The 115,343-nt window shown below is 51.9% G+C and carries 106 protein-coding genes, 1 pseudogene and 1 riboswitch (2 of these 108 running past the window's edge); of the genes and pseudogenes, 59 read left to right on the forward strand and 48 right to left on the reverse strand.

The features are described from left to right. Positions 1 to 66: the 3' end of a response regulator gene (locus PsAD5_RS22185; protein WP_008552155.1), read on the forward strand. The gene continues 318 nt to the left of window position 1, outside the view; only the last 66 of its 384 coding nucleotides appear in the window; its start codon lies beyond the left edge, outside the window; the stop codon is at positions 64 to 66. 174 nt (positions 67 to 240) lie between these two features. Continuing rightward, the gene (locus PsAD5_RS22190; protein WP_063287169.1) at positions 241 to 915 is read left to right on the forward strand and encodes a protein phosphatase CheZ; all 675 of its coding nucleotides are present in this window, start codon (positions 241 to 243) and stop codon (positions 913 to 915) included. 93 nt (positions 916 to 1,008) lie between these two features. Here PsAD5_RS22190 and PsAD5_RS22195 read toward each other — a convergent pair whose 3' ends face one another. Next, positions 1,009 to 1,863 (reverse strand): TIGR01459 family HAD-type hydrolase, encoded by an 855-nt coding sequence (locus tag PsAD5_RS22195; RefSeq protein ID WP_063287170.1) that lies wholly within the window; start codon positions 1,861 to 1,863, stop codon positions 1,009 to 1,011. A gap of 202 nt (positions 1,864 to 2,065) precedes the next feature. On the opposite strand from PsAD5_RS22195, the gene mutL reads away from it, so the two are divergent. Continuing rightward, positions 2,066 to 4,021: a DNA mismatch repair endonuclease MutL gene (gene mutL, locus PsAD5_RS22200; protein WP_063293713.1), complete on the forward strand. Its 1,956-nt coding sequence runs from the start codon at positions 2,066 to 2,068 to the stop codon at positions 4,019 to 4,021. Between the two features lie 99 nt (positions 4,022 to 4,120). On the opposite strand, the gene PsAD5_RS22205 is transcribed toward mutL, so the two are convergent. The 3 genes from PsAD5_RS22205 to PsAD5_RS28710 form a co-directional block, all read right to left on the reverse strand. Further along, on the reverse strand, positions 4,121 to 5,422 hold the full coding sequence (locus tag PsAD5_RS22205) for a porin (protein ID WP_063287172.1): 1,302 nt from the start codon (positions 5,420 to 5,422) through the stop codon (positions 4,121 to 4,123). Between the two features lie 834 nt (positions 5,423 to 6,256). Continuing rightward, on the reverse strand, positions 6,257 to 6,817 hold the full coding sequence (gene rsmD, locus PsAD5_RS22210) for a 16S rRNA (guanine(966)-N(2))-methyltransferase RsmD (protein ID WP_063293714.1): 561 nt from the start codon (positions 6,815 to 6,817) through the stop codon (positions 6,257 to 6,259). Next, entirely contained in the window at positions 6,814 to 9,138 is a 2,325-nt protein-coding gene (locus tag PsAD5_RS28710) for a pseudouridine synthase (RefSeq protein ID WP_208988759.1), read from the reverse strand. Before PsAD5_RS28710 ends, rsmD begins: the two co-directional genes overlap by 4 nt. 510 nt (positions 9,139 to 9,648) lie before the next feature. Here PsAD5_RS28710 and PsAD5_RS22220 point away from each other — a divergent pair. Then, positions 9,649 to 10,080 carry a nucleoside deaminase gene (locus tag PsAD5_RS22220; RefSeq protein ID WP_057462247.1) on the forward strand — a complete coding sequence of 144 codons (432 nt, stop codon included), beginning with the start codon at positions 9,649 to 9,651 and terminating at the stop codon, positions 10,078 to 10,080. Here the strand turns inward: PsAD5_RS22220 and PsAD5_RS22225 are convergent. The 3 genes from PsAD5_RS22225 to yddG all read right to left on the reverse strand — a co-directional run bounded on the left by PsAD5_RS22225 (position 10,049) and on the right by yddG (position 12,487). Further along, positions 10,049 to 10,876, reverse strand: coding sequence for a hypothetical protein (locus PsAD5_RS22225; protein WP_153041415.1), 828 nt, complete (start codon positions 10,874 to 10,876; stop codon positions 10,049 to 10,051). The two genes, PsAD5_RS22220 and PsAD5_RS22225, sit on opposite strands and share 32 nt — an antisense overlap. 54 nt (positions 10,877 to 10,930) lie before the next feature. Further along, positions 10,931 to 11,515, reverse strand: a complete 585-nt coding sequence (locus tag PsAD5_RS22230) for a class I SAM-dependent DNA methyltransferase (protein WP_057462248.1) — start codon at positions 11,513 to 11,515, stop codon at positions 10,931 to 10,933. A gap of 81 nt (positions 11,516 to 11,596) precedes the next feature. Further along, positions 11,597 to 12,487: an aromatic amino acid exporter YddG gene (yddG, locus tag PsAD5_RS22235; protein WP_057462249.1), complete on the reverse strand. Its 891-nt coding sequence runs from the start codon at positions 12,485 to 12,487 to the stop codon at positions 11,597 to 11,599. A gap of 208 nt (positions 12,488 to 12,695) precedes the next feature. On the opposite strand from yddG, the gene PsAD5_RS22240 reads away from it, so the two are divergent. The 3 genes from PsAD5_RS22240 (at position 12,696) to PsAD5_RS22250 (ending at position 15,524) form a co-directional block, all read left to right on the forward strand. Then, positions 12,696 to 13,445, forward strand: coding sequence for a helix-turn-helix domain-containing protein (locus tag PsAD5_RS22240; protein ID WP_063293715.1), 750 nt, complete (start codon positions 12,696 to 12,698; stop codon positions 13,443 to 13,445). A gap of 128 nt (positions 13,446 to 13,573) precedes the next feature. Next, complete coding sequence (locus tag PsAD5_RS22245) at positions 13,574 to 14,203, forward strand: MarC family protein (RefSeq protein ID WP_063293716.1); 630 nt, start codon at positions 13,574 to 13,576, stop codon at positions 14,201 to 14,203. A 211-nt stretch (positions 14,204 to 14,414) separates the two neighbouring features. Then, entirely contained in the window at positions 14,415 to 15,524 is a 1,110-nt protein-coding gene (locus PsAD5_RS22250; protein ID WP_082596673.1) for a PLP-dependent cysteine synthase family protein, read from the forward strand. A gap of 59 nt (positions 15,525 to 15,583) precedes the next feature. Here PsAD5_RS22250 and PsAD5_RS22255 read toward each other — a convergent pair whose 3' ends face one another. The 3 genes from PsAD5_RS22255 to PsAD5_RS22265 form a co-directional block, all read right to left on the reverse strand. Then, the gene (locus tag PsAD5_RS22255) at positions 15,584 to 16,027 is read right to left on the reverse strand and encodes a VOC family protein (protein WP_063293717.1); all 444 of its coding nucleotides are present in this window, start codon (positions 16,025 to 16,027) and stop codon (positions 15,584 to 15,586) included. A 504-nt stretch (positions 16,028 to 16,531) separates the two neighbouring features. Next, complete coding sequence (locus tag PsAD5_RS22260) at positions 16,532 to 17,122, reverse strand: TetR family transcriptional regulator (protein ID WP_193776924.1); 591 nt, start codon at positions 17,120 to 17,122, stop codon at positions 16,532 to 16,534. Between the two features lie 154 nt (positions 17,123 to 17,276). Beyond that, the gene (locus tag PsAD5_RS22265; protein WP_063287183.1) at positions 17,277 to 17,861 is read right to left on the reverse strand and encodes a class I SAM-dependent methyltransferase; all 585 of its coding nucleotides are present in this window, start codon (positions 17,859 to 17,861) and stop codon (positions 17,277 to 17,279) included. A gap of 143 nt (positions 17,862 to 18,004) precedes the next feature. Between PsAD5_RS22265 and PsAD5_RS22270 the strand changes: the two genes are divergently transcribed. Together PsAD5_RS22270 and PsAD5_RS22275 are read left to right on the forward strand one after the other, a co-directional pair. Continuing rightward, a complete protein-coding gene (locus PsAD5_RS22270) occupies positions 18,005 to 19,444 on the forward strand; it encodes an aldehyde dehydrogenase family protein (protein ID WP_063293719.1) in 1,440 nt (479 codons plus the stop codon). Between the two features lie 140 nt (positions 19,445 to 19,584). Beyond that, positions 19,585 to 19,977, forward strand: a complete 393-nt coding sequence (locus tag PsAD5_RS22275) for a DUF2147 domain-containing protein (RefSeq protein ID WP_063293720.1) — start codon at positions 19,585 to 19,587, stop codon at positions 19,975 to 19,977. 199 nt (positions 19,978 to 20,176) lie between these two features. On the opposite strand, the gene PsAD5_RS22280 is transcribed toward PsAD5_RS22275, so the two are convergent. Genes PsAD5_RS22280 through PsAD5_RS22290 form a run of 3 tightly spaced genes read right to left on the reverse strand, consistent with a single transcriptional unit; the run spans position 20,177 to position 24,146 of the window. Continuing rightward, positions 20,177 to 22,471: an FdhF/YdeP family oxidoreductase gene (locus PsAD5_RS22280; protein ID WP_063293721.1), complete on the reverse strand. Its 2,295-nt coding sequence runs from the start codon at positions 22,469 to 22,471 to the stop codon at positions 20,177 to 20,179. A gap of 46 nt (positions 22,472 to 22,517) precedes the next feature. Beyond that, on the reverse strand, positions 22,518 to 23,270 hold the full coding sequence (fdhD, locus tag PsAD5_RS22285; protein WP_063293844.1) for a formate dehydrogenase accessory sulfurtransferase FdhD: 753 nt from the start codon (positions 23,268 to 23,270) through the stop codon (positions 22,518 to 22,520). Positions 23,271 to 23,300: 30 nt separating this feature from the next. Next, positions 23,301 to 24,146 (reverse strand): patatin-like phospholipase family protein, encoded by an 846-nt coding sequence (locus tag PsAD5_RS22290; RefSeq protein ID WP_063293722.1) that lies wholly within the window; start codon positions 24,144 to 24,146, stop codon positions 23,301 to 23,303. A gap of 215 nt (positions 24,147 to 24,361) precedes the next feature. Between PsAD5_RS22290 and PsAD5_RS22295 the strand changes: the two genes are divergently transcribed. After that, positions 24,362 to 25,129, forward strand: a complete 768-nt coding sequence (locus tag PsAD5_RS22295; RefSeq protein ID WP_208981725.1) for a helix-turn-helix transcriptional regulator — start codon at positions 24,362 to 24,364, stop codon at positions 25,127 to 25,129. Positions 25,130 to 25,451: 322 nt separating this feature from the next. Here PsAD5_RS22295 and purD read toward each other — a convergent pair whose 3' ends face one another. Then, positions 25,452 to 26,732 carry a phosphoribosylamine--glycine ligase gene (purD, locus tag PsAD5_RS22300; RefSeq protein ID WP_063293723.1) on the reverse strand — a complete coding sequence of 427 codons (1,281 nt, stop codon included), beginning with the start codon at positions 26,730 to 26,732 and terminating at the stop codon, positions 25,452 to 25,454. 120 nt (positions 26,733 to 26,852) lie between these two features. Between purD and PsAD5_RS22305 the strand changes: the two genes are divergently transcribed. Together PsAD5_RS22305 and ubiA are read left to right on the forward strand one after the other, a co-directional pair. After that, positions 26,853 to 27,341 (forward strand): hypothetical protein, encoded by a 489-nt coding sequence (locus tag PsAD5_RS22305; protein WP_063293724.1) that lies wholly within the window; start codon positions 26,853 to 26,855, stop codon positions 27,339 to 27,341. 71 nt (positions 27,342 to 27,412) lie between these two features. Further along, on the forward strand, positions 27,413 to 28,357 hold the full coding sequence (gene ubiA, locus PsAD5_RS22310; protein WP_063293725.1) for a 4-hydroxybenzoate octaprenyltransferase: 945 nt from the start codon (positions 27,413 to 27,415) through the stop codon (positions 28,355 to 28,357). A gap of 5 nt (positions 28,358 to 28,362) precedes the next feature. Here the strand turns inward: ubiA and PsAD5_RS22315 are convergent, their stop codons facing one another. Next, positions 28,363 to 28,962, reverse strand: a complete 600-nt coding sequence (locus PsAD5_RS22315) for a DUF6101 family protein (RefSeq protein WP_063293726.1) — start codon at positions 28,960 to 28,962, stop codon at positions 28,363 to 28,365. Positions 28,963 to 29,279: 317 nt separating this feature from the next. Here PsAD5_RS22315 and PsAD5_RS22320 point away from each other — a divergent pair, with 317 nt between their 5' ends. The 6 genes from PsAD5_RS22320 to lpxK are packed head-to-tail and all read left to right on the forward strand — an operon-like array spanning position 29,280 to position 34,772. Continuing rightward, positions 29,280 to 30,623: a TldD/PmbA family protein gene (locus PsAD5_RS22320; RefSeq protein WP_063287191.1), complete on the forward strand. Its 1,344-nt coding sequence runs from the start codon at positions 29,280 to 29,282 to the stop codon at positions 30,621 to 30,623. Beyond that, positions 30,610 to 31,404, forward strand: coding sequence for a 3'(2'),5'-bisphosphate nucleotidase CysQ (locus PsAD5_RS22325; RefSeq protein WP_063287192.1), 795 nt, complete (start codon positions 30,610 to 30,612; stop codon positions 31,402 to 31,404). The genes PsAD5_RS22320 and PsAD5_RS22325 overlap by 14 nt, the downstream gene beginning before the upstream one ends. A 50-nt stretch (positions 31,405 to 31,454) precedes the next feature. Continuing rightward, positions 31,455 to 31,697, forward strand: a complete 243-nt coding sequence (locus tag PsAD5_RS22330; RefSeq protein ID WP_057462263.1) for a DUF4170 domain-containing protein — start codon at positions 31,455 to 31,457, stop codon at positions 31,695 to 31,697. A gap of 48 nt (positions 31,698 to 31,745) precedes the next feature. Then, a complete protein-coding gene (locus PsAD5_RS22335) occupies positions 31,746 to 32,441 on the forward strand; it encodes a lysophospholipid acyltransferase family protein (RefSeq protein WP_063293727.1) in 696 nt (231 codons plus the stop codon). Between the two features lie 24 nt (positions 32,442 to 32,465). Continuing rightward, on the forward strand, positions 32,466 to 33,755 hold the full coding sequence (locus tag PsAD5_RS22340; RefSeq protein ID WP_063293728.1) for a 3-deoxy-D-manno-octulosonic acid transferase: 1,290 nt from the start codon (positions 32,466 to 32,468) through the stop codon (positions 33,753 to 33,755). Positions 33,756 to 33,758: 3 nt separating this feature from the next. Continuing rightward, on the forward strand, positions 33,759 to 34,772 hold the full coding sequence (lpxK, locus tag PsAD5_RS22345; RefSeq protein WP_063293729.1) for a tetraacyldisaccharide 4'-kinase: 1,014 nt from the start codon (positions 33,759 to 33,761) through the stop codon (positions 34,770 to 34,772). Here lpxK and PsAD5_RS22350 read toward each other — a convergent pair. The 5 genes from PsAD5_RS22350 to PsAD5_RS22370 form a co-directional block, all read right to left on the reverse strand. After that, complete coding sequence (locus tag PsAD5_RS22350; RefSeq protein WP_093517470.1) at positions 34,769 to 34,990, reverse strand: DUF2093 domain-containing protein; 222 nt, start codon at positions 34,988 to 34,990, stop codon at positions 34,769 to 34,771. The two genes, lpxK and PsAD5_RS22350, sit on opposite strands and share 4 nt — an antisense overlap. A 104-nt stretch (positions 34,991 to 35,094) precedes the next feature. Next, on the reverse strand, positions 35,095 to 36,459 hold the full coding sequence (locus PsAD5_RS22355) for an MATE family efflux transporter (RefSeq protein WP_063293730.1): 1,365 nt from the start codon (positions 36,457 to 36,459) through the stop codon (positions 35,095 to 35,097). A 6-nt stretch (positions 36,460 to 36,465) separates the two neighbouring features. Next, on the reverse strand, positions 36,466 to 36,888 hold the full coding sequence (locus tag PsAD5_RS22360) for a MerR family transcriptional regulator (RefSeq protein WP_057462269.1): 423 nt from the start codon (positions 36,886 to 36,888) through the stop codon (positions 36,466 to 36,468). A gap of 146 nt (positions 36,889 to 37,034) precedes the next feature. Beyond that, positions 37,035 to 38,813 carry a monovalent cation:proton antiporter-2 (CPA2) family protein gene (locus PsAD5_RS22365; protein WP_057462270.1) on the reverse strand — a complete coding sequence of 593 codons (1,779 nt, stop codon included), beginning with the start codon at positions 38,811 to 38,813 and terminating at the stop codon, positions 37,035 to 37,037. A gap of 114 nt (positions 38,814 to 38,927) precedes the next feature. Continuing rightward, entirely contained in the window at positions 38,928 to 40,832 is a 1,905-nt protein-coding gene (locus tag PsAD5_RS22370) for a monovalent cation:proton antiporter-2 (CPA2) family protein (protein ID WP_063293845.1), read from the reverse strand. Between the two features lie 217 nt (positions 40,833 to 41,049). Between PsAD5_RS22370 and PsAD5_RS22375 the strand changes: the two genes are divergently transcribed. Continuing rightward, on the forward strand, positions 41,050 to 41,799 hold the full coding sequence (locus tag PsAD5_RS22375; RefSeq protein WP_063293731.1) for a transglutaminase-like domain-containing protein: 750 nt from the start codon (positions 41,050 to 41,052) through the stop codon (positions 41,797 to 41,799). 66 nt (positions 41,800 to 41,865) lie between these two features. Here the strand turns inward: PsAD5_RS22375 and tldD are convergent, their stop codons facing one another. From tldD to PsAD5_RS22390, 3 genes are all read right to left on the reverse strand, one after another. Beyond that, positions 41,866 to 43,290, reverse strand: a complete 1,425-nt coding sequence (gene tldD, locus PsAD5_RS22380; RefSeq protein ID WP_063293732.1) for a metalloprotease TldD — start codon at positions 43,288 to 43,290, stop codon at positions 41,866 to 41,868. A gap of 115 nt (positions 43,291 to 43,405) precedes the next feature. Continuing rightward, on the reverse strand, positions 43,406 to 44,011 hold the full coding sequence (locus PsAD5_RS22385) for a LysE family translocator (protein ID WP_208988760.1): 606 nt from the start codon (positions 44,009 to 44,011) through the stop codon (positions 43,406 to 43,408). Beyond that, on the reverse strand, positions 44,008 to 44,625 hold the full coding sequence (locus PsAD5_RS22390) for a LysE family translocator (RefSeq protein WP_208980500.1): 618 nt from the start codon (positions 44,623 to 44,625) through the stop codon (positions 44,008 to 44,010). The genes PsAD5_RS22385 and PsAD5_RS22390 overlap by 4 nt, the downstream gene beginning before the upstream one ends. A 196-nt stretch (positions 44,626 to 44,821) precedes the next feature. Between PsAD5_RS22390 and PsAD5_RS22395 the strand changes: the two are divergent. Further along, positions 44,822 to 45,388: pseudogene (locus PsAD5_RS22395) on the forward strand (DinB family protein). Positions 45,389 to 45,492: 104 nt separating this feature from the next. On the opposite strand, the gene PsAD5_RS22400 reads toward PsAD5_RS22395, so the two are convergent. After that, positions 45,493 to 46,020 (reverse strand): invasion associated locus B family protein, encoded by a 528-nt coding sequence (locus PsAD5_RS22400; protein ID WP_057462274.1) that lies wholly within the window; start codon positions 46,018 to 46,020, stop codon positions 45,493 to 45,495. Positions 46,021 to 46,610: 590 nt separating this feature from the next. Between PsAD5_RS22400 and coxB the strand changes: the two genes are divergently transcribed. The 8 genes from coxB to PsAD5_RS22435 all read left to right on the forward strand — a co-directional run bounded on the left by coxB (position 46,611) and on the right by PsAD5_RS22435 (position 53,604). Further along, positions 46,611 to 47,492 (forward strand): cytochrome c oxidase subunit II, encoded by an 882-nt coding sequence (coxB, locus tag PsAD5_RS22405; RefSeq protein ID WP_373456180.1) that lies wholly within the window; start codon positions 46,611 to 46,613, stop codon positions 47,490 to 47,492. A gap of 82 nt (positions 47,493 to 47,574) precedes the next feature. Continuing rightward, positions 47,575 to 49,167, forward strand: coding sequence for a cytochrome c oxidase subunit I (gene ctaD, locus PsAD5_RS22410; RefSeq protein ID WP_063293733.1), 1,593 nt, complete (start codon positions 47,575 to 47,577; stop codon positions 49,165 to 49,167). A 141-nt stretch (positions 49,168 to 49,308) separates the two neighbouring features. Next, the gene (locus PsAD5_RS22415) at positions 49,309 to 50,241 is read left to right on the forward strand and encodes a heme o synthase (protein WP_063287204.1); all 933 of its coding nucleotides are present in this window, start codon (positions 49,309 to 49,311) and stop codon (positions 50,239 to 50,241) included. Positions 50,242 to 50,264: 23 nt separating this feature from the next. Then, entirely contained in the window at positions 50,265 to 50,420 is a 156-nt protein-coding gene (locus tag PsAD5_RS28095; RefSeq protein WP_193757736.1) for a hypothetical protein, read from the forward strand. Positions 50,421 to 50,429: 9 nt separating this feature from the next. Beyond that, complete coding sequence (locus PsAD5_RS22420; RefSeq protein ID WP_063287205.1) at positions 50,430 to 51,053, forward strand: cytochrome c oxidase assembly protein; 624 nt, start codon at positions 50,430 to 50,432, stop codon at positions 51,051 to 51,053. A gap of 58 nt (positions 51,054 to 51,111) precedes the next feature. Then, on the forward strand, positions 51,112 to 51,990 hold the full coding sequence (locus tag PsAD5_RS22425; RefSeq protein ID WP_063293734.1) for a cytochrome c oxidase subunit 3: 879 nt from the start codon (positions 51,112 to 51,114) through the stop codon (positions 51,988 to 51,990). A gap of 143 nt (positions 51,991 to 52,133) precedes the next feature. After that, positions 52,134 to 52,529 (forward strand): DUF983 domain-containing protein, encoded by a 396-nt coding sequence (locus PsAD5_RS22430; protein ID WP_208981727.1) that lies wholly within the window; start codon positions 52,134 to 52,136, stop codon positions 52,527 to 52,529. Positions 52,530 to 52,656: 127 nt separating this feature from the next. Continuing rightward, a complete protein-coding gene (locus PsAD5_RS22435; protein WP_208988761.1) occupies positions 52,657 to 53,604 on the forward strand; it encodes an SURF1 family protein in 948 nt (315 codons plus the stop codon). 52 nt (positions 53,605 to 53,656) lie between these two features. On the opposite strand, the gene PsAD5_RS22440 is transcribed toward PsAD5_RS22435, so the two are convergent. After that, positions 53,657 to 54,142: a peroxiredoxin gene (locus PsAD5_RS22440; RefSeq protein ID WP_057462915.1), complete on the reverse strand. Its 486-nt coding sequence runs from the start codon at positions 54,140 to 54,142 to the stop codon at positions 53,657 to 53,659. Between the two features lie 140 nt (positions 54,143 to 54,282). Further along, on the reverse strand, positions 54,283 to 55,140 hold the full coding sequence (locus tag PsAD5_RS22445; RefSeq protein WP_063293736.1) for a protein-disulfide reductase DsbD domain-containing protein: 858 nt from the start codon (positions 55,138 to 55,140) through the stop codon (positions 54,283 to 54,285). A gap of 192 nt (positions 55,141 to 55,332) precedes the next feature. On the opposite strand from PsAD5_RS22445, the gene PsAD5_RS22450 reads away from it, so the two are divergent. From PsAD5_RS22450 to PsAD5_RS22475, 6 genes are all read left to right on the forward strand, one after another. Further along, entirely contained in the window at positions 55,333 to 55,926 is a 594-nt protein-coding gene (locus tag PsAD5_RS22450; protein ID WP_063293737.1) for a YqgE/AlgH family protein, read from the forward strand. A 190-nt stretch (positions 55,927 to 56,116) separates the two neighbouring features. Beyond that, the gene (gene thrC, locus PsAD5_RS22455; RefSeq protein ID WP_063293738.1) at positions 56,117 to 57,523 is read left to right on the forward strand and encodes a threonine synthase; all 1,407 of its coding nucleotides are present in this window, start codon (positions 56,117 to 56,119) and stop codon (positions 57,521 to 57,523) included. Next, complete coding sequence (locus PsAD5_RS22460) at positions 57,523 to 58,794, forward strand: M16 family metallopeptidase (protein ID WP_063293739.1); 1,272 nt, start codon at positions 57,523 to 57,525, stop codon at positions 58,792 to 58,794. Before thrC ends, PsAD5_RS22460 begins: the two co-directional genes overlap by 1 nt. A 64-nt stretch (positions 58,795 to 58,858) precedes the next feature. Then, a complete protein-coding gene (locus PsAD5_RS22465) occupies positions 58,859 to 59,506 on the forward strand; it encodes a GNAT family N-acetyltransferase (RefSeq protein ID WP_063293740.1) in 648 nt (215 codons plus the stop codon). A 102-nt stretch (positions 59,507 to 59,608) separates the two neighbouring features. Beyond that, positions 59,609 to 62,497 carry an EAL domain-containing protein gene (locus tag PsAD5_RS22470; protein WP_063287212.1) on the forward strand — a complete coding sequence of 963 codons (2,889 nt, stop codon included), beginning with the start codon at positions 59,609 to 59,611 and terminating at the stop codon, positions 62,495 to 62,497. Positions 62,498 to 62,696: 199 nt separating this feature from the next. Next, positions 62,697 to 63,755 carry a D-alanyl-D-alanine carboxypeptidase family protein gene (locus PsAD5_RS22475; RefSeq protein WP_063293741.1) on the forward strand — a complete coding sequence of 353 codons (1,059 nt, stop codon included), beginning with the start codon at positions 62,697 to 62,699 and terminating at the stop codon, positions 63,753 to 63,755. 23 nt (positions 63,756 to 63,778) lie between these two features. Here the strand turns inward: PsAD5_RS22475 and PsAD5_RS27725 are convergent, their stop codons facing one another. The 5 genes from PsAD5_RS27725 to ispH form a co-directional block, all read right to left on the reverse strand. After that, positions 63,779 to 64,063 carry a PilZ domain-containing protein gene (locus PsAD5_RS27725; RefSeq protein WP_082830975.1) on the reverse strand — a complete coding sequence of 95 codons (285 nt, stop codon included), beginning with the start codon at positions 64,061 to 64,063 and terminating at the stop codon, positions 63,779 to 63,781. A gap of 264 nt (positions 64,064 to 64,327) precedes the next feature. Then, positions 64,328 to 65,257, reverse strand: a complete 930-nt coding sequence (locus PsAD5_RS22485) for a diacylglycerol/lipid kinase family protein (protein ID WP_063293743.1) — start codon at positions 65,255 to 65,257, stop codon at positions 64,328 to 64,330. 23 nt (positions 65,258 to 65,280) lie between these two features. Continuing rightward, a complete protein-coding gene (gene rnhA, locus PsAD5_RS22490; RefSeq protein WP_057462906.1) occupies positions 65,281 to 65,733 on the reverse strand; it encodes a ribonuclease HI in 453 nt (150 codons plus the stop codon). Continuing rightward, positions 65,730 to 66,695, reverse strand: a complete 966-nt coding sequence (locus PsAD5_RS22495) for a homoserine kinase (protein WP_057462905.1) — start codon at positions 66,693 to 66,695, stop codon at positions 65,730 to 65,732. The genes rnhA and PsAD5_RS22495 overlap by 4 nt, the downstream gene beginning before the upstream one ends. 2 nt (positions 66,696 to 66,697) lie before the next feature. After that, positions 66,698 to 67,693 (reverse strand): 4-hydroxy-3-methylbut-2-enyl diphosphate reductase, encoded by a 996-nt coding sequence (gene ispH / locus PsAD5_RS22500; protein WP_193757735.1) that lies wholly within the window; start codon positions 67,691 to 67,693, stop codon positions 66,698 to 66,700. 210 nt (positions 67,694 to 67,903) lie between these two features. Here ispH and PsAD5_RS22505 point away from each other — a divergent pair, with 210 nt between their 5' ends. The 6 genes from PsAD5_RS22505 (at position 67,904) to PsAD5_RS22530 (ending at position 74,965) form a co-directional block, all read left to right on the forward strand. Beyond that, complete coding sequence (locus PsAD5_RS22505) at positions 67,904 to 68,491, forward strand: hypothetical protein (RefSeq protein WP_057462917.1); 588 nt, start codon at positions 67,904 to 67,906, stop codon at positions 68,489 to 68,491. Positions 68,492 to 68,611: 120 nt separating this feature from the next. Further along, positions 68,612 to 68,706: riboswitch (glycine riboswitch) on the forward strand. A 199-nt stretch (positions 68,707 to 68,905) separates the two neighbouring features. Then, the gene (gene gcvT / locus PsAD5_RS22510) at positions 68,906 to 70,048 is read left to right on the forward strand and encodes a glycine cleavage system aminomethyltransferase GcvT (protein ID WP_063287218.1); all 1,143 of its coding nucleotides are present in this window, start codon (positions 68,906 to 68,908) and stop codon (positions 70,046 to 70,048) included. Between the two features lie 69 nt (positions 70,049 to 70,117). After that, positions 70,118 to 70,489 (forward strand): glycine cleavage system protein GcvH, encoded by a 372-nt coding sequence (gene gcvH / locus PsAD5_RS22515; protein ID WP_057462902.1) that lies wholly within the window; start codon positions 70,118 to 70,120, stop codon positions 70,487 to 70,489. A 167-nt stretch (positions 70,490 to 70,656) separates the two neighbouring features. Then, positions 70,657 to 72,006, forward strand: coding sequence for an aminomethyl-transferring glycine dehydrogenase subunit GcvPA (gcvPA, locus tag PsAD5_RS22520; protein WP_063293744.1), 1,350 nt, complete (start codon positions 70,657 to 70,659; stop codon positions 72,004 to 72,006). Then, entirely contained in the window at positions 72,003 to 73,592 is a 1,590-nt protein-coding gene (gene gcvPB, locus PsAD5_RS22525) for an aminomethyl-transferring glycine dehydrogenase subunit GcvPB (RefSeq protein WP_063293745.1), read from the forward strand. The genes gcvPA and gcvPB overlap by 4 nt, the downstream gene beginning before the upstream one ends. Positions 73,593 to 73,780: 188 nt before the next feature. After that, positions 73,781 to 74,965, forward strand: coding sequence for a glycosyltransferase family 61 protein (locus PsAD5_RS22530; protein WP_063293746.1), 1,185 nt, complete (start codon positions 73,781 to 73,783; stop codon positions 74,963 to 74,965). Positions 74,966 to 74,987: 22 nt separating this feature from the next. Here PsAD5_RS22530 and PsAD5_RS22535 read toward each other — a convergent pair whose 3' ends face one another. Then, complete coding sequence (locus PsAD5_RS22535) at positions 74,988 to 75,917, reverse strand: alpha-1,2-fucosyltransferase (protein ID WP_063293747.1); 930 nt, start codon at positions 75,915 to 75,917, stop codon at positions 74,988 to 74,990. Between the two features lie 211 nt (positions 75,918 to 76,128). On the opposite strand from PsAD5_RS22535, the gene PsAD5_RS22540 reads away from it, so the two are divergent. Next, positions 76,129 to 76,827 carry an HAD family hydrolase gene (locus PsAD5_RS22540; RefSeq protein ID WP_063293748.1) on the forward strand — a complete coding sequence of 233 codons (699 nt, stop codon included), beginning with the start codon at positions 76,129 to 76,131 and terminating at the stop codon, positions 76,825 to 76,827. A gap of 233 nt (positions 76,828 to 77,060) precedes the next feature. Further along, positions 77,061 to 78,332 (forward strand): tyrosine--tRNA ligase, encoded by a 1,272-nt coding sequence (gene tyrS, locus PsAD5_RS22545; protein ID WP_063293749.1) that lies wholly within the window; start codon positions 77,061 to 77,063, stop codon positions 78,330 to 78,332. 44 nt (positions 78,333 to 78,376) lie between these two features. On the opposite strand, the gene PsAD5_RS22550 is transcribed toward tyrS, so the two are convergent. The 3 genes from PsAD5_RS22550 to PsAD5_RS22560 form a co-directional block, all read right to left on the reverse strand. Beyond that, entirely contained in the window at positions 78,377 to 79,141 is a 765-nt protein-coding gene (locus tag PsAD5_RS22550; protein ID WP_063293750.1) for a hypothetical protein, read from the reverse strand. A gap of 239 nt (positions 79,142 to 79,380) precedes the next feature. Further along, entirely contained in the window at positions 79,381 to 80,478 is a 1,098-nt protein-coding gene (locus tag PsAD5_RS22555; protein ID WP_063287226.1) for a site-specific DNA-methyltransferase, read from the reverse strand. Between the two features lie 424 nt (positions 80,479 to 80,902). After that, positions 80,903 to 82,123: a glycerophosphodiester phosphodiesterase family protein gene (locus tag PsAD5_RS22560; protein WP_063293751.1), complete on the reverse strand. Its 1,221-nt coding sequence runs from the start codon at positions 82,121 to 82,123 to the stop codon at positions 80,903 to 80,905. Between the two features lie 304 nt (positions 82,124 to 82,427). Here PsAD5_RS22560 and PsAD5_RS22565 point away from each other — a divergent pair, with 304 nt between their 5' ends. Further along, entirely contained in the window at positions 82,428 to 83,906 is a 1,479-nt protein-coding gene (locus PsAD5_RS22565) for an AMP nucleosidase (RefSeq protein ID WP_063293848.1), read from the forward strand. A 64-nt stretch (positions 83,907 to 83,970) separates the two neighbouring features. On the opposite strand, the gene mutY is transcribed toward PsAD5_RS22565, so the two are convergent. Then, the gene (gene mutY / locus PsAD5_RS22570; RefSeq protein WP_063293752.1) at positions 83,971 to 85,023 is read right to left on the reverse strand and encodes an A/G-specific adenine glycosylase; all 1,053 of its coding nucleotides are present in this window, start codon (positions 85,021 to 85,023) and stop codon (positions 83,971 to 83,973) included. Positions 85,024 to 85,160: 137 nt separating this feature from the next. On the opposite strand from mutY, the gene PsAD5_RS22575 reads away from it, so the two are divergent. Then, positions 85,161 to 85,697, forward strand: a complete 537-nt coding sequence (locus PsAD5_RS22575; RefSeq protein WP_082826820.1) for a DUF721 domain-containing protein — start codon at positions 85,161 to 85,163, stop codon at positions 85,695 to 85,697. 35 nt (positions 85,698 to 85,732) lie between these two features. On the opposite strand, the gene PsAD5_RS22580 is transcribed toward PsAD5_RS22575, so the two are convergent. Beyond that, a complete protein-coding gene (locus tag PsAD5_RS22580; RefSeq protein ID WP_153040715.1) occupies positions 85,733 to 86,224 on the reverse strand; it encodes a hypothetical protein in 492 nt (163 codons plus the stop codon). 509 nt (positions 86,225 to 86,733) lie between these two features. On the opposite strand from PsAD5_RS22580, the gene PsAD5_RS22585 reads away from it, so the two are divergent. The 7 genes from PsAD5_RS22585 to PsAD5_RS22615 all read left to right on the forward strand — a co-directional run bounded on the left by PsAD5_RS22585 (position 86,734) and on the right by PsAD5_RS22615 (position 93,768). After that, the gene (locus PsAD5_RS22585) at positions 86,734 to 87,375 is read left to right on the forward strand and encodes a DsbA family protein (RefSeq protein WP_057462890.1); all 642 of its coding nucleotides are present in this window, start codon (positions 86,734 to 86,736) and stop codon (positions 87,373 to 87,375) included. 93 nt (positions 87,376 to 87,468) lie between these two features. Beyond that, on the forward strand, positions 87,469 to 90,927 hold the full coding sequence (locus tag PsAD5_RS22590; RefSeq protein ID WP_063293754.1) for a chromosome segregation SMC family protein: 3,459 nt from the start codon (positions 87,469 to 87,471) through the stop codon (positions 90,925 to 90,927). 196 nt (positions 90,928 to 91,123) lie between these two features. Continuing rightward, positions 91,124 to 91,498, forward strand: a complete 375-nt coding sequence (locus tag PsAD5_RS22595) for an AtpZ/AtpI family protein (RefSeq protein ID WP_108817844.1) — start codon at positions 91,124 to 91,126, stop codon at positions 91,496 to 91,498. A 52-nt stretch (positions 91,499 to 91,550) separates the two neighbouring features. Then, positions 91,551 to 92,318, forward strand: a complete 768-nt coding sequence (locus PsAD5_RS22600; protein ID WP_063287232.1) for a F0F1 ATP synthase subunit A — start codon at positions 91,551 to 91,553, stop codon at positions 92,316 to 92,318. Between the two features lie 73 nt (positions 92,319 to 92,391). Continuing rightward, complete coding sequence (locus PsAD5_RS22605) at positions 92,392 to 92,619, forward strand: F0F1 ATP synthase subunit C (RefSeq protein ID WP_008549639.1); 228 nt, start codon at positions 92,392 to 92,394, stop codon at positions 92,617 to 92,619. 100 nt (positions 92,620 to 92,719) lie between these two features. Then, complete coding sequence (locus tag PsAD5_RS22610; RefSeq protein ID WP_063293755.1) at positions 92,720 to 93,271, forward strand: F0F1 ATP synthase subunit B; 552 nt, start codon at positions 92,720 to 92,722, stop codon at positions 93,269 to 93,271. Positions 93,272 to 93,282: 11 nt separating this feature from the next. Further along, complete coding sequence (locus PsAD5_RS22615; RefSeq protein WP_063293756.1) at positions 93,283 to 93,768, forward strand: F0F1 ATP synthase subunit B family protein; 486 nt, start codon at positions 93,283 to 93,285, stop codon at positions 93,766 to 93,768. 100 nt (positions 93,769 to 93,868) lie between these two features. Here PsAD5_RS22615 and PsAD5_RS22620 read toward each other — a convergent pair whose 3' ends face one another. Beyond that, a complete protein-coding gene (locus PsAD5_RS22620) occupies positions 93,869 to 94,855 on the reverse strand; it encodes a hypothetical protein (RefSeq protein ID WP_063293757.1) in 987 nt (328 codons plus the stop codon). Between the two features lie 418 nt (positions 94,856 to 95,273). Here PsAD5_RS22620 and PsAD5_RS22625 point away from each other — a divergent pair, with 418 nt between their 5' ends. Then, positions 95,274 to 95,537 carry a hypothetical protein gene (locus PsAD5_RS22625; protein WP_208981728.1) on the forward strand — a complete coding sequence of 88 codons (264 nt, stop codon included), beginning with the start codon at positions 95,274 to 95,276 and terminating at the stop codon, positions 95,535 to 95,537. 76 nt (positions 95,538 to 95,613) lie between these two features. Here PsAD5_RS22625 and PsAD5_RS22630 read toward each other — a convergent pair whose 3' ends face one another. From PsAD5_RS22630 to PsAD5_RS22640, 3 genes are read right to left on the reverse strand one after another with little or no spacing between them, the layout of a single operon-like run. Next, complete coding sequence (locus PsAD5_RS22630; RefSeq protein WP_153041416.1) at positions 95,614 to 96,675, reverse strand: FRG domain-containing protein; 1,062 nt, start codon at positions 96,673 to 96,675, stop codon at positions 95,614 to 95,616. Positions 96,676 to 96,719: 44 nt separating this feature from the next. Further along, positions 96,720 to 97,373 carry a ribonuclease HII gene (locus tag PsAD5_RS22635; protein WP_063293759.1) on the reverse strand — a complete coding sequence of 218 codons (654 nt, stop codon included), beginning with the start codon at positions 97,371 to 97,373 and terminating at the stop codon, positions 96,720 to 96,722. Between the two features lie 53 nt (positions 97,374 to 97,426). Beyond that, the gene (locus tag PsAD5_RS22640; RefSeq protein WP_063293760.1) at positions 97,427 to 98,554 is read right to left on the reverse strand and encodes a PA0069 family radical SAM protein; all 1,128 of its coding nucleotides are present in this window, start codon (positions 98,552 to 98,554) and stop codon (positions 97,427 to 97,429) included. A gap of 113 nt (positions 98,555 to 98,667) precedes the next feature. Here PsAD5_RS22640 and PsAD5_RS22645 point away from each other — a divergent pair, with 113 nt between their 5' ends. From PsAD5_RS22645 to PsAD5_RS22660, 4 genes are all read left to right on the forward strand, one after another. Then, a complete protein-coding gene (locus PsAD5_RS22645) occupies positions 98,668 to 99,261 on the forward strand; it encodes a glycosyltransferase family 2 protein (protein WP_063293761.1) in 594 nt (197 codons plus the stop codon). A gap of 23 nt (positions 99,262 to 99,284) precedes the next feature. Further along, positions 99,285 to 99,965 (forward strand): ceramidase domain-containing protein, encoded by a 681-nt coding sequence (locus PsAD5_RS22650; protein WP_063293762.1) that lies wholly within the window; start codon positions 99,285 to 99,287, stop codon positions 99,963 to 99,965. 118 nt (positions 99,966 to 100,083) lie between these two features. Beyond that, positions 100,084 to 102,408 (forward strand): NADP-dependent malic enzyme, encoded by a 2,325-nt coding sequence (locus tag PsAD5_RS22655; RefSeq protein WP_063293763.1) that lies wholly within the window; start codon positions 100,084 to 100,086, stop codon positions 102,406 to 102,408. A 120-nt stretch (positions 102,409 to 102,528) separates the two neighbouring features. Beyond that, positions 102,529 to 103,023: an Mpo1 family 2-hydroxy fatty acid dioxygenase gene (locus PsAD5_RS22660; protein ID WP_057464857.1), complete on the forward strand. Its 495-nt coding sequence runs from the start codon at positions 102,529 to 102,531 to the stop codon at positions 103,021 to 103,023. A 25-nt stretch (positions 103,024 to 103,048) separates the two neighbouring features. On the opposite strand, the gene PsAD5_RS28100 is transcribed toward PsAD5_RS22660, so the two are convergent. Beyond that, positions 103,049 to 103,219 carry a hypothetical protein gene (locus PsAD5_RS28100; RefSeq protein WP_162531840.1) on the reverse strand — a complete coding sequence of 57 codons (171 nt, stop codon included), beginning with the start codon at positions 103,217 to 103,219 and terminating at the stop codon, positions 103,049 to 103,051. Between the two features lie 108 nt (positions 103,220 to 103,327). Between PsAD5_RS28100 and PsAD5_RS22665 the strand changes: the two genes are divergently transcribed. Continuing rightward, the gene (locus tag PsAD5_RS22665; protein WP_057464858.1) at positions 103,328 to 104,239 is read left to right on the forward strand and encodes a LysR substrate-binding domain-containing protein; all 912 of its coding nucleotides are present in this window, start codon (positions 103,328 to 103,330) and stop codon (positions 104,237 to 104,239) included. Positions 104,240 to 104,301: 62 nt separating this feature from the next. Here PsAD5_RS22665 and glyS read toward each other — a convergent pair whose 3' ends face one another. The 3 genes from glyS to PsAD5_RS22680 form a co-directional block, all read right to left on the reverse strand. Next, positions 104,302 to 106,539 (reverse strand): glycine--tRNA ligase subunit beta, encoded by a 2,238-nt coding sequence (gene glyS, locus PsAD5_RS22670; protein ID WP_063293764.1) that lies wholly within the window; start codon positions 106,537 to 106,539, stop codon positions 104,302 to 104,304. A gap of 205 nt (positions 106,540 to 106,744) precedes the next feature. Continuing rightward, entirely contained in the window at positions 106,745 to 109,021 is a 2,277-nt protein-coding gene (locus PsAD5_RS22675; RefSeq protein WP_063293765.1) for a beta-glucosidase, read from the reverse strand. Between the two features lie 247 nt (positions 109,022 to 109,268). Next, complete coding sequence (locus PsAD5_RS22680; protein ID WP_057464861.1) at positions 109,269 to 110,225, reverse strand: glycine--tRNA ligase subunit alpha; 957 nt, start codon at positions 110,223 to 110,225, stop codon at positions 109,269 to 109,271. A 291-nt stretch (positions 110,226 to 110,516) separates the two neighbouring features. Between PsAD5_RS22680 and PsAD5_RS22685 the strand changes: the two genes are divergently transcribed. Next, positions 110,517 to 112,142, forward strand: a complete 1,626-nt coding sequence (locus PsAD5_RS22685; protein ID WP_063293766.1) for an FAD-binding protein — start codon at positions 110,517 to 110,519, stop codon at positions 112,140 to 112,142. 86 nt (positions 112,143 to 112,228) lie between these two features. On the opposite strand, the gene PsAD5_RS22690 is transcribed toward PsAD5_RS22685, so the two are convergent. The 3 genes from PsAD5_RS22690 to PsAD5_RS22700 all read right to left on the reverse strand — a co-directional run bounded on the left by PsAD5_RS22690 (position 112,229) and on the right by PsAD5_RS22700 (position 114,559). Beyond that, positions 112,229 to 112,429, reverse strand: coding sequence for a hypothetical protein (locus tag PsAD5_RS22690; RefSeq protein ID WP_208988762.1), 201 nt, complete (start codon positions 112,427 to 112,429; stop codon positions 112,229 to 112,231). A gap of 72 nt (positions 112,430 to 112,501) precedes the next feature. Then, a complete protein-coding gene (locus PsAD5_RS22695) occupies positions 112,502 to 113,362 on the reverse strand; it encodes a S49 family peptidase (protein ID WP_063293850.1) in 861 nt (286 codons plus the stop codon). 195 nt (positions 113,363 to 113,557) lie between these two features. Next, entirely contained in the window at positions 113,558 to 114,559 is a 1,002-nt protein-coding gene (locus tag PsAD5_RS22700; RefSeq protein ID WP_208988763.1) for a uracil-DNA glycosylase, read from the reverse strand. Between the two features lie 390 nt (positions 114,560 to 114,949). Between PsAD5_RS22700 and PsAD5_RS22705 the strand changes: the two genes are divergently transcribed. Then, positions 114,950 to 115,343, forward strand: the start of a protein-coding gene (locus tag PsAD5_RS22705; protein ID WP_063293769.1) for an electron transfer flavoprotein-ubiquinone oxidoreductase. 1,286 nt of this gene lie beyond the right edge of the window; 394 of the gene's 1,680 nt are visible here — the first part of the coding sequence; its start codon is at positions 114,950 to 114,952; the stop codon falls past the right edge of the window.

Genomic DNA, 115,343 nt, shown 5'->3' on the forward strand with positions numbered 1-115,343 from the left:
TACATCGTTAAGCCGTTTAACGCGCAAACTCTTAAAGGCAAAATCGAAGCGGTATTCGCGGACTAATTTGCTTTGCGCACAATTGAAGAATATGGGCTGGGGTGAGGACGCGATAACGAGAGCGCCCCAAACCCTTCTGTGCACCCAACTGACCGGTTACAAGGTCGGGTAGAGCTCTGACCCGGCAGGCGATTTTGCCTGCTGGAGGAGACGTTCCCTACACAGGCAAAGGGAAGTGTTTTGACCAAAATTGATATTCAGCAACTCATCGATTTTCTGGAAGAAAGCCGTGAGAAATCTAGCGAAGTCACACTAACTGATGTGATGGGCCTTGCAGAGGTTATGACAGGTTCAATGGGGGACATCATTGAGCACATCCAACCTGCAGTGACCGTGGAACTGGCAGAAATCGGCGCGGAAATTGCACGGATGAAAGCCGAAATCAGTAAGCTTCGTGTCGCAGATATGAGAGATAATCATATCCCTGACGCTGGTCGGGAGCTGGATGCTATTGTTTCTTCAACAGAGGAAGCAACACATTCAATCATGGAAGCAGCTGAGGCCATCATGGCAGCTGATCCTGAGGACACTCAGACCTATCAGGACACCGTCAACAATCAGGTTATGGAGATTTTTCAGGCCTGCGCGTTTCAGGATATTACTGGACAACGCATTTCTAAAGTTGTCAGCACCCTGAATACGATTGATGAGCGTGTTTCCAACTTCGTCGAACGTTTACGTCTTGAGCAAGAAGCTCATAACGAACAGGGCGGGGAAGAAACGGATGAAGAGCGCCGCAAGCGTGAGCTGATCCTCCATGGCCCGCAGCACAAGGGCGAAGGCGTCTCTCAGGATGAGATTGATGCTATGCTCGGTGATGTGCAGCAGGACGATATCGACAAGCTGTTCGCCTGATTTTACATGCGATCAATTTGTCAGTGGCACTGCCCACAAACAAGAAATCTAAAAGCAGTTTGTTGACCTGAAATGGTGCAAACTGCTTTAGTTTTACCAGCTCAGGCGCCCCATAAAACTGTGCGCATGCAGGCCTTCTGCCTTAAGCATGCTTTCAACGGCTTCGGCATCCCCTGTCAGATCCGCTGCATGAATACCTTCCGTCAAAAACAAAGCGTGGATGCCCTGGGCATTCGCACCTTTGATATCAGTCGGTAAACCGTCACCAATTGCCAGAATCTCAGTTTTTTCAATCGTTCTGCCTGCATGCACATTCAGTTCTGCTCGCGCCATATCGTAGATCGGATGAAAAGGCTTGCCCGTAATGATGACACGGCCACCCATCTCCTCATAAAGCTTTGCGAGTGCACCTCCACACCAGACCAACTTGTCGCCTTGTTCAGCAACAATGTCTGGGTTAGCGCAAATGAGCGGAAGATCCAGCTTCAATAACTCTTCAAAATGAGAGCGGTAATCCTCTGGCTCTTCCACGCGCCTGTTATTCAAACCTGAACAGACGATAATGTCCGCAGCATTTGGCTCCACAAAGTCAAAACTCGCACCGTGAAACAGGCTATGATTCTTTTTAGGGCCAATGTGGTAGACCTTCGCATGATCTATGGTGCGCAGATCAGCCTGAACAACATCACCGGACGAGACAATCGAGTCATAACAGGTTTGTGGAACACCCAAACTGCGAAGATGCTCTTCAATCTCATGGGATGGGCGCGGTGCGTTGGTAATCAGAACGACAGGCTTGCCACAACGCGCCTTATAGGTCTCAAGTGCGTCAATTGCTGCCGGAAATGCCCTCACTCCATTATGTAAAACACCCCAGACATCACATAGAATGCTGTTGAATTGATCTGCAATCTGGCTGAGGCCAGTGATGGGGGATTGCTGCTTCATATGATGTTCTCTTGGAGGAAACTTGGATACGCTCTTGAAAAAAGAGTAGAGTTGAGCCAAATCCTCATAGCCTGAGCAGGTGGCGACGACAAGTAGATATAATCATTGCTCATCTTGCATTGATACTGAGCGCAAATCTCTGTCACAAATATGATTTGGATGCGCCATGTATATGCAGAACAATCTTTGAGACGGAGCGGTTATGGCGGTAAGACAACTTAGCGATACGACAATTAACAGAATTGCCGCTGGTGAAGTGATTGAGCGGCCTGCAAGTGTCGTCAAGGAGCTGGTTGAAAACGCAGTTGATGCTGGTGCTACGCGCATCGAGATCGTCACCGCGACCGGTGGTAAAAGCCTGCTGCGCATCACAGACAATGGTGCAGGCATGACGAAGGAAGACCTTCAGCTCGCCGTCCGCCGCCATTGCACATCCAAACTGCCTGAAGATGATCTCATGGACATCCGGACTATGGGTTTTCGCGGAGAAGCGCTGCCATCCATTGGCGCGATCTCACGTCTGGAAATAACCACACGCCATGCCTCGGAACCTCACGCCTGGAAAATCGAAGTTGAAGGCGGCCAGGACAATGATATTGAACCAGCTGCATTGAACTCCGGAACACGCGTAGAAGTGAAAGATATCTTCTTCTCTGTGCCCGCCCGTCTGAAGTTCCTGAAGTCCGACCGTGCTGAAGCAACCGCGATCACGGAAATCATCAAGCGTATCGCTCTTGCAAACCCAACTGTCAGGTTCACCCTCTCTGGATCAGACCGCCGGCAGCTGGAACTGCCAGCTTGCACTGGAGATGATGCGGATCTCGCCCGGATCGGACAAATACTGAGCGCAGAGTTTACAAAGAACGCTATGGAGATTGAAGCACTGAGGGAAGGAGTGCATCTGTATGGATATGCAGGTCTGCCAACCTTCCACCGCGCCAACTCACAGCACCAGTTCTTCTTCGTAAATGGCCGCCCAGTCAGAGACAAATTGCTCTTGGGCTCCCTGAAAGCAGCATATTCAGACGTGCTATCTCGTGATCGCCACCCGATTGTAGTGCTCAACATTGATCTTGACCCTCACCAAGTGGATGTAAACGTACATCCAGCAAAGGCAGACGTACGCTTCCGAGATGGTCAGCTGGTTCGTGGATTGATGATCGGTGCACTGAAGAATGCCTTCGTTCAGTCTGGCTTTAGAGCATCCACTGCAAACACCCAATCTGCAATCAACGCCATCCGCCCAATGGGGCAAAGCGCAGGCTTCAATGTTCATTCTGATGAGTCTATGCATACGCCCCAAGGCAATAGAGAAGCTCCTCAAAACTATTCATGGCAACAATCGTCCTATCGACCGGAAGAAGGTCCTGCAGGTGTGTGGAGTGCTGCAGATATCCCGGATGTTGGATCCAGCGAAATTCAGTTGGGTCTGATGGAAGCCAATGCACCATATTCAGCACCAATGGATCAGTCGCAGTTGCCAGCGAACGAGCAGGGCACACAGGCCTATCAACTGGTCGACGTGCCATCCGCAGACTCGCGAGCCCACGGACATCAGTTACCGGAAGACAGAGAAAACTTCCCGCTTGGTGCCGCCAGAGCGCAAATCCACGAAACTTACATCGTGTCGCAAACCAAAGACGGGTTGGTCATCGTAGATCAGCACGCAGCCCATGAGCGGCTTGTCTATGAACAGCTGAAAGAGGACTTGTCGAAGCGCGATGTGTCTCGGCAGATGCTCCTCATCCCGGAAATTGTCGATCTCCCTGAAGAGGACGTCGCACGACTGGAAGAGCGTGCGCCAGAGCTTGAAGAAGTTGGCCTTGTTATGGAGCGCTTCGGCCCTGGGGCAATTGCAGTGCGAGAAACTCCATCCATGCTCAAACGCCTTAACATCAAAGCGCTTGTGCAGGATCTTGCCGACGATTTTTCGGAGTTCGACAGCTCAACCCGCATCAGAGAGAAGCTGGATCTGGTGGCTGCAACAATGGCATGTCATGGATCAATCAGAGCAGGGCGAAGAATGCGTCCTGAAGAGATGGACAATCTACTTCGCGATATGGAAGCAACGCCAAAGTCAGGACAATGCAATCACGGAAGACCAACATGGATAGAGCTGAAGCTCTCCGATATCGAACGCTTGTTTGGTCGCCACTAATTTATACGGCAAAAACCAGAAGAGGCGGATCAATGATCCGCCTCTTCCAGTTCGTATTCTCGATTACACTAGGTAATCGATGGGTTCTGACATGTGGCCTCAGAAGTCCCGTTGAACACGGAGCAGGACTGAGATGATATCCTGTTGGCCGAGTGGGCGAGTTGGGTTACCGCCGTTAGTAGAGTTATCGGGGTAAAGGTTCCCATTCGCTACGTTTCGATAGGCAACTTCAGTACCGATTTCGAAGCCGCTAACTGGTGTCCAGCCAACCTTACCGACAACATCCCACTGGTTTTGGTTCCAAAGGAACTTGGAGCGAGCGTTAGCAAAAGAAGCCTGAATTGCTGCGTTCCACTCAGGAGAGAAGTCAGCTTGGAAACCCCATGCGATGGACCAACCGGTTGCAATTCCGTCTTCTCCGTCTGTAAGTGAGGTCGCATCCCAGACTACGTTCTGCCAGTCACTGTTTACGTAACCAAGCGCACCCTGTGAGAAGGTTGCCTGAACAACACCCTGGAAGCCGGAGAGCGTGCTAGTGAAGAATGGTAGGTCAAATTCAAAACCACCACCGACGGCCCAGCCGAGCAAACCAGAAGGATAAGATTCAAGATAACGGATCTCAGTTAGAGCACCCATGATCTGTGCGGAACCCCAACCCTGATCAAGTCGGATGTTAGCAACAAGGTCAGGGAAGCGCATGCCGCCGTAGCCTTGGTTAAATCCGGTTGAGTCAAGATATTCACCAGTAAAGAGGTTCTGCTGGCGAGCTGTTCTGTCTTCCACAGACCAGCTGGTGGACAAGCCGTTACCTAAATCGAAGGTATAACCAGCAAGCCAGAGGTTTTGGTCAGAATACGCAACGGTGGTGATCGCACCGTAGGCATAACCGGTCCAGAAGTCATAGAAGGACTGTGCACGACCGATGGTCATACCGCCAAACTGTACGAACGCATAATCAAGCGTCATAACAGTGTTGTCCTGTTCAACCCCAAAAGAGCCGACTGGGTTGTTCACGTTAGGAACAGAGCTGTCATCCTGAATAAAGCCAGGTGTGTCGACTGTTCCGAACAAATCAATGTAAGCACGAAGCAAGCCGTATTCTGTTTGAGTTCGGGCGTCCATGCGGAGGTAGCCACGTGCACGAGTGGATGTTGAATTTCTTGTCCGCTCAGACCAGTCGCTTGGGGCCGCCCCAAAGTTGTTGAAACGGTATTCTGCACGAACACGACCGCGAATTCTCAAACAGGTATCTGTGCCTGGAATATAAAAATATCCAGTACCGTAGGCGTCACAAATCTGGACATATTCTACGGGCTCCGGTGCAACGGGAAGATCGGCTGCAAGGACCGGAGTGGCACTCATCATAAGCGCTGCTGCGGCGCTAGTTGTAAAGTGGCGCATAATTCGACTCCTAAATCGGGTAGAAACCCACTCCTCAAACAAGGTTTATTGACAAAACTACTTAAGGCGGCCCAAATGCTGCCTAAGCAAAACTAATTTTATTGTTGTGTACGCGAATTCCCTGCAGCAATTGATGCCAGCACATGCTTGTTGATGCAATAATAACTCCAAAAATAACCTAGAGTTATCAAGCTAATCGAAACCGCTGTTTCATTCCTGCAACGCTTTTATCTCAAACTAGGTAGATGTAACAAACGCATTTTAGGGGTGCTCTTTATCGAATTAAGCCATTGTTATTGTTCGTTAAAAAATCATTACGCAGATTTGCGGCCTTTTTTCCTATGCAAGCTGCGTCATTCGAATCATAGACACAAATGAGGTCCGTATCAGGGAGTTGTAATGCTCCATGATAAGTATAGTGATAGTATTTACAAGTATTCGAATTTTGCGTTGTTTTGGGGAAGTTTGCGTTCTTTTGAGGACTGACGCGCTGCTATGCGAACTGTGAACCTCAATCCCGCAAATCTCTGTTTTTCAGGAGGCAGAGGGCCAATGCATCCTCCAGCCCACCCACACCGGACCAGATCCTCCGCCACAACACGGTGCCATCACCTCAGAACTCCGGGCAGCAACGATCCGCTTCAATCAGTTTGGCTGAAGACCCCAAGCTGACCTCTGCCCATAGTCCTCATCCACCTGCGCCATCATCGAGCGCACTCACACATCGCGGCGGTCCTCTATCCAGCGCGCAGAGGGGAGGGCAACAAAAAAGGCCTTCCCGAAACCACTTCGGAAAGGCCTTCTTCTACTCTTTATATATAGGGTCGCTCTGGGCTACACGCCGAGATACCTGAGAATGAGGATCTGACTGTCGCCCGCATGGCGCACATCCAGCCCTTCAAACCCGTCAGGGATCACTGGAGAAACGCTCGCATCTTCTTCCCAGATGCAAAGAGAGCCTTTATTGAGCCAGCCACCAGCTACGGCACTGGACAGAGCCTTCTCGCCGAGCTCGTTGCGGTAGGGCGGATCCAGGAACACCAGGTCGAACGGGGCAATGGTTCCCGCTTCCCCTAAAGATGTCGCATCACGTCGCAAGATCTTTGTGGCGCCCATCAGTCCTGTGGTCTCCACATTCCGGCGGATCAGACCACGCGGCTCAACGGCCTCTTCAACAAAGACGCAGTACTTGCCACCACGGCTCATCGCTTCCAGACCAAGAGCACCGGTCCCTGCAAACAGGTCCAGAACGCGCGCATCCTGAACCGGATTGTCATAGGAATGAGCGAGCACATTAAAAATGGTCTCTCTCATCCGGTCACTGGTAGGCCGTGTGTTTTGTGTCTTGGGCGTAGCGAGAGCAGTTCCCCGAAAGCGTCCAGCAACAATTCTCACGATTTTCTGCCGCCTTTGTTTCCACGAGGCGCGCCAGAGCGATCACCACCTGGGCGACCACCACGCGCTTTATCGCCGCCAAAGCTCTTGCCGCCGCCACGAGGGCCTTTGCTGAAGCTTGGCTTACCGCCATCACGGCCACCTTCGCGAGGACCTTTGCTAAAGCTCGGCTTACCGCCATCACGGCCACCTTCGCGAGGACCTTTGCTAAAGCTCGGCTTACCGCCATCACGACCACCTTCACGTGGGCCTTTGCTAAAGCTTGGCTTGCCGCCATCACGACCACCTTCACGAGGGCCCTTGCTAAAGCTTAGCTTACCGCCGTCACGACCACCTTCACGAGGGCCTTTGCTGAAGCTCGGCTTGCCGCCATCACGGCCACCTTCACGAGGGCCTTTGCTGAAGCTTGGCTTGCCGCCATCACGGCCACCTTCACGACGAGGGCCTTTGCTGAAGCTTGGCTTGCCACCATCACGGCCACCTTCGCGAGGGCCTTTGCTGAAGCTTGGCTTGCCACCATCACGGCCACCTTCACGAGGGCCTTTGCTGAAGCTTGGCTTACCGCCATCACGGCCACCTTCGCGAGGGCCTTTGCTAAAGCCGCGCTTTTCGCCGTCACGACCACCATCGCGACCGCCTTCGCGCTTATCGCCACGTGGTCCTTTATTGAAACCACCACGCTTTTCATCAGAAGGCGCATCATCGCGGGAGCGACGGTTGGAGAAGCGGCGCTCACCCGGTGTTGGACCGGTATCGCCAGAATAACGCGCATTGTCTGCAGGGTTAAAGTCACCACCGCGACCACCGTCACGTTTTGGAGCGTCGGCCTCAGCTGAACGTTTTGTGCCGCCATGAGCCAAATCGAAGTCACCACGCTTGGTGCGGGTGCCAAAACGACGCTCTTCCGGCTTACGCTTCGCAGCGGTTCTGCCTTCGTCCTCATCAAAACTTGGAGTGTATGTATCTACGCTGCCGTCTGCGCTGAACACGCGGCGCGGCTTGATGTAACCACCACGCTCGTTGCTGCCAAAGCGGGAAGGTCCAGCCTGACGGTCACGATCGCCGAATGATTTGCGGTCGCCGCGGTCACGATCACCAAATGGCTTGCGATCGCCACGGTCACGATCACCGAATGACTTGCGTTCACCACGATCACGATCGCCACGGTCACGATCACCGCGATCACGGTCGCCAAAGGATTTACGCTCACCACGATCTTCAGAAGGCTTGCGGTCACCAAAGGTTGGTTTCACACCAACGCGCTTACGGTCACCAAACGGGTTCTGTTCAGAGCGTTCACCACCACTATCTTTCTGGTCGCTGCCATGGCGCAGTGGTTTACTCTTGTTCTTAGCAAGAACAGCAGCAGCATCTTTTGCGCTGATCCAGCCACCACCGGCACCACCAGAAGATTTCTTTCTCTTCTTCAGTTCGGCTTGTTTGCTGGTCCGGGTATCCATCTGGTTGACGATAGGAGCGTCAAAGTCCAGGTCAGCTTCAGTAACAAGGCGTTCGCCCAGCTGGTCTTGAAGCACACGGCCACGGATTTCCTGCAGTTCACTGTCACCAAGGTCGCCCAGCTGGAACGGACCAAAGGAAATGCGGATCAGGCGGTTCACGGAAAGGTCAAGATGCTCAAGAATCCGCTTAACTTCGCGGTTCTTGCCTTCACGCAGGCCAATGGTCAGCCAAACGTTGTCGCCTTTTTCTGTGTCCAGTGTCGCTTCAATAGCGCCATAAAGAACACCGTCAATGGCAACACCGTCTTTCAGGGCATCCAGCTGCTCTTGAGTCACCTTGCCGTAGGCGCGCACGCGGTAGCGGCGCAGCCAGCCAGTTGCAGGCAATTCAATCACGCGGGAAAGGCCACCATCATTGGTCAGCAGCAGCAGACCTTCGGTGTTGATGTCGAGACGGCCAACAGTCACAACGCGTGGCATGTCAGCAGGCAGGATGTCAAAAACAGTTTTACGACCCTCAGGGTCTTTATTCGTGGTTACTGTGCCACGTGGTTTGTGGAACAGCCAAAGGCGCGTCCGCTCACGGGTTGGCAGAGGTTTGCCATCAACGACAACCTTGTCTTTCTGGGTAACGGTAAAAGCTGGTGTTTCCAGCACGGTGCCGTTGACGCTGACACGGCCAGCTTCAATCCATGTTTCTGCATCACGGCGAGAGCACAGACCAGCACGTGCCATTGCCTTGGCAATACGTTCGCCTGCAACGGTGACTGTCTGATTTGGTTTTTTGTCGCCGGAGGATTTTTTGGTCTGCTCGCCAGATTTGCGGGGGGAGCTAGATGGTTTTTTACCGCTGTTTTTCATTGGCTCTTGCCCGGCGAACCGGGGCCTTTAACTTTCTACACTCTGATCAGATACACTGGATGAGCTCGCATAGGCGTCACCGCCTTGGCTGCCCAGCAGTCTGCCAGATGCCACACAATATTCGAATGTCGTTAGAGCGCGTTCCGTTTGATTGCAGAGAACCAGACGATAAGAATTCACTCATAATAAGAAAACGGAGCGCGACGCGTGGATGCATTCAAAACGCGGGCGTGCTCTATCCCGGTCATAACCTAAGAGGCGCCAGTTGGCAAAGGGGCAAAAGCAGACTCTCGATTTTTTTTCTGATTTTGTTGGCTCAGACTCACCTGACACTTTCATAAATGATGACAGCTTGAGTGATCAGAACATTTGCACGTCGCATAGGTCTAGCTCTTGTTAAACTGCTTTATCTCTTGTTTTTGCGTGTCTTTATCCAAATCTTGCTTCCACTTTTTAGCAATACGCACTAGCTTGGGCCCCATGAAGACGCCCACATTGAACTCTACTTTTATGGATCTGGCATTGGAGGAAGCGCGCGCAGCAGAAATGCGCGGCGAAGTCCCCATTGGCTGTGTTGTTGTAAAAGATGGAAGTGTCTTATCCTCTGCGGGCAACCGCACATTGGAGCTGAATGACCCCACCGCCCACGCAGAAGTGCTTGCCATTCGCGAAGCCGGAAAGCGGCTCAGCTCCCAGCGGTTGGAAGGTTGCGACCTCTACGTCACGCTGGAACCATGTCCAATGTGCGCCGCTGCCATCTCTTTCGCCCGCATCCGCAGGCTCTATTATGGGGCAGGGGATGCCAAAGGCGGCGGCGTAGACCACGGCGTCCGCTTCTACTCCTCCCCAACCTGCCACCACACCCCCGACGTCTACTCCGGCCTGGCCGAAACAGATTCAGCCGCCATGCTCAAAACGTTCTTCCAGGGGAAGCGGGATTGAGGCATCCCAACCTTTGCTCTGTTTGTAACTTGAGCAGGAACGGAAGCAAGGTCTCGGCAACTTCAGAGATGCTTTGAAACTCAGAAGACGGTGCTATCGCAAGTTCTGCAGCTCGCCAGATCATCGACGAATACTGCGGAAAGGCAGAGGAGGCGATGTTTGCGCATGGGAAGATATCTCGGGAGTAAACATTCAAGGCTAACATTTCTGCTTCAAACAGTGAGCGGATAACTCGCTTCATCAACCAGCTGCATACGCGTTTGCGCTCAGCATCGGTTTGAGCGTCATCGAAATGAGTTCGCCAGAACGCAGCCCATTTGTGGGCTCCATGAAGGTGGGCGATCGCGTGCGGTCCAAGAGATGGGGCAGGCAGCTTATTCAGAATATTTTGAGGTCCAAAGCAATATCCCGAAAAACTGAGTGAGAACCTCAGCCAGCGATACTTGGTTGAAAGCAGAAAATCTTCAGGCTTGATCCATTCCAAATCGATATCTGATGTCTGAGTGATCCAATGGCTTGGAAACAGATTTGGAACTTCTGGACTTTGAGCAAAGATGATCAAGTCTACATCTGAAACGCCTTTGACAAAGGTTTTCCGAGAGGCTGAGCCGCGAAGAGCCAGACTGTGAAACTGTTCGCCCAACTGAGTGTGAAGTTCTTCTGCAACACTGGCTAACTCACTTAGCAATGGTTCTTCGGGAGCTTGGCCAATGACGGGCAGTATTCCGTGCTTGTCAGCGGCAGAAAGTTGCCCAACTGACCTCACGTTTGGTGCTATGGTTTGGAAATTCTCCATGGTCTCCTGCAAGCTCAACCGAACCGCGTCTCAACAACGGTCGTGCTTCAATAATCACTTGGAAGCAGTAATCGCGACCCAACTGGTGGGAGCTTTGTCGAACCCGCTGCCCTCCCAACTCTCATAGGCTATAGAAGACCAAGGGCCAGCCTGTTTCCAAAGGGTATTCAGCTCTTCTTTTGAGATGTAGTTGTAGTAGCGGCCAAAGCTGTCAGTGCCATCATGAGTGCCCACTTTGAAGCTGGCCCATACTGAACCTCCTGAGACCAAAGCGCGATAGATCTTCTCGAAGATAGAAGGCAGATCCTCTCTCAAGGCATGTGTCAGCGAGGCACAAGCATATACGCCATCATAGGTATTCGTTGCAGCCAGCTCGTTAAACATCATGACCTTGACTTCCTGACCAAGCCGTTGGGTCGCCAGAGTTGCCAACTCTGATGAGCCATCAGTCGCATCAAGCTCAAAGCCTGCTTCAAGAATGGCTAGGGCATCAACACCCGCACCCGTTCCAAGCTCCAGGATGCGTCCGCCTGCTTTACAGTGTTTGAGGAATGGAAACAGCATGGAGTTAGGCAGGTTCTTGTGCGTCGCATACTCGCTGGCATTATCCTGATAAAACTTAATACTATTATTGCTCATAAAACATCCTATTGAAAAGCCTTGCGATTCGAGTATCGGAGAATGATAGTGCCAGAAATGCAGCGAAATTTGGCCTGAATGTCAGGCCGCTCTTTTCGCCGCGATCAAGGACCCTCCTGCAATCGCCAGTGCTGCGATTACGATGTTAGCGGCAAGAGTGCCTTCTCCAAACGCGATCAGCAGAAGCGTCGAGATTAAGGGCGCGCCATAAGCGAGGACGCCGAGCAGCTGCACGTTGCCGTGCTTCACGCCAAAGTCCCACGTGTAAAAGGCAATGCCCACGGGCCCCAACCCCAGACCAATCACAGCGATGATTTGGGTGAGGTCCTGAGGAACGGCGGTGGTCTCCCAGAGAAAGTGTGCGAGCCATCCAAACACAGCAGTTAAAGCACAATAGCCGATCACGGCATCGGAAGAGGTGTTCTTGATCAGTCGGCTCAAAACAGAATAGCTGGACCAGATCAACGCACAACCAGCCGCCGCCACATAGCCAACAACATACTCCCATTGCAGATTGCCTGCTGAACTGTCCCAGCCAAGCAAAACCCAATAGCCAGCAAGAGCGACAAGAGCGCCGCCAACATGCCACCTTGTAATGGTTTCTCCCGGCAACAGGGCAGAGAACAATACAATGAGCAGCGGCCAGATGTAGGCAATCAGTCCTGCCTCAACAGCAGGCGCATTCTGCAAAGCAACAAAGTACAGCGCATGGAACCCAAACAATCCGCCAACACCAAGCAACCAGCCAGACAGAGGCAGCTTGAAGGCGGAACGCACATCAGCCTTTCCCGTCAACAGCTTGCCGGAGAGTGTGAGCGTCGCCACCGTAAATGTCATGGCCAGCAGCTGGAACGGCGGAAACTGATCACCGGTCAACTTGGTCAGCACAGCAAGCGTGCCCCATAAAACAATGGAGATACTCCCGATCGAGGTCGCAGCGCTGACCTTGCCAGCTGATTGGTTCTGTAACATTTAAAATTCCGCTTGAAGACTGAGGCCATCACATCGCTGGAGGTTCCAACGAAACCGGCCAGATCCTGCCTCATTTCCTGCATATTCGAATTAGGCAAAACAGGAAATAGATTTTCTTTTTGAGATTTTCGAAAGACCGCGGTATCCCTGAGCCAGCAGTCCTCTTAAACAAGCTTTTGGACCAAGAGTGGAGATCTGGAACGAAGTCATGCCCTATCAAGCTGTCATCCGTGAATATGACCGGCTGGAACTCGGACATCACCACGCGTTCGCGCAGGCTGTTGTTCCGTTAAAGGGCGAAATGCAGATTGAAATTGGCGGCCACTTCAAGCAACTGACAGTCGGTTCCGTCGGCCTCATCGCGCCAGAAACCCTGCACGACAGCGAAACCACCGCCGGCAGCCGCTTCCTGATCATCGATGTCAGCGACAGAGCGGCCATCTCTCAGTTCTTCCGCAACGCATGCGACAGCCATCAGGAGCTCTCACCGCTCGCACTGAAGTACCTCAACTTCGTCGCCTCGCTCACAGACACGTTTGAAGTAGACGCAAACGGCGCTGCCTCCATCCTGAACACAGCCCTTGAACTGGCAACAGGCCGAAGTGCAGATTTCATAGATCAAAACGCAATCACACAGCGACTACAGAGCGTAAAAGAGCAGCTGCCCACTCACAACAAGATCTCGGATATCGCGAAAGAGGGCGGCTATTCAGTCAGCAGCCTGCAAAAGAAACTCAAAGCCTCCTACGGCAAATCCCCAAAACAACTCCAGCTGGAGATGCGTCTGGACAAAGCACTGGCCCTGCTCAGATCAACCGATCAATCTATCGCAACCATCGCCTTCCAGATTGGCTATGAAAACGCCTCATCCTTCACCAACATCTTCAAAAAACACTTCGGCCTGACACCCTCGCAATACAGAGCCCAATACTGGGCCTCAAAAGCCAGCCACAGCTAGCACTCCCTCGATTACAAGATCCTGCAACTATTAAAATCCTTTAAGTTGTATGCTTTTACGTCGATCAGTATGTTGCATGCTTTGCTCAATATCCCCCTACGTGCAAAGCAAACAACAGAAAGCATATAATGACCGAAACGGCTCTGATCACCTACATTGCTGCGCTTTTCTCCATGATGAACCCCATTGGAAACACGGGCGTTTTCGCGGGTATGACCGCCGACAGGGATGCCGCCACCGCACGGCGCATCGCGTGGACCTGCGCAGGTGCAATCGCCCTGACGCTCCTCACTGTCACCTGGACAGGTGGCATTCTTCTCAAGTTCTTCGGCATAACCGTCCACGAACTGCGTGCTGCTGGCGGCGTGATTGTCCTACTGATCGCCCTCTCCATGTTGCGCAGTGACAACAGCCACCGCCAAACCCCGCAGGAAGCAGCCTCCGCAGCAGAGCAGAACCACATCGCCGTCGTCCCACTTGCCATTCCAATCGTTGCCGGACCAGGCGCCATTGCAACAGCCATTGTCGCCGCTGAGCGTCATTCTGGGATCTGGGCCAAGATTGATCTATCCATCGCAGCGGTTGGGCTTGCGCTGTTCACCGGTCTCTTGTTCTCTGTTTCAAAACCCATTGCAAACAAGCTCGGCGAGTCAGGTATGGGCGTCGTAACCCGCCTCATGGGCATGGTGCTCGCCGCAATCGCCATGGGCATGCTCGCTGAAGGCGTCATAGGCATGATCCCGGCACTGGCAAGCTGAGGAAATATCGCTTCGCTATGAGCAAAGCATGCAAGGCCCGCTCCGGTGGGCCTTGCTCGTTCAAAACCCTCTCATTTTCACCAGCGGCTTTACTCTCTGTTTTATACGGCAGCGATCCGCGCATGCTGCGATCCAAGCGCCAGCTATACTTGCCCCAAAGAAGCACGCCGCGAGCAGGGCATGCTGAAGCAACGGCGAGTCAGGTGTTTTCATGCTGGAGTTCAACAGCCATACCAACCACAGAAACCCCTCTAGCAGAGCATGGGCGCTGCAGGCCATCCAGAACATTGAGGCAGATTACAACCGCTCGGCTGACACACACCTCATCAAACTGAACATTCCCAAGCTCACCAAGGCGGGGATTGATCTTTACCTGAAAGACGAAAGCACCCACCCAAGCGGAAGCCTCAAGCACAGGTTAGCACGCTCGCTCTTCTTATACGGCATCTGTAATGGCTGGATCAGGGAAGGGACACCAATCGTGGAATCCTCCTCAGGTTCAACCGCGATCTCAGAAGCGTATTTTGCACGGCTGATCGGAAATCCCTTCGTCGCAATCGCTCCCAAAGCCACGGCGACGGGAAAGATTAGGGAAATCGAAGCGCTGGGCGGTGAGGTGCATCTGGTAGAACCCTATCAGATCTATAAGGAAGCGGCGCGATTGGCAAAAGGACTGGGCGGCCATTACGTGGACCAGTTTACCTATGCGGAGCGGGCAACAGATTGGCGCGGAAACAACAACATAGCCCAGAGTCTGTTCTCCCAAATGGAGCTAGAACGCTTCCCCGCACCCAAATGGATTGTCATGAGTGCCGGAACAGGCGGGACAACAGCCACCATTGGCCGATACATTCGGCTGCACACGCAGGATTACCCCAAAACACAGCTCTGTGTCGTAGATCCCGAGAACTCCGTGTTTCATGAATATTACAGAAACAGAGACAAAAGCATCGTCAGGAACAAACCCTCACTGATTGAGGGGATCGGCAGACCACGAGTAGAACCCTCCTTCATGCCGGATGTAATTGACAGAATGATCGACATCCCGGATGCAGCGAGTATCGCGACAATCAGATGGCTGGAAGGGGTTATTCTGCGCAAATGCGGCGGCTCAACAGGCACAAACCTTTATGGTGCGCTCGCATTGGCCAAGGAGATGATGGAAAACGATCAGGAAGGCTCCATCGTCACCCTCATCTGCGACAGCGGAGAGCGTTATCTGGACACTCTTTACGACGACAACTGGGTGGCCAGCAAAAATCTGGACCTCTTACCCTACATGCACAAACTCATAGACTTCGCTGAAATCGATGGGATCTAGCGCGGTTTAACTCTGGAAAATACGCTAGTACCAACGTCACCAGCGTACTTGCTGCACCATCAAGGCAGATCGTAGAACCCTAAAGCATTGCCAGAAGGATCGGCAAACTCCGAATATGTAACGACCTCTGGTATTTCGACTGCTTCACCAGTGTCGATGTTCACTTCAGATCGTGCTTGTTGCGAAGTTGCCATATCGTCCACCAGAAAACGGACGATGGCGCCAGTTGATTGCGCGTCATCTGCCTCGAAGACCTGAAGCCAAACACCCGGTGCAACCTTAAACTCCACGATGCCTGGGACTGGTCTGATCACTTCGGTATCAGGACCAAGAAACTTGGCATACCACACCTCTGCTTCTGCCAATGAAGGCACCGGGACACCGATAGTCACCTCTTGGAACGGTTCTGCCGAGACAATACTCGTGAATGCCAAAGAGGCAACAAAGGCCAGTGCAAGCCTGCGCATGATCGTGACTGTATTCTGCAGCGAATTAAACGACATAGTTTCTCCTTTATGATTTAAATATAGTAACTATACTTTATGTACATAACGGCAATTGTCAACATCACCTCTTTTGACCCGAGAACTTTGATAGTGCCACGGTCCCAAGCATGTTCCCCAGGGAAGGAAGAGGGGATGCGGTTTGGGCACGGAGTTCAACTCGCATCTAATCTGCGAGCAGAGAGGTTGGCTCACCCCTGATAAGTCCTTTTTAATTCTTGCCAATGTGATTTTAAGGAAAGGTCAGCCCAAGCCTTCTGAGAGGCTTGACCGAAGTACAGAGCTTGTCGGGTACATCATTGCTGCTCATGACACTCGCTTGTGCACGAGAAAGGTCCTGCGTGCATCTGAGATGAAAGCAGTGGAGCTATCCAACTCATAAGATTTTGGATAGTTGAGCCAACTCGTGGGTATCTTAGCCTGGATGCAATATTGGTTGCGTTTGTAGGTGCGCAAAAGTGTGGGCCGCTTTCTGCGACTTCCTCGCGCTTTTGAGTGTTTCTCCTACAGTCTGCTTTTCTTTGCTTGTAGTCCGATGATGTATGTGTAGATCGCGTCAAATAGCTCATCTCGAAATGAGAGGTTGAGCCATTCAAGGCCTTCAAACTGAGAAAGCTCTCTTATTGGATTTGATGGACTGGCCATTGGCCACAGACCTGAAACCAGCAGGGCGGACGTGAAAGCAATTTTCTGGCCGTCTTCCTTGCTACTATCATTCATTGCCTCTGCAATATTGGTCGCAACTCTTTCATAAAGCCCCAAGCCTTGCAGCTTGATCTTTTTGATGGCTTCCAAATGGGTGTTGTGTTCCAAAAATGATGCGGAAATACAAAGTAGCTCGCACAAGAATGGCTGCTCACAATATTGATCAGTTATAATCTTGCTAAGGTCCTCAATTGAGACGGTTCGTTGAGAAACATTGTTTTGAAAATTATCTACAAACAAGCACATTTCCTCATGCATCAAAGTCATAAGGATTTCTTCGCGGCTCCCAAAATAGCGATAAAGATTAGATTTGTTTACCGCTGCGTGTTTGCCGAGTTCGTTGAGCGACCAATTCATCACGCCCTTTTGAGAGCATAGTTCCTTCGCCATTTTGAGGATGTTTTCGCGTCGAGCAGCTTTCTGCTCATCCTTGCGTGCTCGCTTGAAGTCCATGGTTTCTCCGAATAGCTCGCCTTTATCGCCAAATCTAACCCAAGCCTTGATGGGATGTAGCTCTTACCCCATCAATCACTCAAAAAGTAGCTTAGGGTGCAGCGTAAGTGGGTTGATAGGCCCATACGACTGCAGGAGGGATATTTTTCCAGACACGTCGTGACCTGATGGCCTGAACACCTTTTCGCTTTGGAATAGGTGAGATTGTTGAATAGGTAAACTGCACTAATCGTCCACCTGGCTTGAGAACTTCAAGGCAATGATCACGAAACTGTTCGCGTTTTTCTTTCGGGTAAACAAATTGAGGCAGGCTTGAAACAACGGCGTCAAATTGCGTCTTCCCATGAGAAAGATTTTTGAGTGTCTGGTAAGCATCCTGTTGCAACAAAATAGCTGCTGGGAAGTCCCTGGATAACCCTTCAGTAAATGATTTCGACAACTCAATCAGCGTTAAATCTTTTTCTTCAACACCTGCATTCAACAGCGCACGCGTGACGCAGCCTGTGCCGGGACCAATTTCAAGTACCCGGGCGCCAGGTTTGATGGCAGAGGCAAAGACCATAGCTCTGGCTAACTCCGAAGAGCTTGGCAATACCGCTCCTGTGCGCAGGGGAGCTTCCAACCAGTTTTCCGAAAACAACACACAATCAGACTTCTGTTTGAATGTTTGAGACATACCTTCATTCCTCAATCTAGGCATTTCAGGAGAAAATAATTGACTTGAAAAGAACCGATGGTCTTTTATATAAGAGACTATCAGTCTTTACTAGTCAATAAAGAACGACTTCCGGCGGAATTAAAGAGGGTCAGGTGCAACCGATGAATAAAATTGAGCAGGTTCAGCAGGTCTTTGACTTGCAAAAAAGAAACTATGCCTCATCGAAGTCAGTTTCATTTGAAACGCGAATGGACCGGTTGGGGCGTATCGAGTCTCTGTTCCGCGAAAATTATCCGGCAATGGTGCAGGCGTTGCAGGCCGATTTCGGTACTCGTGATCCTGATGTGGCGTTCATGGGGGACGTCTATTCACCGCTTGAAAATGTCAAAATCGTTCGCAAAAACTTGAAAGCCTGGATGAAACCGGAACGCCAATCAGACGGGTTCATGCGCCTCTTGGGTCAACGCTCCTACATCCTCCATGAGCCTTTGGGCGTGGTTGGGGTCATATCTCCCTTCAATGCACCAATTACACTGGCCTTTGACCCGGCTATCGACGCCATTGCTGCGGGCAACACGGTCATGATGCGTTTCCCGGAAATCATGCCTGAAACCGGAGCTTTGATGACGAGGCTCGTGGCAAAATACTTTGATCCATCTGAAATTGCTGTCGTTACCGGTGATGTTGACGTGGCAAAGTTCCTCTCTTCATTGCCGTGGGATAAGCTGGTCTTCACCGGCGGGGCAACAACAGCTCGTCACATCATGGCAGCGGCAGCCAAGAACCTGACACCAGTCCTTCTGGAACTTGGTGGCAAGTCTCCAGTGCTGGTTATGGAAGATGCTGATTTGCGTTCTGTCGCGCGCAAAACAGTAAAAACGCGCCTCATGAATGGTGGGCAAGTTTGCATAGCTGGAGACTATGCACTGGTGCCAGAAGCCCAGTTCGAAACATTTCTGAACTTGTTGGAAGAAGAGGCCCACTCTATCTATCCGACAGTACTGAAAAATCCGCAGTATACCGCTGTCGTTGGAGAGGCATCTTTTAAGCGGTTGAACTCTTACATTGAAGAGGCGCGGGAAAGCGGCGCTCGTATTCGTGAGATTATCCCTGAAGGAGAAGCTCTGCCTGATCTCGAGAGTCGAAAATTTCCTCTTACGCTTGTGGCCAACCCCAAGCCTGACCTGATGCTATCAAAGGAAGAGATCTTCGGCCCTATCTTGCCAGTTCTTAGCTACAGGACACTGGAAGATGCCCTTGCGATTATTAATAGCAAAGAGAAACCTCTGGCCCTCTACATTCATGGCAATGACCGTGCCAGCATTGATCGGATCTTATCTGAAACAAGCGCTGGCGGCGTGACGGTCAATGACTTCCTCATCCATGCCGGTTCGCACACCATGGGCTTTGGCGGTGTCGGGAACAGTGGCATGGGCCGTTACAAGGGAGGGAAGGTTGGTTTCAAGGCTTTCTCCAATCCCAAAAGCGTGCTCGAGCAAGGGTTAGTCAGACGGTTCTCGACCAACTTCTTGCCGCCACTCTCAGGGAGCCGAGCCCGAAAAATGCTGCTCTCCAGAGTTGGCCTGACTGAGACCTCTTGAAGCTCTCAAAGCTTAACTTTTCAAGCCAAGAATAGTTACTTCGGAGATTGGGCAGACCACTCGGGCTGTCCCTTGCCTAAGCGCAGGTTCGCGATCAACAAAACTTTTTAAAAACCTAAAATTTGAAAGGGAATACACACATGAAAACTCTCATGCTCTCTTGTCTGACGGCGCTCACCATGTCGTCAAGCATAGCTATAGCGGCAGATCCGGCAATCGGCGTTTGGGAAACTGGGCTGGATGAAGGCCGATACAGCCATGTCAAAATTGGGCAATGTGGCGACAAGATGTGTGGAACGCTTTTGCGACTTTTCGAAGAAGATGGAACTCCGGTAAATGACGGCAATATCGGCAAGACAATTCTTTGGGATATGACCCCTAAGCCGGGCGGTAAATATCGTGATGGAAAATTCTGGCGTGTTTTTGATGGCAAGACCTATAACGGGAAAATGGACATGCTTGGCAGCCAGCTAAAAGTGTCGGGCTGCGTGATGTTCATTTGCGCAGGTCAAAAATGGAACCGAACTGAGTAGTTTGGAGATTGCATCTCCACCTCACAACTTGCGACTGCCTAACTTATTCAAGCAATTGCAAGCTTGTAGGGGGAATGGTGTGAAGAGCACATACGCTCATTCCTCCTACGAAACGCCATGACAAAGACGCATGGGCAGATTGTCAAAGCCATGCTTACGATAGGCAGTTCAACAAACTCTGACAGTCAAAACAGAAAAATCACCCCCGACGACGAGATTTTGACAGTGACACCGGAATAGCCTTGCTCGTTGGGGTGCCGGACTGGTCGCCTACGGAGTAAACGGGTATAAGGACATTCACCTCCGGGAAGTAAGAGGCAATGCAGCCCTGTGGCATGTCGTAGGGCACCACCTGAAAATCGAGGGCACGCCGATTGCGGCCATCTTCGCTCACCGTCCCGATATCAACCTTTTCACCCTTGGAAACACCCGCCCGTCGCATGTCGATTGGGTTCATGAACACCACTTTGCGCCCGCCAGAGATACCTCGGTAACGGTCGTTGAGTGTGTAAACGGTGGTGTTGAACTGATCGTTGGATCGAAGGCTCTGCAAGGTAAACGTGAGCTTGGGGGCTCTAGCAGTTTGCTGTGCCGAAGTCGCAAGGGGAAGGGAGTAGCCGGAAAACTCTGCTTTGCCGGACTTTGTTGCCCATCTTCGGTCGACAATCGGATTACTCAGATAAAATCCGCCCGGCGTTCGCACCTGGCCGTTAAACCCGGCAAACTCAGGCAGCACTTCCTCAATCTTTTCCCGAATGCGATCATAGTTCTCTATGTAATGCGTCCAGTTGACCACCTTGTTGCCAAGGGTCGCTCTGGCCAATCCGGCAATAATCGCAGGTTCTGACATCAAAAGATCAGAGGCTGGCGGATTTACACCAGTAGATCCATGGATTCTGGAGAGTGAATCCTCCACGGTGACCATCTGCTCACCAGAACGCTGGTCGTCGTATTCAGTGCGGCCCAGACTAGGCAGAATATAGGAGAGGGCACCTGTCATCAGATGACTACGGTTCAGCTTGGTTGCTATGCTCACCGTCAGGCGGCATTTGCGTATCGCTTCCTCTGTCAGGTTTGTGTCCGGCGCAGAGCGGGTAAAATTGCCTCCAAGGCTCATGAAGACCCGCAGCTTGCCCTCATCCATCATCTTGATGGACTCAACAGCATCAACACCGGCATCCATCGGCGGTTCAAACTCAAAGGCTTGCTGCAAAGAGGTCAGAAACTCCTCTGAAGGGTCAGAGGTAATGCCCATACGGCGAATACCCTGGGTGTTCGCATGGCCCGGCATAGGGCAAGCACCAGCCCCCGGCTTGCCAACGTTTCCGCGAATGAACAATAGGTTCATGATCTCGCGGATTGTTGCAACAGAGTGTTTGTGCTGGCTGATCCCTGTACCCCACGTAATGATCGGGCGATCTGCCTGCACATAAATCGCAGCTGCTCTTTCAATCTCGTCGCGGGAGAGGCCAGACTGGTCCTCAATCTCTTTCCAAGGCGTCAGTTCAAGCGCTTTTTCATAGCTCTCAAACCCGTTGCAATTCTCTTCAATAAACACCCGGTCAACATGGCTATGGGTGAGTATCCGCTCATAGTCCCATGCCAGAATGGTCTTCACCATGCCGCGCACAGCCGCCATGTCACCGCCCAGCTTCGGGGTGAAAAAATGGCTCGCCACAGGTGCAGAACCAAACCGCATCATCTCCAGTTGGTTCTTGGGGTCTGCGTAGCGTTCCAGTCCGCGCTCTTTGAGCGGGTTAAAGGACACCACATGCGCGCCGCGCTGGGTGGCTGCGCGTAACACCGGCAACATCCGCGGGTCAGTCGAGCCCGGATTGTGGCCAAAAACAAAGATGGCATCAGCTTTGGAGAAGTCTTCCAGACGAACGGTGGCCAGCCCGCTGCCGATCGCTTCTTCAAGCGCAATACCACTGGCTTCATGGCACATGTTGGAGCTGGACGGGAAGTTTGTGGAGCCATAAACACGCCCGAACAGCTGATAGAGAAAGGCAGCTTCGTTACTTGCGTGTCCGGAGGTGTAAAACACGACTTCTTTGGGGTCTTTGATGCCCCGCAGTTCTGCACCAATTTCCTTGAAGGCCTCAGCCCAACTGATTTCGTTATAGCGGTCAGTTATTCTGTTGTAGCGCAGCGGAGCTGTCAGACGGCCTTGATCCTCAAGATCAATGTCGGAGAAGGTCTGCAATTCAGAAACCGTGTATTCCTGAAAAAAGGAGTCTGTGATCCTCTTATCCGTCATCTCGGCAGCAACAGCTTTAACGCCGTTTTCACAAAATTCGATGGGCGAGGTCTTTTCAGGGTCAACCCATGCACAGCCAGGGCCAATAAAACCGTCAGGCTGGTTTGTTTTTAAAACTGTCTGGATTCCTGAAGTAAGCGACGTGTTTTGCAACAGAGCCTGACCACAGCTCCACACGGCACCCCAGCCACCAGCGGGAGCTGTTGATTTCTTTGCAATAATAGTGTCGGACACGCCGGACTCCTCAGGCTCTTAGAACGCCCACGAACTTGATGAGTCGCTAGCTGTAGCGTGTGAAGCTGTATCCACGGTTGCAACTAAATAGATTTAAACAATTCTCTTGTGCTAACTTGACAGCCAGATCGCTGGGCGTCGCCATGACTGCAAGTGTCCCCACGCGGGCGCTGACTGCTTTTTGCACCAGATCAGAGCTGCACCGGCTCGTTGTGATGACCAGATCAACGGGTTCGCCGCTGCGCACGCCAGCCCCAAGAGCTTTGTCCATGGCGTTGTGCCGGCCAATATCTTCGCGCACTGCCAGTATCTTATCACCACAACACACCGCAGCCGCATGCAAACCACCGCCATAAATACCATTGAGCGTTTGCTTGGATTGCATCGCTTCAAACATGGCCCCAATGCTCTCGGTTTTGGGAGCAGGCTGTTGGGCAAGCGGGGTGAGGGCACGTAAGGCCGCACGAATGCTATCAAGCCCGCACAGGCCACAGCCAGACGTTCCTGTTAGCAGGCGCTTGCGCTTCAAAGCGGTGAAGAACAGCTCATCGTCTATATCCAGATTGACGCTGATGCCTTCCTCACCGTGCTCATTGAGGTTGATCGAGTGCACATCATTAATGGAGGACACAATCGACTCGCTGATGGCAAAGCCAACAGCAAAGTCTTCAAGGTCTCTGGGCGTGGCCATAAACACAGCAAACCCTTCTCCATTCAACGTCACCGCAATGGGGACTTCTGGAGGAAGTTTTCTGCTTTCAGCAATCGGTGTTTGCCACTCAGGGTCCAGAATAGACAACCCAGACTCCACTTCTTTCTATTCTTCTTATCAAGAGATTAGGTAGTTCTCGATCTTTTGGTCAAGCTCAACCTTTACCTCATCACGAAGCCCGGCGCTATCCTCCAATATTTCTCGTGCCTTCAAAAAATCAAGCACTTGATATTGCTTAATGTTTGGGAAGATCGAAAGATCAGGTGCCCGTATTTTCAATTTTTCCTGAGAAATGGTCCGCATGAGGATCTGGGTCGCACCAAACACGCTTTCCGTTGCACTGGGAAACCCGCGTTTTTCATCTCGTTTGGGTGTGCCCACAACATCCACTGCAATCACGATGTCACAATCGCTGGGCAGCACATCAAAAGGCAGCGGGTTAACAACGCCGCCATCAATGAGCACCGTGTCGTTTAGGTGCACAGGCCGGAAGACAAACGGAATGGCGATACTGGCTGAGACAGCATCCACTAGACTACCCTCTGAAAAACGCACTTCCTCTGCCTTATAGTAATCCGCAGCAATGGCTTGAAATGGAATGGAAAGCTCGGAGAAGTCGGTTTTGAGCACATCCCCCACAAAGACTTCCAGCACACGTTTGGAATCAAACTGGCCAATGCTGGATTTACCACCAAGCAAGTCTGCAAAGCGTTTGGGCATGCTCACTTCAACCAGTTTGCTGAGCACCTTCTTCCACTCACCAAGTGTTTCAAGAGTATATGCCTCAAGCGCGTCTCCACTCACGCCACCTGCATATCCTGCACCAATCAAAGCGCCGATGGAGGTACCAGTAATGGCATGAGGTGTGATGCCCATGTCATCAAGAGCTTGCAAAACCGGGATATGGGAGAGACCACGGGCGCCTCCGCCACCAAGGGCAAGGCCAATCTTGGGAGTGCTCATTGAAAGCCTGATCCTTTAATAACTCTCATTAAAAATATAGGTGCTCTCGCTTGCTTTCCAATTGAAAACCGAGAGAAATAACGTGATAATCATGAATGACGAACATAGATAAACAATAGATGGGCACTGGGGCAAACATATCAATTGATTTGGTGGCAGTTAAGCGCACAACTTGGCTGGTTGATATGAAGCAAGGCTCCAATCTTGCGGTGTAAATGATGAACTATTCCATGGGTTATCCGGCAGGCTTTGATCGAAATCTACTGCAGTTTTCTCAAGATCTATGGAACTGTTCGTCCCTGCAAAGCCGCTGGGAAGAGCTTACCAGTTTTGCTGAAAGATTGGGCTTTGAAAAAGGCGCCTACATCATCGTGCCCAAAATCGAAGGCCGTGTAGAAGACCGGCAACCGATTTGCCTGTCCAATCACGCAGATGATTGGGTCGATCATTACAACAGCCATCATTACTACTTCAAAGACCCTGGTATGGATCATCTGCTCAGCGGCAAGAAAGCCGATCAGCTTTGGACCGATTATACCGTCAGACCAACCGGAAAGATTGATGAAGGCTTCTTCCATGATGTCCGCTCAGCAGGTCTGAAGTTCGGTGTGACCATTCCGGTGGATTGCTCCAACAAGCATTTGGTCGGTGGTGCCAGCTTTGCCTCCTGTGAACGGACACAGCTCGGCTTTGATGCACAGATGACGGCAAAGTACCCGATCCTGAAAGGGGCGGTGCAACTTTTCCATACCTACGCGCAAGAACCTGAAACCCTGAGTGAGTTCTTCGGGTTCACGCCGAGAGAGCATGAATGTCTGCTGTGGTTGACGGCGGGGAGGGCAAATAAAGAGATCGCCCACATCCTGAATCTCTCAGAGAAAACCGTAGAACATCACATCAAACGGGCCTGCAAAAAGCTGCGAGTGACGAACCGGACGCATGCCGTTGCTCGTGCTATGACCTTTCAGTTGCTTTCGCCCTAGGCCTTTGCAACTTTAAGGCATCAGGGAAAATCCCCCATTGTTATGAGTTGTGCATTTATGCATAATCAAAATTGCTAGAGGTTGCACTTTAGCTCCTGCATGGCAACTTTTCGCCTCGTGCAGTTGTTTGTGGTAGTTTATCAATTTGATCTGTTGGTTGGACACAGGCTGTCGTTGTCCGACTGAAAGTGTAGATAAATATAACTCCTCCGAAGTTCGCTTCGGAGGATTTTTTTTGGCAATTAAATTCATTCGGCACAAAAAAAAGAGCGGCTTGAAAAGCCGCCCTTTGTAAATAGGTCTAGTCCTGCAAAAGAGCGGATCAGTCCTGCTGTTCACGCTCAACAGCACGCCAGCCAATATCTTTGCGGTAGAACCCGCCCGGCCAGTCGATCCTCTCAACAGCCGCATATGCTTTTTCACGCGCTTGAGAAACAGTCGCCGCCCGCGCTGTGATGTTCAGAACACGGCCACCATTGGACAGCAGTTTCTCATCAGCAACCACGGTGCCTGCGTGGAAGATCTCTACGTCTGGATCAGCTGCAGCTTCTACCAGACCTTTGATCTCACTCAACTTCTCATAGGAACCCGGATAGCCCTTGGTCGCCATCACAACAGTGATCGCAGGATCTGTGTGCCATTCCGCATCCACCAGATCCAATGTCCCTTCAGCGCAGCCAAGCAGAATCGGCAACAGATCAGTCTTCAGGCGCATCATCAGAACCTGACATTCCGGATCGCCAAAGCGCACGTTATACTCAATCAGCTTCGGACCGTCCTTGGTGATCATCAGACCCGCATAAAGCACGCCTTTGAACGGGCAACCCTGCGCTTTCATGTCTGCAATGGTTGGGTGGATGATCTCTCTCATCACCCGGTCCATCATCTCCTCGGTCATCACAGGGGCAGGGGAGTAAGCACCCATGCCGCCAGTATTCGGGCCTTCATCACCATCGAATGCTCGTTTGTGATCCTGTGCTGTCGCCAGCGGGAGAGCATTTTTACCGTCTGAGAGAACAAAGAAGCTGGCTTCTTCGCCTTCAAGGAATTCTTCAACAACCACTTCTGCACCAGCAGCGCCGAAGGCACCGTCAAAGCAGCTATCGACTGCATCGAGTGCTTCCTGCTCGTTCATGGCCATGATGACGCCCTTACCTGCAGCAAGGCCATCTGCCTTCACCACGATCGGAGCGCCTTGCTCACGAATGTAGGACTTGGCAGCCTCGGCATTGTCAAACCGGCCATATGCAGCGGTTGGTACATTTGCGCGGGAGCACATGTCCTTGGTGAAGCCTTTGGACCCTTCCAGCTGGGCAGCAGCAGAAGAAGGACCAAACACACGCAGGCCAGCATGGGTAAGACTGTCAGACAGGCCATCAACCAGTGGAGCTTCCGGGCCAATTACAACAAAATTGATGTCGTGGAGGCGGCAGAACTCGATAACACTGCGATGATCAGTCGGGTCCAGTGCAATACACTTGGCAAATTGCTCGATGCCTGCATTGCCCGGGGCAACAAACAGTTCGTTCAGCACCGGAGATTTCGCCAGAGACCATGCCAGCGCATGTTCACGCCCGCCAGAACCGATCAGCAGAATATTCATTGAAGTAGACCCTGAAAATAAGAAGGGAACAGGTTCCCCAGTTGTGCGTCTAGGATGTGATGCAGCCTGTAGCATGAGTATGGCTCACAGTAAACGAACAACAGCTCTGGAGAGACCAAAATGCCCCGTCCATCAGTCGAACTGTTGCTGGTTACACCACTGTTTATGAATGAATTCTTCGAGCTGCTGGCAAAATGGGGAGAGCAAGACACCCTTTCAGAGCCGGTTCGTTCACTGGAAGAAACCGCACGCAGGTTGCTGGTTGACCCAAGTGCAGGGCAGGCATGGTTGATCAGAAGCTCGGGAAAAAGCCTTGGGTTTGTGCTTGTAAGCTACCGGTACAGTGTCCGGGCCGGTGGCAAAGTCGGGTTCATAGAGCAGGTGGCGCTCGCTCCAATGGAAGGGATCGAGCGACTGTTACCTCCTGTGCTGCAGGCATTGGAGGATGATCTGGCACAAAAGTCTGTCGTTAAAATGGAAGTTTCGCTGAAGAGACCAGAGCGAAAGACCAGAAAACAGTTCTTCGAGGAATTTGGCTTCTTGACGCAAAGTGTTGATCTGTTGGAAAAGACAATTCACTACGAAGAGGAATTCCCTCTCAGCTTTTAAAGCGAACTTGGAACTTGCTGTGTGAAGGGAAACGAACGCAGATAAGCTCCAGACATGACGGTGAGGTGGCAATGTTCAATACCAAAGACACTGGTCCAGTTGCAGATGCTGTAAAGCGTCATTGGGTTGATACGCGCTTGCCACCAGGCCTTCGTCCTTTTGCCCGTCTTGCGAGGTGGGAGCGGCCAATCGGCTGGTACCTGCTTATGTGGCCGTGTTTGTGGTCGTTAGCCCTTGCATCCAATGCGGCAGGAGCTGCCATTCCAAACATCTGGTACGCAGTGCTGATGTTTATCGGTGCAGTGGCAATGCGTGGGGCAGGGTGCACCTACAACGACATCGTCGATAAAGATATTGACGATAAGGTCGAACGCACACGCTCTCGCCCAATCCCCTCTGGTCAGGTCTCCAGCAAACAAGCCAAAATCTTTATGGCGTTGCAGGCGCTCGCCGGGTTGGTCGTATTGCTGCAGTTCAACACCTTCACCATAGTCCTGGGCATATCCTCTCTGGCAATTGTTGCCGCCTACCCATTCATGAAACGCATCACCGACTGGCCTCAGTTCGTGCTTGGTCTGGCGTTTTCTTGGGGGGCACTGATGGGATGGGCAGCTGTATTTGGCAGCCTGTCACTGGCGCCAGTTCTGTTGTATTGCGGGGGTATCCTCTGGACAATCGGCTACGACACCATCTACGCCCATCAGGATAAAGAGGACGACGCTTTGGTCGGCGTGCGCTCAACAGCGCGATTGTTTGGCGAAAAAACCCGTCAGGCTCTGGTCATTCTTTATGGCGCAACAGTTGTTCTGTTTGCAGGAGCCTTCATTGCAGCAGGCAGTGGCCCGCTTGCATTTGCCGGATTGGCGCTCGGTGCATTTCACTTGCTGAACCAGATCCGCGTGTTGGACATAGATGATGGCGACCAATGCCTTCAGCTCTTCAAGTCCAACTCAACCTTCGGCTTGATCTTGTTTATCGGATTGGTGCTGGACGGCCTTGCTGCCTATTACCTTTAAGAGTTTCAGCGCCGCAAAGATGTGAAACGGCGGGAGCTGGCAAATATCTTCTGCAACCGTGTTGGCTTGCCTGTTTCGCGGCCAACAAGAAAACGCGGACGTCGTCCAGTTAACGCTCGAAGCTTTCTGCGTGGCAGCGCCTCTCCGTTGGAGCACGTGTTAAGCCCAAGACGCGCCAGTTTGGAGGTGCCATCGCTGTCAATCATGAGCAGCGGCAGTGCCAAAACATCTGACCAGGCTTCCCAATAATCCGCTGTCAGCTCCATATCAGTGCTGGTATAAAGCGGAATGCTCAAAGCATGATCTCGATGCAGCAAAATGACCTGATACTCCAGCTCATCACTGATCTCGCTGACTGTCGCTCTTGCTCCAACACCAGAGTAAGATCCAAGCGGAACCGTTAAAGTAAGCGGAAGCCCACCCATCTCACGGCGAATAAGCACCTTGTCCGGATCAATGCGAATATCGGATCTGTTAACACCCGGTGTTTCAAGAAGATCGTCAGGAAGGTCCGCCTGAATGCGAAATGGCAGCGATACACTCACACGATTAATGTGGTTGTCGTTGCTCGCAAGGCCCAAAAACTGCGATTTGTAGTTGATCACGGAACTGCCCCTCCCTCCACAGGTGTGGAGGTTTCAATTCATCTTCTTTTCAAACTAGAGGAAAATTACAGGGTAGAATCTGCGTAAGTTCTTAATTCGAATGGTTAAAAATCTCTGATTTTAAAGAGGCTTAGCGAACCTCTTCCGAACTTGCTAAAATTCTAACTATCTTTAAGTGGGCTCATTTATGCGCAAAGTCATGCGCGGCACGCCGCTGCAATTTCTGCGTACAGCCCCGCGATTATTGGCAGGTGTGCTTGCTCTTAAGACAGGCACGCCCTAAACACGAAGAGCAAGAAAACAGGAGGTCCATGCGAATGTCTGACGCAATTGCCAATTCAAAGCTTGAAGAGCAGGCAGTGAGCTTGGTGGAAGCTGCAAAAGCAGCCGGCGCCGATGCAGCAGACGCAATCGCAGTTACGGGCATGTCATTGTCTGTTTCCGTGCGCGAAGGCAAGGTTGAAAACACCGACCGCGCAGAAGGTAACGACGTGACACTCCGCGTATTTGTGGGCAAGCAGGTTGCCAGCATTTCTTCCAATGCCAGTGACGACCCCGCTGAGCTTGCAGCTCGTGCCGTTGAAATGGCGAAAGTCACGCCGGAAGATCCATACGCTGGGCTTGCTGAACCTGAGCGTCTCCTGAAAGACATCCCGCAACTGGACCTGATAGATCCACGTGAGGTGAATGCCGAGGAACTGACCAGAACCGCGCTCGAAGCAGAAGCTGCGGCTCTCGCAGTTGAGGGCGTTTCCAAATCAGGCGGTGCTGGCGCAAGCTGGGGGCTCTCTGGCATCGTACTTGCCACAAGCCACGGATTTGTTGGTGCTTATCAGCGTTCTCGTTCTGGCTTCTCCATGACAGCTATTGCTGGTGAAGGCACTGGCATGGAGCGTGATTACGAATTCGATTCCCGCACCTATTGGGATGATCTGATGTCTGCGGAAGAAGTTGGCCGGATTGCAGCAGAGCGCACCGTGCGCCGCCTCAATCCACGCCAGCTGGAAACCCGCAAGGCGCCAGTGGTTTATGAACCACGCACAGCGCGCTCCCTGCTTGGTCACTTTGCAGGCGCGATCAACGGAGCCTCAATCGCCCGTGGAACCAGCTTCCTGAAAGATAAAATGGGCCAGCAGGTCTTCGGGAAAGGCATTACCATCTCCGATGACCCGTTTAAGGCGCGCGGCGGTGGCACAGCTCCGTTTGATGCGGAAGGCACCGGTGCTGAATACCTCAACATGATTGAAGATGGTATTCTGGGCCATTGGTTCCTTGACGGATATGCAGCGCGTGAGCTTGGCCTGACCTCAAATGGCCGTGCACGCCGTTCCGGGTCCTCCACCTCTCCAAGCGCAACCAATCTGACGCTTCAGGCGGGTGAGAAAACACCGGAAGAAATCTTAAGAGATATCGGCGAAGGTTTGCTGGTAACGGATTTGATTGGTCACGGTGCAAACGGTGTAACAGGTGACTACTCCCGAGGAGCCTCAGGCTACTGGGTCGAAAATGGCGAAATCGCCTATCCAGTGAGCGAAATCACCATCGCAGGCAACCTCAAGGACATGTTCCTGAACCTGACACCGGCATCTGATCTGGACGAACGATATGCAGTGGCCACGCCAACAGTGGTTATCGAAGGACTGACGATTGCCGGAAGCTAACAAATATAGCGTGCAGGAAGATTTAGAGCTGCTGGTTTCAGCAGCTCTGGAGGGCGGCAAGATCGCCCTCTCTTATTTTGGGAATTCACCAAAAAGCTGGACCAAAGAAGGCGACTCGCCTGTATCTGTCGCTGACATCGAAGTTGATCAGTTTCTGGCATCTAAATTGCACGAAGCACGCCCCGACTATGGCTGGCTCTCGGAAGAAACCGAAGACGATCTGGTCCGTAAAGATTATGAGACAGTGTTTATCATCGACCCGATTGATGGAACTCGTGCGTTTTTGAATGGACGTGATGAGTGGTGCCTGTCGCTGGCAGTGGTCAAAAATGGTCGCCCCACAGCTGGTGTAATTTTTTGCCCGGTGCGTGATGAGCTCTACACCTCCGTAGAGGGAGGAGGCAGCTATCTCAATCAGGAAAAGATTGCGGTTTCAGATCGCCCGTCCGTCACCGGCGCCTACATCGCAGGCCCCGTCAGCTTCCTTGAAAAGGAAGGCGTAAAGAGTGAGCAGATTCGGTTCAGTCCTTATCTGGGCTCACTTGCCTACCGTTTTGCACTGGTTGCCTGTGGGAAATTGGATGCAGGTCTGGCGCGTGCAAGAGCCCGCGATTGGGACCTTGCCGCAGCGGATTTAATCATCAGTGAGGCTGGCGGCCAGTTAGTAGACTTGTCTGGATCGACCCTCTACTACAATAAAACTAGAACAAATCACCCCGGACTAGTGGCATCTTCTGCCAAATTGTTTAAAAGGCTTCAGGGAATATCCGTAGAGGATTAATCCTTATCGGTTTCCGGTCGGACTCTCTGTGAAGAAGGTGAGCGAACACTATGAGTGCTCAAGAAGAAAACCAACAGCTACTTCACCTCGTGTTTGGTGGTGAATTAGAAGATATCAGCAATGTTCGCTTTAAGGATCTTAAGGATCTGGACATTGTAGGCATCTACCCGAACTACGCTGAGGCACACGTCGCGTGGAAAGCAAAGGCGCAAGGTACCGTTGATAACGCATTGATGCGTTACTTTATTGTACACATGCACCGTCTGCTTGATCCGGGCGCAGAAACCAAGTAAGTACTGCGCCTCCCGGGAATTCTGCCCGAACTCAAATGGGCTTGTGAAATGTTGAAAAAACTAGGCAAACACCCGCTTGTCATGAAGCTAGCGGGCACTGCCATGGCGTATTATCTGCTCTTTGTCTACAAGAGCAGTAAACTCACCATTGATCCTCCAGAGGTCTATGAGGAACATGAGGAGGGTGCACCATTCATCGCGTCCATGTGGCACGGTCAGCATTTCATGTTGCCCTTTGCATGTCCAAAGCACTGGGACATTAGGGTTATGATTTCTCGCAGTGCTGACGGCGAGATGCAAGCGGTTTGCGCATCAAAACTGGGGCTCGGTACAATCCGGGCCGCTGGTGCGCAGCGCTCCAGCCAAATCAAGAAACGTGGAGGCATGCGCGGTTTTATTGAAGCTGTGCGCGTACTCAAAGCAGGCGCCACAGTCTCCATGACGGCAGACGTGCCCAAAGGCCCTGCACGTAAGGCAGGCAAAGGCATCGTACAGCTGGCCAAGCACTCCGGTCGGCCAATCCTGCCCGTAGCAATGGCAACCAGCCGCCATTATGACCTTGATACTTGGGATAAGGCATCCATCAATTTGCCGTTCAGCCATATTGGGTTATGCTTTGGTAAACCTATTCCGGTGCCGGCTGATGCAAGCGATGAACAGATCGAGGAAATTCGTCAGCGTCTGGAAAACAGCATGAACGAAATAACTGACAAAGCTTATGCAATCGCCAAATCAGGCAAATAATAAACACTGGCAGAACTGGGTCCCATGAGTTCAGTGATCTTCAGAGTCTATCAAGGTCTTGGCCGTCTGGCCGCGCCGCTCCTTGTTGGCTTGTATAAATTGCGCGCCCGCCAGGGCAAAGAAGATCAGAACCGCAAAGGGGAACGGTTTGGTGTCGCCTCGAAAGAGCGGCCATCTGGAAACCTGATCTGGATCCATGCAGCAAGTGTAGGGGAGGCCAACGCCGTCCTGCCGCTTGCAAAGCAAGTCGTCGACGGTGGTTCCAAAGTTTTGCTGACAACAGCGACACTGACATCTGCGCAGGTAGTTGAAGCCTCCGCGCCAGAGGGCGTGATCCATCAGTTTGTTCCTTATGATACGCGCGGCAACATCAAGAGATTTCTGAACCACTGGTCACCTTGTCTGGCAATCACAGTTGAATCAGAAATCTGGCCGGCAACATTCCATGAGTTGGAAAAGCGGCAAATCCCACTGATCATCGTCAATGGACGCATGTCAGAAGGCTCCTTTTCAAATTGGAACCGTGTTCCCTCCTTTGCCCATTCAGTCTTTGGAACCGTTGACTGTGTGCTCGCCCAGTCAGATGATGATGCGGCCCGGTTCAAGCAACTGGGAGCAATCCGCGTCAGACCTACGGGCAATATCAAGTTTGACGGCAATATTCCTGAGTGTGATCCGGTAGAACTCGCTGACTTCAAAGATCAGCTCGAAGGTCGCCCACGATGGCTTGCAGCCAGCACGCACCCAGAAGAAGAAGTTGAAGTTGCCAAGGCTCATCAAGAGCTCAAGCACAAGTTTGATCGCTTGCTGACGATTATCGTTCCAAGGCATCCGGTCCGGGCACAGGAAATCCGCGAAGAGCTGGAGCAGATGGGCCTTGTGTGCACTCAGCGCTCACGGGGCGAAGCCATTACCAATGCGACCGATATCTATATAGCTGACACGCTCGGCGAGCTTGGCTTGTTCTACCGTGTTGCGCCGGTTGTGTTTATGGGCGGTTCCCTGAGGCCAATCGGTGGGCATAACCTCCTTGAACCGGCTCAAGTGGGCTGCGCAATCCTTTCTGGCGTGCACACTCAGAATTTCGCATGGATCTATCGCCACTTCTCAAAAGAAGAAGGCGTTCTTCTGGTACACAACACCAGTGAGTTGGCCGATCAGATCGAAAACCTGCTTCACAACCCTGCGGATGTACAAAAGCGTGCTGACACAGCAAAAGCGCTGGTTGAATCTGGACGGGGCGCTCTGGCAGCGACCCAGCTTGAGCTGCAGCAGTATCTGCCAGTGAAGCAACCAGCAGCAGGGAAGGAGTAGACGATGAACGCTCCTGACTTTTGGTGGACGAAAAACGGAAACTGGCAAGCCAAACTTTTGAGTCCTTTGGGTGCGCTCTACGGCTACATGGCGACACGTCGTTTCAGGTACAATCCCAGATACAAAGCCCGTCAACCTGTCATTTGCATTGGCAACTTTACAGCAGGCGGAACCGGTAAAACACCATTCGCGCTGGCGTTGAATGCTCTGTTGAAAGAGGCTGGCCACAAACCTGGTTTTCTTCTGCGTGGCTACGGAGGTTCGATTAAAGGGCCGCTGCTCGTAGAGCCGTCAAAATATGCCGCCGCAGAAGTCGGCGATGAAGCGATGTTATTGGCACGCCGCGGCCCAACTGTGATCTCTGCTGATCGCACAGCCGGTGCCAAGCTTCTGGAAGAGCAGGATATTTCTGTCATCATTATGGATGATGGATTCCAGAACCCGTCTTTGCATAAGGATTTCTCCATCGTTCTTCTGGATGCGAAGACCGGTATTGGCAATGCCAGATGTATTCCGGCTGGTCCATTGAGAATGCCGTTCAAGAAACAGCTGCAGCGGGTTGGCCTGCTGATGGTTGTGGGTGAGGGCGATGCGAGTATCGATCAGCAAAAGACGGCACGCCAGGCTGGGATCGATTTGATGCACGCTGCAATCCGTCCTGTGTCCGCAGATGCCTTAGACGGGGAACGCGTGCTTGCATTTGCGGGAATTGGTCGTCCTGAAAAGCTATATACCAGCTTGCGGGAGGCTGGAGCTGAGGTCGTTGAGACCATGTCCTTCCCGGATCATCATTACTTCACGAAAGACGACGCGCGCCTGATACTGCGTGAAGCTGAAACGCAGGACTTGCTACCAATCACGACCACAAAAGATTACGTGCGTTTGGATGGCCGCGAAGAGCAATCTATTGCGCGGCTCGCAAGCGTGGCAAGTGTGTTGGAAGTGGAGATGAAAATCGCTGATCCAGACGCCCTCATCGAGCGCCTGAAACCTGTGTTGGACTGCGAAAAGCCTTAGGCTTGTAGGCCGTTGCTCTCATAGGCTTTAAGGGCAGCATCTGCATCAATGTACGCTTCCTGGCGAGATACACTCCAGTACTTGAGTTCTTCAAGCATGATCGTTTTGCCAGTGATCGCACATTTCACAAAGTTACCGGGTGCTTTCACCTGATAATCACCATCCAGATATTGGATACGTGCTTCTGTTGGAACGCGTGGCTGTTCAAAACGGTTCATTATTTCAGCATCCAGAGTTGTTGTGTTTTTCCTTTCTTACCGCTCAAACCTTAAAAAGGCCAGCGGTAAGAACATGCATCTTATGCAAATAAATCTGGCAGCATTTATGCAGTTGCCAGTTTTTCCTTGCGGATTTTCTCAATCGTGCGCCAGCAAACATATTGGGCCAGAAAGGCGAAAACAACGCCGCCAATGGCTTGCCCTGCGAGAACACCGTTTGCCTGATAGAAGTAAGCACCGGCAATGGTGAACGGGATAGTCCCAAGAGTTGCTCTGCCCCAGTTGAACAGCATGGAGTAAATTGGGAAGCCCAGATTGTTGAAGACTGCATTGGTGACAAACAAAGCAGCATTGAACAAGAAACCAGCTGCCGCAAATGTGCAGAAGAAGAAGACCAGTGAAGCGCTGTCACCCTCAGCATTGAAGAACTGCACCAATGGCCCCTGCAACACAAACAGCAAACCCCAGGCTGACAGCGTGTAAACCACGATCAACAAAAGAGAATCCTTCACAACCTTGCTAAGCCGGTCGAACTCCAGGGCTCCAAAATTCTGGCCAATAATAGGACCAACTGCACCGGAAAGAGCGAACAGAGCACCGAAAGCGACAGGAATAATCCGGCCAACAATCGCGAAGCCCGCGACTGCTCCATCGCCAAACTGAGCCATTTCCGCAATAATCCAGGCATTACCTGCTGGTGTTGCGATGTTGGTCAACATGGCTGGCGTCGCCACTTTGAACAGATCGACCGTATCGCTGACAGTTTTCGAAATCTCAGGCTTGCCGAGCATGTTGTGCTTGATGATCAGGATATAAAGGCCAACACCAACCATCACCAGACGAGAAACAACAGAAGCGATTGCAGCACCAGTGATGCCCATATCAAACCCGAAAATGAGGATCGGATCTAAAATGGCTGTCACAAAGCCGCTGGATAAGGTCACAAACATCGCACCACGTGCATCGCCCACGGATCTCAACAGCGCAGAAAGCACCATTGCACCAACGAGGAACGGCATGGAAGGCACGACGATGTAAAGGAAAAGCAACGTAAAATCGAGCGTACGCCCAGACGCCCCGAGCAACATCGCCAGATCATCCAGAAACGCCAGACTACCAGCCACGACAGCGAGTGATATCAATGTTGATATTATAAGCGACATGCTCACAAGGCGGTGCGCGCCTTTCACATCACCTTGCCCGATACGCCGGGCAACGGAAGCACTGGCGGCAATGGAAAGTCCAATGCCAATTGCAGAGTTGAAAAACATGATAGTCCCGGCATAGCCAATTGCCGCCGCAAGTTCTTCAATACCCAACTGTGCAATGTAAAAAAGGTTTGCAAAATCAACGAGAAAAATAGCAATCAATCCGACTGAGCCGGTGGATGTCATCACCAGAACATGGCGCATAGTCGAGCCATAGGTGAATTTTGCATCCCGTGTGCCGGATGAAGTTGGTCTGGACATAAAAACTCACTTTTGGCGATGCTGATAGCAATCGCAAGAGAGGGCCTCAATGACCCTGCAATCGTGTATCTTTCCGCTGGAACAGTGTTTCAGCATCTTCTTCAGCTCGGTTTGTAGGCTTTGGAGACGAATAATCTTGTCTTCCACCTCAGTCAGGTGAGCCCGTGCAATCTCGTCTGCGCCCTCGCAGTCATCCTCCGGGTGTTCCTTAAGCAGCATAAGGCTCTCGATCATTTCCAAAGAGAAACCGAGATCACGGCCATGACGGATGAAAGAAAGTCGGTTCAGGTGGTCTTCGCCATAACGACGCTGACCGCCCTCAGTGCGCGGAGGTTCCGGAAGTAGCTTTTTTTGCTCGTAAAAACGAATAGTCTGGACTTTAACGCCAGCCTTCTTCGCAAGATCACCGATTGAGTATTCACCAGCCATATCGAACCATACGGATTAATGTGGTCTCTGCGAGAAAGCAGTGCCGCAGATCACGAAATGTTGAAATGAGAGCACACCACGCCCACGTAATAAATGTGCTCCAAATCAACCAGCGTCAAGAGCAGTGCTCTGATAACCTGATTTAATCAGTCAGGTTTTTCTGATTTGCTTTCATCGCGTGGCGTGCGCTGGTGCAACTTGTCAGAGCCAGCAAGATCACCACCGGCAAGCTGCATTGTCAGGCGTTCATCGTCTCGTTTGCGAACATCATCTTCGACTTCGTCAATACGGTCTGACGGCAAACCAAGAAACTCAAGCGCTTTCCGACCAAAGGTCAGGCTGGACTCAAAAGTCTCACGGATCTGATAGTCAACGCCCAGACGGGTGAGATCAAGCGCATGAGCCCGGTCCGTGGCACGGCAATAAAGAGCTGCATTGGGGAACGCGGATCTGATCTGCAAAATTGCCTGCTTCATGACGCGGTCATCCTCAATGCAAAGAGCAATCAAGGTCGCATTCTCACCACCAGCTGCCTTGAGCACGTCGGGCCGCGTCGCATCCCCGTAATAAACCCTGTAGCCATATTGGCGAGCATAGTTGATCCGGTCCGGCTTGTTGTCGAGAGCTGTGACGGAAATCCCTTCTGAAGTCAGCATCTGCGCAACCATCATACCAAAACGCCCAAATCCAACGATCAGCACGCTCGGGCATGCATCCTCAAAGGTCTCGATTTTATTGGTCGTGTCGCCATGCTTTTTCATCCGCTCCGCAACAAAATCCAGACCTACTGCACCAAGTGGTGTGAGCAGCATGGTCAAAATAACAATAGCGCTGAGGATATTCGCAGATTCCTCTGGCAAGATTGCCGCAGCAGTCGCCGTTGAAAACAGCACAAAGGCAAACTCCCCGCCTTGTGGCAGAGTGACTGCCACGCGCAGAGCATCAGAGTTGGAAGAGCCAAACAAACGCGACAGGCCCCAGAGCAGAACACCCTTGGTGAGCATCAGCAACACGACCGCAGAAACGACACGCTGCCAGTTTGCGACAATCAGATCAAGTTCGAGCGCCATCCCCACAGTCATGAAGAACAAACCCATGAGCATTGTGCGGAAAGGCTCAATATCCGCTTCCAGCGTATGGCGGTAGCTGGATTCCGCCAGCATCACACCAGAGAGGAAAGCACCCAACGCCATGGAGAGCCCAACAAGGCTCATCAAACCTGCACTGCCCAGAGCAACCAGCAGTGCTGCAGCAATCATCAACTCACGAGCGCCTGAAGCCGTTAAAAGCTTGAAGAGGGGAGAAAGTAGGAAGCGGCCCGCAAAGATCACAAAGCCAACAGCTGCGACAACCGTGATCACCTGCATGGCAATGGAAGCTTCTTCCACATCCGCTTCAGCAGGGGCCAGAATGCTGACCATGGCAAGCAGAGGCACAATAGCCATGTCCTGCAGCAGCAAGATGCCGAAGGCCCGTTGGCCATACTTGGTGCTCAGGTGTCCGCGCTCCTGCAGCATTTGCAAGGCAAAGGCCGTGGATGACAAAGCAAGACCAAGCCCGGCGATCAGGGCAACCTGCCAGGACAAGCCAAACACCATAGCGCCTAAAGTCAGTATCAAACCCGAGATTACAACCTGCGCTGTCCCAAGCCCGAATATGTCTCGCCGCATGGTCCATAATCGGGCAGGCTCCAATTCCAGCCCAATTACAAACAACAGCAGAACAACCCCAAGCTCAGCGAAGCCCAGTATACGCTCAGGCTCATTGAAGAAGCCGATGCCATAGGGGCCAATCGCCATCCCTGCTGCGAGGAAACCGACCACAGCACCAAGGCCAAGCCGTTTGGTGATGGGCACAGCGATAACTGCAGCGGAAAGAACCACAATGGTTTCGATAAAGAACGGGGGGACGTGAGCTTCTGCCATTGGCATCCTAAAAAGCGGAATTCAAACTATTAAAACAGACATTTCTGATTTCAGTCGATTTTGAGGGGAATACCTTAATTCTATCTAAGAGAAAATGTAGTTTTCCGTATAAAGCTAGTCTGAAGATGGCTTGTGTGGTGAAGTTTTTTCAGAATTCTCTGATTGTTCCTTCTCTGCCTTCTTTTCGGCCTCCGCAAGGCGGCGTGCTGGTTCGTTCAGGGCAGTTGATTCTGATTTCGGTTTGATCAAAGGTTTCACTGGCACATCGGGCAGCTTGAATTGCTTGTAACCCGCATACAGGCCACCCACCTGCTGCAATGCCAAAAGCTCAGCATCTCTGCGCCGCACATCCGCAAGAATTTCATAGGTGCGGTCTTCATCCTCGCCCAACTCCTCCAGTATTTCCCGCCCGAACTGTAAAGCCGACTCCAGGGTCTCACGCAGCTGATAGTCTGCGCCCGCTGTCACAAGTTGAATAGCGTGACGACGATCGTGGGCGCGGGCAAAAATTTTGGCGAGTGGGAACTGTGTTTTCGTCATGCGTACAATCTGGCTCGTTGTTTCGGCCCGTTCGGTACAAACCGCAATCACGCTGGCATTTTCCGCCCCTGCTACCCGCAAAACATTCAGTCGTCGCCCATCTCCGTAGTAAATCCGGTAGCCAAACCGAGAGGCCTCCCGGATATGCTGTGCGTCTGTATCCAGAACCGTCACGGTTGAGCCCTGCGCAATCAACATCTGGGAAGCCAGTTGTCCAAAACGCCCAAATCCTATCACCAGCACATTGGTGCGGCCTCCCTCTGTATTGGGTATATCCGGTTTCACGGGCTCAGGCCTCAGCTTCACGCCAAACCATTGCGAGAGCCAAACGCTCAGCAGAGTAAACGCCATGGTGAAAGAGATGATTGCGGAGAGCAGGCTGCTCTGATGCGGGTTCAGCAAATCAACGGCGACAGATGCTGAGAAGATGACAAACCCAAACTCTCCAGCTTGAGCCAGCAAACCACCAATCTGCAAACTGTTTTCTGGTGTGTGGCCAGACAGGCGGGTGACAGAAAAAATGCTCAGACACTTCACGACCATCAAACCAAAACTGCAGGCAAGCACCACCACCCAGTTCTGATAGACAAAGTTGAGGTCAATAGACATGCCGACCGTGATGAAGAAGAACCCGAGCAACAAGCCGCGAAAAGGCTCCAGATCAGCCTCAAGCTCATGCCGGAAAGAACTTTCTGCCAGCATCACACCCGCAATAAACGCGCCCAATGCACTCGAAAGACCCACCGCTTTCATCAGCGTTGCTGCGCCAAGTACTGTGAGCAATGCAGAGGCTGTCATCATCTCGCGAGCACCAATACGGGCAAACAGCCGAAACAATGGGGTGAGCAGATAGCGGCCAACAGCAACCAACAGAAGCACGGTCGAAGCCATAATCAGCGCCGTCTCCCAACCTGGCCGTTGGCCCGTATCGATAGGAACAGGCGCCACAATCGCCATCAGCGCGAGAATGGGAACAATCATCATGTCCTGAAACAGCAAGATTGCGATAGATGTTTGCCCCATCGGCGTCGTGCGATCACCGCGGTCTTGCAAAATACGCAAGGAAAGAGCCGTTGATGAAAGCGCGAGCGAAAGGCCAATAATGAGAGATTTTTGCCAGGTCAGTCCCGCAAAATAGATAGCAAGCCCAATAAGAAGCGCGGAAAACCCTACTTGAGCTGACCCTGAGCCAAAAATCTCCTTACGCAAAGACCAAAGACGGCCAGGATTCAGCTCAAGCCCGATCAAAAACAGCAGCATGACCACGCCAAGCTCACCAATGGGCCGCAGCTCATCAGGAGCGCTAAAGGGACTGCCAAGATACTGCCCAATCCCCCACGGTCCTAAAATAACGCCCGCTATCAAATAGCCGACGATGGTTCCAACCCGGATCAGCTTGGCAAACGGCACCACCAGAATCGCCATGCTTAGAAACAGCATGATGTCTGTCACAAAATCCAGTTGGTGGAGTGTGATCATGAAAGGGGGCGGCTCATTATTATTTTTGAAAGAAGCTACAGACCCAGCGTAAATTCGGTTTGAATGCAATACAGACAAGCTGAGGTAAATCTTCAGCATCCTTAACGAAGTGCCAGTTTGAGCTCTCTGGTTGTAGTTTAAATAGATGCGAATTAACGCTTGAACCTACAGTGACTAGAGCCTTTACAGTCGACTCATTCTCGATTGGAGGCGCAAAATGCTAGACAAACCAAACACTCACTTAAACATCCTGCTCAAGGAAACCCCACTACTCAACTTTAGTGCGCCAACAATCCGGCAGCTCGTTGATCAAAGGAAATGGAAGGATCTATCTCCCTTTGATCGTGCTGGAGCAGTCTACGATTTCGTCCGCAATGAAATCCTGTTTGGTTACAATAAAGCAGACAATATTCCGGCAAGTCAGGTGTTGGCTGATGGAATAGGGCAGTGCAACACCAAAGGTACACTTCTCATGGCATTGATGAGAGCCGTTGGAGTTCCCTGTCGTCTGCACGGCTTCACGATCCATAAAGAACTACAGCGCGGAGTAGTGCCCGAACTGGCCTACCAGATCGCCCCGGACAACATTTTGCATTCCTGGGTGGAGATCTATCTTGAGGACCGCTGGATTAATCTGGAGGGCTTTATTCTGGACGATGCGTTTCTCTCTGCTCTTCAGCAGAAGTTTGCCCCAAGCAGACAATCCCTTTGTGGCTACGGCGTTGGCACCAACTGCCTCAGCGCGCCTCAGGTCAATTGGCGGGGGCAGGACACTTACATCCAGAAAACCGGTATTAACAATGACTTCGGAACCTATACCAGCCCGGATGATTTCTACACTGAACACATGCAGGCGTTTTCGCCAATGATGAAGGTGCTTTATGAAAACGGCATCCGTCACGTGATGAACTGGAGAACCAATCGCATTCGTGCTGGTAAAGTGCCTGCAATTCCTTTGCGGGATTAGAAGCGTTATCGCAATGAAAAAGGGGCATCTCTGCCCCTTCAAACTCATAGAACCTGTCTGAACCAATCAGGTCGCAGTGCCACCAATCGTCATCTCGTTGATGCGCATGGTTGGCTGTCCAACACCCACTGGCACGCCTTGACCGGCTTTGCCGCAAGTTCCGATACCTGGATCCAGCTTCATGTCGTTGCCAATCATTGACACCCGTTTGAGCGCATCTGGACCGTTCCCGATCAACATCGCACCTTTCACTGGAGCGCCAATCTTTCCGTTCTGGACACGGTAGGCTTCAGTGCAGGAGAACACGAACTTGCCAGAGGTGATATCAACCTGACCACCACCAAAGGAAACTGCATAAATGCCGTCTTCTAGGCTTTCGATGATCTCTTTGGGATCCTGATCGCCATTCTCCATGATGGTATTGGTCATGCGTGGCAGGGGCTGGTGTGAGAAGGATTCACGGCGACCATTACCAGTTGGCTCAACACCCATCAGGCGTGCGTTCTGACGGTCCTGCATGTATCCAACAAGAACACCATCCTCAATGAGCGTGGTTCGGCCAGTCGGCGTACCTTCATCATCAACAGAGAGAGAGCCGCGACGCTTGGAGATTGTACCGTCATCAACAATGGTCACACCTTTTGCGGCAACCTGCTGTCCCATCAAGCCTGCAAACGCCGATGTTTTCTTGCGGTTGAAGTCACCTTCAAGGCCATGCCCAACTGCTTCGTGCAGCAAAATGCCCGGCCAGCCGTTGCCAAGCACCACGTCAAACGTACCAGCAGGGGCTGGGATTGCCTCCAGATTGACCAGAGCCTGACGCAGAGCTTCTTCAACAGCATGCTGCCAGCTTGTCTCAGCAACAAACTCACCAAACCCTTCGCGGCCACCAGAGCCAAAAGAGCCAGTCTCCTGCTTGTCGCCGTCACCAGCCACAATCGAAACGTTGAGGCGCACAAGCGGGCGTACATCACGAATACGGTGACCATCAGCTCGCAGGATGTCCACTGTCTTCCAGCTGCCTGCCAGCGAAACAGTTACCTGCTGTACTCGCGGGTCTTTCGCACGGGCATACGCGTCAATTTCCTGCAGCAGCTGTACTTTTTCAGCAAAGCTTGGGCTGCCAATCGGGTTTTCATCCGTGTAGAGCTTCTGATTGGTACGAGCTGGAGGTGCTGCATAGGTACCGGAATGTCCGCTTTGCACAGAAGCAACTGCATCAGCCGCGCGTTTCAAAGCAGCCTCGGAAATATCGTCGGAATGGGCATAACCAGAAGCTTCACCCACGACAGCGCGCAGGCCAAATCCCTGACCGGTGCTGAACGTGGAGGACTTCAGGCGTCCATTGTCGAACACAAGCCCTTCGTTCTGGCTGTATTCCAGATAAAGTTCCCCATCATCAGCGCCTTTCAGCGCTGCCGCAGTAATCTGGCGCGCTGTCTCCTCGTCCAGTCCTGAGGTCTGGAGAAGATCAATAGGTTTATCGCTCATGGGTAAAACTCCGAAATAAAGGATTTGCTCTGTTGTGGCGAACAATCCGTGCACTTTCAAGGCTTACTATTCAATAAAGGAGGCGGGAAGGCCATCGCTCCCAAGTATTTGAGGGTCAATGCAGGAAAGCGAGCACCAATCCGGCACACACCAGAACGGCGCCAGAAACCCTATCGAGCCTGAATCTTGCGGAAGGAGCAGACAGCCAGTTGCGGGAATACCCGCCAAGAACGGCGATCAGTCCATCAATTAAAATCGCCATCACAAGATAAGTCACACCCATCACCGTCAGCTGCGGATCTGCTGGATAAGCCTTGTCAATAAACAGCGGGAAAAATGCCGCCATGAACAGCAGTGATTTTGGATTTGAAAGGCCAACAAAGAAGCCAACTTTCAAATGCATATGGCTTCCGCTCACTACCCTGTCATGCCGGCCCGCACGCAACCAGCTAGAGATGCCCAGGTAGATTAAATAGGCCGCTCCTCCAAGCTGAATAACCTCAAAGGCATCAGGGTAGGTGTGCACCACCCAGGAAAGGCCAAGCACAACAGCAATGATCTGGACAGCTTGTGCGATTGTCATGCCAGCCATGACAATCAGGCCCGCTGAAGTGCCTTCGCGAGTGGATTTAGCCAGTATCATCATCACGTTAGGCCCGGGGATAGCCAGTAAGATGAATGTTGCAACAATAAATCCGAGGTAAAGGCTGAAATTCATCATCTGAAAACCAACAGTCCCATAAGGAAAACTCCGGCAGTGAGCAAAACACCACTGTTGAACCGCTTCAGCACACCTTCAACACGTGGAGATCGAAACAGCCGCTCAACCAGTCCGCCGCCCACCACAAGCGGTAGATCCAGGCAGGTCGCGATCAAAAGAAAAGTTGTACCCAAAACGACAAACTGGGCATCTACAGGGTGAGCGTGGTTGAGAAAATGAGGGAAAAGAGCTGCGAGAAAAATGAGAGTTTTGGGATTGGCAATGCTGATCATGAAACCTGTCAGAAAGTCAGAGCCCTGGCTGGTGGGCTCTGCAATCCTGCGGCTAGCAGCTCTCCATCTTCGAAGGCCGAGATAAATCAGATAAGCCGCCCCCAAAACAGTCACAGTCTCAAAGACATAGGGATAACTGACAATGAGCCAGGAAAGCCCAAAGGAAACCAGCACCACCTGAATAGCTTCTGCTGCTTTAACGCCAATGAGTGTAAAGAGACCAGCAAAAGTTCCTCCGGATGCGGATCTGGAAAGGATCAACATTTTACTGGCGTCAGGCACCGACATGATAATCAATGTGGTGACAACAAACGCAATATAGACATGCATTGCTATGGGCACGGATCACCTGCAAAGGTCCGGTCTGTTTGCATCAGGAGGCTGACGCTGCCGCAATCAAACAGAATGTGCTCGCATAGAAAACAGCACACCGGATTTAAAGTGCAAAAACCCTTTGCTTTGCGTGCCTCATTTTAGGAAAACTAAGAGGTCTCTTTGAAAACTGCAGAGACTGATCTCAAATTTTTAAGTGACGGAAATAACAGTGCTTCAATATTTTCAAGCGCAGGCCAAAAACAACGCTTGGGCGAATTATCGGCTACTTTCCAGTTGCAAGAAGCTCTCTGAAGACGAGCTAGCTGCAAAACGGACAAGTTTTTTCCCTTCAATCCTGATGACACTGAATCACATCCTCACAGTGGACTGGTTCTATATCAGCGCTCTGGAAGGAGCGCCGCTCGGGATTAATGCATTTGATCCTGAGTACCCTTTTGAGCAATTGCCACCTCTCTTCGAGGCTCAAAGAAACTCAGATCAGAAGTTAATTGCGCACATAGGTTCAATGGGCCTCGCTGACCTCTCCAAAATACATGTGCTGAGAGATGACAAGCCTCTGAGTGAGTGAGCAGACAGGCTTCTTCTGCATCTCTTCCAACATCAGACACACCATCGCGGGCAAGTGCATGCCATGTTGAGCGGAACTTCAGTCGCACCACCTCAGCTCGATGAGTTCTTTCTCAGCAATGAGATGGAGCAGCAGGCCCGTAAGGATGACTTCGCCGCACTCGGGTTCTGTGAGACAGACATCTGGCCAGATCGTGGGTGACCAGATAGTTAGGCAGGGTCTTTCCTCGCGCCTGAAAAGACAAAAGCCGAGGCGATTTTCATCATCTCGGCTTTCAGATTACATTCGAGGGCAAGCACTTACACTTAAGGTAGAGCCGCGATTGCTTCTTTCAGACCAACCAGTGAGATCGGAATACCGATACCTTCTTCTGGTGTCTCAAAGATGATGAAAGTTGCAGTCTGACCAGTTGTGAGCTTGTCGATCAGATCCTTTTCCAGCATCGCTTCAGAAACGCAACCGCTTGGGGCAGGCAGACAGCGGATGAATGGCATCCGGCCAACATCTTTACCATCTACATTCAGACCAAGTTGCATCGGTAGCAAAACGCCAAGTGGAGCGAGAATGCGCAAAACGGTCGCTTGCTGGTCAGCCGTCTTAAGAATAATAGCTGTCAGGCCTACAGTATCACGTGCAGAATCTGTCACACTTTGAATAAGAGCACACTGCTCGACGTTAGAACCTGGGGATTTGGCGCAACGCTGCTGCCAATCACCAAACTCGCCTTTGAGTTCGCCAAGCGCTTGTTGAGCATGACCAGCTCCGGAAAATCCGGCGGCACCCGCCACTGTCACCGCAACTGATAGAGTCAGCGTGCGTAAAAACTGCTTCAAAAAACCTTCCTCCAGTTCACCGGCTGTGCAGTGTCTGTCTCCCCAGCCAGCCAGCGTGGGGTGTTTCCCTAAAATATTGGAATACCGCTCCTGACGTCAAAGCGCAAACTGGCATTCTTGGCTGTCCACTTAACTGACGAGGAAGGAGGGATCCGACTCACATTGTTCACGCCGAGGTAACGTTCCTTTTTGCCGATAAAGTGACGATTTAGTGAGTGAAATTGGACGCATGGATAGAAATGATCGATTTTCGATATAGGGAAAAGTAACTAGGTGAAAACAGCGGAGATCGTTCAAAATCCAATTGCATCTGCGGATTTCTTATGTTTTTTGTCCAACTCATTGATTCAAGTCAAATGATACTGCGACTTATAGTCGCTATAACCTTAGGGGAATCGCGTAGAAACCCTTATTGGGTTATTATGTCGCAGATATTCACGCAGGTGTGAGGACTGGTCGGACGGGCCAAAGTGGGCACCCCACATGTGTGGACAAGAAGAGGATTGCCGTTTCGGCGGCATTAAGAGGGACAGGGAGCGCAAGACGTGATGAAGCTCTTGAAGCATCACCTGGCGACCATTGCCGCAACTATGGCAATCGGATTGACGGGTTTTATGGCAGGTGCAGCCAATGCAGCACAGCCAACGCCGTGGCAGATGGGTATGCAGCCTGCGGCGACGACAGTGATGGAAGACATTCGCTGGTTTAACGATTTTACCCTGATCATTATGGCCGGCGTGACGGTTTTCGTAGCACTCCTGCTGCTTGTTGTGATCATCAGGTTCCGCAAGAAGGCGAACCCAACGCCATCTCGCACTTCACACAACACTATGATCGAGGTTGTTTGGACGGTTGTCCCAATCCTCATTCTGGTGATGATCTCAGTTCCGTCTTTCCGTTTGCTCTTCAAACAGCTTGATATCCCTGAATACGAAATGACCATCAAAGCGACTGGTTACCAGTGGTATTGGGGTTATGAGTACGCGGATGAAGGCATGGAAGATGTCTCATTCGACGCCTTGATGATTCAGGACGATGAGCGTGCAGACATAATGGCTGAAAAAGGCCTGACAAACGCTGAGCTTCCTCGCCTTCTTGCGACGGACTACAACATTGTTGTTCCAGTCGACACCACAGTGCGTGTTCAGGTAACCGCAGCAGACGTGATCCACTCATTTGCTGTTCCTGCATTCGGCATCAAGATTGACGCTGTTCCATACCGCCTCAACGAAACCTGGTTCCGTGCTGATAACACCGGCATGTTCTACGGCCAGTGTTCAGAGCTTTGTGGTAAAGACCACGCGTTCATGCCAATCGCCGTGCAAGTCGTGACCAAAGAGCAGTATCAGGCCTGGGCCGAAGCTGCGAAGTCCGACGTCGACGAAGCAAACACACTTCTCGCAAAGCTGATTGCTGATGAGAAGAAGGTTGCTGCCACCGCAGCCACCGACGTGAAGGTTGCGTCCCGTTAATCGGGGTCACTGATTGAGCCGAGTATGCGCGCGTCAAGGGCTGCTGCGCATACGAGCAAGAACTTTACGAGGGAGCACAACTATGTCTGCGTCTGAAACGCATGCACATGACCATCCAACTGGATGGGTGCGGTGGGTCTACTCCACCAACCATAAGGATATCGGTATCCTTTACCTGATCTTCGCGATCATGGCTGGTATCATCGGCGGTCTTCTGTCCATCGCAATGCGTATGGAACTTCAGGAGCCGGGGATGCAGTACTTCTCCGATCCACACTTGTTCAACGTGTTCACCACAGCGCACGCGCTGATCATGATCTTCTTCATGGTTATGCCAGCGCTTATCGGTGGCTTCGCGAACTATTTCGTTCCGATCATGATTGGTGCGCCTGACATGGCGTTCCCACGCATGAACAACATCTCCTTCTGGCTTCTGCCACCAGCATTTATCCTGCTGCTCCTGTCACTCTTTGTGCCAGGCCCACCAGGTGCAAACGGTGTCGGCGGTGGCTGGACCATCTATCCTCCGCTGTCCACCTCCGGTCAGCCAGGTCCTGCAATGGACTTTGCAATTCTGGCGCTTCACGTTGCCGGTGCATCTTCCATTCTGGGTGCCATCAACTTCATCACCACCATCTTCAACATGCGTGCGCCTGGTATGACCATGCACAAGATGCCGCTGTTCGTTTGGTCCGTGCTGGTAACAGTCTTCCTGCTGTTGATCTCTCTGCCTGTTTTGGCTGGCGCGATCACCATGTTGCTGACAGACCGTAACTTCGGCACCACCTTCTTTGAAGCTGCTGGTGGCGGTGACCCAATCTTGTTCCAGCACTTGTTCTGGTTCTTCGGTCACCCTGAAGTGTACATCCTGATCCTGCCTGCATTCGGCATCATCTCCCACATCATCTCCACCTTCTCGCACAAGCCTGTGTTCGGTTACATCGGCATGGCCTACGCGATGGTTGCGATTGGTGTTGTTGGCTTTGTCGTTTGGGCGCACCACATGTTCACCGTTGGTCTGTCCGCAGATACGCAGGCGTACTTCCTGTTCGCGACCATGGTGATTGCAGTGCCGACTGGCATTAAGATCTTCTCATGGATTGCGACCATGTGGGGCGGTTCTATCGAATTCCGCACGCCAATGATCTGGGCGATCGGCTTTGTGTTCCTGTTCACCGTTGGTGGTGTAACCGGCGTTCAGCTGGCAAACGCAGGTCTCGACCGTGCACTGCATGACACTTACTACGTTGTAGCTCACTTCCACTACGTTCTGTCTCTGGGTGCTGTGTTCGCGATCTTTGCAGCCTGGTACTACTGGTTCCCTAAGATCTCCGGTTACATGTACTCCGAGTTCCTCGGAAACCTGCACTTCACACTCATGTTCATCGGTGTGAACCTGGTGTTCTTCCCGCAGCACTTCCTTGGTCTTGCTGGTATGCCACGCCGTTATGCCGACTACCCGGACGCATACGCTGGCTGGAACATGGTTTCCTCCTACGGTTCTTACCTCACCGGTTTTGCAGTGCTCATCTTCTTGTGGTGTGTCCTTGACGCATTCCTCAAGAAGCGTGTGGCTGGCGATAACCCGTGGGGCAAAGGCGCAACTACTCTGGAATGGACCCTGTCTTCACCTCCTCCATTCCACCAGTTCGAGATCCTTCCAAAGATCAAGTAACTGCACCGAAATTGCCGGGGGCGTGTCAGCGCCCTCGGTTCTAGGTAAAGCACAAGCCCGGAAGTGCTCCAATGTTCCGGGGATGAAGTCTAGAACGCTGAAAAACGGCACAGGTTTCAATATCGCGACAGAGGTACAGGCATGACAATGCTGGAACAGACACAAGGACTTCACGAGGACGCAACCGATCTTGGTGGTCGTGGAAGCGTTTCTGATTACATCGCGCTGCTCAAGCCGCGGGTAATGTCTCTTGTTGTGTTCACAGCAGCTGTTGGTCTGGTCATGGCTCCGGGTAATCAGCACCCGGTCCTCAGCTTCATTTCTATTCTTTGCATCGCCATTGGTGGTGGTGCATCTGGTGCGCTGAACATGTGGTGGGATGCAGACATTGATGCTGTCATGTCCCGCACTAAAAAGCGCCCGATCCCGGCAGGCAAAATCACACGTCAGGAAGCCTTTGCTTTTGGCATGGTTCTGTCCTTCGGTTCTGTTCTGACCCTCGGTCTGGTGGCAAACTGGATGGCCGCTGGTCTGCTGGCGTTCACGATCTTCTTTTACGTGGTCATCTACACAATGTGGCTCAAGCGCAGCACGCCGCAAAACATCGTTATCGGAGGTGCAGCTGGCGCGCTTCCGCCAATGGTCGGCTGGGCAGCTGTTACAGGTGACGTAACGCTGGTCAGCATCGCACTGTTCATGATCACCTTCACCTGGACACCTCCACACTTCTGGGCCTTGGCGCTGGTTAAAAACGGCGACTATCAGGCTGCTGGCGTCCCAATGTTGCCGGTCGTCGCAGGCGAAACCGCGACCCGTCACCAAATCGTTTTGTATTCTTTGCTGTTGCTACCAGTTGGCATGGCACCGTACTTCCTAGGCTTTGCCTCGGTGTTTTATGGTGTTGGTTCAGCCATCCTTGGCTTGGTGTTCCTCGGTTATGCAATCCGTGTCTGGAGAGTGCGCGAGGGTGATGCAGCCAAGAAAACAGCAATGTCTCTCTTCAAGTTCTCTTTGTTCTATCTCATGCTGATTTTTGCTGGGTTGCTCGCTGAGAACATGATTGGTCTGGTCTAACGCATAACTGGAAAGAGAAGAAAATGAGCAAGCAAAAAGCAGTTCTTTCTGAAGAGCAAGTCAAGACCCGCCGCGGACGTTCAGTGGCTCTTGCAGTCACACTCGGCGTTCTTGTTGCTATGTTTTATGTGATCACCATCGTGAAGCTCGGTCCGGGCATCATGGATCGTCCACTGTAAGAGACGCAAATGACTGATCAAAAACCAAAAACAGCAGAACAAGCCAAAGTAAACCGCAGCAACGCTACCGTCGCTGTGATTTGCGGGGGCGTGTTCTTTGGAATGGTTGGTTTGTCCTTTGCAGCTGTCCCGCTTTATCAGCTCTTCTGTCAAGTGACGGGCTATGGCGGCACCACACAGCGAGCAGAAGAGGCATCCGATACGATCCTTGATCGTGAGATCATCGTGAGCTTTGACGCCAACGTCGCTCCGGGTCTGGATTGGGATTTCAAACCAAAACAAAAGAAAGTCCGCGTGAAGCTGGGCCAGATGACCGAGATTATGTACGAGGCCCAAAGCCTCGCGCAGCAGGTTTCTACCGGGACTTCCACGTTTAACGTGGCGCCTTTCGAAGTCGGGGGCTACTTCAACAAAATTGATTGCTTCTGCTTTACCGAGCAACCGCTTGAAGCAGGAGAATCGATTGATATGCCGGTCGTGTTTTTCATCGATCCGGAACTGGACAAGGACGAGAGCCTGAAGAATATCAAGGAAATCACCTTGTCCTACACATTCTTTGAATTGCCGAAAGACGGCGAGGAAGAAACAGCTGCAGTGGCTTCTCCAAGCGACGCGGCCACTGACAAGCTTTAGGTTGCGAGACGGATCTGCCTTTTGCAGAAGCGACCTTTTTTGAAATGGGGAGAAAGATATGGCTGGTGTTAAAAACCACGATTATCACATTATCGAGCCAAGCCCATGGCCATTTGTTGGGTCAGTTGGGGCGCTGGTTATGGCAATCGGCGCGATTGTATTCATGCGCATGAGTGAGGGCGGCGTAAGCTTCTCATTTCTGAGCAACGCTGATGGCGAAACAACCGTTGGCTTTACGCTGAACGGTTGGGGCCTGTTTGCAATTGGTCTTGGTATCGTTCTTTACACCATGTTTATGTGGTGGCGTGACACGGTTAAGGAATCTCGCGAAGGGCACCATACACGCGTTGTATCCTTGCACCTGCGCTACGGCATGCTGCTGTTCATCCTGTCCGAAGTTATGTTCTTCGTTGCATGGTTCTGGGCCTTCTTTGATGCATCCCTGTTCGCGGGTGAAGCTGCGCAGTTTGGCCGTGTCGAGCACACTGGCGGTGTTTGGCCTCCACAAGGTATCGAAACCTTCGATCCGTGGCACCTGCCACTGTTGAACACATTGATCCTGCTTCTGTCTGGTACAACAGTAACATGGGCACACCACGCGCTGGTTCATGGGGACCGTGATGGCCTGAAATGGGGTCTGATCGCGACAGTTGTTCTGGGTGTGATCTTCACCATCTGTCAGGCCTACGAATACTCTCATGCAGCCTTCGGCTTCTCAGAGAACATCTATGGCGCAACCTTCTTCATGGCGACAGGGTTCCATGGCTTCCACGTGATCGTGGGCACCATCTTCCTCGCTGTGTGTTTGTTCCGTGCACTGGCAGGCCACTTCTCCACCACCAAGCACTTCGGCTTTGAAGCGGCAGCCTGGTACTGGCACTTTGTGGATGTGGTTTGGCTGTTCCTGTTTGCATCCGTTTACATCTGGGGCGGCTAAGCTTGCGGCATTAGCCAAGAGTGGGTCTGGAATTCAGACGAAAAACGAAAAAAGATAAGGGCGGCGCAAGCCGCCTTTTCTATATGTATATGACCTAGGTGCCTTACGAGCGTTCAAAGTCACCTGTGTATCCGAGGCTTCACATGAGTGAGAGGAAGAAGACAAAGGCTTATCTTGGCCTTCCTGCCAATCCATTTTCAGCTGGTCTTCGCGGAAAATGTCCACGGTGCGGGGAAGGGCCATTGTTTCAGGGCCTGCTAAACCTGCGTGTGTCCTGTTCCAGATGCGGTCTTTCCTATGACTTTGCAGATTCTGGAGACGGACCTGCAGTCTTTGTCATTCTCATTCTGGGGTTTATTCTTGTTGGTGGTGTTTTGTTCGTTGAGTTTGCGTACGAACCTCCACTCTGGCTGCATTTGATTATCTGGGCACCCGTGACTGTGGTGTTGAGTGTGACGCTTCTGCGCATACTCAAAGGCCTGTTGATTGCATTGCAGTACAAGAACAATGCAGCGGAAGGAAAGCTTGATGATCGCTGAAAGGGAGATTGGCGATGCTTCATCTGATTCAAAGCCTGCGCGAAAAAACGATGTCGCCTGGCATGAGGAACCTGAACCAGTTCCTGAACACACTCATTGCAACACGAGAAAAAACAAAGATAACACCGTGACAGATGATCAAATGGAACATGACGACACTGATGCTGAGGATGCAGTAGCAAAGCCTGGGTTAGTTGCATTTCTCAAGCGCTATTGGATCTTGCACCTGTGTGCTGCAGTTGGGCTAGCTATTCTAGCCAATCTGAGTTTGTGGCAGTTCAATCGTCTGGATGAAAAGGTGGCGTTGATTGCGCGCGCTGAAGTGCGGGCGACTGAACCTGCTGTTGCAGCGCCCGGCCCGGCAACCTGGGAGGATATGTCGAGCGACGAAATCGACTATATGCCTGTTGAGCTGTCTGGCCAGTTCATTATCGGCGAGCTGTACTACTTTGATACTCTAACCAAGCCGAAAGGCCCACTGGGCGGGCAGGGGTATTTTGTCTACGCACCCTTCATCACGAATGACGGCTGGAACGTTTTGGTCAATCGTGGCTTTGTTCCAATTGATCGTAAAGAGTTCAGCACACGTTTGGGCTCAGCTCCACCGCGTGGGCAAATAACCATAACCGGCCTTGCCCGCAGAGCTGAAGTGGCGAGCATGTTCTCCGCAGAACCAAACCAGAAGACCAATGTGTGGTATGTGCGCGAGCCAAAGGCGATGGCTGAAGCTATGGGATTGCTGCCGGATCAGACCGCACCCTACACGATTGACCTTCAGGAGACAGTGAGCGTTGCTGGTGACCTGCCGCAAGCGGGTGAGACCCGTATGACGTTCTCGAACAATCACCTGCAGTATGCCTTCACATGGGCAGGTCTGGCGCTCACTCTGGTCGGCGTCTACTTTGCCTTCCTGATCAAGGCATGGCTGGATCGAGGCAAGGTCTCTTCTGAGAATGAAGAGGACGATGATGAAGACGACGATGATTTTGATGCGGAAGAGGAAAAACGGAAGGCTGATCGCTTCCGCATGATATCTGACGCAGCACGGCGCAAGCGAAATAAATTTCAGCGATAGACTACAAAAAAGGGGAGCATGGCTCCCCTTAAACGTTCTTGGACAGCTTGCTTTATAGCTGAGAAAGAATGTTCTCAGCAGAGGAGATCGTTGCTTCTCCCGGAGCTTCTTCAATATTCAGAGAAGCCAGCACGCCATCTTTCACGATCATAGAATAGCGCTTGGAGCGGATGCCCATTCCAAAGGCGCTTGCGTCAAGCTCAAGGCCAACTGCCTTGGTAAAATCAGCGCTGCCATCAGCAAGAAAGAGGATCTTGTCATCAGCGCGCGTGTCGCGCGCCCAGGCACCCATAACAAACGCGTCGTTCACCGAAACAACAGCAATTGTTTCAACGCCTTTTGCCTTGATGGCTTCTGCATTGTCGATGAAACCCGGCAGGTGGTTCAGGTGGCAGGTTGGCGTGAAAGCGCCAGGAACTGCGAACAGAACTACGGTTTTGCCGGCGAACAGCTCTTCACTGGTCGCATCCACTGGCCCGTCGGCACTCATGGTTTTGAATGTAACGCTTGGCAGTTTTTCGCCTACTTGAATGACCATGGAAAGTTCCCCCAATTTGCTTTTGCTGATCACAACATAACAGACATCTCAATCAGAGGTCTGCATCTAAAAAGAAACGGGCTTCAGTTGTAGCTGCGAGCTCTCTATTTCGCAAATACAACTAAAGCCCGTAAACAAGCTTATTTCGAAGCGCTGGCCTGAGGAACTGAAACACTTTGCGTTTCCTCAAAAGCACCATCCTTGGTCACCAATGTAAGGCGGAGTTCAATGTCGCTCACATCTTCTGGCAGTCCAATATAGGACATAGTCCAGTGCGCCCTACCTTTTTTCACAGAAGTCAGCTTGGGTACTCCATGATAAGAACCTGCAGGCCCTTCAATGAAGAGCTCCGGCGATTTGTCCTTGGAGGAGATTTTCGCGCTGATGTTTACAGTGCGGTCCTTGCCTTCTCCGGTGATTTTTATCTCTGGAAACAAGCTCGGCATGTCGCCTTGCGTAATTGGAACCTGCGCAAAGGCATCATTGACCAGTTTGTCGGCAACATCATCTTTCATCGTGGCCGCAGGAAAGACGAGAGAGACCTCGGCCTGTCCTGGGATACAAATGTCTTTGCAGATGCCAAAGGTCAGGTTTGCATTCAAAATGGCCGGGCGTCCGTCATCCATGCGCTTAATCAGCAAAGGCAGCAGCACCTTGTCTGAATAGATCAGAGATGTGGAAAATCCGTCAGAGTAAGCCTTCGGCGCAGGGAACATCAGCTCCGCGCTAGCTATATTGACTGAATTAACAAAGCTAGCTTCTGTCGGAATACCGGCTTCACCTGGATATCTCCAGTATGTGTGCCAGCCTTCTTCAAGGCGAAATTCAATCCCGCCGCGATAGAGGCCATCGGTGTTAGGCTCGCTCGCACGTAAAAGGCGAACTGCACCGCCTTGAACAATAACCCATTCAGACACACTTGATGACAAGGCGCTTGAAACAGAGGCGGAGAGCACCGCAGCAGCGATGAGGGTCGATTTGAAGAATCTAGAAATCATAGAGTCTATTTAAACGGTCCCTTTTCAAATTCCCATTAAGATTGCCTCTCAGACAATCAATGATCCGTGAACAATCTCACCTTTTTTCCACTGATCATTGATCACCGGAAAAATCCGTGAGTACCTATAATATAATTGCCTCTACACTGAACTGAGGCAATCCGTTTGAAGCATGAGGAGAGCGCCCCCAACATGTCTGGTGAAAAACCGGGTTACATTGACGGACAATATCTCATTGCCATGCCCACTATGGAGGATGGCCGTTTTGCCCATTCCGTCATCTACGTGTGTGCTCACTCCGAAGAGGGAGCGATGGGGATTGTGCTCAATCAGCCGGCCCCTAACATCACATTTGGGCAACTTTTGGGTCAACTGAATATCGTCGAAGACGAAAATGATGATCCGCTGGCAATCGATATTTCTGAACGCAAAGTCTATCGCGGTGGGCCAGTTGATGCTGGTCGCGGTTTTGTCCTTCATTCAGACGACTATTTTCTGGAGGAGACGAGCCTCAAGATTGAAGACGGCGTTGTCCTAACCGCCACGGTCGAAGTTTTGCGCGCCATCGCAGCAGGCAAAGGCCCTAAGAAGTCATTGTTGGCATTGGGTTATGCTGGCTGGGCGCCAGGACAGCTTGAAACGGAATTACAGGCAAATGGTTGGCTGACGTGTCAAACAGATCCCTCATTGATCTTTGAAGGAGAGGGCGATCAGAAGTGGCACAACGCGCTTGATATTCTTGGGATTGATCCTGGGATGTTGTCCAGCGACATTGGCCACGCATGATCTTACGTGCCTAAACGAGATTTCGCCGTGCAACTTCCTACAATTTCTGCTATTTCCCTGTGCGCACTTGAAACGCAAATGCGACAGTTTTGGGAATCTAATTTCAGATTCCGGCTAAAAACCTGAGAAATACCAATGGGGTATGGCACTAAAATGCCCTGATTCAGGTTGAGCGAGAAGGGATGTAACGGTGAGATATGTAAGTACGCGCGGCGATGCACCAGAACTCAACTTTTCTGAGGTGCTGCTCACGGGGTTGGCACGCGACGGCGGTTTGTATCTACCAAAAGAGTTCCCGCAATTATCTACTGAGGAAATTTCAGGATTTGCTGGAAAGCCTTACAGCGACGTCGCTCTTAAGGTCATCGCCCCGTTCGTTGGCGACTCCATTCCGCATGACGACCTGAAAAAAATGATCGAGGAAGCCTATGCCAGCTTCTCGCATAAGGCTGTCGCGCCGCTCGTCCAAACTGCTCCCAACACCTACGTGCTGGAACTCTTCCACGGCCCGACCCTTGCGTTCAAAGATGTTGCAATGCAGCTACTCGGCCGCTTGATGGATTATGTGCTCACTCAAAAAAGTGCCCGCGCAACCATCGTTGGCGCCACTTCAGGCGACACGGGCGGCGCTGCAATTGAAGCATTCCGTGGCCGCGACCGAACAGACGTCTTCATTCTGTTCCCTGAAGGGCGTGTCTCACCTGTTCAACAGCGCCAGATGACCACCTCCAAGGAAGACAACATTCATGCCCTAGCTGTCAAAGGCAACTTTGATGATTGTCAGGGCATCCTGAAAGACCTCTTCAACGATTTCTCCTTCCGCGAGCGCGTAGGCCTGTCGGGTGTAAACTCCATCAACTGGGCACGCATTGTTGCTCAGGTGGTGTATTACTTCACCTCCGCAGTGTCTCTGGGTGCTCCACATCGCAAAGTGTCCTTCACAGTACCGACTGGCAACTTTGGTGACGTGTTTGCAGGTTATGTGGCAGCTCAGATGGGGCTGCCAATTGAAAAGCTGGTGATCGCGACCAACACCAACGATATTCTGGCCCGTACTCTGGACACAGGCCGCTATGAAATGCGCGGCGTTGTAGCAACCACTGCACCGTCCATGGACATTCAGGTGTCGTCCAATTTCGAGCGTCTGCTGTTTGCTGCAAACGGCGAAGACAGTGCAACTGTTAAAGCTCAGATGGACAGCCTCAAACAGTCCGGTGGCTTCACTCTCTCGGAAAAAGCCCTAGGTTTTATCAAAGAGAAGTTCTCAGCAGGTCGCGCAAGCGAAGAAGAAACAGCTCAGACCATCACGGACACGCTCAAGGAAAGTGGTTATTTGCTTGACCCGCATACCGCGGTCGCGATCCATGTCTCCGAAGAGCACAATGATGGTGTTACCCCGATGATCGTGCTGTCGACAGCACACCCGGCAAAATTCCCAGCGGCAGTAGAAAGTGCATCAGGTATTCATCCTGACCTGCCAGCTCATCTTGCTGACCTGATGGAACGTGAAGAGAAGTTTTCCGTTCTGCCAGCAGATGCGCAGGAAATTGCGAAATTCGTTGAAGGCAATGCACGTGCCGTGAAAGCAGGCGTTTAATGGCGGTCAAACTAACAAAATTAGAAAATGGCCTGACTGTAGTTACTGATCAAATGGAATACCTCAAGACAACAGCTCTTGGGGTATGGGTGAAAGCTGGCTCTCGCTCTGAAGGTGAGCATGAAAACGGCATCACCCACCTTCTGGAGCACATGGCATTCAAGGGCACCAGCAAGCGCAATGCCCGCGAAATTGCAGAGGAAATCGAAGCCGTTGGCGGCGAGATGAATGCCTCCACAAGTGTTGAACATACAAATTACTATGTGCGCACCTTGGCAGATGATGCACCTTTGGGTTTGGATATTCTCTCCGACATCCTTCAGGATTCCATCATTGACCCTGAAGAGCTTGCTCGCGAAAAACACGTAATCCTTCAAGAAATTGGCGCAGCACAAGACATGCCTGATGACCAGGTATTTGATGTGCTTCTGGAAACCGCATGGCCGGACCAGCCACTCGGTCGCCCAATTCTTGGTACGCCTGAAACTGTCACCGGCTTTTCTGCGGATGCCATCCGTCAGTATGTCGCGCGCAAGTACACAGCATCCGATATGGTGCTTGCTGCTGCTGGTGCAGTCGATCATGAAGCGCTCGTAGAACTGGCTGAAGCCAGCTTCTCAAAACTGTCGAATGCTGCACCGGATGAAGACTATGTAGCGCAATATGTCGGCGGTGAAGGCTCCATTGAGCGTGAACTGCAGGAGTTGCAGGTCATCCTCGGTTTTGAAGGCCTGCCATACGAGCATGAAGACTACTATGCTGTGCAGGTGCTTGCCTCGATCCTCGGCGGCGGCATGTCATCGCGCCTCTTCCAGGAAGTGCGCGAAAAGCGCGGTCTATGCTATTCTGTCTATGCCTTCCATTGGGCTTTCGCGGATACCGGCTTCTTTGGTGTTCATGCCGCAACCGGACCGGAAGATGCCGCAGAACTGACCGAAGTGCTGGTGGAACAGCTGAAAGAAATTGCCAAGGGCGTGACCGAAAAGGAAGTGTCCCGCGCCAAAGCGCAGCTGCGATCCGGATTGCTGATGGCATTGGAAAGCCCGGCAGCACGTGCGGGCCAGATCGCCCGTCAGGTGATGATCTACGGTCATCCCGTCGCGCTGGAAGAACTGGAACGCCGCCTCAATGTTGTGTCGGCTGACCGCGTACAGATCTTGGCAGAAAGGCTGTTTGCCTCTGACAACCCTACATATGTGAAGGTTGGACCAAAGGCACCTATGCTAAATTATGCTGAGCTAAAAGAGCGTTTGGCAGGGATCAAAGCATAAGCCTATTGCAATTCAGGTAATGCTTTTTGCATAATGGAGCTCTGATTAAGAGGGGAGAGAAGCTGTGTCATTTTTCAAAACAAGCACATCTCCCCAATCTCTTGCGACATTGACCACAGGCCGACTGTATTTACGTGCGCCATCCATGGCGGATTACGCGCAGTGGTCTGATCTGCGAGCTCAAAGCAGAGCCTTCCTGCAGCCGTGGGAACCCACGTGGCCGGCAGATGATCTGACAAAAGCTGCCTTCCGAAAACGCATCCGGCGTTACAATCGCAACATCCGCGAAGGCTCTCACTACCCGTTTTTTCTGTTCAACCGGGATACCGACGAGTTGATAGGTGGTTTGAACCTTTCCAACGTCCGTCGTGGTGTCGCACAGGCAACCTCGCTTGGGTACTGGATGGGAGCTTCCTTTGCCGGCAATGGCTTTATGAAAGAGGCCGTTCAGCGCGTCTGTTGTTTCTGCTTCAATGATTTACACTTGCACCGCATCGAAGCAGCCTGTCTGCCTTCAAATGAGGTCTCCAGAGCGCTCTTAATGAAGGTTGGATTCTCTGAACTGGGCTTTGCACCCTCGTATTTATTCATAAACGGAATGTGGCAAGACCATATTTTGTTTGGCAAAATCCGGGATTCTGCGCCTATACCAGCCAAAGTCCTGCCACAATCAGAGGCAGATGGGGATAAATTGCCTGTAACACATGCTTGAACCATGAAACTGGCGCCTTGACGATGTAATGATCTTGGCAAGGAATTCAGTTAATTTTTCGTTATCGTGGAGAAGCCGGTGTCAGGGACTTATTGTCAGCGCATGCAGAACGTTATTCAGGCTGTTCTGTTAAGCGCTCTCCTGCTCATTGTGGTTGCGTCACAAGCCTTAGCTTTGGAGGCGATTGTCGTCCCCAAGGACGTTGATGCACTCGATCTGACCAGCTCCGTCGATATCTATCCCAACACCAGCAAAAGCATTCAGGTATCCACCGCTCCAGACTCAGATGGCATCGTCAGACGCATCGAAGTGCGCTCCATTGACGATACTGCCAGCTCTTGGGCTGTGTTCGCGCTCTCCAATCCGGGGGAGGAGCAGATCGACCGCTTGCTTGTTGCACCTTACTACAAGATGACTGGCGGCGGTGTACTGGTGCCGGACCTTGGTCAGCGCCGCATCGTGTCTTTGACACCTAGTCAGGGCATCCCACCAATTCGCGAGCGCAGCACAGAAGCAGATATTTACCGCATCACGCTAGATCCGGGTGCGAATGTGACCTTCATCGCGGAGGTCAACACCCCAAGCCTGCCGGAACTCCGCCTCTGGAAACCAGAAGCTTACAAAGACAACATCAACGCTTACACGCTTTACCGCGGTATCGTACTTGGTATTGCTGGCCTCTTGGCGCTGTTCCTCACTATCTTGTTTGTGGTGAAGGGAACGGTTCTCTTCCCGGCAACTGCGGCTCTGGCATGGGCTGTTCTTGTTTATTTATGTATCGACTTCGGTTTTTGGAATCTCGTCTTCGGGCGAACGCTGGGGGATGATCAGCTTTATCGAGCGGTGGCGGAAATCAGTCTCACAGCCGCGCTTGTGGTCTTCCTTTACGCCTATCTCGGCCTCAGCCGCTGGCACATCCATTATACGCACCTTGCAATCGGCTTGTTCATCACTGTGCTCAGCTTGTTTGGCTTAGCGCTTTGGGATCCAACCATTGCAGCTGGTATCTCCCGTATCCTGATGGGTGGTGTGGCAATCGCTGGCTTCGGTGTCATCCTGATGCTCACCGTTCGTGGGTTCGAACGCGCGATTATGCTGCTGCCGACATGGTTCCTGTTCCTCGCATGGCTGTTCGCTGCGTGGATGGCAACCACAGGCATGTTGCAAAGTGATCTGGTGCAGCCAGCGCTGGCAGGTGGCCTCGTTCTCTTCGTTCTGCTGCTCGGTTTCACCGTCATGCAGCACGCCTTTGCAGGGTCTGGTCTCTCCCACAGTGTGATGAGCGATGTCGAACGCCGGGCTCTGGCGCTGACAGGCTCTGGCGACATCATCTGGGATTGGGACGTCGACCGGGACAAGATCCACACCAGCGGTGGCTTGGAAGAAGCTCTGGGCATCAAGCCAGGTCTTCTGGACGGACCAGCCCGCCTCTGGCTCGAAATTCTGCACCCGCAGGACCGTGACTTGTTCCGCGGCACATTGGACGCCGTGATTGATCATCGTCGTGGCCGCGTTAATCAGGCGTTCCGCCTCCGTGGTGAAGATGGCCATTACCGCTGGTTCAAAATGCGCGCCCGTCCGGTGCTCGGATCTGATGGTGAAGTGATCCGCTGCGTTGGTACGCTGCTCGACATCACCTCTCAGAAAACCGCTGAAGAGCGTTTGATGCATGATGCCGTGCACGACAACCTGACCGGCCTGCCAAACCGCGAACTATTTATGGACCGCCTCGTTGCTGCGCTCGCTCGCTCCAGAGCAGAAGGCAATGGCAACCCGACTGTCATCCTGATCGATCTCGACCGCTTCAAGCAAGTCAACGACAGCATAGGTCAGACAGCTGGCGATTCCATGCTGCTCACCGCTGCACGCCGTCTCTCTCGTCTGATCAAACCGCAGGACTCTCTGTCTCGCATTTCAGCAGATACCTTCGCAGTGCTGATGATCTCCGAGCAGGACGCAACACGCATCGCGTCCTTTGCAGATGAACTGCGCAAGTCTTTACGCACACCAGTCACCTTCGGTGATCAGGAAGTGTTCCTGACAGCATCCATCGGTGCTTCCATCTTTGATGGTGGCCCTGAAAAAGCAACCGACCTGATGCGCGACGCGGAGATCGCACTCAACCACGCCAAGCGCCTCGGCGGTGACCGCATCGAGATCTTCCGCCCAACGCTGAAGCCAGTGGCAAGCAACACGCTCGCGTTGGACAACGATCTACGTTCTGCTCTTGAAAAAGACGAGATCAAGGTTTTCTTCCAGCCAATCGTACGTCTGTCTGACAAGACGACAGCGGGCTTCGAAGCATTGGCGCGCTGGGAACATCCAAGCCGCGGCCTGATCCCACCATCCGAGTTCATTCCAGTTGCTGAACAAAGCGGCCTGATCAACGAGCTTGGCCTGCGTGTGATGGAGAAAGGTGCTCGTCAGCTTGCTCAATGGCAGCGCGAGTTCAAACACGCACTACCGCTGTTTGTCTCCGTCAACATCTCTTCTCGCCAGCTGTTGAAGCCGGACCTCATTAACGACGTGAAAGCAGTTCTGGCACGCACAGCGCTGACACCGGGCTCTTTGAAACTGGAGCTGACTGAATCTCTGGTCATGCAGAATCCGGAATTCTCCGTGCAGGTTCTTGAGCGCCTGAAAGGTCTGGGCGCTGGTCTGTCTCTGGATGATTTCGGTACAGGCTATTCATCCCTGAGCTACCTCCAGCGCTTCCAGTTCGACACCATCAAGATCGATCAGTCCTTCGTCCGTCCTAACGGCCAAAGCGCTCGTCCGGTCATCCTGCGTACCATCGTAGCGCTGGGGCATGACCTTGGTATGGAAGTGGTTGCGGAAGGTGCTGAGACTGAGTCAGATGCACTGGAGCTGTTCCAGCTTGGTTGCGAATACGTGCAGGGTTTCCACTTCGGCCAGCCCATGCGTGCTGCTGAAGCAGGCCGCATGCTCAAAGAGCAGTTCGCCCAGCAGGGCCGCAACAACCAAAGCTGATACGAGCAGGTAAGTTAGAAAGGCTCTGCATGGTTGCAATGGAAAATTGTAACCATGTGGCCTTTGCAGCGGAGCTGGAGAAAAATTGATCTTTCTCCGCCAAGTTTCCACTGAATAACTCTGGCGATGACATACTCGAGGCAATTTTCTAAGAGCATCTATTTGAGCTCTCTTTTCCCTATCTGAGATTATTAGCTGCATGTTTTGTTTTGGTAATGCGTGTCGAAAACTACACGTCGCTTTGGGTTTGTTTCTGGTTACATCCAGTACCCTAACACCGGCAAGCGCCACGCCATCGCTGGTGTTGAACCTCGACACTCAAAAAGTCCTGTACGCTGAAGATGCAGGCGATCCATGGTATCCCGCTTCAACAACCAAGTTGATGACCGCTCTCGTAACCTTTGAGGCTCTTGCCAACAGAGAGGTCGACCTTGAAACGTCAGTGGTGATGTCCCCTTGGGCGATGAGGCAGGACTCATTGAAGTCCGGCTTGGAGGTTGGAAGCGTCATGACACTGCAGGATGCGCTTTTTGCAGTGCTCGTTGGATCAGCCAATGATGTCGCAGTGGCACTGGCTGAAAGTGTTGCGGGGAGTGAAGATGCATTCGCGCAGCGCATGAATGCCACCGCGCAACGTCTTGGGATGACCGCAAGCCACTTTGTCAATGCCAACGGTTTGTTCGAGCCCACTCAGCAAACATCCGCACGTGATCTGGCCATTTTGGCGAGCGAAGTCTATCTGCGCTTCCCTCAATACCGGGACGTGTTCGCCACATCAAAAGTGTTCATTGATGGTGCCGAAATCAAATCTTACAATGAGTTGCTGACACGACTGCCGGGCACAGTCGGCATGAAGACAGGTTTTGTCTGTTCATCTGGCCGCAATATCGTTGCACTTACAGATCGTGGCGGGCAACGCTTTATGGCCGTCGTTCTTGGTGCGACGACGGGGCGGGAGCGCAGCGAAAGAGCAGCTAAACTCCTGACTGAGGCAATGACTGGTGAACTGACACCCAATGGTTTGCAACTGAATGAAATTGCTAACGATCTGCATCGTCAACCTGAAAATATGCGCAAACGGGTGTGTAGCAGCCAAAGTGCAGCCTATGAGGCGCAGCAAAACAAGCGCTATCCGATGGGGATCGGCAGAAACAAGAGTTACCTGAAGGCGGCGGTGAAGCACAAAAGCCATAGCATCCGCACTTGGAAGGCTGCTGTGGGTTTTAGCGGCCCGCTACCCTATCCAAAGCCAAAGTAACTTGTTGCAATGCCTGCCACATGTCAGAGTTTGGCAGGCTTGGAAGTGAACTTGATGCCGGCTTCTTCGCAATGCAGCCAGACGACCTTGCCGCTGAAGGAAAGTTTGCGGGCTGGCACCTGAATTTTCACCGTGTCACCGGACACGAGCTTTCCGGTATTGATCAGCAGCCGACAACCACCGTTGCTGATGTCTTCAATCACGCAGGATCGGTTGAAATTATCCGTAAGCAGAACAGCGGGCCAATGACAGGCATGCCGTTTATAGTCTCGGTTTTCTATTTCTAAAAGTTTCGGACGAGGTATCATGAGACCGCCGACCCTTACATCAATATGCGATAACTAGAATCATTAGTTTGGAAAACTGATATACGCATTATCAATTATATATTGCGCAGATGTTAACGTGCGAGCGGCCTATCGTCTCAGCCTAAGTTATTCATATCATGAAGGAAATTGAGAAAATTTCGGCTCTAAATATGCTGAGCGTACAGGTTGACTGTAACCTGCGGGAAGCACTACGTAAATTTGAGGCTGTAACCATCAAGTGGATTGTGAAAGGGAAGGGCTGTTCTATTTTCCAGAAATAATCGTCAATTCACAGTCGCCAACAGAAACCTCAAGCGGTGTGCCGCCAAATGGCTCTCCGTCGATTTGAACTGCCGCTGCGCGATAGGCATCTATGCGGGCAGTTCTGATTGCCTTGCACTCAATATTACGGGATTTTGCGACGCTGCCAGTAAGTAAGCGGCATGCGTATTTGAAGAGCGCCCACACCCCGTCCTCTTTAAAGACCAGTAGATGCAGTTTCTTCTCCAGAATGGACGCATCAGGCACCACGAGGTGTTTACCAGCGTAGTAGCGGCCATTGGTGATCAAGGCCATAGCGCACTGCAGCTCTTCATCGTCTGCCCGCACTTTAAAGCTGCCTTTGCGGCGCGAAAATGCCAGTTGGGCCGCAATGAAGAGATAAGCAAACCGACCGTAACGTCGCTTCAGACGCAGAGGTACAACATGCACCACTTCTGCATCAAAGCCGGTTGACGTGGAAAGGAAGAAAGGGCGTCCATTGGCAAACCCATTGTGCAGTTTCTTCGTCTTGCCTGCGATGATGGTCTTGGCAATCTCTTGCGGCGTACTCGGCACACTCAGTTCATGAGCAAGTACATTTGCGGTGCCCAACGGAATAATCGCCAGATGCGGTTTCATTCCGCGCCCCAGCAAAGCAGAAGCAGCCTCACTCACAGAGGCATCCCCACCAGCAACAGCCAGAATATCTGTGTTTAGGTCAGGGTCCGTGCAAGTCTCAGCGATCTCGCTTGCACGGCTGGTGAGTTTCAGCTCCACCTTCATCCCGGCGTCTTCAAGGCATTGCACAATCTCTGTGATGTTTTGAAAACGGAAAGATGTCGCGGTCGGATTGGCAAGAATAAGCACACGCTTGGCTTTGCGTGATTTCTTTTTCGCCTCTTCCGGCCGAGAGTGGGGAAGCTGGTTTTCCATAAACCTGACCTTGCCTTCCCGACTTACTTGGATTTCTGAAAGGGTTTCATACCCTTGCGGGCAAGCTCATCAGCACGTTCGTTTTCTTCGTGCCCGGCATGACCTTTGATCCAGTGCCACGCAACATCATGCCGTTGTGCTGCCGTATCCAGCAGTTGCCATAAATCAGCGTTTTTAACGGGTGAGTTGGAAGCAGTCCGCCAGCCCTTGCGCTTCCAGTTATGCATCCACTGCGTAATGCCGTTTTTCACATAGGAACTGTCGGTGTAAAGATCGACGGCACAAGAGCGCTTCAGGGAATCAAGAGCCTGAATGGCTGCCATCAACTCCATGCGGTTGTTGGTTGTATCAGGCTCGCCACCGCACAATTCTTTTTCATGCTCGCCAAAGCGTAGCAGCACGCCCCAGCCACCAGGTCCCGGGTTGCCGGAGCAAGCTCCATCAGTCCATGTCTCAACACGTTTGGTATCGGTCATTTATCCAGCCCGTATGCACTCGCATTGGATACGCCACGATGGAACCTGAGTTTATGCAGGTATTCAAGTGGATCTTTCGGAACAACAAGCGCACCTTCCGGCACAGACAGCCAGTCGTAAAGACGGGTCAGCAGGAAGCGCAGCGCTGCACCACGACACAGCAAAGGTAGGTTGTCGAATTCAAGCTCGCTGAACGGGCGCACACTGCGATAACCTTCCAGCAATGCCCGCGCTTTCGTGACGTTGAACATGCCATCCGGCTCAAAGCACCAGGCATTGATGCAGATTGCCACGTCATAGGCAAAGGCATCATTACAAGCAAAGTAGAAGTCGATCAGACCGGAAAGTTCTTTGCCCAGATAAAACACATTGTCCGGGAATAGGTCAGCATGAATAACACCGTTTGGCAGTTCTTTCGGCCACAGTGCCTGTAGCTCATCCAGTTCCGCAGTCAGCTCTTCTGCAAGGCCAACCTTCACTTCATGCGCACGCTCACGGCTGGCATCCAGCAAAGGTGCCCAACCATCAACACTCAGAGAGTTTGGTCGCTTGATCTCAAAGTCAGCGCCTGCCAGATGCATCCGCGCCATGCCTTTACCGAGCTCCGCGCAATGCACCAGTTGAGGCTTACGAACCCACATACCATCAAGGAATGTAACCATGGCCGCAGGACGTCCCGCAAGCTCGCCAAGCATCTGCCCGTCACGGTCAATAAGCGGAGTAGGGCAGTTCAGGCCATTATTGGCAAGATGCTGCATCAGCCCCAGAAAAAACGGCAAATCATCAGGATTAACGCGTTTTTCGTAGAGCGTCAGGATGTAATAACCCGTCTCCGTATGAACCAGATAGTTGGAGTTCTCGACACCTTCAGCAATGCCCTTGTAAGAGAGCAGATTGCCAATGTTGAAACGGTCGATGAAAGCGCCCAGCTCTTCATCGGAAACATCGGTATATACAGCCATAACTATTCAGCCGGACTTGTTCCGCTAGGCGCGGCAGCGGTCCGTAACTCTTTCGGTAGATTGAATGAAATGTCTTCTTCAGCAGTTGTAACGGTTTCCAGTGTCACATCATAATGCTCACGGAAGGATTCAACAATTTCTTCAACAAGGATTTCAGGGGCAGACGCACCGGCGGTGATACCGATTGTTTTCGCACCTTCAAAATCATCCCAGAAGATCTCGGAGGCTCGCTGAATGAGGAAAGCCTTGTCACAACCTGCTCTCTCACCAACTTCGCGCAGGCGCTTGGAGTTGGAGGAGTTTGGTGCACCAACAACAATCATCGCATCGCACTTAGGTGCAATTTCCTTCACAGCATGCTGGCGATTGGTTGTTGCGTAACAGATGTCATCCTTGTGAGGCTTCGCAATGGTCGGGAAGCGTTCTTCAAGAATTTTGACAATCTCTTCTGTGTCATCAACAGAAAGAGTCGTCTGAGAAATCCACGCCAATTGCCGGTCGGTCTTCGGTTTAAACTGGCGGGCATCCTCTGCTGTCTCAATAAGGGAGACACGTCCACGCGGCAGCTGACCCATGGTGCCAACAACTTCCGGATGGCCTTTATGACCGATCAGCAGAATTTCGCGCTCACGCCTGTCATGCAAAATAGCTTCTTTGTGCACCTTGGAAACCAGCGGACAGGTCGCATCAAGGAAGAACAGATTACGCAGTCGCGCAGCCTCTGGCACAGATTTCGGTACACCGTGTGCAGAAAAAATAACGGGACGGTCGTCTACCGGGATCTCATCTAATTCCTCAACAAAAACAGCACCTTTGTTGCGCAGAGATTCAACCACATACTTATTGTGAACGATCTCGTGGCGCACATAAACAGGAGCACCGTATTTCTCGAGAGCGAGGTCGACGATCTGGATCGCGCGATCAACACCGGCACAAAAGCCACGTGGAGCGCAAAGAAGAATTTTGATCGGTGCCTTTGTGGTCGGCGTAACCTGCATGATGTATTCCTGAGTTTTGACTTTGAGCAATTGAAGGATGTTGACTGCCTCTGTCAAGAAAAAGAGTTTTTAATCGGGCATCAAGGGCTGATTTTCTCCAATATTCAGCCTGTCAGCTTCCTCTACTGTGTTTCAGGTGCCTGATGTATCTCGCCATTTGCGTTTGTGGCTGATATAGAAACAAAAACTGCAGGTAAATTTGGGATTCGTATGGTGGGCAATTTATTGGCAAAATCACTGCTCAAAAACACAGGCCGGGCAATTCTTCTGGCAGCACTTGGTGCTTCACTGGCAGGTTGCGGCAGCTTTATGTCATCGGACAACGAGCTGGAAGCTTCCTCTACAAACCCGCCTGCAACTGAGAAGACCTTTGATCTGTCCGTTCTTCAGGCGCCAGCCTTATGCCCCGCTTTGCAGGAGCTTTCAGGAACAACCATCCTGACGGTGTACCCGCGCGGAAAAGAAAAGACGCCTGAGAATCTGAGCTATCAGGCCATCATCAGGGATTGGGCGCGTACTTGTAAAAAGTCCGGTCAGAATTCCGCGATGAAATTAGGCATCGCTGGCAACATTACACCCGGTCCAACCTGGAAAGGCGGCGAAATTTTGCTTCCTGTGCGTGTAGCAGTCACACAAGGTGTGGATGGCGGAGAAAAAACAATCTACTCCAAACTCTTCAGCGTTCCTGTCACTTTAGGGGCCGGATCACCGTCTGCGACATGGGCATTTGTGGAAGAAAATATTATCCTTCCGAATGAACCGGGACAAAATGTTGTCTTTGGATTCGACGAAAAGTAAAAAATAGGTTAGTAAGTGATTACAGCTTGGCGTCATAGTGTCGCGCCAGCCTTCTTGAATGACACGTTGCAGTCGTTTAGGGGGAATACATTCGCCGGTCTGAGGAGGGCTGGCGCGTGTTAGAGCTGTGCGGGAGAGAATAAGCCACCCATTGGGTTATCGCCGAAGGAGCAACCGCCCCGGAAACTCTCAGGCAAAAGGACCGCACAGTAAGCAACACTCTGGAAAGCAGTGCCGAGCACGCAATCCTGTTGGATCGCATGTTAAGGCTCTCACCGAAGGAGTAACCATTCTGGTTCTTGTAGCTGCCAGCGTGGGAAATCTCTCAGGTTCTCGAGACAGAGGGGGCGTACTCGATCATTCCGCGACTTTGGAATGGTCGTTGATGTGTACGCCACTGTCTGAGGGGACCATATGGCTGAAGCTGCAGACCTGCTAAAAACACCGCTTTTCGATCTTCATGTAGAGCTTGGCGCTAAAATGGTGCCGTTCGCTGGTTATGATATGCCAGTGCAGTTCCCGCTTGGCGTGATGAAAGAACACCTCTTCACACGTGAAAGCGCAGGCCTCTTTGATGTGTCTCACATGGGGCAGGCTTGGCTCGTAGGCCCAGACCATGCAACCACTGCTGCTGCTCTGGAAACACTTGTTCCTTCCAACATGAAGGAACTGAAGCCGGGCAAACAGCGTTACACCGTTCTGCTCAACGACAACGGCTGCATCATTGATGACCTCATGGTCTCTCGTCCTTTGGCGAGCGAAGACGATGGTCGCCTCATGCTTGTCGTAAATGCTGCATGTAAAGACAACGACTATAAAATCATCGCAGCAGCCCTTCCAGAAAACGTAAAGCTTGAGATCGTTGAAGATCGCGCTTTGATCGCAATCCAAGGTCCAAAAGCTGCTGAAGTAATGGCGCTGCACGCACCAGAAGCCGCAGAAATGGGCTTCATGGAAGCGCGTCCTCTGGAATTTGACGGCATCTCCGTTATCGCCTCCCGCTCAGGGTACACTGGCGAAGATGGCTATGAGATTTCCATTCCGGCTGGCGCTGCTGAAGCAGTTGCAAAAGCGCTGCTCGCAGATGAGCGCGTTGAATCCATCGGGCTTGGCGCTCGTGACAGCCTGCGTCTTGAAGCAGGTCTTTGCCTTTATGGTCACGACATCGACGAAAACACCACACCTGTTGAAGGCAATATCACCTTCTGCATGCAGAAGCGCCGCAAAGAAGCAGGTGATTTCCCAGGTGGTGAACGTGTGCTGAAACAGCTGGCTGAAGGCACCGAAAATCTTCGTGTAGGCTTGCTGCTTGAAGGCCGTGCACCAGCACGTGAAGGCGCGGAAATCCGCGTCCCGGGTACAGAAGAAATTATTGGCCGCGTCACATCTGGCGGTTATGGGCCAACTCTCGGCGCACCAGTTGCGATGGGCTATGTCCCGTCTAATCTGGCGGAAATTGGCACAGAATTAGAGCTTGTGGTCCGTGGCCGCGCGCTTCCTGCCAAGGTTGCTGAGATGCCGTTTGTAGCGCAGCGCTACTACCGCAAACCAAAATAATTCCGGTGAGGGCAGCGGGCTGCCCCAATCACATTTCAATCGACAAACGACAGTGTAGGGAACGCTTAAATGAGCACATATTTCACAAAAGACCACGAGTGGCTGAAGGTTGAGGGAGACGTAGTAACCGTCGGTATCACTGAGTTCGCACAGAGCCAGCTGGGCGATGTTGTGTTCGTCGAACTGCCAGAAAACGGCAAAACCGTCGATCAGGACGATGAAGTTGCTGTTGTGGAATCCGTGAAAGCTGCATCTGAAGTATATGCGCCGCTCGATGGTGAGATCGTTGAAGGCAACGAACTGCTCGTTGATGAGCCTGCAAAAGTGAATGAAGACCCAGAAGGCGCTGCATGGTTCTTCAAAATGAAGCTCGGGAATGCTGCACAGCTAGAAGCCCTGATGAGCGAAGCTGACTACAAAGCATTTGTAGAAACGCTTTAAGGCAAAGCGTACTCCCGAAAAGCCCGACCGGTTTTCGGAATAAGAATACGCAATAAGCCAAAAGCCGTTCATCACCTGCCATGCACGACAGCCGCATGGCAGGAAATGGCAAAAGCCCTGTTCGCTTTTGCTGCAATGTGCATCAGACAATCTGATGGAGAGAGAACATGCGGTATCTTCCGCTTTCAGACAACGACCGCGCCGACATGCTGGCGCGTATCGGCGTAGACTCAATCGATGAGCTGTTTGCCGATATCCCAGAGGCCGTTCGCCTTGAAGAACTGACAACCTTGCCGCGTCGCAAGACCGAAATGCAAGTTGAGCGCCAGCTCAGCGCAATGGCGAACAAGAATGTCAGTGCCGGATCTCTACCGTTCTTCGTTGGGGCAGGGGCGTACAAACACCACGTGCCAGCAACGGTTGATCATCTGATCCAGCGTTCTGAATTTCTGACAAGCTACACCCCGTATCAGCCAGAAATCACACAGGGCACGCTTCAGGCACTCTTCGAATTCCAGACACAGGTGGCAAACCTGACTGGGATGGAAGTCGCCAACGCGTCCATGTACGATGGATCTACCGGCACTGCTGAAGCTGTGTTGATGGCGCACCGTGTAACCCGCAAGAAAAAAGCGGTTCTTTCCGGTGGCCTGCATCCGCAGTACCGCGAAGTGGTCGAAGGTGTTTCTGCAAAGCTGCCTGGTGCATCTGTTGCGGCCCTGCCGGCAGACCCAACTGGTACAGAAGATATTCTGGCACAGATCGACGACGAAACCTCCTGTGTGGTGGTTCAGTCTCCGTCCTTCTACGGCCAGCTGATCGATCTGAAACCGATTGCAGAAAAAGCGCACAAGCACAAAGCTCTGTTGATCGCAGTGTTCACTGAAGTTGTTTCCCTCGGCCTTCTGGAAAGCCCAGGTGCTCAGGGCGCGGACATCGTGGTTGGCGAAGGCCAGTCCATCGGTAACCCGCTCACCTTCGGTGGCCCTTACGTTGGTCTGTTTGCAACCCGCCAGAAATACATCCGCAACATGCCGGGTCGTGTTTGTGGTGAAACAACGGATGCAGAAGGCAAGCGCGGTTTCGTGTTAACCCTCTCCACCCGTGAGCAGCACATCCGTCGTGACAAAGCGACTTCCAACATCTGCACCAACTCCGGTCTGTGTTCCTTGGCGTTCACCATCCACATGACCTTGTTGGGCGGCAAAGGCCTTGCACGCCTTGCTCGCATCAACCACATGAGCGCAGTTGCACTGGCAGATGCTCTTTCCGCGGTTGAGGGTGTTGAAGTGCTGAACTCCGCGTACTTCAACGAGTTCACAATTCGCACGCCAAAGAATGCACATGACGTGATTGAAGCTCTTGCTGCAAAGGGTGTTCTGGGCGGTGTTCCTGTTTGCCGTCTGGACAAATCCGGTGGTGATATCGACAACCTTATCGTTGTTGCAAGCACAGAAGTGAACACCGATGAGGACCGTGCAGCCTACGCGCAGGCTCTGAAGGAGGTGCTGGCATGACTATGAACCATCAGGGACGTCCAACACGTGCTGGTGAAGCTGGCCCCCCAATGCCGCACCAGACCTTTACGGGCAACAAAGCATTGGACATGGAAGAGCCGCTCATCTTTGAGATCGGCCACATGGACAACTGTGGTGTAGACCTTGACGAGCCAATGGACTTCGTTCCACGCCTCGGTAACCACATGCGTTCTGAGCCGGTAGAGCTTCCAGCTCTGTCCGAGCCAGAAACCATGCGCCACTACGTCCGCATGTCCCGCAACAACTATGCGATTGATTCAGGCCTGTACCCACTGGGTTCCTGCACCATGAAGCATAACCCGCGCCTTAACGAAAAGATGGCGCGTCTGCCGGGCTTTGCTGACATTCACCCACTGCAGCCAATCTCCACAGTTCCGGGTGCTTTCGAGCTGATCTCTGAGCTGGCTGACTGGCTGATGGAACTTACCGGTACCAACGCTGTGGCCATGAGCCCGAAAGCTGGTGCTCACGGTGAGCAGTGCGGTATGATGTCTATCAAGCACGCAATTGCAGCCAAAGGTGAAGAACGCTCCGTCGTTCTGGTTCCGGAAAGTGCTCACGGCACCAACCCGGCAACCGCTGCACTGGTTGGCTACAAGGTTGTGTCCATCCCGGCACGTGAAGACGGCACAGTGGCCGTGGAAGCTGTGATCGAAAAGATCGAAGCCCACGCAGGTCAGGTGGCAGCGCTTATGCTCACCAACCCGAACACCTGTGGACTGTTTGAGCCAGAAGTGATTGAGATTGCAAACGCAATCCATGAAGCTGGTGGCTACTTCTACTGTGATGGCGCAAACTTCAACGCGATTGTTGGTAAGGCAAAGCCGGGTGATCTTGGTATTGACGCCATGCACATCAACCTGCACAAAACCTTCTCCACGCCGCATGGCGGTGGTGGCCCAGGTTCTGGTCCGGTTGTTCTGTCTGATCGTCTGGCACCATACGCACCGCTTCCATTCATCCGCAAAAATGGCGATGAGCTGGAAATTGTTGAGACAACCGATCAGTTGAAGGACGGTGAACAGCCATTTGGCCGTATGACCGCATTCTTCGGTCAGATGGGCATGTATGTACGCGCGCTGTCTTACATGCAGTCTCACGGCTCTGATGGCCTCAAGCAGGCATCTGAAGATGCTGTGTTGAACGCCAACTACGTCCGCGTTGGCCTGCAGGACCTGATGACCCTGCCATTCGGTGTAAAGCCATGCATGCACGAAGTTCTGTTTGATGACAGCTTCCTGAATGATACTGGTGTTTCCACGCTCGACTTCGCAAAAGCGATGATCGACGAAGGCTACCACCCAATGACCATGTACTTCCCACTGGTCGTAAGTGGTGCAATGTTGATCGAACCAACCGAAAGCGAAAGCCGCGCTTCTCTGGACCTGTTCGTCGCAACCATGCGCGATCTGGTGATGAGTGCAAAAGCAGGCGAAAAAGACCGCTTCGAGGGTGCTCCGTTCCTGGCTCCGCGCCGTCGTCTGGATGAAACAGCGGCTGCGCGTAAACCAATCCTAAAATGGGTGGCTCCAGAACCAACCAAGGTGGAACCAGAACTCGCGTAACAACGAGCTTTCTGTAAAAACTTATAGCCCGGCTCTTGAAAAAGACGCCGGGCTTTTTTCTGTGCGGCCCAATCCATGCCCATACCGATGCCCATGGATATTGATTGATCAGAATATGCGGATACTGGCAGTGTCCTGCCCGGTATACGGTCATTCGTGCTTAGCAGATAAAACGGGTGAGGTGGGGGATGCGTAAGGCACCTAAATGGCGCAGTTGGCTGCCAACAAGTCGGCAACTTCGGTTCCGGGTGCAATCAACCCTTGCCAGAACCTTCCCGACCATCGGTGATCGAAACAACTTCTTTCCAGACAATGCAAACCCAAGGCTCGCCCCAAATGAGCACCTGCTAACCGTTGATGAGCGCAGCTCTCGTGCGCTGCCGCAAGAGGTGCAGGCGTTTTTTGAAGAACACGGCGCATTGGAGCAAAGCCGCTATCCTTTGCCAATCACACCTGCCGGTCACACGCAGCTCAGGATGTATAAGCTCGTTGATGCACTGGTCCTCGGCAGCACCGGAGCAACAGTCTTAAAGGCGCAGCATCGCCAGATAGAAGCTGCAGCACCCAACACCATGCGGTTTGCGCGTTTAAAGGACAGGACGATCCAGACTGCAGCCATCAACATGCTTGGCATGGCCGCGGGTCATCGGCACTACTACCACTTCCTGTGCGATGTAGCCTTCCCGCTTCTGTTTCTGCTAGAGCAACTGGGGCCGCTGACATTCCCGCTGAAAATACTGCTTCGGGAAAATCTCCCAGAGTTTCAGAAAGAGTTTTACGCGCGTCTGGCTCAAGAGACGCCTCTCCTCAGCCTGGAAGAGTGCAAAGCGAACGAACGCATCCATTGCAAGACGTTGTTTCACTGCACACCAGCGATGAACTGCGAATACAGAGTCCCAGCCAGCGAGCAGGCAGCATCTATGGTCGCAACGCATTATCTGGCTGCATACCAACTTGATATGCACAAGACGCCAGCCACAAGGCTCTATATCGCGCGGGATGATGCAAAAACACGCCGAATAGTGAACGAGAAGTCACTCAAAGAGCAGTTGGAGGCACGGGGTTTTCAAAGCATCATTCCCGGCAAACTAAGCCACAAAGAGCAGGTAGAACTCTTCAACAACGCCAGGATCATCGTTGGAACCCACGGCGCAGGGCTGACAAACCTGCTGTTCACACAAGCAGGCGGCAAGCTGATTGAGATCTTCCCTGCAGATTACGTCCAGAGTGCTTATGCATGGCTCGCACATGTACGGGGACTAAGATACGCGCCGGTTATTGGAGAAAAGAGCGGGGCGCACCAACACTTCTCTCTGTCTCAAAACGCAATCGGACAGATCCTGCACGAAGTTGATGCTTTGGAACTCGCCTAAACCGACTTGGGCATTGCAGGCACTATAATCGCTGCCAGTGCGGCGGAACGATCAAACTGTCATCCAGATTGGGGTTCTTGAACCACTTAAGCGGCGCTATCACGTGTTTCTCTTCATTCCCGTTTAAGAAAGCAGCCCACCAGCTGAAGGTACTGTTGGCGGTGACGATGTGATCGCAAGATGACATAACCATCAGATCTTCATAGTCTTTTCCATCCTGCATCGGATCCGCAAAAAACACATTGTCTTGCTGCGGAACCACCTCACGCGCTCGTTCAGGACTGTCAGAGAAGACATAGAAGGTCAGGCCGGGAATGCGCTCTGAGAGGAAATCCATCGCGCCCTTGTAATAGCCAGCAGAGCACAGTCCAAAATTCTGCAAGTTGTGAGCCTGACTATAATCGCCATAACGTACGTGGAGGGCAGCAGACGGACCTGAGTTAATCCGTTGCAGCAGTTTCAGCCGCTCAAGCACCATCGGTTTCTTGAGCGTGATCTCTTCTCGCAATTGCTCCATGATGGAGAATGGCATCTCCCACTTTTGCCAATACCCGTCCAGATAAGCGCTTTGCTTGAAGACGGGCGTATCTCCATCTCGCAGCAACTCATCCTCGCGGATGTAGCGGCGCTGGTAGAAGGGATAGAACTTGCGGCATATCTTGACGGTTTGCCCAAAGGCCTGCGCAGGCCAAAGCACTGCGGACATTTCAGATTCAGTAGCAGATAAGCCCTGCGTTTTGAAAAGGTTGAGGCAATAGGAGCGGTTGAAATACTGCGCGTACTCACTGTGGTCGAAACGAAGTTTCATCCCCGTTTCAAGCGCGATTTTCCGCCCGAAAGCATACTGAAAAAGCTGATTGCCAATGCCGCCGCGGATACGGACAATCAATGTTGGTTTGAGCTTGCGCCGTCGCGCAGCACCAGACTTTCGCACCTGAGAAGCAACTGACATACGTCCCCCGTACACAAATCAGCGTGTTTACCCCTCAGCCTACCGGAGCTTTGGCAAAGGCTCACTACTAGGTTTTTGGGAGTAAATCTCCTAGGTCGAGCTGAAACCGTGCTAGGTCTGCGAGGATAAGTTGTAATGTACCCCAGCGATATCATGAAAATGCCATTCTTGCTGACAACACTGCACTCGATATAACCAATTGGATTTGCTTATGAACTACGATTTACTCATTTGGGATTGCGACGGCTGTTTGATTGATAGCGAGTGGATTGGCTGTCAGGTAGAGGCCGAAGGCTTCACCAAAGCTGGATACCCCATCAGCACGGAAGAAATGATCGCCCGCTTCTGCGGCGTGTCATCAGCAGAAGTATTTGGCCAGGTTGAAGCGGAAATTGGCGTCAACATTCGCCACCACGAGGCACTCGTAAATCAGGATGAGGCGCTAAAGGCAGCCTTTGAGCAGCATCTCAAACCAATTGCTGGTATCCATGAAGCCTTGCATGAGTTAGACAACTCATTCCCAAATTTGCAAATGTGCATCGCCTCCGGCAGTTCCATGGATCGCTTGGAACATACGCTCAAACTAACAAACCTATACGACCGGTTTGAGAACAAGTACTTCTCAGCAGACCTGGTTGAAAAGGGCAAGCCGGCACCAGACGTTTTCCTGAAAGCAGCAAGCGAGATGGGCGTCGCTCCGGAGAAATGCGTGGTTGTTGAAGACAGCCACCTCGGCCTGCAAGCCGCCCGAGCAGCAGGCATGACCGCCCTCGGCTTCACCGGAGCCTCCCACGGCAACGCAGATTTGCACAGCCGTCTTGAACAGCAAAACCCAATGGCAATCTTTAATAATATGAAAGAGTTAGCCGATCTCATCAAAAAGCTGAATATGCTCAAAAGTACAGCCTGAAGATCATCAGGCAGCACAAACTGCCAAAACTTTCTTGACAGGGCAGGGGCGTTGCGGTCATACACTTGGGCATGAGCAAGAACCTGACCATCATTTCTGCAGTTTATTATTATGCGACCGACATATCGGCGGCCGCGTTCCTATAAACTCATGTAAAATTGAGGTCAGAACCAAAAGCCGCCGCGTAGGCGGCTTTCGTGTTTTAGCTCTCCTGCGCGGCGTAGGAGAGAATTATGAAACACACTGTTGTCGATACCACCCGTTGCTTCCGCCCTAAATCCGAAGCTCTTCAGCTGCTGATCGATCGCGGCTTCCTGCATCAATGCACGGACTTGGAAGCGCTGGACGAAAAACTGCAAGCAGGTCCTATCACTGCATACGCTGGATTTGATGCGACAGCAGACAGCCTGCATGTCGGTCACCTGTTGCCGTTAATGGCCATGCGATGGTTGCAGAAAACCGGGCACAAACCAATCCTGTTGGTGGGCGGTGGTACAACCCGCGTTGGTGACCCAAGCTTCCGCAGTGAAAGTCGTCCGTTGCTGGATGATGCCCAGATTGAGCATAATCTTGCAGGTATCCGCGCAACCGTAGAACGTCTCTTTGATTTGTCTGAAGGGCAGGGCCAGATCGTCAACAACGCGGAATGGTTGGATGAATTCCGCTTCCTTGAGTTCCTACGCGACTTCGGCACGCACTTCACCGTCAACCGCATGATGACGTTCGACAGCGTCCGCTCTCGCCTTGAGGCACAACAGCCACTTTCCGTACTCGAATTCTGCTACATGATGCTGCAAGCCGTTGATTTCGTTGAGCTCAACCAGCGCTTTGACTGCACATTGCAGATCGGCGGTTCCGATCAATGGGGCAACATCGTCAATGGCGTAGACCTTGGTCGCCGTTCCGGTAGCCAGCTCTTCGGCTTCACACTGCCACTGCTGACAACAGCCTCAGGCAGCAAAATGGGCAAGACTGCAGAAGGAGCGGTGTGGCTTAACCCGTCCCGTCTGTCCAGCTTCGGCTTCTGGCAATTCTGGCGCAATGCAGACGATGCAGATGTGCCGCGATTGCTCAAACTCTTCACCGATCTGCCACTGGGCGAGATTGATCGCCTGTCTTCCTTACAGGGGCAAGAGCTGAACGAAGCCAAGAAGATACTGGCAACACAAGTCACCGGCATCGTCCACGGCCTAGCCGCAGCAGAAGCTGCTCTCCAGCAAGGCGAGGCGCTCTTTAGCGGTCAGGAAGACCTCACCCAACCAACCCACGAGCTGCCATTGTCCCTCCTCGCCAAACCACTCGGCCTACTGGACCTACTGGTTAAAACCGGCTTCGCCACCACCAACAGCGAAGCCCGCCGCCTCATCCGCGGCGGCGGCGTCCGCTTGAACACATCCATCGTTCTGGAAGAAACTCGGATGATTTCTGAGGGCGACCTAAAGCCGGGCGAGCGACTGACCCTTGCAGTCGGCAAGCGGCGTAAGGCATTGGTGGAGTTCGTGTAATCAAATATAGGGGGGCTAACAAGGAGTTGCCCCCTTAATAAAGTTCACGTTTCAAAAGATTGTATCCACCCTAACAGCACGTCAAGTTGGTCGTCTTCTGGTACCATCGTTTGTGGATAGTATTGATGGTTAGGAAGTACGGGTTTATGCGCAACTCTACTCGTATCACGATTGAAAACAGGAAAGTATTGAGTGTTGACTCCTAGAGCTAATAGATTTTCAAATATATGGCCGAGATAATTTGAATAATATTCTTTTACTGTCTGTGCTGAAACGAGTGCGTGACCAAAATGCGAACGTTCCTCGTTACCGTCGTAGGCGTTGATTACATTAAATTTTCTTGTGGTGTCATCTCTTTGGAAGAAGAATCCAGACAGTTCTCCATCAATAACTTGCACTGTGCCAATATCATCAGGTATGCCTTCTGGCTCATGAAGTTGCTTCATAGATATCCTGTGAAAGGCCTCCATGTTGGATATTAGATCATCTATATCAACGCGTGATGTTGGATGATCCTCCACAGCAAATGTTGGTTGAACTAAGCCAAACTCCCAGTTTTGCTCGAAAGTTCCTCTCCCATTTCCCAAACCTATATGGGGAATGATGCGGGGGTTGTCTTTGGTAAAGATTCCAAATCCATCTGGATGGTATGGACGAACACGAACCAGCCGTCCGTTGTAACCCATGAAGTATAGGCTTGGAATTTGAGGTTGGCGCAAAAAGAAAGTGCCTGGATGGACAATCATTGTGCCATAGAGCAAGTTCTCTTCTAGAATTTCAGGAAATGGTGTAGAATTTGGATCGGGCATTTTCATTTTCTTTATTGGTTATGTGAATTTAGTTAGGACGCTTAAAGAAGGACGAAGCCGGTCGCCTAATGTGAAAGGTAAGTTGAGACCGCTCTGATGTTTTTCGTTGACGAGGCCCTTGTAATTTCCATAAAAAAAAGCCCCCGCCTAGAAAGGCAGGGGCCAAGTCATATGGATATGAAGCAGGGACAAACCCTGTAAACCGTGGGGCGAGGTCGCCACACGAACTGTGTAAGACGCTACTTAGGCATTTGCGAGCGGACGACTTCCCGAAGGGCGTCAACCGGCTCAAGAGCCTTGCCACGTTTAATGTGCCAGAAGGTCCAGCCATTGCAGGCTTGCTGACCCTGAACGAGCGCACCCACCTTATGGATGGATCCTGAATGCTCGCCGCAGATCAAGGAACCATCGGCGCGAACCGTAGCCTTGAAGCGTCCACGCGCATCGGTCAGTTCCGCGCCCGGTGTCAATAATCCTGTCTCCAACAAATTGCCAAACGGAACCCGTGGAAGGGAGCGTTTGCCTTGTGTCATCGCCAGAAAATCATCGTTGGCAGGTGTAACCCGGTCAATCCGTTCGGAAGCTGCTTTAATGTAAGAGTCTTCACGCTCACATCCCACAAAGTGGCGGCCAAGCTTCTTGGCAACAGCACCAGTGGTGCCTGTGCCAAAGAATGGATCAAGGATCACATCGCCCTGGTTTGAAGTGGAGAGCAGCACGCGGTAAAGCAGGCTCTCCGGCTTCTGAGTTGGATGCACTTTGTCGCCGTTGTCGTCCTTCAGGCGTTCGTGACCAGTGCAGATAGGCAGCACCCAGTCAGACCGCATCTGAAGATCGTCGTTAAACGTCTTCATCGCATCGTAGTTAAAGGTCGGCTTGCTCTCTTGTGAAGGGCAGGCCCAGATGAGCGTCTCATGAGCATTAGTAAAACGTTTGCCACGGAAGTTCGGCATCGGGTTTGTTTTCAGCCAAACCACATCATTGTTGATCCAGAACCCAAGGTCCTGCATCACCGCACCAACGCGGAAAATGTTGTGATAAGAGCCAATAACCCAGATGGACCCGTTTGGCTTCAACACGCGGCGAACCGCTTGCAGCCAAGCACGAGTGAACTCATCATAAGCTTTAAAGCTGGAGAACTGATCCCAGTGATCATCGCAGGCATCTACCTTCGAATGATCAGGTCTGTGCAGATCTCCGCCCAGCTGTAGGTTATAAGGGGGATCGGCGAAAACCACATCCACGCTGTTGTCAGGAAGCTTGTTCAAAGCCTCAACACAGTCGCCCTTAATAATTGTATCAAGCCAGTCTGGCTTGGTGGAAATGTGGGGTGCCATCAAGGACACCCCTTCTTTACGCTGTACTCTCATTGCGACGCAACACCTCACGCAATTCATGAGTGCTATGGTTACCCACTATGGTAAACCAGAGGTTAATAGTGGATATCTTTTATTCTTTTAGAATCAACGCTTTATTTACAGATTCGAATATTCGTCTCGAAGTTAACCCTCATTAATATTCGGCCGCAGATTCCCTTGGGGTAGAGGTTTATGAGGAGTTAAAATGGCGAAAATAGAGACCCTAAATATTTTTTTGAGAGTCAAGCTTTTTTGCTGGCTAAAAAGAACAAGGTAAACGCACTGCGGGGACAGCGGGCAAATCGGTTAACGAGTGTGGCAGGGCTTACGCTGCGGACAGCGCAAAAAAAAGCGCGCCATGTAAAGCGCGCTTCCAAATTGCAAATCAGTGCAAGAGAGGGGCTTACTCAATCCCCATGCAATTGGCGTAGAACGTGACTGTCGCTGGCCAGTCAGAAAACACACCGCTCACCTTCACATCCTGTGCCAGCACATCCAGCAGTTCATAAACGCTGCCTTCGCTGGTGATCGCATCATTGATGCTGCGATAATACCAGCCGCCTTTGTTGTGAGAGAGCAGGCCAGAGCGCTCCAGCGTCCAGGTAAAGATCTTGATGCCAGCCTCATTCGCAGCCTTTGCATAAGCCGACGGCACGATCTTCCCGTCATCCAGAGTGACAAGCATCCAGAGAGGAGGGGAGATATAGTTCACGCCCATCTCTTTCAACTCAGCCATGGACGGCTTGAAACTGGTTGGATCAGATGTGTCAAAGCCCTGCATGCGGAAGCGGCCATCAAGGAACACAGCCTGCTTTCCAAACTCAGGCTCATTCTTGATCCAGTACAGCACATCATCCAAAAAGAAGGACTGCGGATAAACGTCAGAAGCCGGAATACCTGCTGCTTTATACTCTTCAATCAGCTTCTGAGCGAAATCTTCCTGAGTGAACCCGTCAAACGGCATCTTCACGCTCGGGCGCTTCAACTCCGGCGTAAATTTAACGCCTTGTTCTTTGAAGAGCTCAATGGACTGAGCATGGGTCATCAAAGTGCCGCCAGCACCAGCTGCCGCATAAAGGTCTGTGCGCCAGTCAGCTGTGCCTTTCAGGAAGTCCTCAACCGTTGTTGCAGCTGGATTAGAGGCGTCCATCTTGCCGGTGAGACCTTGGAACTCCGCCAATGTGATCTCAGAGGTTCTGCACTCTGCCGTTGCTTTCTCGCCATTGGCAGCAGCAGTAAACGGAGCAACACACGTGCTTGCCAGATCAGTCGCGAGGATATCTGTGGTGGTCGCCAGATCATTTTGAGAATGACGGCAGACCAGCTCCTTATCCTTGGTGAAGGTAACATCACATTCCTGCACCCCCGCACCCATCACAGCTGCAGCTTGATAAGACTCTAAAGTATGCTCAGGAAACTGCAGGGGAGCCCCACGGTGCCCGATCGTGAAACTGGAAGCCTTTGCAGGATTGCCGATACAGGCGCGCAACTTATCCTTCAACGGGCTCTCTTGCATCTGCTCAACGAGAAAAGCAGGCCGCGGCCCCAACTGGGCAGCTTGTGCGCTCACAGTAAGGCAGGTGCCAGCCACCAAACCAAGCGCAGCAGTACGAACAAAGTGCATAAAAAGATCCCTCCCGATCATCTGAAGCGTAGTCCTGCAAAGTGCCTCTAGAACTCGCCCATGCAATTTTCAGGATAGTTTTACAGAATAAACTGAAGGAGATAAGGGTAAATATGTAGCTATGAATCTCAATTCTGTGTGCAGAGCTGAAACTGACGCTGCGTGAAAATATCCTCACTCGCTAAAAAATAAACCATATTTGTCCGCAGTTTGTCTTGACCCTGTCGTAAACATCCCTCAGATATATAGTGACACGAAAGAGGAGAAACCGAACGTGTCGACTATATCCGATAGCGACGTTGTGATGGAAAGCCGTTCCATCCGTACGCCTGAGACAATTCCCCCACAATCCTTTAAAGATGCCAGTGAAGCTGTTGCGCACCTGATCTATCTGTTTGATCGGGCGACTGACTTTCTACGTGAGAATTTTAAAGAGGCTGCACAGGGCAGCATGTCGGAAACCCGGGTCAGAGCATTTTACCCGGAACTGCGATTTGAAGTTTCCAGCCACATCCGCGTTGATACGCGCCTGTCCTATGGCTTTGTGGCGAGGCCTGGCAAATACAAAACCACAGTCACCCGGCCTGATCTGTTTAAGAACTACCTGGAACATCAGATTGATCTCCTGATCAAAAACCACGGCCTTGAAGTGGTGATCGCTGAAAGTGATCAGCCGATCCCGCTGCATTTTGCCTTTTATGATGGCGCACACGTGGAAGGCGCTTTGCCATCCAGCGAAGAGCGCCCGCTGCGTGATGTGTTTGATGTGCCGGATCTTGCCGTCATGGATGATGCTATCTCCAATGGCACCTACCGTTCGAAAGATGGCTTTGAGCCGCTGGCGCCGTTTACGGCTCCGCGCGTGGATTATTCCCTGCATCGTTTGCAGCACTACACCGCAACCGCGCCGCGCTATTTCCAGAACTTCGTGCTCTTCACAAACTATCAGTTCTACATTGATGGCTTTGCGCAGATGGCAAAAGAGCTGATCAATGATCCGGAGAGCGGATATGTAGCCTTTGTCGAGCCAGGTAATCTCATCACCTACGCAGGTGATAAAGAACCGCGCGAAGGTGTGGCCCCGCCGCGCCTGCCACAAATGCCAGCCTATCACCTGCTGCGAGAAGATAACTCCGGTATCACCATGGTGAACATCGGTGTTGGCCCGTCCAATGCAAAAACCATCACCGACCACATTGCAGTGCTTCGCCCACATGCCTGGTTGATGCTCGGCCACTGCGCTGGGCTTAGAAGCAGCCAGCAGCTCGGTGATTACGTACTGGCTCATGGTTATGTGCGTGAAGACAAGGTGCTGGATGCTGACCTGCCAACATGGGTTCCAATCCCGCCACTGGCAGAAGTGCAGGTCGCGCTGGAAGATGCCGTTGAAAAGACCACCGGTTACAGCGGCTATGACCTGAAGCGTGTGATGCGCACAGGAACCGTAGCCTCCATCGATAACCGCAACTGGGAACTGCGCGACCACCGCGAGCCGGTGCAGCGTTTCTCTCAGTCCCGTGCGATCGCGCTGGATATGGAATCTGCAACCATCGCTGCCAACGGTTTCCGCTTCCGCGTTCCTTATGGAACCTTGCTCTGCGTATCAGACAAGCCGCTGCATGGGGAATTGAAGCTGCCCGGCATGGCGACAGACTTCTACCGGACGCAAGTGAACCAGCATCTGGAAATTGGTGTGAAGACCATGGAGGTCCTGAGGGAAATGCCGTTGGAACGGCTCCACTCTCGCAAACTCCGCAGCTTCATGGAAACCGCATTCCAATAAGCACTGATCAGCATTTGTAGAAACAAGAAAAGCCGGGCTCCAGACCCGGCTTTTTGCTGCGCACTTAAATCACGCCGCCGGCCTTCAGCGCTTTCATCATCACTGTTGGCAGGGCTTCTCCCTCAAGCTCATCTGGTGCTGACCACCAATAGCCGTCAGGCTCGTCATAATGTGCTGGTGCCTGTGCCTGCCAGACGCTCATTTCCAGATGGAAATGCGTGAAAGTGTGCTTCACATCCTTCGGCGTACGCACCCAGTCCGCAGTGATCGGAGCATGTGAGAGGTCTTCCATCGCTGCATTATCTGCCCAATGCGTGGTGATGGGCTCACTCATGCCAGCAAGCAGTCCTTTATCTTCGCGTTTGCGCAAAAGAATGCGGCCACGTGCATCGCTGAGCAGAAAGGCCATACCGCGTCGTGTCGGTTTCACCTTCTTGGGGGCTTTGCGTGGCAGCGTGTCCGCAATGCCTTGCCTGCGACCCTCACAAACATCCATCCACGGGCAGATGCCACAGGCCGGAGACTTCGGTGTACAGATTGTGGCGCCAAGGTCCATGATGGCCTGCGCAAAATCGCCGGGGCGATCATGCGGCGTCACTTCAGCCATCAAGGGCTTCACTTCAGCTTTTAGAGCAGGGAGCTCTGTCAGCAATGCATGGCGGCGGGACAGAACCCTCTCCACATTGCCATCAACCACAGCAGCATGGCGCCCAAAGGCTATCGTGGAGATTGCAGCAGCCGTGTAAGGACCGATGCCCGGGAGCTTTAAAAGCCGCTCTTCTTCCTCAGGAAAACGCCCATTGTGATGCAATTGGACAAATTTTGCACACTTATACAGATTTCTTGCACGGGAATAATAACCAAGCCCAGCCCACGCTTTTAGGATGTCTTCTTCCTCCGCATTGGCCATATCAGCAAGTGTTGGCCATGTCTTTATGAAGAGATTGAAGTAGTTTTTCACTGCCGCAACAGTAGTCTGCTGAAGCATGATTTCTGAGAGCCAGACATGGTAAGGGTCTGGTTTTACACCGGAAAGTATATCAGCAGGAGCTGTTCGCCATGGCAGTTGGCGAGAATTTCTGTCATACCAGTAAAGAACAACTAGATTATCTTGCATGGTTTTGTGGGTTAACCTTGGTTTTGATCCCTAAATAATTGGGGTTCCCTTGGTAATTCATGGTACCGCGGAAAACGGGACTGAATTAAGACTAATATAAAGCAATGGTCATATATGTGCCTTAATCTAATGGCGTGATGAAGACGATGAAAGCAACTGCGCAAAATCGGGTTTCCAGGAGATCAAGCCATCAGCTAAACGAGCTGATTGGTAAGACCATGCACCCTGTCGCGCGCAAGCGCGGATTTGCCAGTGCCGACCTTCTCACCGCCTGGCCAGAACTTGTCGGCAAGAAGTATCACGGAAAAGTACAGCCCGGTAGGCTTGTTTGGCCAAGAGCCAAAAGCTCTGAAGGAGAGCCGGTTGCAGAACCTGCAACACTTCTTGTTCATGCGGATGGCTCCACTGCTTTGTTCTTCACGCATGAAGCTCCACAACTGCGAGATCGGATAAACGCCTTTTTAGGCTGGAATGCGGTTGGCCGCATCAAGGTTGTGCAGCGTCCGGCGCTCAGAACCAAAAAGATCACACCAAAACCGCTTCGTGAGCTGTCAGAAATTGAAAACCGCCGCATCGAGCAGAAGGTTGCGTCAGTCTCTGATGAACGGTTGAAGAATGCGCTGGAAAAGCTCGGCAAGAACCTCATTGCCCGCACACCTGCAAGCAACTCCTGATCCATCCTTAAAGACCTGCAGTTCTGAATGAGTGATTACTGGCTGACCACCAGATCATGACCCTTTGCGGTATATCCCAGCAAAAGGTCAGGGCGCTCCATCAAAAGATAGGCTGTCGTTGTTTCCTGCGCATTCCGCAGCTCAATGGTATCACCATTCACCGCCCACGCCGTCACGCTGCTCAGCTCTTCATTGGTGCAGCCGCTTGTTGCTGCATGTCCGTTTGGAAAACTGCTGGTCACCGCTGGTGTCACAACAGCAGCGCCTGACGGGGTCTTGCTAAACTGAACCCGACAAGGAGCTGAGCTGTTTCCGCTGCCCTCGCTGACAACCCAGTTCGTAGAGGTAAGTGCGCCCAAATCTGCGGTGCCTGTATAAATTGTATTGGATTTTGCAGGTATAGCAGTCGTTTCAATCGTCGTTTCTTGAGTAGTTGTAGGTATAGCTTCGACGAAATCTTCAGATACAGAGGCTTGGCAGGCAATTAGTGGTGTGCTGAGAAGCATTAAAGTAGTCAAGCGCTTCATAATGTATCCGTATATCTTGTTAGAGAGTTCTATAAATATTTAATAACTCATTAATGAGGCAAAAACAAAACAACACGAGAAATTATTGTTGTTTTCCATGCATAAATTCTGTGGGTATGTATTAGCAGTGTAAATTTAATCATAGCGGATATCTTGGAGGGCTCTCTGCCCGTTTACCGCGAAATGGCAGAAGTCCTTTGTTTTAAACGAAGAAAATCGTTTTCTCGCCTAACGTATGCGTCAATCCGGCTGCCTTACCAAAATTTAATATGACTACTCAGGATATTCGGTAGCATCCGACAAGTATTTGCCATAGTTTCCTGAAAACCAATCGTTGCTGGAAAGCGAGCTGTGGGCATGGCTGTATTCTGCGGATGTTCACCAGTTTGTGATCAATGGCTCTTGGGTTGGAGTGGTTATACTCCAGACCAGATGCTGGCTGTCTTTATGGCGATAAACGCGCCGGGTCAGCCAACAGGGCAACACATTTTAACTTGGGATAGAAAAACGTGACACTCTCTCGCCGTAAGTTTCTTGAGCGCACCAGTGCTCTTACAGCCGCTTCTCTTGCCTTTGCCGCTATGCCAACTGTTGCCTCTGCACAGACCTATTCCGAGGCAGACCTGAATAAGGTTGGCCCGTTGGGTGATAAGGTTATCGGCCAGGCAGACGCTCCCGTCACTGTCATTGAATACGCCTCTTTGACATGTGGTCACTGTGCCAACTTCCACAACACCACATATAAAGAGCTGAAGAAGAAATACATCGACACCGGCAAAGTGCGTTTCATCTTCCGTGAATTCCCGCTGGATACAGTCGCCGCAGCTGGCTTTATGCTTGCGCGCTGTGCACCGGAAGACAAATACTTCGATATTATGTCTTTGATGTTCGAACAGCAGCGCAGCTGGGCATTCACCAATGATCCATACAGCGCCCTGTTGAATATGGGCAAGCAGCTCGGTTTCACTGAAGAAGCTGTAAAGGCTTGCTTGACGAATCAGGAAATACTAGACGGAGTAACCGAAGTTCGTGACTACGGCTCAGACACGCTGGGTGTAGATTCAACACCGACCTTCTTTATCAACGGTGAAAAAGTAAGCGGAGCACTCTCTCTTGAGGAGTTCAGCAAGTACGTGGATAAGAATCTGTAAGACAAGCGGGCAGCCCTCAGGGCTGAATCTCCTGCTCGCAGATCTATGCGCGTATGATCGCTTACACCCTGATGTAAGAGTAGGGGGCGCTCTATGAAGTTTCAGCGCCTCCGTGTCCTTGGGTTCAAATCCTTTGTTGAGCCTATGGAGTTTGTCATTGAAGACGGCCTGACAGGTGTTGTCGGGCCCAATGGTTGCGGAAAGTCCAATCTTGTAGAAGCGCTGCGCTGGGTTATGGGAGAGAGCTCCTATAAGAACATGCGCGCCTCCGGAATGGATGATGTAATTTTCTCGGGCAGCCTCAACCGCCCGGCGCGTAACACAGCCGAAGTGACGCTCTTTCTCGACAACCAAGATCGAACAGCCCCCACTGGATATAACGACAGTGACACGCTGGAAGTCACCCGCCGCATCGAGCGCGAAGCTGGCTCTGTCTATAAGATCAACGGCAAGGACGCCCGCGCAAGAGACGTACAGCTGCTGTTTGCCGACGCGTCCACCGGCGCGCGCTCACCGGCAATGGTGCGACAGGGGCAAATCGGCGAACTGATTTCGTCCAAACCAACATCGCGCAGAAAGATCCTGGAGGAAGCCGCTGGCATCTCCGGCCTGCACAGTCGCCGGAAAGAAGCTGAAATCCGTCTGCGGGCTGCTGAAACCAATCTGGAACGTCTGGAAGATGTGGTTGTTCAGATTGAAGGACAACTCGACGGCCTGAAGCGGCAAGCAAGACAAGCCACCCGCTACCGCAACCTCTCTTCAGAAATCCGCAAGGCCGAAGCGACGATCCTGTATCTGCGCTGGCAGGAAGCAACAGCCGCGCTGGATGCTGCCCGCAAGCAATATGCGGATGCTGAGATCGGTATGCGAGACATCGCCGGTCTTCAGGCCTCTACTGCGAAAGAGCAGGCCCTCGCTGCCCATGAAATTCCAAAGCTCCGAGAAGCTGCCGGTGGTGCTGCTGCTGCGCTCCAACATCTGATTATCGCAAAGAATGATCTTGAGTCAGAAGATCGGCGCATCAAAGAAAAGCTGATGGACCTTCAGGCGCGTCTTGCTCAGATGGAGCAAGACATCGAGCGCGAAGCCCAACTTGCCAGCGAAAACACCAGTCATCTGGAAGAGCTGGAAGAGGAAAAACAAGAACTCCTCGAAGCTGCCGAGACTTTGGACGAGCGGGCGGCTGAAGCCGAAGAACTGGTGTTGATCGCGGAAGACAATCTCGATGCCAGCGAGATGAAACACTCGCGGATCACACAGGATCACGCCAGCCTCCTCGCCAAGCACACTCAGCTCGACAACCAGATCTCAGGCATCCGCCAAAAGAGCGCCCGCTTTAAAGAAGCAGCAGACCGCTTCAAAGGCCAGCTTGAAGCTGTTGAGGCAGATATTAAAGCCGCCAGTGGCCCAAGCGATAAGCGCGAAGAGCTGGAAATGGCTCTGGAAGAACTGGCTGAAGCAGAAGAAACCGCAGTCGAAGCAGAAGAAACTCTGGCAACGGCGCGCGAAACGGAAAACAACTGCCGCACTCCATTGAATGAAGCACATTCAGCTCTTTCCAGATATGAGACAGAAGCCAAGACACTGCAGGCCGTCCTTTCTGCTGGCCAAAGCGGAGATTGGACACCCGCTGTAGACCGCATGAGCGTGAACCCGGGTTTGGAAACAGCGCTGGGTGCCGCCTTGGGCGAAGACCTTGATGCTGCAATGGAAGAAGATGCGCCGGTCCGTTGGAGCCTGAATGCCGGGGCGGGCTGTGATCCTGCCCTTCCAGCAGGTGCGACACCGCTTTCCGAATATGTGCAGGCGCCCAATGAGCTGGCACGCCGTCTCGCTCAGGTTGGCCTGATTGAGGCTGAACACGGCTCAGCTTTGCGCAAAGAGCTGAATGTTGGCCAGCGACTGGTCAGCAAGCAAGGGGATCTGTGGCGCTGGGATGGCTTGATCATCGCAGCAGACGCACCAACACCAGCTGCACAACGCCTCGCGCAACGAAACCGCTTGGCGGAACTGGAAGACCTTGTCGAACAGACGAGGGATCTGGTGGAAGCAAAGAAAGAAGCGCTGGAGACCGCGACCGAGCACAGGCGTCAGGCCGAAGTTGCTGAACAGGACATGCGTCAAAAACTGCGTCTGGAGCAATCTCGCATTGTCGCCTTGCGGGAAGAGCTCGCGACTGCTGAGCGCGCCTTGACAGAATTGTCGGTTCGTAAAACAACGCTTGAAGAACAGCTCCGCCGCGCAAATGAAGATTATGAAGAGACTGCAGCTTCGCTCGAAGAAGCCGAGAGCGCTCTGGAAGAACTGCCGGATATTGCAGGCGTAACAGCTGAGCTGGAAAGTGCGTCCAAAGATGTTTCCACATGCCGCAGCAAACTGGCGGAGGCCAAAGGAGCCACCGATGCGCTGAAGCGGGAAGGGGAGCTGCGTGCGCGGCGCTTTGAAACCATTGAACGCGACAGACAGAACTGGGTTCAGCGCGCGCAAAACGCAGACAAGCAAATCTCCGTCCTGCGCCAGCGCCGTGATGATGCCGCAGAAGAGCGTCTCATCCTGTTGGAGAGCCCAGAAGAGATCGAGCACAAACGTCAGGACCTGATGAATGGCCTCACATCTGCAGAGAGTGCGCGCAAGGCAGCTGATGACAAACTCGCGGAAGGTGAAAAGCGCCAGCTGATCGCCGACCAGAAGGCCCGTGAAGCCATGGAAGGCTTATCTGGTGCTCGCGAGCGTAAGGTCCGCGCAGAAGAGCGTCTTGAAGCAGCCAAAGAGCGCCGCCTGGAAATTGAGCGCCGCGTGGATGAAGTGTTGGAGGTCAATGTCTCTCGCCTGCATGAGATGGCCGGGCTGTCACAAGACGCGCCTTTGCCGGATGCCGAAGGCGCCGAACGTAAGCTTGATCGTTTGAAGGCTGAGCGGGAACGTCTGGGAGGCGTAAACCTGTGTGCTGATGAGGAAATGCACGAAATTACAGAGCAGCGAGACACGCTGATCACCGAAAGAGACGACCTGATTGAGGCCATCAGGAAGTTGCGCACAGGAATCATGAACCTGAACAAGGAAGCGAGAGAGCGTCTCTTGAGCTCTTTTGATCAGGTCAACGACCACTTCAAGCGTTTATTCACACACTTGTTCGGCGGTGGAACAGCAGAGCTGAAACTGGTGGATGCGGAAGACCCGCTCGACGCGGGTTTGGAGATCTTCGCACGCCCTCCGGGCAAGAAGCCGCAGACCATGACACTGCTGTCAGGTGGTGAGCAGGCTCTCACCGCCATGGCGCTCATATTCGCAGTTTTCCTTACAAACCCTGCCCCAATCTGTGTTCTGGATGAGGTTGACGCTCCGTTGGACGATGCCAATGTTGAGCGTTATTGTGCTTTGCTGGAGGATATGGCGCAGAACACGGCAACGCGTTTCACCGTCATCACGCACAACCCGATTACCATGGCGCGCATGTCCAGATTGTTTGGTGTAACCATGGCTGAAAGAGGGGTCTCACAGCTCGTTTCAGTAGATCTTGAGACGGCTGAACGATTCACCGAACCGGCCTAAAATAGGGTACAATACGGCCTTGAAAGTATCCTTTATACGTATTCTCTGTTAGAAACTCTGGAAACTCTTTAGATATCAGTTATTTAGCTTAAGTAGCTCTAACCTTGACAGTGCAGATCACGAGCATTATGGTGCCCCCGACTTTCAGGGGCATCCATGTCTTTGAACTATCTGCCGGTATCTAGGAAGAATGAACATGTCTCCCGATGAGAATAAGCAGAGTGAAAAAGACATGAAAGAAACTGATCGTCACCTGTCTGAGCGGCTAGAAAAGCTCGGCAAAACGTTGGATACACGCTTGGACGAAGCCTCTGCTAAAGAGGAACCGAACAAGACCAGCGCGATGTCAGGCTTGTCACAGGCTTGGAAGATGTCTTCCGAGTTTATTGCCGCTATCTTTGTCGGGGGGGCACTCGGCTGGATGGCGGATAGCTGGATCGGGACCAAGCCGTGGGGGATGATAATTCTCCTTATGCTTGGCTTTGTTGCGGGAATATTAAACGTCCTTCGGGAGGCGGGCAAAGTCGCCGGTCCTGAAAGACGGATGAATTCCGGCAAGAAGCAGGACTAACTAATTCATCGCGCTCTTGCGCTCGTAAATTGGCACTTCAGGGGTACTACCTGTGGCTGGAAATTCAGGCAACGCGATCGATCCGATCCACCAGTTTCATATCTCCAAGATCTTTCCTGTGGAGATTGGCGGTGTTGATTTCTCCTTTACCAACGCTTCCTTGTTCATGGTTGTCACCGTCGCTGTAGCGACCTTGTTCCTCGTTCTGTCTACCAACAGACGTGGTCTGGTCCCAAGCCGCGCTCAACTCATGGCGGAAATGTCCTACGAGTTTGTTGCTGCCACATTGCGAGGATCAGCAGGCAATGACGGAATGCGGTTCTTCCCGCTCGTCTTCTCCCTGTTCATGTTCGTATTCGTTGCAAACATGCTCGGGATGTTCCCATACTTCTTCACCGTTACAAGTCAGATCATCGTGACATTTGCACTCGCAATTCTCGTGATTGGCACTGTAACGATCTACGGTTTCTTCAAGCACGGTGCAGGCTTCCTTAAGCTGTTCGTCCCAAGTGGCGTTCCAGCTGGGGTTATTCCTCTGGTCTCCGCGATTGAAGTTATCTCTTTCCTTTCACGTCCAGTTAGCTTGTCCGTTCGTTTGTTCGCAAACATGCTTGCTGGTCACATCACTCTGAAGGTTTTTGCAGGTTTTGTTGTCATGCTCACCGGCTTCGGTGCAGTTGGCATCGCATCTGCGATCCTGCCTCTGATACTTACAGTTGCCATCACGGCTCTTGAGTTCCTCGTGGCATTCCTTCAGGCCTACGTCTTTACCGTTCTTACGTGCATGTATCTTGCAGATGCGCTCCATCCGAGCCACTAAGTAACGTGTAGAATCCGGGTTTCAAACCCAAAACAAAGTCATAGACGAATTTGCTAGTTTAGGAGCACTTGTCATGGAAGCAGAAGCAGCAAAATACATCGGTGCCGGTATCGCATGCCTTGGTATGGGTGGTGCAGCTCTCGGTCTTGGTAACATCTTCGGCAACTTCCTTGCCGGCGCACTGCGCAACCCATCTGCTGCAGATGGACAGTTTGGCCGCCTCATCCTCGGCTTTGCTGTGACCGAAGCTCTCGGCATCTTCTCCCTTCTCGTCGCACTTCTGCTGCTGTTCGCAGTATAATCGACGACAACGATTAGAGCGTTTTATGATGACGGTTCCTCATGGTAGGGACCGTCTCTAAAGTCATAAAACGTTACGAAGAGCGTTCACGGAGAAGTTGATGTCGAATACTCAAGGCAACCTGAATACAACTGCCGAAGTTGGCATTGTAGAGGAGGGCGGTAGCTTTCCTCCGTTCGACAGCACGACTTACCCGTCTCAGCTGTTGTGGTTGGTTCTTTCCTTCGGCGTTTTCTACTGGGTAATGTCGAAAGTGGTCCTCCCACGCATCGGCGGTATCCTTGAAGATCGTCGCGATCGCATCGCAGGTGATATGGCAGAAGCATCCCGTCTCAAACAAGAGACAGATGAAGCCATTGCATCCTACGAAAGTGCTCTAGCTGAAGCGCGCAAAAAAGCCACTACCATGGCTCATGATGCACGTTCTAAAGTGAAAGCAGAAACAGAAAGCGCCCGCGCAGCGGCTGAAGAGCAGCTGGCAGCCAAGCTTTCCGAATCTGAACAGAGCATTTCCAAGATCACAGCTGAAAGCCTGTCTCATGTTGGCGAAATCGCCGCCGAGACAACAGGCGAGCTTGTAAAGGCACTTATCGGTGGCCGTACTCCAGCGAAAGCTGAAGTTGCCAAAGCCGTTGATGCTGCACTTAAGTAAGGGGTGACAGAATGTTCGATGCAAGCCTTTGGGCACTCGTTGGTCTCATCCTCTTCTTTGCCCTGCTGTGGTACCTGAAAGTACCTGGCAAGGTTGGTGCAATGCTTGACCAGCAAGCGGACAACATCAAGCAAGAGCTTGAAGGCGCCCGTAAGCTGCGTGAAGAAGCTCAGGCTCTGATGGCCGAGTACCAGCGCAAGCGTAAAGAGGCTGAAGCGGAAGCAGATCAGATCGTTGCTGACGCAAAAGTTGAAGCTGATCGTCTGGCTGAAGAAGCCAAGGCAGCTCTCGAAGAGATGATTGCACGTCGCACCAAAGCAGCCGAAGCGAAAATCGCTCAGGCTGAAGCAAATGCGATTGCACAGGTTCGCTCCCGTGCTGCAGATGTTGCAGTTCAGGCAGCTGAAACCATCGTCGCTTCCAGCACTGCCAAAGAAGAAGTTCAGGATAAAGTGCTCAAGCAGAGCATCAAACAGGTTTCTGAAAACCTGAATTGATCCTCAAAATTTCTGACAAGAATATCAAAAAAGGCTCCCGAATTTCGGGAGCCTTTTTCTTTGTCTAAACATTACTTGGCTTCAGCGTCCTGATAACAAACTAGACATGCCATTCAGCAAGTCCCAACCGTTCTGAGGTGTCGATTTTAATTGGCAATGGGCTGTCATCCGGCTGGTGCATCAAAACAACATCCGCTTCCGTACAGTGCGTCAACAACGCAATGATGCTGCCTGAGCTGAACGCATCAGCGTGAATGGTGTTCCCGGGCACCAGAATACCGCTGCCATGTGGAACAAGGAAGTTGGTGAGAGCAAACTGATCTTCTTCAAGCTGCGTCCCTACAGTGATCACAATCTCACTCTGTTCAGAAGCTGGCATGAACACATGCGGGAAGTCGTGCGTCTCAATAAAGAAACCATTCGCCACATCCAGCCGGTACTGCGGATAGGCCTTGCCAAACTCATACTCAACAGCATTCAGATTGCCATCAAACTTCAGCGGGACTGTCTGTCCTTCATCGAAGATTTTGACCCCGAAGGCCGCTGCTATGTCATCCCGATTAGGACTGATTGGCGTCACAAGAGGAATGTCGAGGCTTGTCTCAGCGGAGGCAAACAGTCCGCTTGCGCCAAATACGTTTCCGGGTGCAGGAACCTGTACGGTTGAAGCATCCAGCCATCTGCCCTGCGTTTGCAGATATGACCCATCAGGCAAATTCGCGATATCAGCAGGGGAGGCAGCAACTGACTTGTGTGTACCAGCTGTTTCCTGAGCTGGTGAGGCGCTGGTTAGGAACGGCGCTTTAGCAGACAACACTGCATCTTTGCCGCCCTCCACGACATTGTGAAGCGCGTTTGTCGTCATTCCGAGTTTGTCATTCACCATGCGATGAACAGAAACTGCAGCAAGACTGGAATCCACTTGCCGCTCCGGAATAGCAGGATTGTATTTTACGTTGATACCAAGATCTCCAAGATGACGTTCCTTATACGTCTCTTGTAGATCAGCCGGCTTGGCAGTGTTTTGAACCGCCTGTGGTTGGACTGGGAGGGTCTCGTTCCGCACGGCACCTGTGATAGCTGGCATTTCAATGCTCCTGAATTTAGAGTTGCAATGCCGCCATGATGTGAGCTGTTACGCCTCTGGGTTGTGTTAAAATGCACTCAAAGGCGAGTAAGTGCCGCTAGGTCATTCAACTCTGCGTTATAATGCGAGAGCATTGGAAAAGTCTGTGTGCTTGAGTTCAACGCAAGAACTCCTCTTTTTAGTTAGCTCTGACGGCTAGTCGATATCATCGCTGACAGTACGAAACACACATTTCCATGCACAATTCTAAGCGATCACATGAACACCAATAGTGGCGTCCCTAAAAGAAGTGCCGACCTCCCACGAATTGCAGAAAATTCTGCCGCGAGGGCTAAATGAGTACTTTAAGAACGCCAGTTTCCTGCACTTTTTAGTGGCATATATATTGCTTTATTGAATTCTGAATTTTGCTTAATTTATGAGTTTTGACCAAATGATGAGCCACGCTAATTTTTCACTCGCCAAACCACTCACTTCTGTTCGCATTGAGGTTGATGAAGGAAGGCAAGTCAACGCCGAAGAAGCGCGCAGTTTTATTAGGTTGGCAAATGCGGAGATAGATAAATTCTACACGAAGGGCGCACCAATCAAAATATCCACGAGCGGATCATCGGCGGAGATGATCGACATACAGCGTTTACTTCTGCAAACGCAGGAAACTTGGCAAAAGCACTTTGGATAAGCTGCGGACAGCTCTGAAATCCTCTTAGTTCAGCTAAGTCATGTCGCACTCTTTCTGACTTCGGAGAGATGCGTGGCTAAATTGTCTCCAAGTTTACCCCTACTGCGAGGCTGTCGAGTTTGCTTTGTACGTGCTTCAATGTGATGGTGTCGTTTACAGCTTGAACGCAACCTTCAAAGCCAGGAAACAGCTTTGCAGAATCCATATTATGCTGCTTCAAAATACGAAGTAGCTTTGGAACTTCCAAAATGGGGAGAGTCACACACTCCAAAATCATTTGGAGGCGATCTGCATTGCTAAGATCCTTATGCACTTCCAAGAAACGATGGCAGCAGAGTATTGCTTCATCAAGAGGCAGGTTTACTTTGTCTAAGTGTGCCCATTTTTCATTCATGATGTGTGGTTGGTGTAATGTAAATGCACCGAGCTGCGCGACGATATTTTTGTTACTTTGTGTCGGAGGTTCAACAAAGTCGATATCAAATGGCATCGCTTTACGTGAGTATTCATTCTTTAGACAAGCCATTGCATTTTTAGAAATCGACTTGGCTCGGTCTCTGTTCAGTACCCAAACATGAATTTGTTGAAATGATAGTTCTTTTAAAAAGTTGTCATCGGCTCTTGCTCTAGGCTGCCCTTCTCTTAGCAGCTCATTAATTATATTTAACGCGCCTGAAGCGGCAAACGTCATGGCAGCTCCAGAAGAGCGTGTCCAATCTAGTAGCCTGGTTTTCATCCCGTAATGCTGTGCTAAGGCAATCAATTCGCGTAGATTTTCATTTGGAAACCAAGGCGATAAGTTCGCACTAGAGTTCTCGTCAGCCTCCATAAGGCTGCGATGAACTTCACTAGGAACTCTAGGCAGATCTAACCCCAACTCTGTCGCCCTACGATAGAATTCAATAAGGATTGCTAGTTCTTTGTTGCCACGAAATGGTTTTACGTTGTCAAACCACGGCATAGCATCAGGGCGTAAAGCAGATGGAATAAGTTTGAAAGAGGCGTCTTTATGTCCTCTAAAAAGTAAACGACCTTCTTGGTCTGGATCTGCAGTCTGACGTTTGATGAGATAATCGTAAAATTCTTGAGCAGTAAGGGTTGGTTGAGTACGGACAATAGATTTAAGATCAGATTTCATGAAAAAGACCTGCTTCTTTAAGTACAATAATATGATGTATTTTCTTACCCCTCAATCATCTCCCGAATAGGCCGGAAGGAGCAGCGGTGGAGCGGGGTTACGCCGTGGGCGGCCAGCGCCTCCTGATGCTGTTTGGTGCCGTAGCCTTTGTGTTTGGCAAAACCGTACTCCGGGAAATGCTTGTCCATCTTCACCATCAGGCGGTCACGGGTCACCTTGGCAACGATGGAAGCAGCTGAGATGGCGAGGCAGCGGCCATCACCCTTGATCAACGCTTGCCCTTCCTGTGGCAGGTGATGAGGCACATCCTTGCCATCAATGAAGAACCGTTTCACAGGAACGCTGAGCGAGCGGGCGCAGGTGCGCATGCCCTGCAAGGTTGCTTCGCGAATGTTGATCCGGTCAACGGTCTGCGCACTTTGCACACACACACTCACATCAGCCATCTCAAGGATCTGCTCAAAGAGCTCCTCGCGCTTGGCCTCGGTCAACTTCTTGGAATCGTTCAGTCCCTCTGGCAGGTTGTCGTAGTCGAGGCTGGCAGCAGCAACCACCACAGGGCCAGCCCACGGCCCGCGCCCGGCTTCATCAATACCGGCAAACCGCCCTTGCAGGTCTTGCTCAACAGAGCGCTCAAAGCGCAGGTCTGGAGCATCAGGAAAGGCGATATCAAAGAGGGAGTTTGCAAAATACGACATGCCCCTCATTGCCATGCAGCCCGGCAGCTTTCAAGCATCAAAACACGCCTCGTCTACAGCAATGAAAGCTGCACACCGCCGCAAGTTGGTTTGATGAAATGGTCACAGGACAACTTCATTGAGCGCGAGGATAAACCCTTGCTCTTGCACGCCAGCTGAAAGCGCTTTGCCAGCTGGTCAGCGTAAGGACCTTTACCCTTGAAGCGCTGCGTCCACTGAGCGTCATAGTCTTTTCCATCACGCATGGAACGCAAAAGGCTCAGCACACGCCGGTAACTGCCCGGAGCCTCCCGCAAAAGCCATTCCTTGAAGAGTTCAGAAACCTCGCGAGGAAGGCGCAGCAAAATGTAACTGGCCTCTGTCGCACCATGCTCCTTACAAACCTCAAGAATGCTCTCAAGTTCATGATCCGTCAGTCCGGGAATGATTGGAGCTGCCAGCACAGCGGTTGGAATACCCGCATCAGACAGTGCTTTGATTGCTTGCAAACGGCGAGGCGGCGTTGACGCGCGTGGTTCAAGGCTCCGCGCGATCTTCCTGTCCAGTGTGGTCACAGAAATTGCCACCTTTGCCAGATTACGCTCTGCCATTTCGCTAAGAATATCGATATCCCGCATGACCAGCGCTGACTTGGTGACAATGGTCACCGGATGGCCCGTCTTGTTCAACACCTCCAGAACATCGCGCATGATTTTGTGCGTGCGTTCAATCGGCTGATAGGGATCAGTGTTGGTGCCAATCGCAATGGGTTTGGGTTGATAAGAGGATGCACCCAGCTCCCGCTCCAGCACCTGTGCTGCATTGGGCTTGGCAAACAAGCGGCTTTCAAAATCCAGCCCTGGCGACAGGCCCATATACGCATGGGTTGGCCGCGCAAAGCAGTAGATGCAGCCATGCTCACAGCCCCGATACGGATTGATCGAGCGATCAAAAGGCAGGTCAGGAGAGCTGTTCTTGGTGATCACATGCCGTGCAGTTTCAATCTGCACTTCTGTCTTGATCGGCGGAAGTTCATCAATTGTTCCCCAGCCGTCATCCATCAGTTCCCGGCTTTCCGCCTCAAACCGGCCAGCCTTGTTGGAATGTGCCGCACGGCCCCGACCTGTCATGTTGACCGGAAGCGAAGATCCCAAAGGATCAGCGGCCTCAGTTTCGGCCCTGTGATTTTGTGCAGTTGACATGGGGCATGCACTTTCATCTTCTTATGAGAACATAAGTGGAACATTGCTCAAAATATCTGGATTTGCAAGCCTTTACTTTCCAAAGCTAAGGCAAATCACTGTAAGCTGTTGGAATGATTAGCGCACTTATTCCCACCTATAACAGCGAGCACCGGCTGGTGCTCACCCTGTCCGCTCTGGTCCCGGCTTCCGCAGAAGGCATCCTGAAAGAAGTTATTATCACCGACGAAGGCTCATCTGATGGGACCGAGATTGTCGCGGATGCCAGCGGTGCGGATTTCGTCAGCGCCACCTCAAAATCTGGTTTCGCTCTGGCAGAAGGGCTCAAACGGTGCACCCGTTCCAACTGGGTTTTGCTCATCCAACCCGGCGCTATTCTGCAAGCGGGCTGGCAGGCAGAAGCCGCATCCTTCATAGAGCGCGCGGAGCGGGTCGGAACTGAGCAGAATCTAGTTGCTGTGTTTCCCAGCCGCACAGAAGAATTCGGCACTGTGGCACAACTCAAGCAGAAACTTATCACCCTCACGCATCGCTTGCTGAAAGCGTCATGCCACCAGCTCCCCATGCTGATCCACAAAGACCACCTGCAACAAGCTCTGGCGAACGCCTCAGGAGTGAACCGGCAGGCTCAGCTCCAGAAGGTTTTGAGGGCTAGCCGGGTCCATTGGTTGAACGGTACAGTGATCTTTCAAAATACGACGAAATAACGCGGTACCAGCTTGGAGGGCTCATGGATTGGAATCGACACCTGAACCAATACTGCGAGCGCACCTCCGCTGCATTCTGGTCTGAGCCACTCAATGCAGTGAGCAACGCTGCTTTTATTATTGCCGCGCTGATTGCCCTTCAATTCTGGTTGAACGCACGCAGCAACGCAAAAAAAACGCATTCAACGCAAACCAACGCACAAGATAACGCAGCGCTGGTTCTCATCGCTTTGTTGATTATCATCGGGATCGGGTCGTTCCTATTCCACACCTTCGCAACCCTCTGGTCTATGCTGGCTGATGTCATCCCGATTGCGATCTTCATGCTGGTTTACTTCTACCTTGCCACGCGTCGATATATAGGTGCCAACCTCTTGATATCACTGGGCGCAACGCTGCTCTTCTTTGGGGCAATGGCATTTGGCCCAAGGCTGTTTGAGGGGATGCTTGGATCCACCGCTGGCTACTTCCCAGCACTCCTCGCAATCCTGCTTTTTGCAGGCCTGACCCGCAGCAAAAACAGGCAAACATCCAACGCTCTGTTAGCCGCAGGAGCGGTCTTCGCACTTTCGATGAGTTTCCGGATTTTGGACGAACCAATTTGCTCGATTTTGCCAGTTGGAACACATTCCTTGTGGCATATTTTGAATGCAATTGTTTTGCTTATTCTAATTCGCGCATTTATACGCTTTAAGACGTATTGAGATACTGCAAAATCCTAGGCGATGGTCTAGGTTTTGCAAAACTGCGACATCTGAACCGGAAGTCATAGTGATTCCCGGTGGCGAGCCGCTCATTCACTCGGTCAGGCAAGAATAGACGATGACGGACAAAAAACGCCCTACCTCCGGCGAACTCGATGAACAAGCGCTCTTTTACCATGAGTATCCGCGCGCGGGTAAATTGGAAATTCAGGCAACTAAGCCATTGGGAAACCAGCGAGATTTGGCGCTTGCCTATTCTCCGGGTGTGGCTGCTCCGTGTTTGGCAATCCATAAGGATGAGTCAAAAGCGGCTGACTATACCGCACGTCAAAACCTTGTTGGTGTCATCTCCAATGGTACCGCGGTTCTGGGTTTAGGCGCGATTGGTCCTCTGGCATCCAAGCCGGTGATGGAAGGTAAGGCTGTCCTCTTCAAAAAGTTCGCTGGCATTGATGTATTCGACATCGAAGTTGACGAGACCAACGTTGATAAGTTCGTTGATGCAGTTGGCGTTTTGGAGCCAACCTTCGGCGGCATCAACCTGGAAGACATTAAAGCGCCAGAGTGTTTCCAGATCGAGAAACGCCTGCGCGAAAGAATGAATATCCCGGTTTTCCATGATGATCAGCACGGTACCGCGATCATCGTGTCAGCTGCGGTGCGCAATGGCATGGAGCTCTCCGGTAAAAAGCTGGATGAGATTAAAGTCGTTGCTTCCGGTGCGGGCGCTGCAGCGCTGGCCTGTCTTAACCTGTTGGTGTCCTCCGGTGTAAAGCGCGAGAACATCTGGGTTTCTGACATTGAGGGCGTTGTTTATGAGGGCCGCGAAGCCCTTATGGATGAATGGAAATCCGTATTCGCGCAGAAAACCGACAAGCGCACGCTGGATGATATCATCGAAGGCGCTGATGTCTTCATCGGCTTGTCAGCAGCTGGAGTGCTGAAGCCAGAGATGGTCGCCAAGATGGCAAAACGCCCTCTGGTGATGGGCCTTGCCAACCCGAACCCGGAAATTATGCCGGAAGATGCACTGGCTGTTCGTGACGATGTGGTCATGTGTACAGGCCGTTCGGATTACCCGAACCAGGTGAATAACGTCCTCTGCTTCCCATACATCTTCCGCGGCGCTCTGGATGTTGGAGCAACGGCCATCAACGAAGAAATGAAGCTGGCCGCTGTTGAGGCAATTGCCGCTCTGGCACGGGAAGAACCGACCGATGTGGTGGCCAAAGCCTACGGCGGTGTCACCCACACATTCGGCCCGAATTACCTCATTCCATCCCCGTTCGATAACCGCCTGATCCTGCGCATTGCCCCTGCTGTTGCAAAAGCTGCCATGGAAACTGGCATCGCAACCCGCCCGATCGAAGATTTCGACGCCTACATGGATAAGCTGAACCGTTTCGTGTTCCGCTCCGGCATGGTGATGAAGCCAATCATCGCGCAGGCAAAGGCAGATAAGCAGCGCGTTATCTACGCTGATGGTGAAGACGAACGCGTGCTGCGCGCCGCTCAGGTGGTGCTGGAAGAGGGCCTCGCGACACCAATCCTCATTGGTCGTCCGCAGGTTCTGGAAAACCGCTGTGAGCGCTTCGGCCTGCGGATCCGTCCGGGCACAGATTTTGAGTTTGTGAACCCGGAAGACGATCCACGCTACCGTTCCTATGTTGACACACTGGTGCAACTGGTTGGCCGTAAAGGCGTAACGCCGGAAGCTGCCAGAACGATGGTGCGTACAAACTCCACTGTCATTGGTGCCCTGGCGTTGCATAGAGAAGAAGCTGATGCGCTGATCACAGGCCTCGAAGGCCGCTTTGACAAGCACCTGCGTGACATCAACAACATCATTGGTTGTTCCGAAGGTGTAACGGATTTCTCAACGCTCTCACTGCTGATCAACTCCAGCGGCGCGTACTTCCTTGCAGATACTTATGTCACTGAGTGTCCATCCGCTGAAGAGATCGCAGAGATCACGCATCTGGCGTCTGAGCAGATCAAGCGCTTCGGCATCACACCGCGTGTTGCGCTGCTGTCCCACTCCAACTTCGGCTCCCGTCCGTCAGAAACCTCCAACAAGATGCGGGAAGCCCTGCAGATGGTTTGGAAACAGCTGCCAGAGCTGGAAGCTGAAGGTGAAATGCATGGTGATGCTGCGTTGAAGCCGGAAATCCTGAAACGCTACATGCCAGATGCGCATATCTCCGGTCCTGCGAACCTGCTGGTGTTCCCAACTCTGGACGCCTCCAACATCGCATTGAACCTCATCAAAGCAATGACAGACGCGCTTCATGTTGGTCCAATTTTGCTGGGCGCGAAGAAAACCGCTCACATCATTACGCCATCCGTGACCTCACGCGGCATCGTAAATATGACAGCACTTTCAGCTGTTGATGCACAATGCCGTAAGCAGAATGCAGGCGTTTGCCTGGCACCACATAGCTAAAACAACTCCTTCGGCGGGCACTGGTTAATATGCCCGCCGAAGTTTTGTCAGCTTGAAAATACCTTCCCCTTACGGCATGCTGATTGCATTGATACCGCTTGATATTACGGGGAGGGTAGTATGAGCTTTTCAGAAGCGACCGGGCGTCGCATTGATCGCCTGCTGGGCGAGTACGGCGAAAGCCACCAAAATCACAAAAACAAAGCCATTCACTGGATCTGTGTGCCGGTCATTTTCTGGACGGTAACCGCATTGCTATGGTCTGTTCCAACACCGATCGGGTTGTCGAACATCTCGCCGTGGCTGAACTGGTGCACGATCGGGCTGGGGTTATCGATCATCTACTACCTGTCATTGTCCATCACACTGGCAATCGGTATGGCCGTTTTCTCAGCGTTGATGATCTGGATTAACATGACTTATCAGCAGTTTGGGCTTGGCATCCCACTCTGGCAGACAGCATTGGCAGTGTTTGTGATTGCTTGGGTCGGCCAGTTTATCGGCCATCATATTGAGGGGAAAAAGCCGTCTTTCTTTAAAGATCTGCAGTTCCTGTTGGTTGGACCTGCCTGGCTTATGCATTTCATTTTTAAAAAGATTGGCATCCCGTATTGAGGGACAAAATTAAAAAACGCTGCTCTTAAGGCAGCGTTTTTTCTGGGTTGATGTAAACATCACCAATTTCGCGGGTATCCATTCGCTGAAGAGCAGGGTGTGAAAGTGGGTCAGCACAATAAGGCTTTGAGCCTGCAGCTGCTTTGGTCTTTCGGGGGGATTTTCCGCGCAACAGATCTTTAAAAAGATTTTTCATTGTCATTTCCTTTGTGACTTGATGGAGCGACAATGCGTCAATTGCATTGCAAGTGCTATCTGGAATAACTAAACCCCGGTTTAGATTTACTGCTCGGAACTGTCCTCGATGAAAAATCTCAATCAAGTCAGCCTCGCTGGCCTTCGCGTTGTTGAAGCCGTCGGGCGCCTGGGCTCCCTGAAAAATGCGGCTGAAGAGTTGGGCATTACGTCCGGCGCCGTCAGCCAGCAACTGCACAAAACCGAGCATCAGTTGGGCCGCCCGCTGTTCACTCGAGAGACAGGCGGATTGAAGCTGACAAGCCTTGGCGCCGAGATTTGTCACGAACTCACATCAGGCTTGAAGCAGATCTCAGAGGCTGTTGCATTGGCAGACCGGGACAGAGAAGAAAGCCTCTTTCTATCTGTAGCTCCGCTGTTGGCTGAGAAATGGCTGGTCTGGCGCCTGAGCAGTTTTATGAAGGCAAATCCGGACATCAATCTCAGGCTGGATGCCAACGACCAGTTAGTGAACCTCAATCACTCCGATGTAGACGCCTGTGTCCGCGTCCATAAACGAGCGCCTGATGATGTTTACTCAGAGCGCCTGTGTGAGCACTTCATCTATCCGGTCTGCTCTCCTGAGATCGCAGAGCGCCTCAAAGAGCCACGGGATCTTCTGAATGAAGTGATCATCCGCGACTATAACTCCTATTACCGTTGGAGCGACTGGCTGGCCCCGTTTGGTCTCAAAGAAAGTCAGCTTCCAAGAGGTCACGGCTTCTCCAACGCATCCCTCTGCATGGATGCTGCAATTGCAGGCCACGGCGTGTTCTTGGGCTGGGATACGCTGGTTGCCAATGCTGTGAAGCAGGGTCAGCTGAAGATTCCGTTCGGTCACCGCTGTTCAACAGGACGATCCTACTGGTTCATCTGCAGGGAAGGGGCCTTGCGCAGTCCTAGTGTTCGCAAGCTGCGGGATTGGCTGAAAGAAGAAATCGCACAAACAGCGGTTGAATACGAAAAAGCTGTCAAAGTCTAATCAAATAAAAAGCCCGGTAACTCAAGCGAGTCCCGGGCTTTAAAATGTCTTATGGTGTTAGCTTAGCCAGCGATCTTTGAGAAATCAGCGACCTGATGAACAGCTGCACGAATTTCAGAAAGGATCTTCAGACGGTTCTCGCGAACCTCCGGCTTTTCAGCATTCACGTGGATGTCGTCAAAGAAGCCGTCAACAGGACCGCGCAGTTTGGCAAGAGCAGCCATTGCAGCGGAGAAGTCAGCAGCATCAAGCAGCGGCTTGATTTCAGCCAGAACGCTATCCAGCGCAGCTGCCAAGTCTTTTTCTGCCTGTTCTTCCAGCAGAGCAGCATCAGGCTTGCCTGTAAAGGCCTTGCCGTCCTTCTTTTCTTCCGCACGCAGAATGTTTGCAGCACGCTTGTAACCTGCCAGCAGGTTGACCCCGTCTTCGCTGCCCAGCAATCCAGCAAGAGCTTCTGCCTGTTTCACGATCAGATTGATATCATCCTGACCACCACGAGCCAGAACCGCGTCAACCAAATCATGACGCACGCCTTTGTCTTTCAGAACCACCTTCATGCGGTCTGCGAAGAAGCTGAGCAGATCATCAATCAGACCTGATTCCAGAGAGGTCTCAGGGATCTTGTCGGAAACGTTTGCCAGCACCACGTCAGCCGCTTTGGAGACCATGGAGAAGATGTCTTTAACAACGCCTTCGCCGGTTTTGCCTTTGCCGATGAATGGAAGATCCGAGAGCGCACTTTCACCGCGTGCAGCTGCAATGTCTGCAAGGTTGCGGCGCAGGCTCTGAACCAGAACATCACGCAGTGGCAGGCGCAGGTCGTTTTCCAGCACAAGGCGGATAACACCCAAAGCAGCACGGCGCAGCGCAAATGGATCTTTGGATCCGGTTGGCTTCTCGTCGATTGCCCAGAAGCCAGCAAGAATGTCCAGTTTGTCTGCCAAAGCAACAGCGATGGAAACAGGTGATACTGGTACATCATCAGACGCGCCAGCTGGCTTGTAGTGATCTTCAATCGCCTGAGAAACAGCAGCATCTTCGCCCTGTGCTTCTGCATAGTAGCGACCCATCAGGCCTTGCAGCTCAGGGAACTCGAAAACCATTGCAGAAACGAGGTCAGCTTTCGCAAGACGTGCAGCACGCTTGGTCTGCTCGATATCAGCACCAACAAGTGGAGCGATTTCCGCAGCAAGACGCTCAAGGCGATCAACACGGGCAGCCACAGTGCCCAGCTTCTCGTGGAACACGATGTCCTGCAGCTTGGAGACGTTGCTGTCCAGCTTGGTTTTCAGGTCCGTTTCCCAGAAGAACTTTGCGTCGGCAAGGCGTGCAGAAACAACCTTTTCGTTACCAGCAATGATCTTGGTCCCACCATCTTTTGCAACGATATTCGTAGTCAATGCAAACTTGTTGGAGAGGCGAGATGTGGCTGGATCGCTCAGCACGAAGTTCTTCTGGTTCACCTTAATGGTGAGCTGAATGACTTCGTCAGGCAGCTGAAGGAAGCTCTCGTCATAGGAACCGATAAGCACGGTCGGCCACTCGTTGAGGCCGGATACTTCGTCAAGAAGGCCAGCATCTTCAACCAGTTCAAGACCAAGCGCCATAGCCGCGTTTTTCGCATCTACATCGATGATGTCTTTGCGGCGGTCCGCATCAAGCACAACCTTGGCAGCTTCCAGCTTGGACATATAGTCTTCCAGGCGGCGCACTTCGATTGCCTCAGGTGCCATAAAGCGGTGACCATAGGTGGTCTGGCCTGATTTGATACCATCAACTTCAAACGGAATAACTTCTGGCTCTTCAGTCTCTGGGCCAAAGGTACAAACGATTGAGTGCAGCGGGCGAACCCAGCGCAAGCTACCCGAACCCCAGCGCTGAGACTTTGGCCAAGGGAAGTTGCGAATGATGTCTGGCATTACGTCAGCAACAATATCCTCGGTCTTCCGACCTGGCTTTTCGATAATAGCGACGTAAAAATTACCCTTTTTCGGGTCATTTTGAATTTCAGCGTCGTCAATAGAAGAAAGGCCTGCGCCACGCAGGAATCCGGCCAATGCTTTCTCAGGTGAGCCAACGCGCGGGCCCTTCCGCTCTTCACGGGTTGCTTTGGAACCTGCAAGCAAGCCAGCAATGTGCAGTGTCAGGCGGCGTGGAGTGGCATAAGCCTTCGCGCCTTCATAGGTTACACCTGCATCAACAAGAGCATTGGTCAGGAGGGATTTCAAATCCTCAGCCGCACGACGCTGCATGCGGGCAGGAATTTCCTCGCTAAAGAGTTCGAGGAGAAGATCTGGCATTGGTGAACGACGCCTTTAACTGGTCAATCAATCGCGAATTTCTAAGGTGGATAGTGCCTAGCAATACTCAAGGGCATTGTCACCCCCAATAGGCAGCGCGGAACCGTAATTGGGCAAAAAACATCAGCCGGGCACAACCAATCAACAGGGGTGTGAACAGCTGCCTTGCATCAGACTTTGTAGTGCTGAGATAATCTAAGCCCGTCTACGCAGGTTCCTCAGTAGTTTCATTAAGTTCGCCAAACAGGTCGAGTTCCAGTCGCAGGTTGTTGGGATCCTGACTGGAGCTGCCCACAACCACTTCATAGACGATGCGCTCAACCACCATCTGGTTGCGCTCACTATCAAATATCGCAAGCTCCTCAATCGGGATGGAGACAGTCACCTGTCTGCTTTCACCAGCTGGAATACGAAGACGCTGGAAGCTCTTCAGCTCCTGTTTAGCGCGTTCTACTGCGGACCCTTTAGGAGCAATATAAACTTGCGAAACTTCTTCCGCCTCAACCTGCCCGATATTGGCGATGGAAAACTGAACCTCAATGCTACCAGTAAGGAGCTCATCAGGAGGTGTAACAACAAGTTCCGAATAATGGAATTGAGAGTAGCTCAGACCAAACCCGAAAGGATACGCCGGTGTGACATCATCTTTGTCCAGTTTCCTGTATCCATGCCAAAGGTCATAGATCACTTTACGCGCATTGCGATCAAAGTCAGGCAGGTCACTTTCTCGTCGTGGGATGACAAACGGCAGCTTGCCACTGGGGGAGACTTCGCCGGATAGAATTCGGGCAAGTGCAGTTCCACCTTCCATCCCTGGATACCAATGCAGCAAGATGGCAGCAGGTTTATCCTGCCATTCATTCATCAAAATAGTGCCGCCACCCATAACAACCACGACACAGTTGGAATTTGCGGCACAGACTTGCTTAATCAATTCAATATCGTGCGGAGGCAGACGAAGGCTCTGCCTGTCGCCGGAACCATAACCGTCTTCAGCTCCTCCGGACTCCTGAGATTTGCCTGCAGAACCTCCACCACCAAATGCGCGTAAAAATTGAGAGGCAATCTTCGCTTCTTCACGGTTCCGAGGTTGAGGAAGAACCTCATGAAAGCGTGCTGCCAGATCAGCGGAGACCCATTCACCTTCACGGCTGTGGTCATTCCCGACCACCAGCACAACGGCATCCGCTCGTTTTGCGATCTGGAGGGCGCGATTGATGTTCTGGCCTCTGTCCTGCCAGATGTCGATCTTGTGTTTGTAGTAGGAACGAAGGCCTGCGAGCGGCGTGGTTATATGTGTCGGCTGTGTATCACTCGTTCCTTTGTCGCCTGTATTAGCCACACTCGCCAAACGCCCAATAACACCAATACTTTGAATGTCCTTAAGAGGTAGAAATCCACCTTCGTTCTTCAGGAGCACAGTCGACTTCTCAGCGGCCTCCTGCGCAACAGATCTAAATTCAGCGCAGCCAACGCGGGTCTTCTCGTAATGGCCTTTCCGCAGCACTCGGAGCTGTTGCAAAATAAGCCTGTAACAGGCGTCATCCAATGCTGCCTCGGAGATCTCTCCATCATCAATCAGTTCCGACAGGTGCTGGTGAAAGTGCAGTTGGAACGGCATCTCCAGATCCATGCCGGCAAGAGCAGCCTCCCTCGCATTGCGTATGCCGAACAGGAAGTCACTCAGCACAAACCCCTTAAACCCCCAATCTGTTTTCAGCAGTTGACTGAGAAGCTCTTTGTTGTGTCCGCAAAGCTCGCCATTGATGGAGCTGTAGGACGTCATGACAGCCGCTGCACCAGCCTCAACCGCCTTCCTGAAGTGAGGAAGATACACCTCATAGAGTGCTCGCTGTCCCACTGTAACATTGAGGGAAAGCTTGGAGTGTTCCATGGATGCCAGAGCAAAGTTCTTGATGCATGCCATGCCATGTTGTTGAACACCGCGAACGAGAGCTGATCCCATTGCGCCGATCAGGAAGCTGTCTTCACCATAAGATTCCTGTGCTCGTCCCCATGCCGGATGGCGCATCAGGTTAAGTGGCACACCCCCAAACAACGTGCCACCAAAGGCGCGCATCTCATATCCAATGATTGCGCCAATCCGTTCTTCCAGTTCAGGGTCAAAGGTTGCCGCTCTTGCAATCACTGTAGGAAACGTTGTGGCACCCTTCAGCACGATCCCGCGTGAGCCTTCTGTATAATGAACACCCGGCAAGTGATGCTCTGGCAACGCCCCCGCTGCCCACGGACCGGATTGAGAGCCGCTCTTCATCATGTCTCGAACGCCCGGCCAGAAGGCCTGATCACCGTCTCGCATGGCCAGTTTGTCATCACGGCTCAACCGCGAAACAATCGCATTGGCGATCTGCTCATCACTCAGGTTTTGCGTGGAGGAAGGTTGAACAGTCATCTCAGGTGGAGGGACGGAAGAGGCTGCTGCAGTGCCATCTTCGTGCGCTTCGGTACTTTCGACAGTCATGGAACAGAGAACTCCGCGAATGCACCCCAATTTGGATCAGCGCATAGATACGCAGGCAGCTGGCAACGGGGGAGTGATTGGCAAATCAAACAGGATATCGCTTTAAAAATATCCGTTTGATTGCAGTCCTGAAAACCTACTGATTATCAGCAGGCATCTTTCAAGGAGTCGTAGGGCAGAGAAGTGACAACAAAAAATGCCGAGGCATTTCTGCCCCGGCACTAAGAATTCATCATGTTGACTGGGACTAGCCTTTGTAGCCCACACCACCAGCTTCGGTCTGCAGGAAGGCTGCACCACAAGCTTTGGAAAGTTCACGCACACGCAGAATATAGCTCTGCCGCTCGGTTACGGAAATGACACCGCGCGCATCAAGCAGGTTGAACACGTGGGAGCATTTAAGCGCTTGGTCATAAGCAGGCATAACAACCTTCTGCAGGCCATCGCCAGCTTTCTCCATCGCTTCTGCGCTTGCTGCCAGCAGACGCTTACACTCGCGCTCATGGTCCGCAAAATGGCGGAACAGCATTTCAGTGTCGGAATGCTCGAAGTTATGACGGGAATATTCCTGCTCGGCCTGCAGGAACACATCGCCATACGTGACCTTCTCGTCGCCTTCAAGGCCGTTGAAGTTCAGGTCGTAAACATTGTCGACACCCTGAACATACATGGCAATGCGCTCAAGACCATAAGTCAACTCACCAGCAACTGGCTTACATTCAAAACCAGCTACTTGTTGGAAGTATGTGAACTGAGAAACTTCCATGCCGTCACACCAGCATTCCCAACCAAGGCCCCATGCGCCAAGTGTCGGGTTCTCCCAGTCATCCTCAACGAAGCGAATGTCATGGATTTCTGTATCAATGCCGATTGCACGCAAGGAAGCCAGATACAGCTCCTGAAGGTTCGCAGGAGAAGGCTTCAGCATAACCTGAAACTGATAGTAGTGCTGCAAGCGCATTGGATTTTCGCCATAGCGACCATCGGTAGGACGGCGAGATGGCTGCACATACGCCACTTTCCATGGACGAGGTCCAAGCGAACGCAGTGTTGTTGATGGATGGGAAGTGCCTGCGCCGACTTCCATGTCATATGGCTGCACAATAACGCAGCCCTGATCGGCCCAGAATCTCTGGAGAGTCATGAGGAGACCCTGAAAGGACTTGGTTGGCTGCATATGTGCCGGAACGGCTTCACTAGACATGGGAGTGTTTCCTGAAAATCCAAAATGTACTGCACCGAAACGGCGCAAAATCCAAGTTGAGGCACAGGTGCCACGTCAAACAGGGAAGGTCAAGCATTCCTGAAAAATCAAAGATATTTTGTGAAAAAGACGGGGAGTAAGGCGGATTACTCTTCTCATGCTCATTTCCGGAAACGCAGCTGTGTTTCGGCGCAGGCCCATACCCCACAATATCAAGGATATTGAGCCCGGGAAAAAGCTTATTTAGTGGCAGGGTCATTGTAGTCTGCATAAAAGCTGGAGAGCGTACCGATGGTGATGTCCCGCCTGCCTGTTCTGAGTGATCGTCAAGGATTTGACCGCCGCTGGTATGCGCCAAGTCTGAAACGCGTCTACGCCCCTGCCTCAGCTGCAGAAGTAACAGCCGCTTGGAGAGAGGTGATTGCGTCAGGAGCAAAGGCAGGCGAACTGCAAATTACCTGTGGTCGCCACTGCTATGAGAACTTCGTCTACAATGCGGGCACAAAATACATCATCGATCTGACCGGGCTACGCGGTGTGGGCAGTGATCCAAACTACGGGTATTACATCGATGTCGGCTTTGGAAACTGGGATATGTATCGCATGTTCAACAACATGTTTGATACCACATTGCCAGCGGGCAGCTGCTATTCAGTTGGACTAGGCGGGCACATCACTGGCGGTGGGTATGGTCTCTTTTCCCGCGCATTTGGATTGACCGTTGATTACCTGTCTGCAGTGGACGTGGTGATCATGCCTCAAGGGGCTCCAACGCCTGAACTCTATGAGAAAGTTTCTCCTGTGAACCACCCGGATCTGTTCTGGGCGATCTGTGGCGGTGGTGGAGGAAACTTCGGCATTATCACCCGCTACTATTTCCAGGACACTCCGAAAGCACCGCAATATCTTTACACCACCGCGTTTTCATTTGATTGGCAGGATGAAAATGGAAACCTGCTCATCACAGAACCTGTCCTCAAGCAACTATTGGACAACTTCACCCAGTTCTCACAGGAAGGGCAGGACGGAGACAAATCCAAGTGGCCCAGCTTTGGCATATTCCATGCGAACCATCTTGCTGCTGGGAAAATGGTTTTCGCATCCTATTATTTTGATGCCCCATCACTCGGGGTTCAAGGACAGGAGTATGAGGCCTATTTGAATGACAGGATCAAAGACCAGAAGAAAACACTGGGCGAGATAACAAGACTATCAACCGAGCCGGGGCCCATAAACGGGCATCCATGGCACGGCACTGCAAAGGCTATCAGTCCTGTGAGTGCAACGGCCCAGCTTCGCCGTTTCACGTTTCTGGAAGGCGTTCAAAACACAAATGGTTCCGGTCCAAATCAGTTTGGAAAATACAAATCAGCTTACATGAAGAAAGGCTTCACTGACGACATGGTCGCCGCGCTTCATGAGCATCTGCAGAAGGTCCCGGATGGAGTGTCATTGAGCGATATGAGCCAGAGCCTGTGCCAGATTGACAGTTACGGCTGTGCAATAAATCAGGTCTCCAGCACAGCAACGCCAATCGCACAACGCAGCTCAATCATGAAACTGCAATACCAAACCTATTGGGACAATGACGCGGCAATTGGACAGGATAACAAGCAGCTTGAGGAAGCCCATGTTGGCTGGATCAACGAAATGTATGCTGATGTTTACGCCAAGTATGGCGGTTTTCCTGATCCACGAAACGATCCAGACGACATTGTTGACGGTTGTTACTTCAACTATCCAGATTCATGTTTGGGAGTAAATGGGGAGAACTCACCCGGCATAGATCATGCCATGTATCTCTATTTTCTGGAAAATTACGATACAGGTCCGGCAGATCGAAACCTGCGGGCAATAAAATCAAACTGGAATCCGCAAAACTGGTTTGCTAGCGCGCAGTCTATTCCTGTTAAATAAGGAATACGTGCAACATTACCACGTCACCAGGCCCGCAGACCAAACGTCATGCGGGCACCTGCCAGTCAAAGACTAGAGCACGGCTCTTAGTAGTTGTTTACAGGGCGGTATTTGCCAGTAGCCGGATCTTCAACCAGACGCGTATATGCTGGGTCAACCGGACGCTTGCGAGCAGTTGCATAGGCAGGCTGTTTCTTGAATGCCATATTGGAAATTTCTTTCTTTACGGCTTTGTAAAGAGCATATCCACCTGCAATCAAAGCAACAGTTCCTAATACCTCAGTCATCTGCATTTTCCTTCCATCACTTATGTGAAGCATTGTTATTTCTGGCAATTTAGGCAATCCTATGGAGATTGCTTAAAGACCAAACTTTGCCCAAAGGCTTTTTTCTTCCAGGGTAGCAAGTGTAGCAGCAGGCAATGTGCCAGCAGCCTCATTCAGACCTCCCTGAAGGTTCGCTCCGGGAATAAAGCGGCTAAGAAAGCGCTTTTTGGTGCCAACAAATTTCACTTTGGTTTCTTTGCCGTACCGTTCATGGATCGTGGAGTGCAGATCGCCCAGACCATCTACGAGGCCCAGATCACGCGCTTTGGCTCCAGTCCAGAACAAGCCGGAAAATAGGTTTTCGTCATCGCTCAGCACGTCACCGCGGCGGCTCTTCACCATGTCGATGAACATCTCATGGATTTCGTGCTGCAATGTTTTGAGGTGCTCAATGTCCTCTTTAACTTCCGGTGAGAACGGGTCCAGTGTGACCTTCTTGTCTCCGCTGGCATAAACACGGCGCTGAACGCCAGTTTTCTCCAGAAGCTCCGTAAAGCCAAACCCGGCAGATACGACACCGATGGATCCAACAATAGAGGACGGGTCAACAATGATGTCATCACCAGCCAGTGCAATCATGTAGCCGCCAGATGCAGCAACATCTTCTACAAAAACAAGAATTTGCTTGTTGTTTTCATCAGCCAGCTGACGAATGCGTTTGAAGATGAGATGAGATTGAACCGGCGAACCGCCAGGTGAGTTGATGGACAAGGCAACAGCCGGAGCTTCTTTAAAGCTGAAAGCTATTTCTAGCGCGTCTTCAACACTGCTCAGGTTCAAACCTGATTTCAATGGAGATGCAGCACCAATAGCACCATGCAAACGGACGACGGGTACGATAGGTCTTACTTTGCCCAATTTGCCCGGAAGGTAGCTGCGCAGCTTGTTCAACAACTCTAAATTCTCCTTTGCGTCGATAACTTGTATGTCGTTGGGGTAACCAACTTCATCCAATATAGGCAGCAATCATCAGGAGAGAAGAGCTTTTGCCAAAAGAAATGGCAATTTACGCAATAAAACGCAACAGTGTGATCCTCATAACAAATCTACACCTTGAGAACTCAGAGAGCCTCATCAAAATAGTGGGGATTACTCGGTTGTTTCAAGCTCGGCACGAATCTGGAGCATGTCTCGCCAGGCATATCTTTTCTCAGCAGGACTGCGCAGAAGATAAGCAGGGTGATAAGTCGCGATCGCCTTGCGCTGAGTACCCTCGCCGCCATAGCTCAGCCATTTCCCACGCAGCTTGCGAATACCGTCACGGGCACCGCTGAGCGTCTTGGCAGAGGCCGCCCCGAGGAAAACAACAATCTCCGGATCAACCAGCTCAATCTGCCGCTGAATGAACGGACGGCAAATTTCCGTTTCATGCGGAGTAGGGGTACGGTTTCCCGGTGGACGCCATGGAACCACGTTGGCAATGTAAACCATTGACCGGTCAAGTCCGGCAGCTTTCAACATCCGGTCCAGCAGATGACCCGAACGCCCCACGAATGGCACGCCCTGAATGTCCTCTTCGCGTCCTGGAGCTTCCCCAACAAACATGATGCGTGCTTTGGAACTTCCATCCCCAAACACAAGGTTCTTTGCTGTCAGTCGCAGATTACAGCCCTCAAACACTGCAAGGATTTTCCGAAGCTCATCAAGTGACTGCGCCGAACCTGCGGCGGTTCTGGCCGAACCAACTGTTTCGGCATTCGGAATAACAGCATTCGCGTCTGTCACCGCAGTTGGTGTAGACGTCGTAATAGCTGCTTCCTTGGCAGCGCGCTGCCGTTCCAGAATCTTCTTCGCTTCCTGCTTGGCATCTGCGGAGACGCCATTCTCGCGCAGGTTACGGGCCATTTCAGCAGGTGAAACACTGAGGTTTTTGGACTGTGACGGTGCTGGCTCTGGTGCGCTGAACGAGCTGACTGGAGCGATGTTCTGCTGCGGAGCAGGGCGGGTCTGCACCTGCTTTTCCATCTGGCTCTGAGTTTGCGCAAAGCGGTCCACTGGAGCATCTTCCAACGCACAGTCGACGCCGACGGCGCTTAAAAACTCCAGATAAGCCTCCAGCTCGGCGGCATTTGCGACAGGAACTTCAGACATAGCCATTTACTAGTTGTGGCACACAGGTCGGCACAGGCGAAAGGGAATAACTCTTTTGCAATGCACCATGGATGGGCGGCAGCCCAGTCCGCCCTATATTCATTATGAAAGCGCAACTGTCCAATAGAAAAACGAGAATGGGCTAACTCAATGGGGAACAGTGTAAAGTGGTTCACGTTAACTTGGGGAAATTACAATAATTCCTTAAGGTGTAGATAGATTTTTTGATGGGGTACCTGACGGAATGCACCTTAAAACGCATTGCGCTATAGTATCCGCTCAATTACACAGAGACTAAATAAAGTTTTGACACTTGAGGTGCTGGAAAATAATGCGCTGCCACATCATTTGACGCGAAATGAAGTGGATAAAGTGTAGAGGGAGAATACTATGTCTGAAGGGGAAACTCTGGCAGAGCGCGAATCCATGGAATTCGACGTTGTGATTGTAGGCGGTGGTCCTGCAGGTCTATCAGCGGCAATCCGGATTAAGCAGCAGGCTGCGGAGAAGGGAGAGGAAGTCTCCGTCGTCGTGCTCGAAAAGGGCTCTGAAGTTGGCGCTCATATTCTGTCTGGTGCCGTGATTGATCCAATTGGCATTGATCGCCTGATCCCTGACTGGCGTGAAGACGAGAGTGCTCCGATCAAGACACCTGTCACAGCAGACCATTTCAATCTGCTTGGCCCTGCGGGTTCCCTTCGTCTGCCAAACTTCCTGATGCCGAAGCTCATGAACAACCACGGCAATTACATTGTGTCTCTGGGCAATGTCTGTCGCTGGCTTG

The sequence above is a fragment of the Pseudovibrio sp. Ad5 genome (assembly GCF_001623095.1).
GTDB lineage: Bacteria > Pseudomonadota > Alphaproteobacteria > Rhizobiales > Stappiaceae > Pseudovibrio.

Bases quoted from the DNA above. Each gene is read 5' to 3' on its own strand.
- PsAD5_RS22195 (WP_063287170.1), bottom strand. From the start codon at position 1,863: ATGAAGCAGCAATCCCCCATCACTGGCCTCAGCCAGATTGCAGATCAA.
- mutL (WP_063293713.1), top strand. From the start codon at position 2,066: ATGGCGGTAAGACAACTTAGCGATACGACAATTAACAGAATTGCCGCT.
- PsAD5_RS22205 (WP_063287172.1), bottom strand. From the start codon at position 5,422: ATGCGCCACTTTACAACTAGCGCCGCAGCAGCGCTTATGATGAGTGCC.
- PsAD5_RS28710 (WP_208988759.1), bottom strand. From the start codon at position 9,138: ATGAAAAACAGCGGTAAAAAACCATCTAGCTCCCCCCGCAAATCTGGC.
- PsAD5_RS22220 (WP_057462247.1), top strand. From the start codon at position 9,649: ATGGATCTGGCATTGGAGGAAGCGCGCGCAGCAGAAATGCGCGGCGAA.
- PsAD5_RS22225 (WP_153041415.1), bottom strand. From the start codon at position 10,876: ATGGAGAATTTCCAAACCATAGCACCAAACGTGAGGTCAGTTGGGCAA.
- PsAD5_RS22230 (WP_057462248.1), bottom strand. From the start codon at position 11,515: ATGAGCAATAATAGTATTAAGTTTTATCAGGATAATGCCAGCGAGTAT.
- yddG (WP_057462249.1), bottom strand. From the start codon at position 12,487: ATGTTACAGAACCAATCAGCTGGCAAGGTCAGCGCTGCGACCTCGATC.
- PsAD5_RS22240 (WP_063293715.1), top strand. From the start codon at position 12,696: ATGCCCTATCAAGCTGTCATCCGTGAATATGACCGGCTGGAACTCGGA.
- PsAD5_RS22245 (WP_063293716.1), top strand. From the start codon at position 13,574: ATGACCGAAACGGCTCTGATCACCTACATTGCTGCGCTTTTCTCCATG.
- PsAD5_RS22250 (WP_082596673.1), top strand. From the start codon at position 14,415: ATGCTGGAGTTCAACAGCCATACCAACCACAGAAACCCCTCTAGCAGA.
- PsAD5_RS22255 (WP_063293717.1), bottom strand. From the start codon at position 16,027: ATGTCGTTTAATTCGCTGCAGAATACAGTCACGATCATGCGCAGGCTT.
- PsAD5_RS22260 (WP_193776924.1), bottom strand. From the start codon at position 17,122: ATGGCGAAGGAACTATGCTCTCAAAAGGGCGTGATGAATTGGTCGCTC.
- PsAD5_RS22265 (WP_063287183.1), bottom strand. From the start codon at position 17,861: ATGTCTCAAACATTCAAACAGAAGTCTGATTGTGTGTTGTTTTCGGAA.
- PsAD5_RS22270 (WP_063293719.1), top strand. From the start codon at position 18,005: ATGAATAAAATTGAGCAGGTTCAGCAGGTCTTTGACTTGCAAAAAAGA.
- PsAD5_RS22275 (WP_063293720.1), top strand. From the start codon at position 19,585: ATGAAAACTCTCATGCTCTCTTGTCTGACGGCGCTCACCATGTCGTCA.
- PsAD5_RS22290 (WP_063293722.1), bottom strand. From the start codon at position 24,146: ATGAGCACTCCCAAGATTGGCCTTGCCCTTGGTGGCGGAGGCGCCCGT.
- PsAD5_RS22295 (WP_208981725.1), top strand. From the start codon at position 24,362: ATGATGAACTATTCCATGGGTTATCCGGCAGGCTTTGATCGAAATCTA.
- purD (WP_063293723.1), bottom strand. From the start codon at position 26,732: ATGAATATTCTGCTGATCGGTTCTGGCGGGCGTGAACATGCGCTGGCA.
- PsAD5_RS22305 (WP_063293724.1), top strand. From the start codon at position 26,853: ATGCCCCGTCCATCAGTCGAACTGTTGCTGGTTACACCACTGTTTATG.
- ubiA (WP_063293725.1), top strand. From the start codon at position 27,413: ATGTTCAATACCAAAGACACTGGTCCAGTTGCAGATGCTGTAAAGCGT.
- PsAD5_RS22320 (WP_063287191.1), top strand. From the start codon at position 29,280: ATGTCTGACGCAATTGCCAATTCAAAGCTTGAAGAGCAGGCAGTGAGC.
- PsAD5_RS22330 (WP_057462263.1), top strand. From the start codon at position 31,455: ATGAGTGCTCAAGAAGAAAACCAACAGCTACTTCACCTCGTGTTTGGT.
- PsAD5_RS22335 (WP_063293727.1), top strand. From the start codon at position 31,746: ATGTTGAAAAAACTAGGCAAACACCCGCTTGTCATGAAGCTAGCGGGC.
- PsAD5_RS22340 (WP_063293728.1), top strand. From the start codon at position 32,466: ATGAGTTCAGTGATCTTCAGAGTCTATCAAGGTCTTGGCCGTCTGGCC.
- lpxK (WP_063293729.1), top strand. From the start codon at position 33,759: ATGAACGCTCCTGACTTTTGGTGGACGAAAAACGGAAACTGGCAAGCC.
- PsAD5_RS22350 (WP_093517470.1), bottom strand. From the start codon at position 34,990: ATGAACCGTTTTGAACAGCCACGCGTTCCAACAGAAGCACGTATCCAA.
- PsAD5_RS22355 (WP_063293730.1), bottom strand. From the start codon at position 36,459: ATGTCCAGACCAACTTCATCCGGCACACGGGATGCAAAATTCACCTAT.
- PsAD5_RS22360 (WP_057462269.1), bottom strand. From the start codon at position 36,888: ATGGCTGGTGAATACTCAATCGGTGATCTTGCGAAGAAGGCTGGCGTT.
- PsAD5_RS22365 (WP_057462270.1), bottom strand. From the start codon at position 38,813: ATGGCAGAAGCTCACGTCCCCCCGTTCTTTATCGAAACCATTGTGGTT.
- PsAD5_RS22370 (WP_063293845.1), bottom strand. From the start codon at position 40,832: ATGATCACACTCCACCAACTGGATTTTGTGACAGACATCATGCTGTTT.
- PsAD5_RS22375 (WP_063293731.1), top strand. From the start codon at position 41,050: ATGCTAGACAAACCAAACACTCACTTAAACATCCTGCTCAAGGAAACC.
- tldD (WP_063293732.1), bottom strand. From the start codon at position 43,290: ATGAGCGATAAACCTATTGATCTTCTCCAGACCTCAGGACTGGACGAG.
- PsAD5_RS22385 (WP_208988760.1), bottom strand. From the start codon at position 44,011: ATGATGAATTTCAGCCTTTACCTCGGATTTATTGTTGCAACATTCATC.
- coxB (WP_373456180.1), top strand. From the start codon at position 46,611: ATGGCAATCGGATTGACGGGTTTTATGGCAGGTGCAGCCAATGCAGCA.
- ctaD (WP_063293733.1), top strand. From the start codon at position 47,575: ATGTCTGCGTCTGAAACGCATGCACATGACCATCCAACTGGATGGGTG.
- PsAD5_RS22415 (WP_063287204.1), top strand. From the start codon at position 49,309: ATGACAATGCTGGAACAGACACAAGGACTTCACGAGGACGCAACCGAT.
- PsAD5_RS28095 (WP_193757736.1), top strand. From the start codon at position 50,265: ATGAGCAAGCAAAAAGCAGTTCTTTCTGAAGAGCAAGTCAAGACCCGC.
- PsAD5_RS22420 (WP_063287205.1), top strand. From the start codon at position 50,430: ATGACTGATCAAAAACCAAAAACAGCAGAACAAGCCAAAGTAAACCGC.
- PsAD5_RS22425 (WP_063293734.1), top strand. From the start codon at position 51,112: ATGGCTGGTGTTAAAAACCACGATTATCACATTATCGAGCCAAGCCCA.
- PsAD5_RS22430 (WP_208981727.1), top strand. From the start codon at position 52,134: ATGAGTGAGAGGAAGAAGACAAAGGCTTATCTTGGCCTTCCTGCCAAT.
- PsAD5_RS22440 (WP_057462915.1), bottom strand. From the start codon at position 54,142: ATGGTCATTCAAGTAGGCGAAAAACTGCCAAGCGTTACATTCAAAACC.
- PsAD5_RS22445 (WP_063293736.1), bottom strand. From the start codon at position 55,140: ATGATTTCTAGATTCTTCAAATCGACCCTCATCGCTGCTGCGGTGCTC.
- PsAD5_RS22450 (WP_063293737.1), top strand. From the start codon at position 55,333: ATGTCTGGTGAAAAACCGGGTTACATTGACGGACAATATCTCATTGCC.
- PsAD5_RS22460 (WP_063293739.1), top strand. From the start codon at position 57,523: ATGGCGGTCAAACTAACAAAATTAGAAAATGGCCTGACTGTAGTTACT.
- PsAD5_RS22470 (WP_063287212.1), top strand. From the start codon at position 59,609: ATGCAGAACGTTATTCAGGCTGTTCTGTTAAGCGCTCTCCTGCTCATT.
- PsAD5_RS22475 (WP_063293741.1), top strand. From the start codon at position 62,697: ATGTTTTGTTTTGGTAATGCGTGTCGAAAACTACACGTCGCTTTGGGT.
- PsAD5_RS27725 (WP_082830975.1), bottom strand. From the start codon at position 64,063: ATGATACCTCGTCCGAAACTTTTAGAAATAGAAAACCGAGACTATAAA.
- PsAD5_RS22485 (WP_063293743.1), bottom strand. From the start codon at position 65,257: ATGGAAAACCAGCTTCCCCACTCTCGGCCGGAAGAGGCGAAAAAGAAA.
- rnhA (WP_057462906.1), bottom strand. From the start codon at position 65,733: ATGACCGATACCAAACGTGTTGAGACATGGACTGATGGAGCTTGCTCC.
- PsAD5_RS22495 (WP_057462905.1), bottom strand. From the start codon at position 66,695: ATGGCTGTATATACCGATGTTTCCGATGAAGAGCTGGGCGCTTTCATC.
- ispH (WP_193757735.1), bottom strand. From the start codon at position 67,693: ATGCAGGTTACGCCGACCACAAAGGCACCGATCAAAATTCTTCTTTGC.
- PsAD5_RS22505 (WP_057462917.1), top strand. From the start codon at position 67,904: ATGGTGGGCAATTTATTGGCAAAATCACTGCTCAAAAACACAGGCCGG.
- gcvT (WP_063287218.1), top strand. From the start codon at position 68,906: ATGGCTGAAGCTGCAGACCTGCTAAAAACACCGCTTTTCGATCTTCAT.
- gcvH (WP_057462902.1), top strand. From the start codon at position 70,118: ATGAGCACATATTTCACAAAAGACCACGAGTGGCTGAAGGTTGAGGGA.
- gcvPA (WP_063293744.1), top strand. From the start codon at position 70,657: ATGCGGTATCTTCCGCTTTCAGACAACGACCGCGCCGACATGCTGGCG.
- gcvPB (WP_063293745.1), top strand. From the start codon at position 72,003: ATGACTATGAACCATCAGGGACGTCCAACACGTGCTGGTGAAGCTGGC.
- PsAD5_RS22530 (WP_063293746.1), top strand. From the start codon at position 73,781: ATGCGTAAGGCACCTAAATGGCGCAGTTGGCTGCCAACAAGTCGGCAA.
- PsAD5_RS22535 (WP_063293747.1), bottom strand. From the start codon at position 75,917: ATGTCAGTTGCTTCTCAGGTGCGAAAGTCTGGTGCTGCGCGACGGCGC.
- PsAD5_RS22540 (WP_063293748.1), top strand. From the start codon at position 76,129: ATGAACTACGATTTACTCATTTGGGATTGCGACGGCTGTTTGATTGAT.
- tyrS (WP_063293749.1), top strand. From the start codon at position 77,061: ATGAAACACACTGTTGTCGATACCACCCGTTGCTTCCGCCCTAAATCC.
- PsAD5_RS22550 (WP_063293750.1), bottom strand. From the start codon at position 79,141: ATGCCCGATCCAAATTCTACACCATTTCCTGAAATTCTAGAAGAGAAC.
- PsAD5_RS22555 (WP_063287226.1), bottom strand. From the start codon at position 80,478: ATGGCACCCCACATTTCCACCAAGCCAGACTGGCTTGATACAATTATT.
- PsAD5_RS22560 (WP_063293751.1), bottom strand. From the start codon at position 82,123: ATGCACTTTGTTCGTACTGCTGCGCTTGGTTTGGTGGCTGGCACCTGC.
- PsAD5_RS22565 (WP_063293848.1), top strand. From the start codon at position 82,428: ATGGAAAGCCGTTCCATCCGTACGCCTGAGACAATTCCCCCACAATCC.
- mutY (WP_063293752.1), bottom strand. From the start codon at position 85,023: ATGCAAGATAATCTAGTTGTTCTTTACTGGTATGACAGAAATTCTCGC.
- PsAD5_RS22575 (WP_082826820.1), top strand. From the start codon at position 85,161: ATGAAGACGATGAAAGCAACTGCGCAAAATCGGGTTTCCAGGAGATCA.
- PsAD5_RS22580 (WP_153040715.1), bottom strand. From the start codon at position 86,224: ATGAAGCGCTTGACTACTTTAATGCTTCTCAGCACACCACTAATTGCC.
- PsAD5_RS22590 (WP_063293754.1), top strand. From the start codon at position 87,469: ATGAAGTTTCAGCGCCTCCGTGTCCTTGGGTTCAAATCCTTTGTTGAG.
- PsAD5_RS22595 (WP_108817844.1), top strand. From the start codon at position 91,124: ATGTCTCCCGATGAGAATAAGCAGAGTGAAAAAGACATGAAAGAAACT.
- PsAD5_RS22605 (WP_008549639.1), top strand. From the start codon at position 92,392: ATGGAAGCAGAAGCAGCAAAATACATCGGTGCCGGTATCGCATGCCTT.
- PsAD5_RS22610 (WP_063293755.1), top strand. From the start codon at position 92,720: ATGTCGAATACTCAAGGCAACCTGAATACAACTGCCGAAGTTGGCATT.
- PsAD5_RS22615 (WP_063293756.1), top strand. From the start codon at position 93,283: ATGTTCGATGCAAGCCTTTGGGCACTCGTTGGTCTCATCCTCTTCTTT.
- PsAD5_RS22620 (WP_063293757.1), bottom strand. From the start codon at position 94,855: ATGCCAGCTATCACAGGTGCCGTGCGGAACGAGACCCTCCCAGTCCAA.
- PsAD5_RS22625 (WP_208981728.1), top strand. From the start codon at position 95,274: ATGAGTTTTGACCAAATGATGAGCCACGCTAATTTTTCACTCGCCAAA.
- PsAD5_RS22630 (WP_153041416.1), bottom strand. From the start codon at position 96,675: ATGAAATCTGATCTTAAATCTATTGTCCGTACTCAACCAACCCTTACT.
- PsAD5_RS22635 (WP_063293759.1), bottom strand. From the start codon at position 97,373: ATGTCGTATTTTGCAAACTCCCTCTTTGATATCGCCTTTCCTGATGCT.
- PsAD5_RS22640 (WP_063293760.1), bottom strand. From the start codon at position 98,554: ATGTCAACTGCACAAAATCACAGGGCCGAAACTGAGGCCGCTGATCCT.
- PsAD5_RS22645 (WP_063293761.1), top strand. From the start codon at position 98,668: ATGATTAGCGCACTTATTCCCACCTATAACAGCGAGCACCGGCTGGTG.
- PsAD5_RS22650 (WP_063293762.1), top strand. From the start codon at position 99,285: ATGGATTGGAATCGACACCTGAACCAATACTGCGAGCGCACCTCCGCT.
- PsAD5_RS22655 (WP_063293763.1), top strand. From the start codon at position 100,084: ATGACGGACAAAAAACGCCCTACCTCCGGCGAACTCGATGAACAAGCG.
- PsAD5_RS22660 (WP_057464857.1), top strand. From the start codon at position 102,529: ATGAGCTTTTCAGAAGCGACCGGGCGTCGCATTGATCGCCTGCTGGGC.
- PsAD5_RS28100 (WP_162531840.1), bottom strand. From the start codon at position 103,219: ATGAAAAATCTTTTTAAAGATCTGTTGCGCGGAAAATCCCCCCGAAAG.
- PsAD5_RS22665 (WP_057464858.1), top strand. From the start codon at position 103,328: ATGAAAAATCTCAATCAAGTCAGCCTCGCTGGCCTTCGCGTTGTTGAA.
- glyS (WP_063293764.1), bottom strand. From the start codon at position 106,539: ATGCCAGATCTTCTCCTCGAACTCTTTAGCGAGGAAATTCCTGCCCGC.
- PsAD5_RS22675 (WP_063293765.1), bottom strand. From the start codon at position 109,021: ATGACTGTCGAAAGTACCGAAGCGCACGAAGATGGCACTGCAGCAGCC.
- PsAD5_RS22680 (WP_057464861.1), bottom strand. From the start codon at position 110,225: ATGTCTAGTGAAGCCGTTCCGGCACATATGCAGCCAACCAAGTCCTTT.
- PsAD5_RS22685 (WP_063293766.1), top strand. From the start codon at position 110,517: ATGGTGATGTCCCGCCTGCCTGTTCTGAGTGATCGTCAAGGATTTGAC.
- PsAD5_RS22690 (WP_208988762.1), bottom strand. From the start codon at position 112,429: ATGACTGAGGTATTAGGAACTGTTGCTTTGATTGCAGGTGGATATGCT.
- PsAD5_RS22700 (WP_208988763.1), bottom strand. From the start codon at position 114,559: ATGTCTGAAGTTCCTGTCGCAAATGCCGCCGAGCTGGAGGCTTATCTG.